This window comes from Confluentibacter citreus (assembly GCF_002807055.1).
In the GTDB taxonomy this organism is placed as follows: domain Bacteria; phylum Bacteroidota; class Bacteroidia; order Flavobacteriales; family Flavobacteriaceae; genus Confluentibacter; species Confluentibacter citreus.
In genome coordinates this window covers 230,686-346,028 of sequence record NZ_NIXN01000003.1, presented here as the reverse complement: position 1 = coordinate 346,028, position 115,343 = coordinate 230,686, and the positions used below count along the sequence as shown (strand labels likewise).

The following is a 115,343-nucleotide window of genomic DNA, read 5'->3' as shown; positions in this document are numbered from 1 at the left end:
TCTAAAAGTGTGCCAATAGCTGTAAACTGACAAACTTGCAGAAATAAAAAATGCCAACGGTTCAAGTTGGCATTTTTATTTATTTATAAGAACCGTGACTATTCTGTTGTCTCGGCTGCTGGTTCACTTGTTGTAGGGGTTGGTAAGGGTTGTACCGGAGGTGTTTGATCTAAAGGTTGTGCCGTTGGATCGATATCCAAGGCTTTTGAATCTGCATTTTGTATGCCTCTATTTATGGCAACATTAGAAACTAAGATTAATACCAACAGGATAGTAGCCAAGGTCCATGTGCTTTTATCTAAAAAGTCGGTTGTTTTTTTTACGCCACCTAATTGTTGGTTGCCACCACCGCCAAAAGATGAAGATAATCCACCTCCTTTAGGGTTTTGCACCATTATTACGACTATTAATAAAAATGCTACGATAACAATCAGTGCTAAAAATATTGAAAATGTGCTCATTATTACTTATTATTTTGTTCTTGTAATTCTTCTACTGCTTTAATTTGGATTGCAAAGAAACTACTTTTTTCTGGATATTTCAAACTTAAAATTTTATAAGATTGAATTGCTTTTGAATAGTTTTTTTGCTCTACATAAATACGTGCCAAAGTCTCTGTCATTAACTCTTCTGGTTGAATATTTTGCAATTTTGCCAGATTGAGTTTTAGGTTCGCAGGTGTTCTTGGATCTATTTTAGGATTTTGAGAAATGAATTTATCAATGAGTTTAAACTTCATTGTCTTCTCAAAATTGTCTTCTACCATTATTTCATTCGAAATTTCAGGTTCTTTATTTTCTGGTTGAGGTATTTCAACAGTGTCGCTATCTCTTTTTATAGGTCTAAATCGAGTCAGCTTAAGCCACTCAGTAAACGAATGCGATTCACGTTTATCAAACTCTAAGGGTTTTCCAAGCTTTAAAATATCACTTGCGGACATCTCTTGTTGCTGAGTGTTATCTGCTCTTGTTTCTTCAATAACATGAGTAGAGTCTAAGCTAAACGGAACTACCGTTTTAATACGTTCTTCTTTAGGCTCAAATAATGTAGGGTCTAACACACCGGTGGTGTCCATGATTTGTTGCTTCAACCGATCATCAATGGTCACCCGTTTATTCACTGAAATATCTTCTATAGATACGTCTATAGTTTTCAGGTATTCATCATTTTGCTTGATGATTTGGGATATTTCGTTTTGAATAAAAGCTTCGGAGGTTATAAAATCGAATAATATACTTCTATCTGCCGTATAAGCTGCTGCCGTTTTAAGTTCTTGATTGTATTTAAAACTTTCCTGATTTTTTAATCCTTTAAGGTATAAAGCTCTTGCTGATTGAAAATAAGGGTATGCTTTAATAATCGAATGTATGGCACTAGTTTGATATCCAGTTATAGCAGCTGGATTTGATAGTAAATATGTAAACTCTTGCTTATTCAAATTATTAAGTTTTCAAACTTTTTTTTGCAATAAATATGTTTGTTCATACAACTTAACGTCAAACAACTCAACAGAAACTACCATTTAGCCAAAGATGCATTGAATATATCTTGGGTAATACGTTCAAAAATTTCTTCTATAGCCGTGGATTTCTGACCGCCTACTAATTGGGCACTACCAGCATAGTCATAAAAAAATGTAAAAGGTGTATCAAACTCAGCTTCTTCATCATTTTTATCGTAAAAGTGAACTCTTACAGTGATGGTTAATCTGTTTTGGGCAGCAGTTTGTTCGGCTGTTGCCGTAGTAGGTGAAATTCTATAGTCAACTATCTCGCCTTCATAAACAATATCACCATTGGAATTAACATTGGTTAAATTTGTTTGGTTTTCTAATATTGCTATGAGCGCATTTCTGAAATCTACTTCCAATCCAGGTTCTACCAATAGCGAATTGTTTTCAAAACGATTGACCTGAAATGTTTTGGTTTTTGATGATATGGATGCTCCTGTAAATGAATAAAACCCACAGCCGACCAAACCTGAAGCTATTAATAGTAATACAATGAATTTTAATGGTTTCATATATGTATAATGATCTGTTTTAATTAAACTTGAAATTACAAATCATATTGTTTAATCTTTCTATACAAGGTACGTTCGCTAATACCAAGCTCTGCGGCGGCTAATTTACGCTTTCCGTCGTGACGTTCAAGCGATTTTTTTATTAATTCCAATTCTTTGTCATGAAGCGAGAGTGTTTCTTCTTCTTCAATCTCTTCAGCAAAATGATACTTATCTGGTTTGTTGGAAATTTCGGGAGTTAGTGCTGTTTGTTCTGGAATAGATAAAACGTCTTCCTCTAGGGCTTCCTCATAATCTTCCTCATCATTATTGCCGTATATTTTCTGGATTAAGCTTTCGTTGTTTTTTTCAACATCTTTAGTGTTTCCGTTCTTCATGAGTTCTAAAGTGAGTTTTTTTAAATCGTTTAAATCACTTTTCATGTCAAACAGCACTTTATATAAAATCTCTCTTTCACTACTAAAATCACTTTCCGACTTAGATGTTTTTATCACAGCCGGTAAATTACTCCCCGAGGTTGGCAAATAGGCTTTTAAGGCTTCGGCACTTATGGTTCTGTTGTGTTCTAAAACAGAAATTTGTTCTGCAATATTTCGTAACTGACGGATATTACCGCTCCAACGGTGTTTTAAAAGTACCTGTACGGCAGCATCGGATAGTTTGACCGTTGGCATTTTGTATTTTAAAGCAAAATCGCTGGCAAACTTTCTGAACAACAAATGTATATCTTCTTGTCGTTCGCGTAGGGGTGGCAAATGGATGTCCACCGTGCTTAAGCGGTAGTATAAATCTTCTCTAAAAGTTCCTTTTTCAATAGATTGGAACATGTTGGCATTGGTGGCTGCCACAATGCGTACATTGGTTTTTTGTACTTTACTGGAGCCAACCTTTAAAAATTCACCATTTTCTAGAACGCGCAATAAACGTACTTGGGTTGTAAGAGGTAATTCGCCAACTTCATCCAAAAAAATAGTACCACCATCGGCAACCTCAAAATACCCTTCACGGGTTTGGGTAGCTCCAGTAAAAGAGCCTTTTTCATGACCAAAAAGTTCGCTATCTATAGTGCCTTCTGGGATTGCTCCACAGTTTACGGCAATGTATTTATTGTGTTTTCTGTGCGATAATTGATGGATGATTTTAGGAATGCTTTCCTTACCAACACCGCTTTCTCCAGTAACCAAAACAGAAATGTCGGTAGGTGCTACTTGAATGGCTTTTTCTATAGCACGGTTAAGTGTATCACTGTTCCCAATAATACCAAAACGTTGTTTTATGGCTTGTACTGATTCCATTTATAAGTTAAAAATTAAAAGTGAAAAGTTAAAAATATAATCAAATTCATATAACTGCTTTTCATTGTTAATTGTTCATTGATAATCCAATAGCTTCACCAATTAAGGTCGCACTGGTACAATCGGTAACTTTTACGTTTACAAAATCACCTACTTTGTAATGTTCTTTAGGAAACACCGCAACGATATTTTGAGGCGTTCTGCCAGACCATTGGGTAATCGATTTTTTTGATTCTTTTTCAATTAAAACCTCAACCACCGTATGTAGGTATTCTTTTGTTCTAATCTCACTATGTTCTCTTTGTAAATCGACAATGTCTTGCAAGCGACGTTTTTTTACTTCCTCTGGCACATCATCTTTCATTTTACGTTCCGCCATAGTGCCTGGGCGTTCAGAATAGGTAAACATATAACCAAAATTATATTTTACATAATCCATTAAGGACACGGTGTCTTGAAAATCGGTTTCTGTTTCGGTTGGGAAACCAACAATCATATCTTGACTGATGGCGCAATCTGGGATTATTTTACGAATATTATCAATCAATCCCATATAATCTTCCCGGGTATGTAAACGATTCATTTCCTTTAAAATACGGTTGCTGCCACTTTGTACCGGTAAATGAATGTGATTGCAAATATTTTGGTATTTAGCCATGGTTTCAACAACATCCAACGTTAAATCTTGTGGATTTGATGTTGAAAACCGAATGCGCATTTTTGGCTGCGTTTTAGCACAAAGTTCTAATAGATTAGAGAAAGTGACTGCGGTAGCCTTTTGGAACTCCGAGGCTTTATCAAAATCCTTTTTTAAACCACCACCATACCAAAGATAACTATCTACATTTTGACCAAGCAATGTGATTTCTTTGAAGCCTCTATGCCATAAGTCGTTCATTTCTTCAATAATGCTTTGCGGGTCTCTACTGCGCTCACGTCCGCGTGTAAAAGGCACCACACAAAAGGTGCACATATTATCGCAACCGCGGGTAATGGATACAAATGCGGTGACACCATTACTGTTTAAACGAACTGGGGAAATATCGCCATAAGTTTCTTCTTTTGAGAGGATGACATTGATAGCGTCTCTACCTTCATCAACTTCAGCCAATAAATTAGGTAAATCTTTATAGGCATCAGGACCAACTACTAAATCAACTATTTTTTCTTCTTCAAGGAATTTTGTTTTTAGCCGTTCTGCCATACAACCCAAAACACCTACTTTCATTTTAGGGTTTAAATCTCGTTTTACCGCATTATATTTTTCTAAACGTTTGCGTACGGTTTGTTCCGCTTTATCACGTATAGAACAGGTATTTACCAAAACCAAATCGGCATCCTCTAAATTTTGGGTGGTATTAAATCCAGCAGTGGCCAAAATAGAAGCTACAATTTCACTATCGCTAAAATTCATGGCACAGCCGTAACTTTCAATAAAAAGCTTACGTTTATTGCCTTCTTTTTGGTCTAGAACCAGCGTTTCGCCTTGTTTGTTTTCGTCTATTATTTTTTCCATAATTTACTGAATGGGGTAGCAGTCAATAAGTGTGCAAAGATACAACTTATTTGTGTTTTATGACAAACTGTCATATTTTAAAATGAGATAATTTTTTGTTAAATATTTGGGAAAACGCTTACTTTGGTGTTCCGCTAACCACAATAAAAAAAAATGAATCATCTTGATAATTTATTATATAGAATAAACAATGCTAAAGAATTAGATTTTGGAGACATTATTAGTAACTCCATTGAGTTATTTAAAAAAGTTTGGTTGAAAGGTTTAGTTGTGGTGCTGTTTGTATTAATTTCTGTTATTTGTATAAGCTTTCTGTTTAGTTTGATTGGCTTGGCTCCAGCTTTAGACCAAAGTGTGTTTAGTAATGGGTTTGATTTTAAAGGCATTGCTAGTTTTTATTCGTCAAATGCTCTTTATGGTATTCCTCAAAACATGCTTGTTTCTACGTTGAATCTGGCATTTGTTGCTGCATTCTACAGAATATGTAAACAAACAATGTTGGATGAAAATGGGCATGAAGATTATTTTTATTTTTTTAAGAAAGAATATTTCACAAAAGTATTTATGTTAGGCATTATTTACACGGCCATAACAACTGTTGCCCAATTATTATGTTTTATTCCTTATATATATGTGTTTGTGCCTTTATCTTATTTTGCGGTAATATTAGCCAATAATCCAGATTTAAGCGAGATGGACATCGTTAAGGCTAGTTTTGCTTTAGGGAACAAGAAATGGTTAATAACTTTTGGGACTATGTTTGTGGCGGGAATAATAGCAATGTTAGGGATTTTTGGTTGTGTTATTGGTATTGTTTTCACCATGTCCATTATTTATTTGCCGTCGTTTTTAATTTATAAAGACGCTATTGGTTTTGACGAAACGAATGCTATTGATGAAATTGGCATGAATGACGAATTTTAACTAACCTTTTTAATAAATATGATATGAATAAATATCACCTTTTACTAACAAAAATAGATCACGCAAAGGCACTAGACTTTGGTACTATTTTTAACCAATCTATTGATTTATTTAAAAAGACTTGGGTTCAAGGATTGGTAGCCCTTTTATTAAGTGTAGTTTTAATAATTCCTTTCTACATAATAGCTTATATCCCTTTAATTGCCTTAGGTGTATTAAGTCCGGAATTTTTTAATGGTAATGGAGATTTTACAGAAATAGAAGGGCTTGGCGTTTTTGCCTTAATAGTATCGGGGATATTATTTTTGTTTATGATTATAGGGGTGTTGGTAATAACTATTGGATTGAAAGCAGCTTACTTTAGAATCGTTAAAAGCAAGGATTTAGAATTGAATCAATCAGATGATTATTTTTTCTTCTTAAAAAAGAGGTATTTAAAGAAGACCATTACTTTAAGTTTCATCTTAATGGGTATAAGTTTTTTAGCACTGTTGCTTTGTGTTTTGCCAATTTTTTATGCAATGATTCCCATGGCTTATATGATTGTTATTTATGCTTTTAATCCCGAATTGTCTACTTCTGATATTGTAAAAATCGGATTTAAACTAGGGAATAAAAAGTGGTTAATAACATTTGTACTTGTAATCGTGGCGTGGTTTATATCTAGCATAGTTGGGTTTTTAATGTGTTTTATTGGTATATATGTGACACAGCAGTTTATTAATTTACCATTTTATCAAGTTTACAAAGAATGTATCGGTTTCAGTGAAACGCATATTATTGACGAAATAGGAATTGTTCAAGAGTAAAATTTTAATTCAATATTTTAAGAAGCCTGTATTTTAAGCCTAAAATATGGGCTTTTTATATTTGAAAATAATAGAGTTAGTTTATAAAATTAGGAAGTTAAACTTTTTTTCATATACATTTGTACCTTCAAAAACCCAAGTATGGCGAAGAATTTAGTGATAGTTGAGTCACCAGCGAAAGCAAAAACGATAGAAAAATTTTTAGGAAAAGATTTTAAAGTAGAGTCTAGTTTTGGACATATTTCCGATTTGCCTTCAAGTGAATTAGGTGTAGATGTTGATGGTGATTTTAAACCAAAATATGAAGTTTCTAAAGATAAAGTGGCTGTTGTTAAGAAATTAAAAGACTTAGCTAAGAATGCCGATATGGTTTGGTTGGCAAGTGATGAAGATAGAGAGGGAGAAGCAATAGCTTGGCATTTGGCAGAAACTTTAAAGTTAGATAAAGCAAAAACCAAACGCATTGTTTTTCATGAGATTACAAAATCTGCCATACAGAAAGCCATTGAAAACCCAAGGGGTATTGATTACGATTTAGTTGATGCGCAACAAGCACGACGCGTACTAGATAGAATTGTAGGTTATGAATTGTCTCCTGTTTTATGGAGAAAAGTAAAAGGAGGCTTATCTGCTGGTCGTGTGCAATCGGTTTCTGTGCGATTGATCGTAGAACGCGAACGCGAAATCCAAGGATTTACAACAGAAGCGTCTTATAGAATTGATGCGGAATTTTCCAATGAAGAAGGCAAAACGTTTAAAGCGAAACTGCCAAAAACATTTGAGACCAAAGAAGAAGCTCATAAATTTTTAGAATCCAATAAATCAGCAGCATTTAAAGTTGCCGAATTAGAGAAAAAGCCAGCTAAAAAAGCACCGGCAGCACCATTTACAACGTCTACATTACAACAGGAAGCCTCACGTAAATTATATTTTTCGGTAAGCAAAACCATGACCATGGCGCAACGCCTTTACGAAGCGGGATTGATAACTTACATGAGAACGGATAGCGTTAATTTATCAGATGAAGCAAGAAATGGTGCTAAGGCGGAAATAGAGAGTGCCTATGGTCCAAAATTTAGTAAACCAAGAAACTATACAGGAAAATCTAAAGGTGCCCAGGAAGCCCATGAAGCCATTAGACCTACCGATTTTGCTACACATTCCGTAGATATTGATAGAGACCAAGCACGTTTGTACGATTTAATTTGGAAACGTGCCATTGCTTCCCAAATGAGCGAGGCCGAATTGGAAAGAACCAACGTAAAGATTAGTGCGTCTACGCATAAAGAAACGTTTACAGCCAATGGTGAAGTCATCACCTTTGAAGGGTTTTTAAAAGTCTATTTAGAAGGTACCGATGATGAGGATACTGAGCAAGAAGACATGTTGCCAGCAATGAAAACAGGCGAAGTGCTTATTAATAATTATATTACAGCTACCGAGCGTTACTCGCGTCCGCCTTACAGATATACCGAAGCGTCATTGGTTAAGCAATTGGAAGAATTAGGTATTGGTCGTCCGTCAACGTATGCACCAACGATTTCAACCATCCAAAATAGAAACTATGTGGAAAAAGGTTCTGTTGAAGGTGTGGAGCGTAATTATGTTCAACTTACACTGAAAAACGGGAATTTAAAAGAAAAAGAACTTAGTGAGAAAGTAGGTTCAGATAAAGGAAAATTAGTACCAACGGATATTGGAATGATTGTCACCGACTTTTTAGTCAATCATTTTGAGAATATTTTAGATTATAATTTCACCGCAAAAGTTGAAGAAGATTTTGATGATATTGCTGAAGGAAAAGTAGATTGGTCTAAAATGATGAAAGATTTTTATAAAGACTTCCATCCGCAAGTTGAAAATGTTCAGGAAAATGCCGAAAGGGAATCTGGCGAGCGCATTTTAGGAACCGATCCAAAAACAGGAAAACAAGTGAGCGTGCGTTTAGGTAAATTCGGACCCATGGTTCAAATTGGTACTCCCGATGATGAAGAAAAACCACAATTTGCAAGTTTAAGTCCAGATCAACAATTAAATACCATTTCGTATGATGATGCAATGGCTTTATTTCAACTTCCAAAAAAACTGGGTATATATAAAGGGGAAGAGATAGAAGTAAATAATGGTCGTTTTGGACCTTATGTAAAATTTGGAGATAAGTTTGTGTCACTACCTGCTGGAGTTGAAGCTTTGAGTGTGGAATTGGATGAGGCCATTGTTTTGATTAAAGAAAAGGAAGAAGCTGATGCGCCCATTTATACGTACAAAAAATTGCCTGTTCAAAAAGGAAAAGGACGTTTTGGTCCGTTCATTAAATGGGACAATATGTTTATTAATGTGAACAAAAAGTATGACTGGGACAATTTATCTGATTCAGATATTGAAGAACTCATTGAAGATAAAATCCAGAAAGAAAAAGATAAGGTAGTTCATAATTGGAAAGAAGAAGGCATTCAAGTTGAAAAGGCACGATGGGGAAGGCATACCATTATAAAAGGTAAAACTAAAATTGAATTACCTAAAACAGTTGATGCTGCTAAATTAACGTTGGATGACGTAAAGGGCATCATCAATAAAAACGCTCCAAAAAAGAAAGCAACTGCTAAAAAGGCTCCTGTTAAAAAGAAGTAATTTTTTTCATTTAATTATGGAAGAGAATGTTTTTCGGTCATTTAACTACGAAATAATTGTATTTTGTCCGATTTTTTTATCGTAAAGGTATACGATAACTCATTTATTATTTTGATATTTGTGAGACTTCAATAAAATCTAGCAAGTAGATGTATATTAATAATTGATGAATTTTAATTTTCTTTCCCCAGTACCAGATTTTGTTCTAGCTCATAATCAATTGCTTTCGCCACAAGCACTTGGCAGAAAATTAAGAATTCATTCCGCGCAAAAAGGCATTCCAGATTTAGAAGGTGTTAATGTTGCCATTCTAGGAGTTTTAGAAAATAGAAATGATGTTAACTATTTAGGGGAAGATTTTAAACTAAATGAAATTCGAAAATCATTATATGCATTATATCCTGGAAGTTGGACAACTACCATGGCAGATTTAGGTGATATTAATAAAGGAGAAAGTGTTGAAGACACCTATTTTGCATTAAAAACCACTATTGCTATATTAATTAAAAAAAAGATCATACCTATTATAATAGGAGGCTCTCAAGACCTCACTTATGCTAACTATAGAGCTTATGATGATTTAATTCCTATGGTAAACGTTGTTAATGTAGATTGTAGCTTTAATTTAGGAGATTCTTCAAAACCCATCAAGAATAATAGTTTTGTTGGAAAAATAATTTTAGATGAACCTTACAATCTTTTTAATTATGCCAATATAGGTTATCAAACCTATTTCAACTCACAAGAGGAAATAGATTTAATGGACAAGCTTTATTTCGAATCTTATAGACTAGGTCAGGTTTCCAAAGATGTAACCATCGTTGAACCTGTTATGCGTGATGCCAATATGGTAAGTATAGATTTAAGTTGTGTAAAAGGTGCCGAAGTAAGTTTAAATCAAAAATTTTCGCCTAACGGATTGGACGGAAAAGAAATCTGTGCCATTTCCCGTTATGCAGGCATAAGTAATAAAGTCAGTTCTATTGGTATATATGAGTATAAGCCATCAAAGGATGATGAAATTACATCCATGCTAATAGCTCAAATTATTTGGTATTTTATAGAAGGTGTTAATTTTAGGGTTAAGGATGATGTTTTTTTAGATGAAAATAGTTATCAAAAGTTTATAACCTTAGTAGATGCCGAAGAATTAATTTTCTATAAGAGCAATAAAACAGGAAGATGGTGGATTGAAATCCCGTTTTTATCCGAAGTAAATACTAAATTAAAAAGACATACGTTATTACCATGCATGCATCAAGATTACCTTGACGCTTGTAATAATAAGGTCCCAAACCGTTGGTATAAGGCCTTACAAAGAAATAGTGTGTAGCTAAATATGTACTTGGTCGATAATATAATCGGTAAAACGACATTTTTTCACGATGAAATGTAAATTTTTTAGATAAAAAGTTGTTTTTTAAAAAATATATAAATATGTTTACGCTCTCAAATTGAAGCTTAAATAATTAACCTCGAGTTTTCTATGGATATGAAGAAGTTTTTATTATTAACCACAGTAGTAACATTACTTGCCAGTTGCGGCTCTAAAGACAAAGGAGAGCTGGTAGGTGTGCAAGGTAAGAAGTGGCACCCCGAAAAACCTTATGGAATGGAACTAGTCCCTGGTGGTGCTTTTATAATGGGTAAAGCCGATGAAGATCTTGCGGGTGTAAATGATGCCCCTGCAAAAACCGCTACCGTTAGAGCATTTTATATGGATGCTACAGAAATAACAAATAGCGAATATCGCCAATTTGTTAATTGGGTTCGAGATTCCATCATTAGATTAAAATTGGCCGTACTAGCAGATGAGGTAGGTAAAGTTCCTGAAGATGGTGGTATTGGAGAATTTGCATTTAAAGATGCAGATACCGCCAATATGTCGGTTTATGAAAAATATATGTTTGAAAACTACACAGGTTTAGGGCCGACAGGTTACGAGGGCAGGAAAATAAATCGTGATATCGATTTGATTTTTGATACAGCAGAATATCCAGACGAATATTATACAGAGGTTATGGATACCATGTATTTAAAACTTGAAGAGTCTTATAACGGACAACGTACATGGGATGTTAAAAAATTCAAGTTTCAATATAACTACATGGATATAAAGGAAGCTGCAAGAAATAGAGGTGTAAAACGATCAGACGTTATCAAAAAAGAAGAAGTTGAAATATATCCAGATACCACGGTGTGGATAAGGGATTTCGCATATTCTTACAACGAGCCTATGCACAATGATTATTTCTGGCATGATGCTTATGGAGATTATCCAGTAGTTGGAATTACGTGGCAACAGGCTAAAGCTTTTTGTGAATGGCGAACCATAAATAAAAACGCTTATCAAAAATCTAAAGGTGCGGCTTATGTAAACAATTTTAGATTGCCGTCTGAGGCGGAGTGGGAGTATGCCGCTAGAGGAGGCCTTCAGGCTGCAACATATCCATGGGGAGGGCCTTACACTAAAAGTGATCTAGGTTGCTTTATGGCAAACTTTAAGCCTGTAAGGGGTGATTATGCTGCAGATGATGCGTTATATACTGTGGAAGCAAAATCCTATGAGCCAAATGATTATAATTTGTATAATATGGCAGGAAATGTTTCTGAATGGGTAAATGCTTCATATGATCCAAACTCATACGAATATACTTCAACAATAAACCCTAGCGTAAACGATGAAAAGAATAATCGTAAAGTTGTTAGAGGGGGCTCTTGGAAAGATGTTGCATACTATCTGCAAGTTAGTACAAGGGATTATGAGTATGGAGATTCAGCAAGAAGTTATATAGGATTTAGAACCGTTCAAGATTACATGGGGACTCAAGTAACTAAAAAGAACGGTAAAAAATAAATTTCAGTGTTAAATCAAATCAGTAAATAAATCAAATCTATTAATTAACCTACTTAAGTACATGTACTTAAAATTAAAAACCAAAAATTATTATGGCACAGTCAAAAGCAAGTAAAAAGTTCATGAATATGGCTTACGGATTAGGAGCGGCAATCGTTATTATTGGAGCGCTGTTTAAAATAACTCATATCGAATTTGGACCCATCAATGGTAACCTGATGTTAACGTTAGGTCTTGTAACCGAAGCAATTATTTTTGCTATCTCAGCATTCGAACCGGTAGATAACGATTTAGATTGGTCGTTAGTATATCCAGAATTGGCTGGAGGTGAATCAAGCAAAAAAGAAAAAGAAAATCCACAAGGATTATTATCTAAAAAGTTAGATGAATTATTAAAAGATGCTAAAATTGATGGTGAATTAATGGCAAGTCTTGGTGATAGTATCAAGAGTTTTGAAGGTGTGGCAAAAAGTATGGCGCCTACTGTAGACTCTATTGCAGCAACTAGAAAATATGGTGAAGAGCTATCTTTAGCAGCAGCTCAAATGGAATCATTGAATAGTTTGTATAAGGCTCAATTGGAAAGCGCAAGCCGTCAATCTTCAATAAATGCAGAATCTGTTGAAAATGCAGCTAAATTAAAAGAGCAAATGCAATCTTTAGCATCAAACCTATCATCATTAAATGGTGTGTACGGAGGTATGTTATCCGCTATGAACAGGAAGTAATTAGGGGTTAATCCCAAATTTAGTAATTAACCAAAAAAACCTAATTAAACATGGCAGGAGGAAATTTATCACCCAGACAGAAAATGATTAATCTGATGTATTTAATATTTATAGCAATGCTAGCTTTAAATATGTCAAAAGAAGTGCTTTCAGCCTTCGGATTAATGAACCAAAAATTAACAGAAACTAACGAAGTTACAGAACAAAGAAATAATTCTTTTATAGCAGGTTTAGAAACAAAGGCATCAGAGCAGCCTGAAAAATATGAAAAATTGAAAGCAGATGCGGCTCAAATTCATATTATGGCTAATAAAATTGATAGCTATATTGAAGAACTAAAAAGTAAAATGGTGGCTACCGTTAAAGATCCAACCGATTATGAGGTTATGGATAAAGGCGATTATTTAGATAACGAATTCTTTAAAGGTGGTAAAATTGATAAAGAAGGCCAAAAATTTTTAGATGAAATAGCTTCATTCAGATCTGGTGTAACAGACATTCTATCTACTACACCTGGTATGGAGCCAATTGTTAAAGAGGTTAATACTAAATTCAACACAGACGAGGTAAAAAATAGAGATGGTATTAAAATGGCATGGTTAGATTATCATTATAGAGGATTTCCTTTAGTAGCCTCATTAACTAAATTAACAGCTTTACAAAATGATGTTAAAACAACAGAATCTGAAGTGTTGTCTACCATGTTACAGGGGACACTTACTAGCGAAGTGTCAATGACAAATTATACAACTTTATTGGAAACATCTAAATCTGCTTATTTTAATGGTGAGCAATTCGATGGACAAATTGTATTGGGTCGTAAAGATGCATCTACAAAACCAAATAGAGTTGAGTTAACTTTAGATGGAAGAAAGCTTTCAGAAAATGAATACTCAATAGAACAAGGTAAAGTAAAGTTAAAAGTTGGTACAGGTGCTCCAGGAGAACACAAAATTGAAGGTAAATTAATTTTTGAACAAGACGGGGAAGAGGTTGAAGTACCAGTTTCCTCATCATTTGCAACGGTTTCAAAACCAAACGCTGCTACCATTTCCGCAGATAAAATGAATGTTGTTTACCGTGGTGTTAAAAACCCAATGACTATTTCGTTTGCTGGTATTGCGGATAATAATGTAAATGCTTCTGCTCAAGGTTTAAGCCGAGTAAGTGGCAGTAAATACGTTATGGACGCTACAACTGTACAAGGTAGAGAGGTTACTATTAATGTAACAGGTAAATTAGATGGGACAACGGTTAGCGATAGAGCAACATTTAGAATTAAAGATTTACCAAAACCAACAGGTACTGTTAGAGGTGAAGATGGTTCTATAAAAATGCAACGAGATGCTCTTTCAATTTCAACAGTTGGCGCTAAATTTGATGATTTCGATTTTGAACTACCATTAAATGTTACAGGATTTAAATTTAAAGTGCCTGGTCAACCCACCATTGATGTGAATGGTAATAAGCTTGATAGCAGAGCCAAAGCGGCTTTATTAAAAGCAAAACGAGGAGAAGATGTTCAAATATTTGATATTGAAGCTAAAGCTAGCGGTGTTAGTGTGATACTTAAAAAAGTATCTCCTATCATGATTGAGCTTACAAACTAAGATACAAATAGGTACATCTGGTTAAAACCTAAATAAAATGTATAACAAGATGAAGATTAAGAGTTTTTTATTAACCGTTACAGCTGTTTTTACAGTGTCTGGTGCATTCGCACAAGCAAATATCTTGAATGCTAAAAGTCCAGACCAAATTGGAGTAAGAACAGAAGCACAAAAAGCCGTAGATAATGACAAACCGTTAGAATATGGTTACGTTGACGATAGAGATGTGCTTTTCTCTAAAATGACTTGGGAGCGCATTGTTCTTGATGAACGTGTTAATTTTCCCCTCTACTATCCAATAGACACAAATAATATTGGTAGCAATAGGAGATCATTATATGATGTGCTTATGAAGAACATTCAAAACGGAAATATAGAAAACATTTATGATGATTCTTATTTTAAAACTAAAAGAACTTTAAAGGATATTGAAGCGGCATTGGTTAAAGTTGACACTACCGAGCTTGGGATTGAGCAAATAAATGCTGGTGAACAACTATCTGCTGAATATATTAATAGAAGAGATATTACTGCGGCAGATATTACCGAATATCGTATTAAAGGACTTTGGTATTTTGATAAGCGCCAATCTGAATTGAAATATAGATTATTAGGGATTGCTCCAGTATCAGAGGATGTTAACTTTATTGGTACTGAAAATGCAGATTTAGTAGAATTATTTTGGGTGTTTTTCCCTGATGCTAGAGAAGTGTTGCATGAAGCTAAAGCATTTAATAATGAAAACAGCTCTATGCCATTCTCCTTTGACCATATTCTAAATTCTAGGCGTTTCAACGGTTACATTTATAAAGAAGAAAACGTACAAGGCGATAGAGAAATTAGTGAATATGTATCTGAAAATGCTTTGATGCAATTGTTGGAATCTGATAGAATTAAAGATAAAATTAGAGATTTTGAACTTGATATGTGGACTTATTAATTCACGCATGACTTGTAAACAATATAAAACGCTCACCAAAAGGTGAGCGTTTTTTGTTTTTGTCATTCCTGCCTGAGCAGGAATCCACTTTTCTAAGTATATTCGTGCCAAATTATGGAAGTAGATTATATTATTGTAGGTTGTGGTATTGCTGGTATTAGTTTTTGTGAGCAATTAAAAAAGCATCATAAAACCTTTGTTGTTTTTGATGATAACTCGCAACAATCGTCTTCGGTTGCAGGAGGGCTATATAATCCTGTGGTTTTGAAACGCTTTACGCCTGTTTGGAAATGCCAAGAGCAATTGCAATTAGCCTTGCAAATGTATCATCGTTTAGAAATGGAATTTGATGTTAAGCTGGATTATAAAATCCCCGTTTACAGAAAATTTGCTTCACTTGAAGAGCAAAATGATTGGTTTGCAGCTTCCGATAAACCAAACCTTTCAGAATATCTGTCTTCAGCAGTTATTAAAAACGATAACAAATATATTGATGCCCCTTTTGGGTTTGGTGAAGTTAAGGAAACAGGAAGAATAGATGTTAAGACGCTGCTGGATGTTTACAAAACAAGTTTGTCAAAACAAGGACTTTTTTTTGAAATCACGTTTGATTATCAATATTTAAATATTGAAGGAATCTGTATTAAGTATAAAGATATCCAGGCAAAGCAACTGGTTTTTTCTGATGGCTTTAGTGTAAAACAAAATCCATTCTTCAATCATTTACCATTAGTTCCGGCAAAGGGGGAGTTGTTAACCATTTATGCTCCAGATTTAAATATCGATTATGTTTTAAAATCAGCTATTTTTTTGATTCCTTTAGGCAATCACTTATATATTGTTGGAGCTACTTATGAGTGGAAAGATTTAACCCATCAAATAACAGATGTGGCCAAAAATGAACTTTTAGACAAATTAAAAAAGCTAATAAATTGTTCTTTTGAAGTTGTAAATCAAGTCGCCGGTATACGTCCCACTGTAAAAGACAGACGACCTTTGGTTGGTCCACACCCTAATCATAAAAATATATATGTACTTAATGGTTTAGGAACCCGAGGTGTTATGATTGGACCTTACGTAGCAAAACAACTATTCAACTTCATTGAATATAATCATCCTTTAGAAGCAGAAATTGATATTAAGCGCTTTGAAAAAGCTTAAAACAATCTATTTTTTGACAAGTGATTTATCGTAACTCATAAAAAGATTGATCCAAATATTTCTGGAAATTCTCAAAATGATAGGTAAAAAAATAATTAAAGTACCTATTATGGATATGAAAACAATATCAAGACTAGCATTTAAAAAATAAAAAGAGATCACAAAAGCGGCTACTGCAAACGCAATACCTACACCATAACTTACATACATGGCTCCGTAAAAAAAAGAAGGCTCAATTTTATATTTAGTGCCACAGCAGCTACACTTTTCGTGCATAGTTAACGTTTCGGAGAGTATGTAAGGGTTTTTATTAACGTACATGCTTTCTCCATGGCATTTAGGGCAAGCACCCGTTAAAATACTATATAGTTTAGTTCCTTTTTTTAACATAGAATTTAATGTATTTTTGCAACCGCTTAGCAAAAATAAGTTTTAATAAATTAAGCCTAGTAACTTAAGTAACATTTCTATGATGAACATTCATAATTTATCGATTTCATTTCAAGGAGAGTATCTTTTTGAAGACCTAACCTTTAAATTAGGAAATGGGGACAGAATAGGTCTTATAGGTAAAAACGGCGCTGGTAAATCTACTATGCTTAAAATTTTATCAAAGGAAATGGAACCTGATACGGGTCAAATTGCAGCCGATAAAGAACTTAAAATCGGATTTTTAAAGCAAGACATTGATTTTATTTTAGGAAGAACTGTGCTTGAGGAAGCTTACGAAGCGTTTACCGAAATAAAGGAACTTGAAGCAAGAATTCATGATATCAATACCCAACTTGCTGAACGCACCGATTATGAAAGCGACATATATCATCAATTGATGGTTGATATTAACGAGCTTCAACATCAATATGAAATTTTAGGAGGATATAATTATCAAGGTGAAACAGAAAAAATTCTACAAGGATTGGGTTTTCAGCGTAAAGATTTCAATAAATTAACCGATACCTTTTCTGGTGGATGGCGTATGCGTATTGAACTTGCGAAACTGCTTCTTCAAAATAACGATATCTTATTATTGGATGAGCCAACAAACCATTTGGATATAGAATCCATCATTTGGCTGGAAGGATTTTTGAAGAATTATGCAGGCGCTGTGGTGATTGTATCGCACGACAAAATGTTTTTGGATAATGTGACCAATAGAACGATTGAAATTTCTTTAGGGAGGATTTATGATTACCCTAAGCCTTACACAAAGTATTTGGTACTGCGTGAAGAACTTAGAACACAGCAATTAGCTTCTCAAAAAAACCAACAAAAGCAAATCGAGCATACCGAAAAACTTATAGAAAAGTTTAGGGCCAAAGCATCCAAAGCGACTATGGCACAATCGCTAATAAAAAAGTTGGACAAAATTGATAGAATTGAAGTTGATGAGGATGACAATAGCGTGATGACGCTAAATTTTCCTGTATCTATAACCCCAGGAAAAATAATAGTTGAAGCTGAAAAAATATCTAAACATTACGGACATAATCAGGTTTTAAAAAACATCGATTTACTTGTAGAACGCGAAAGTAAAATTGCTTTTGTGGGTCAGAATGGCCAAGGAAAATCGACACTTGCGAAAATTATAGTCGGCGATTTAAAATATGATGGCCATTTAAAGTTGGGACACAATGTTCAAATAGGTTATTTTGCACAAAACCAAGCAGAGTATTTAAATGGGAACAAAACCGTTTTAGATACCATGATAGATGCTGCCAATGAAACGAATAGAAGCAAGGTTAGAGATATTTTAGGCTCGTTTTTATTTAGGGGAGAAGAAGCCGAAAAATATGTAAGAGTGCTATCTGGAGGGGAGCGTAACCGATTGGCGCTGGCAAAATTAATGTTGCAGCCATTTAATGTTTTGGTGATGGATGAGCCAACAAATCACTTGGACATAAAGTCTAAAAATGTTTTAAAAGAAGCATTAAAACGATTTGAAGGAACGTTGATATTGGTTTCACACGATCGTGATTTCCTGCAAGGATTAACAAAAACAGTATTCGAATTTAAGGATCATAAAATAAAAGAATATTTAGGGGATATTGATTATTACTTAGAACAACGTAAAGTGGATAGCCTTAGGGATGTTGAAAAACGTACGGTTGTTAAGGAAATTCCTAAAGAAAAGAAGCAACAAAGCTACGATGAGCAAAAAAAATTAAAATCCTTAAATAATAAATTAAGCAATATTGAAGCAGAAATAAGTCAATTGGAAAAAGAAATAAAAGCCATTGACCTATCTCTTGAAATCAATTATGAAGAAGTTACTTCTCAACCCCATTTCTTTGATAACTATCAGAAAAAGAAAGCTAAATTGAAAGATTCCATGCAAAAATGGGAAGAAATACAACTAGAAATTGAGCAATATTCTAACGAATGATATTTGGTTTTTTCTAAATAATTGATAACTGTTTATTCTATTTTAAAATAAACAGTTATCATATCTTTTGTGCTCAATAATATTATAGCGATAAATTACCAGCAAGTTGTTTTAATGTAATTTCAGATAATTTGGCTTGATATTTAGCTACGCTTAACCGTAATTTAGCATTGATATAGTTGAGTTGCGCCGTTCTAAATTCTATCGTTGGGATGGTTCCAATATTATATTTAGACAATGTGATGTCAAGATTTTCTTTGGCAATTTCTTCATTGTCGGTTTCCAGATCAACTAAGCCGACGTTGGTAAGATACGTTTGAAACGCTGTATTTAATTGTGCTTTTATGGTTAGAGTTTGTTGTTCAATGGCAATGGTTGAATTTTCCAATTGCATCTTTGCGATTTTCTCATTCCTATTTTGATTGGAGCCATTAAAAATATCCACACTAGCTGAAAAACCGTAGTTCCAGCCTCTAGAATTATTTAGTCTGGCAAAACCTAAAGTGGACTCTGAATCACTAAAATTATAGCCTGTGTTTGCAGTAATGGTTGGGTACCTATTACCTTTTATTTGTTTTAATTCCAATTCCGCAATGCGTTTGTTGATGAGTTGGGTTTGTAAATCCGGATTTTGATTAGTGGCAAGCGTCTCCAAATCAGTAAGTACTAAATTGTTATTGATTAGCACATCATCATCAACTTTAAAATCAATTTTCGTGTCTCGTGCCAGAATTTCATTCAGTCTAATTTTTGTATTGGCATAAAGTTCTTTCTGTCTTAAAAATAGAGTTCTATCAGTATTAAGATCTACTTGGGCATTGAGCACTTCCAATTTAGATGCTTTTCCAATGCTAAACCTATTATCAGCTAATTCTACACGCTGTTGTGAAATAACTATGGTACTATCTAAGGCAGTCAACTGTTGTTGTTGTTGTACCAAATCATAATACGTAATCATGACATCACTAACACGATTCAAGATGGTACTTTTCAGTTCGGCTTCTCCTAAATTTTTGAGCTCCTTCAACTGTTCATAACGTGTAAACATATTAAGACCATCAAAAATGGTCCAATCCAAACCCACGCCGTAACTTTTATTATTGTTTTTGGCACCATCAAGTTCTATTTCCGTACCATCAGCACGAACTTGCGAACTAAATTGTGTACTATTATTTGTACTTGCAGAAGCAAAAACCCTAGGTAATATACCAGCAAACCCCAGACTTACAGAAAGCGAATCAATGTCTAAATTATTACTAGCCAAACGGATTTCATAATTATTGTTTAAGGCTATTTGTACTGCTTCATTTAGCGTCAGTAAATCTTGGGAATTCATCTGTAAAGACAAAATACCGATGCATAAACTCAAATAAATTCTCAAAATCTTACTCCTTTTCATAGCCATCAATTTTATCAAATTCAGGTCGGTGTTTTTTCTCCCGAGACCACATCATGTAAATTGCGGGAATAACAAATAAAGTTAATACTAATGAGAACATGGTACCTCCAATAATAACAACCCCCATTCCTATGCGACTTGTTGAAGCAGCACCGAGCGACAATGCAATTGGTAATGCGCCTAATGCAATAGTTAAACTTGTCATTAAAATAGGTCTAAGTCGAGATTCTGCCGCTTTTAATATAGCTTCAGGTTTAGGCATGCCTTCTTCACGTAATTGATTTGCAAATTCTACAATTAAAATTCCGTTTTTGGTCACTAAGCCAATGAGCATAATGGTCCCAATTTGACTGAATATATTCCAAGTTTGTCCAAATAACCACAATGAAAACAAGGCACCTGCAACAGCCATTGGAACGGTTAAAATAATCACAAACGGATCAATAAAACTTTCAAATTGTGCTGCTAAAATAAGGAAAATAAGAAGTAATGCCAATCCAAAAGCGAACAAGGTATTAGAACTACTTTCCACAAAATCGCGCGATTCTCCACCTAAATCAGTTGTGAATGAATCATCCAATACTTTTTCTTTTATAGATTCCATGGCATCGATTCCATCATTCATACTCATGCCGGGCGCTAAACTTGCAGAAACTGTGGCTGACATATAACGGTTATTGTGATATAATTGTGGCGGACTGCTTTGTTCTTCTGTCGTCACTAGATTATCCATTTGAATGAGGAGCCCCGCATCGTTTTTAACGAATATCGATTTCAAATCCATTGGTGCATCTCGGTCTTTTTTGTCAAATTGTCCAATGACTTGGTATTGTTTACCATTCATCATAAAATAACCAAAACGCTGTCCACTTAATGATAATTGTAAAGTTTGTGCCACATCTAAAACGGAAACACCCAGACTTTTGGCCTTATCACGATCAATGGTCACATAAATTTCAGGTTTGTTAAATTTTAAATCAAGATCTGTGATCGCAAAAGCAGGATTATTTTCTGCTTCCGCCATAAATTCTGGAATTTTCTCTTTTAATTTTTCAAAATTAGGCGCTTGAATGATGTATTGAATAGGCATGCCACCACGCCGATTAACGGCAATGGTTGGTGTTTGAGAAACATTGGCACGAGCATTTTCAATACCCTTAGCCAATCGGGTCAGATCTTGGGCAATTTCATCTTGTGAACGTTCACGTTCGCTTGGATCAACTAAAGATATATTAGCTCGGCCACTATTAACAGATGAAGAACCAAATCCTGGAGAGGTAATGATCAAGCTTACCTTTTTTTCAGGAATCGAATCATTTATCAACTCCGTCAATTCACCCATAAATCGATCCATATAGTCAAAAGAAGCACCCTCAGGAGCTGTTATATTCATACTTAGAAAACTACGGTCATCATAAGGCGCCGTTTCCTTCTTAAGTAAACTATAAAACAACCCAATCATTACCAAACATACAGCCAAAATGGGGAAACTCAGCCATTTTTTCTTCATGAAATCACGAAGTGAATTGGCATACTGGGTATTCATTTTAACAAAAAAACGTTCTGTTACTTCATAAAATTTTGAATGTTTCTGTTTTCCCGGTTTCATTAAATAAGCATTCAACATGGGAGTTAATGACAATGACACAAATGCTGAAATCAATACAGCGGCACCAATCACTATACCAAATTCCCTAAACAAGCGTCCCACAAAACCTTCGAGAAAAATTACGGGTAGGAATACCGCGGCTAGTGTAATGGAAATTGAAATGACAGCAAAGAATATCTCGTTAGAGCCTTTAATGGCGGCTTCAATAGGTGTCATACCTTCTTCCACCTTTTTGTAAATGTTTTCGGTGACTACAATGCCATCATCAACCACCAAACCTGTAGCCAATACAATGGCGAGAAGTGTTAAGACATTGATTGAAAAACCAAACATCCACATAATGAAAAACGTTGCAATCAAAGACACAGGTATATCAATAAGAGGTCTCATAGCAATACTCCAATTTCTAAAGAAAAAGAAGATGACCAAAATAACCAATACAATGGAGATGGCCAAGGTTTCAACTACTTCTGTAATAGCACGTTTTACAAAAAGGGTATCATCAATAACTACATTTATTTTAAAATCTTCAGGCAAATCCTTTTTGAGTTTTTCAAATTCTTCATAAAAAGCATCTGCAATAGCAACATAATTAGCGCCCGGTTGTGGTACAATAGCCATGGCGACCATAGGTTGGCCCGAATCGCTTAATTTGGTTTCCATGTTTTCGGCTTCCAATGTGGCATTCCCAACATCATTAAAACGCACCACTTTTTCACCGTCTGCAAAAATAATGATGTTGTTAAATTCTTCTTGAGTAGAAAGATTGCCAATGGTCTTAACGGTCAATTCAGTATTTGCTCCTGTCAATTTTCCAGAAGGCAATTCTACATTTTGAGATAATAAGGCTTCTCTAACATCAGAGACGGTGACACCATAGGATGCCAATTTTATAGGATCTATCCACAAACGCATGGCATATTTACGCTGCCCCCAAATTTGCACACTACTTACTCCTGGGATGGTTTGAAGGCGTTGCGCCAATACATTATCGGCATAGTCAGAAAGCTCTAAAATATTTTTATTGTCACTTTGAACGGTCATGGAAATAATCGCTCTTGAATCGGCATCAGCTTTTGAAACCACTGGAGGCGCATCAAGATCTTGAGGTAGAGCTCTTGAGGCTTGAGATACTTTATCTCGAACATCATTAGCGGCTTCTTCTAAATTTTTATCGAGGTTAAATTCGATATTGATTCTACTGGAACCTTGGTTACTTTGTGACGTAATGTTTCGAATGCCATCAATACCATTTAAAGCTTTTTCAAGAGGTTCAGTGATTTGAGATTCAATAATATCGGAATTGGCTCCCGAATAATTAGTGCTTACAGAAATTTGAGCGGGATCGATAGAAGGGAATTCTCTAACACCAAGGTATGTATAGCCAATAATACCAAATAGCATGATAGCCAGATTCATGACAATGGTAAGTACAGGACGTTTGATACTTAAGGTCGATAGACTCATTAGTTTAAGGATTTATTTAGATTGACCTTAACAGGTGTTCCATTTTTCAGGGACATAACACCAGAAGTTAAAATGGTGTCACCTGCCTTAATTCCTGAAATAATTCTTATCAAGCTATCAGTTCGTGTACCCGTTTCTACTTTGTATTCTTGTGCCTTACCATTTTTGGATACAAAGATGACTTTCCCATTTTGAATTGGAATCAAAGCCTGAGTTGGAACCAACAAGGCGTCATTTACAGTTTCTAATGGCAGGGTTACATTCGCAAAAGTACCTGGGTACAATTTGCCTTCTTTATTATCAACAATCGCTCTCAATTTTAACGTTCTCGTAGCCAGATCCACTAAAGGTTCCATAGCATATATTGTAGCTGTATGTTCTTCTGTAGCATCAGACGTAGTAAATGTAAGTGGATTGCCCACTTTGATTTTAGAAACATATTTTTCTGGAATTGAAAATGTAATTTTGATTTGGCTGGTGTTCACCAATGTTGCGATTGGAGTTTCGGGTGTCACAAAAGAACCTTTAGAAATGGATCGTAAACCGATAGTGCCTGAAAAAGGTGCTCTCACCGTTGTTTTATTTAACTGTGCGGCAATTAAATCGGATTCGGCGCGCGCAGATTCGAAATCGGCATTTGATATATCAAATTCTTCTTGACTAATGGCTTGTTTTTCTAGTAGCAATTTTGCTCTTCTCTGATTTTCAGAAGCCAATTGTTGTGCTGTCCTTGCTTTAGATAATTGTGCACGAAGTTCAATATCATTCACTCTAAGCAGCACTTGGCCTTTCGACACTTTAGCGCCTTCTTCAAAATTAATACTCTCCACAACGCCCGAAATCTCACTTCTAATGTTGATTTCCTCATTGGATTCTAAAGTTCCTGAAAGTGAAAGGTTATCGTCAAATTTTTGTGGTTTTAGGACTTCGCCTTGAACACTCATGATAGGCGCTATCTTCTTTTCGTTCCCGAGGCTGTTGGTCTTTTTATTTTCTATCACCCTGTAGACGATTAGGGCAACAATTCCGATAATAATAACGGTATAAATAATGTATCTTTTTTTCATTAAAGTTGGCGGTTATTGCATGTTTATTATACATACAATTTTTGCAAATTTACCTCTTATCAGTCAAAAAAATTATAACTTAATTTTTATTTAACAGAATTTTAGTTGTTTTCTTTAAATCCATTCCAAATGACCTCTCATAGGGTGTTTTTATATGTCTTTATGATAAAAAAATAGATGAATTAATTCTGGTTTTTGTATCGATTTTTGTCTATTAATTTTGTGATTACAATTATTAAACTTAATTATTTTCCTTGAGAATTATGCTGTTCATCGGAAATCTAGCGGTTCATCGGTTGTTAAATGTTAAAAAAATAAGCATTTAATCGAATAAAATAGTTTTTCATCTGCTTTCGGACTAATTTCGTGAGAGAATTAATCCCAAATTTATTCGGACATGAAAAATATAAAACTACTCTTAATCTGCTTTTTTATTACAACATATTCTTTTGCAGATATTTCCTCAACTGAAAAGGATGCCCTAGTAGCACTTTACAATGCTACAAATGGTACTAATTGGAATGCTACTTGGGATTTGAGCAAACCTGTAGATACTTGGTACGGAATCAAAATAGAGAATGATAAGGTTGTTGAGATTAATTTGGCTTTTAATAATCTTGAAGGTAGGTTACCTCAAGAAATAGGTAGTTTAGTATCATTAAGAACTTTAAATTTCGGATTCAATAAAATAAGTGGCACAATACCAACTTCAATTAAAAATTTAAAAGATTTAACATCTTTAGAGCTTTTTATGAATAAGCTAGAAGGAACTATTCCATCGGAATTGGGTGAACTAAAAAAACTAGAATCATTAAAATTATATAGTAATAACTTAACAGGTGCCATCCCAACAGAATTAATGGGGTTGACTAATTTAAAAGAACTTCTATTAGGAAGCAATTTTTTAACTGGAACCATACCAAACGAAATTTATCAATTAAGTAAGTTGGAAAAGTTAAGTTTGATGGATAATAAATTGGAAGGTCAAATACCAGTAGAAATTGCTCAGTTAGGACAATTAGAAGAATTGGTGCTGTCTAGCAATAAATTAACAGGCGATTTACCAATGGAATTTATAAACTTAAAAAATTTGAATACACTAATGGTAAGTGATAATAATTTGAATCAAGAGTATATTAGTGTTTCAGGAAACAATCCTCCAGGTATTATGTTATTGCCATTGCAAAAGCAAAATGCAACAGCTATTATGGACATTGAAAAAGAATAGTTTTAATTAGAATTTCTTAAATCTTAAAAGAGGCTGTATTTAAATACAGCCTCTTTTTTTTATAACTTTATAGGATGATAGAACATTATTTTAGTTGTCCGTATTGTTGGGAACCCATTTCCATGCTGTTGGATTCTTCGGTTTCTAAACAAACATATATAGAGGATTGTGAGGTGTGTTGTAACCCAATAGAAGTAAAAGTTGCATTTTTAAGTATGGAACTTATACATTTTCAGGCGGATAGTATTGAGCAATAATATTTTTAAATATAATCTTGCTAAAATTAAAAAGGATTGTATATTTGCAGTCCAAAACAGTTTTGTCGGTATTATGAACCGAAAGTTAAAAGCTAGGTAAATTGTGTTGGAATTAAATCGCGGGATAGAGCAGTAGGTAGCTCGTCGGGCTCATAACCCGAAGGTCACTGGTTCGAGTCCAGTTCCCGCTACTAAACGAGACTCAAGTACATTTTTGTATTTGGGTCTTTTTCTTTTAAATAATTTTACTATACTTATTTCTATATTCAATAGGAGTCAAGCCTGTTATTTTTTTAAAAACAGTTCGGAACGCTTTTGTGTCTGTATAGCCAACATCAAACATAACCTCGGAAATATTTTTTCTGGTACTTTCAAAACAGCGTTTGGCAGCTTCAATTTTCACGCGTTGGTGGTATTCAATGATAGTATTGTCTGTAGTTTGTTTAAAACGTCGTTCCAGACTTCTGCGACTTACAGCAACTAATTTGGCCATGTCATCCACCGTTATTTTGTCTTGATAATTAGTTTCAATAAATTCTTGTACTTTTTTAACTTCGGTATCGTTATGGTCTTTCTGCCCCGTAAACATCATAAATGCGGATTGACTTTCCCTGTCAATATCTATGGCGAAGTATTTTGATGCTAATATGGCGGTGTCTCTATCGGTATATTTTTCTAATAAATAAAGTAACAAATTCCAATAGGAGTTTGCCCCACCACTAGAATAAACCCCGTTTTCCTCTGTAATGATGCTTCCATCCATAATGTCGACATCTGGAAATGTTTCCCTAAACTCGTTATAGAAAGCCCAATGCGTTGAACATTTTTTTCCGTTTAAAATACCGGTTGAAGCCAATAAAAAAGCACCTAGGCATAAAGAAGCAATTTCAACACCATTGTTGTAATGATTTAGAAGCCAAGGAATGGCTTTTCTGTTCAGTTCAACAGCCGTTTTCATATCTCCAAAAAGCGCGGGAATGATGATGAGATCTGTTTCCTTAACATCGTCCAATAAAAAATCGGTATGAACGGAAAACATCCCATTATTAAATGTTACTTCTCGTTGTTGCCCAACAAGATATACTTCAAAAAGAGGTGCTTTTCCGTTGGCTTGTAAAAACATGTTAGCGGCCGAAAACATATATTGTGGGTCTGCCACAGCTTCTATTACGGCAGACTCAGGAACTAAAATGGTTATTCTTTTCATAATTCAAATATAATAAATCCATTTGTCGTAATCAACCCTTTTGATAGCCGTTATTGCACTCCGTTTAAATGTTCTACTTTTTACAAATTTGTATTCTAACAATTAAACATATTAAAAAATGGAACAGATATCAGTTAAAACAATAGTAAATGCATCAGCAAAAAAGGTGTGGGAATTATGGACAGAGCCTAAACACATTGTAAAATGGAATACAGCATCAGAGGATTGGCACACGCCTCGTGCAGAAAACGATTTAAGGGTTGGCGGCAAGTTCTTGTCTAGAATGGAAGCTAAAGATGGTAGTTTTGGTTTTGATTTTATTGGAATTTATGATGAAGTTGAGCCATTAAAAAGAATAGCTTATTCTATGGAAGATGGACGCAAAGCCAAAACAGATTTCAAAGAAAACAATGGAAATACAGAGATTATTACCGTTTTTGATGCAGAATCACAAAACCCCATCGATATGCAGAGAGCTGGTTGGCAGGCTATTTTGGATAATTTCAAGAATTATACTGAAAACAATTAATCCTAAAAATAGAAATAATGAAAAATAATAATGTATCCCTACACAGAGTATTGAAAGCAGCACCCGAAAAAGTGTTCCATGCATTCTCAAACCCAACAGCATATGCCAGCTGGCTTCCACCTTATGGCTTTTTAGGTACGGTTCATCACATGGATTTTAGAATTGATGGTAGTTACAACATGTCATTTACAAATTTTACAACAGGAAATGGACATTCATTTGGTGGAAAGTTTTTAGACATCAAACCGAATGAACTTATTAAGCATACTGATACTTTTGATGACCCAAATTTACCTGGAGAAATGACCACGACAATTTCGTTTAAAAAAGTTTTTTGTGGGACCGAACTTGAAATTTTACAAGAAGGCATCCCTTCTGTAATACCAGCAGAAATGTGTTATTTAGGTTGGCAAGAATCATTGGAAAAATTAATGAAATTAGTTGAGCCCGAAATTCAAGACGCATAAGAATTTTATTAGGAACATGAAAACCTTACGAACCTGTAAAAATGGTCATCAGTATTACAAGAGTAGTGACTTTCCTGTTTGCCCCATATGTGAAAACGAAAACAAATCAAAAAACGGCTTATTCCACATGCTTTCTGCTCCAGCTAAAAGGGCATTAGAAAATAAAGGAATAAGAAACTTACAGGAACTTTCTAGATATACTGAAAATGACATTTTACAATGGCACGGTATAGGCAAAACTACCATTCCAAAACTTAAAGCATTATTAGAAACGGTGGGTTTAAAATTTAACGCTGAAGGTAAATGATACAGATACATGCTTATTTGACTTTTAATGGCAATTGTAGGGAAGTCATGATGTTTTATAAATCATGTTTGGGCGGGGAACTCACCTTACAAACCATTGGAGATTCTCCGCTCTCACAAAAAATGCCAAAGCAAATGAAAGATTGTATTCTACATGCAACACTTACTAATGATTCCCTTGTATTGATGGGAACAGATATGGTAGCCTCTAAAGGGCTTATAAAAGGGAATAATATTTCACTATCCCTCAAGTGCATTAGTCTTGAACAGATTGAAACATGTTTTGAAAAACTTTCAGAAGGAGGTAAGATAGAACATCCTCTGGAAAATAGTTTTTGGGGTGCTTTATTTGGGGGCCTTACAGATAAATATGGAAACCATTGGCTATTGAGTTATGAAAAATAAATATTTAAAATATTAACCAACACACAAACACATGAAAACAACAAAAACAAACAAAATCATTTTTTGGACGGCAACTATTATTATCTTTTTATTTGAAGGAGTTATGCCTGCTTTCACATCGCAAACCGAATTAGCAAAGGAAGGTATCCGTCATTTAGGTTATCCTGAGTATTTTGGTAATGCCTTGGTAGTATTTAAAGTTTTAGGCGCTTTGGCTTTGGTGATTCCACAAGTCCCCAATCGGATTAAAGAATGGGCTTATGCTGGTTTTACATTCGATTTTTTATTTGCAAGTATCAGTCATTTTGCTGTGGACGGATTCGATTTTCAAACCATTTTTCCAATAATCATCCTAGCAATATTAATGGTTTCCTATGTTTATTTTCATAAACTGAATGCCACAAGTATAAAAGCATGATAGAATAGCTTAAAAAAAAAGTATAATTGAACGCAACTAAATCTTGTTTTTAGCATCTGTACGTATATTCTCTTTCGATACATCAATTGAATTATTTCTAAAATGGTAGAAGTTTTTAAAACCAACATCACGAAACAAAAGCAATCAAAGCAGATTCTTGAGAAACTAAATGAAACGTTTCCCAAATATAAAATCAACTTCGATTTGGAAGATTGCGATAATATTTTGCGTGTTGAAAACCCCATTGGTGACGTTCATAATGACCATGTTATTCAATTAATTAGTGATGTGGGGTTTTATATTGAACCGCTAGCAGAGGAGTTCGCAGATGAATAAATATATAAGCTATTAATTGTTATAGAATTGAAGGATGCTAAGGTGCAAAATCCACACAGTAAGATGATATGAGCTATAAATTCTATTTTTATAGCTCAAATATAGCCCAATTTTGAGCTATAAAGTTTAATTTTATCTTCACAGAAAGATTTTTAATTTGTTTCCCGAAATACAAAGTTTGCAACTTGTCATGCCAACATATGGAAAAAAAGTTAATGGAAATTGTACTTGATAATGGAATTTTATTTGGAGTTATCTTTATTTTATTGTCAATTGCTTTAACAATAATTAATCTTAAGAAAAAAGGGAAGGCGTTCGAAGAGCATAATGTTGCTTCTTGGGGAGCATATGTAAGTGGATGGACTTTAATTATTCTTGTATTTATATTTGGGATATTTTTAGTTAACGGAGGTGTTTGATTGTTCTTAACTTATCATAGTGTTCTATGAAATCATAAAAAAACCATTCAATCCACAAGTTTCAATTCCCCTTTTCTCAATATTTCTTTAACCCGAATTTTTAAACGTTCAGGCTCAATTATTTTAGCATAATCACAAAACATAAGATACCATCTAGAGAATCCATTTTCTAAATCGGTTGTCATAAAAGTCATTTCTACATGATGTCCTTTCATCTTTTCTGAAACAAACCCATAATGTTTCCTGCCACTACTTATATAGCGTGCTACCGTTTTATCAACTAAAATAATGACTTTTGTTTTTTCAATGGTGTTCTCTTTTTCGCGGTGTTCATCTATCGTTCCGTGTTCCAAAGTAAACGGCAATTGGGTTCTGCTAATCAATAACATTCTGTCGGTTCTAAATTGCCTGTAGTCCTTTCTAATATGGCAATAACCCAACACATACCAAAATCCGTTTTCATGAAACAAACCAACGGGTTCTATATATCTTTCGGAAGGCGTGTCACTATTTAAAGCATGATATTTTAAAAAGACTTGCTTTTTTTCGGCAACGCTTTCAAAAAGAATTTCTAAGGCGTTTGGTAAATTTTTATTGAAAAGTTCTTGTGATGGATCTACCATGATTTGGGATTCTAATGCCGAAATCCAATCTTTTTCCCGTCCGCGTAACACCGATTTCACTTTAAACATGGCAGATTCATGATGACTTCCCAAGGATTTATCTACAAATTTTTGCATAAACTTTTCTGCCGCCACAAAGCTTCCGGCTTCTTCACGTGTAAACATCACAGGCGGCAATCTGTAACCTTCCATAATGGAATAACCAACGCCAGCTTCGCTCACAATAGGAACACCAGAAGCTTCCAATGTTCTCACATCTCTGTAAATAGTGCGTAAGCTTACTTGAAATCTATCGGACAACTCTTGGGCTTTTACAATGCGTTTCGACTGCAATTGCACAAGAATGGCAACAATGCGGTCAAAGCGTTTTACAGAATCTAAACTCATAATGGCATGATATATATTCCAAAGATAGGATTTGAAATGAAAGTATAAATCGAAATTGGGTTTCAATTTTTTCATAATTTTTTAAAATTAATGACATCATCACAATGCAAAGTAACATGTGGATTATGACAACCCTATGTCAGTAATTAATTTCTATAAAAATAAAAGTCAATAAAATATAACTAGTTAATAAACAATATTTTATAATAAATGATGAATAAATTTTTTTACTACTGACAAACGGTTGTCACATACCCATTTTAATTTTGGATTATAAATTAATAATCATTTAAAACAAACAATCATGGAAACCACATTAAACAAAAACACAAAACAGCATGAAGTAATATCGCCAACCGAATTAATAAATCATTGGCAAGGCCACAGAATTTTAACACGTAGGGTAATTGAAGCATTTCCTGAAGAAGCATTTTTTAATCATACCATAGGAGGGATGCGTCCTTTTTCAGACATGGTGATGGAACTTTTAGGCATTGCAGGGCCTGGAATTAAAGAAATCGCCACTGGGGTACAAGCACCACTTAATGAGCATTTTGAGCATGGTAATAAAAAAGCAAAAATCCTTGAGTTATGGGACGAAGCAACAAACGAAATCAACACCTATTGGGTTCAAATAAAACCGGAACAATTTCAAAAGAATATTAAAATTTTCGGTCAGTATGAAGGTACCGTGTGCTCATCCATATTTTACTTTATAGATAATGAAATTCATCATAGGGGACAGGGTTATGTATATCTACGCTCATTAGGTATTGAGCCGCCTGCATTTTATGAGAGATAATTAATAAAACCGATTCACATGCAAACAGTTTTAGTATTTAAAACGTCTATTCATAAAAAAAGTCATATTAAAAAAGTAAAACCACTTTTGAATGATTTGATTGCTAAAAACGGTTATTGGAATTTTGACTTGGAGGATTGTGATAACATCCTCCGAGTCGAAACCCAAACTATTTCAAGTGACACTATTTGCAATGTTTTAAACAATCATGGCTTTTGGTGTGAGGAATTATATTAATTGGTTGAAAGGGTTGAATAAATAAATAATATCTTACTAGCAATAGACTTTAATCTTGTAAGTCTCTTACATTTCTTCACAATTTTATGCTGTTAGGGCATATTAACTTCAATAATTCGGTTTTCTTATTTTTTTGTTAAAATATTTAACATCTGGTAATATTTAATACTTTTTATTCTTAATATTATAGACCTTATCTAATAAATGATGGCTTTAAAAAAAAAAATTAAAGTCATGGTTTTTTTGATAAAAAGTTTGCGGATTGGTTCTAAAACTTGAAAAAGATCAAAGTACAATTCTGAAAGATGGCTACGCGGCCCTGATGGGGGCAATATATTTAAAGGTGTTTTTAAGTGTTTTTAAAAAAGCCTTACTGTGAAGATGAAAATGAATGATGGAAGATTGAAAATTTAAACAATAACCATATATTTTATTTTAACCAACCATAATTCCCTATTGTTTTTTATGAAAATCAAAAACTTTGATCTCTCAGTAATTTCATTTGCTAACATGAAATTATGCTTAACACCAATAATAAAGTCAGGCCTCATTTTAATACTTTTTACGCTCTTAGGCTGTAATAAAAACAAAGATAACCAGCATAAAAGTTGGAAGGATTATGGGGGTGGCCCAGATCAATCCAAATATGTCGATTTAAATCAAATTGACAAATCGAATGTAAAGGATTTGGAAGTTGCTTGGTTCTATCCAACTGGAGACAATAAAATTTACCAATTTAATCCATTAATTGCAAATAATCACATGTATGTTTTGGCTAAAAACAATTCACTTGTAGCATTAAATGCAACCACTGGAGAGGAGATTTGGATTCATGCGAATTTATCTGGAATAACCCGAAGAGGTATTAATTATTGGGAAAGTAAAGACGGAAAAGATAAAAGATTAATATTCCAAATAAATAGTTATTTACAAGCTATAGATGCTACAACGGGAAAATCCATTCTCTCTTTTGGTGAAAATGGTTTGGTAGACTTAAGACAGGGGTTGGCAAGAGATCCAAATTCTTTTTCTAGAGTTCAGTCGGCAACACCCGGTAAAATTTTTGAAGATTTGATTTTGCTAGGGTCATCTCCAGGAGAGCAATATTCGTCTCCCCCAGGCTACTTAAGGGCTTTTAATGTAGTAACAGGTAAATTGGAATGGACATTTCATACCGTACCTCAACCGGGAGAATATGGGTATGATACTTGGCCAAAGGATGCTTATAAATATGTTGGGGGTGTTAATACGTGGGGGGAGATTTCCATAGATGAAGAAAGAGGCATTGCTTATTACCCCTTAGGCTCACCAACCTACGATTATTATGGGGCAGACCGTCATGGAAGTAATTTGTATGGCAACTGTATATTGGCATTAGATGCCAGAACAGGTAAAAGAATATGGCACTTTCAAACGGTGCATCATGATATATGGGATTATGATTTAACCGCAGCTCCCCAACTTGTTACGGTTAAACATGACGGTAAAAAAATTGATGCGGTAGCAGTTGCTTCCAAGAATGGATTCCTATTTGTTTTTAATAGGGTAACGGGTGAGCCTTTATGGCCTATTGAAGAGCGACCGGTTGCACCAAGTAAAATTCCTGGCGAACAAGCGTGGCCTACACAACCATTTCCAACAGTGGTGCCGCCTATATCCAAGCAAGAAATGAAAAAGGAAGATTTAAGCTTGGTATTCCTAAGTGATGAAGAGCGAAAAGAATGGGAGCAAAAATTGGATAGTGCTGAAATAGGGTTTTATACACCTCTTTCCAATAAAAATAGCACATTAGCAATTCCAGGTGCAGTAGGTGGGGTTAATTGGGGAATGACAGCCGCGAATCCAGACAAAGGCATGGTATATGTGATTTCTATGAATTACCCGTCATTTTATGAAAAATTGATGACTCTAGATGAAATACAAGAGAAAAACAGCAGCATGCGTGTTACAAGAGGGAATTCTTTACTCTATCAACAGAACTGTGCAACATGTCATGGACAAAATAGGGAAGGTTTAGCTGGCCCTGCACTTATAAATCTGGGTCAAAGAATGAATATGAATGATTTTAAGCGAATTTTATTTTCTGGTCGAGGGGACATGCCATCTTATTCCCATTTAAAAGCTGAAGAGTTGGAAGATCTTTATAATTTTTTATCTGGTTTAAATCAGAATCAAACAACCAGAAATAATGAAGAAACCCAAGTGCCAACGGGTCCTGTTGTAGAAATTGGTGGTGCTCCAGGTGGATTGGAACAAAGAAAAGTAGAGAATAGTGGTGGGCGATATGGTGCTCCTTATCCAGAAGATGTTAAAATAGACCATGAACGTTTGTATATGTATCAATGGGGACTTGAGTATCCTTACATCATTAACCCACCTTGGTCTGAAATTATGGCATACGATTTAAATAAAGGAGAGATTAAATGGAAAAGATCACTTGGAGAAGATCCTGAGGCCAATAAGTTAGGGTTTAAAAATACAGGCTTATTGAGAGCTCAAAGAAATGGAATGATTGTAACGTCTAGCGGATTGATTTTTTCAACATCAAAAGACGGTAAGATTTATGCCTATGATGCTGATAATGGTGAAGAATTATGGAGTTCAACATTGCCAACTGGATCCGAAGGGCTTCCTGCCATGTACGAAGAAAATAACAAGCAGTATTTAGTAATAACAGCTACAACACCTGTACGAGTTGGTAAAAATGGGGATGAAATAAATGAAGGTAATGAACCGCAGGGGGGCTATGTTGTTTATGCACTGCCAAGCAAATAGATTATAAATAAGTAAAACAATAGTTTATTCACATGAAAACGTATTTAACCTTAATTGTATTTTTCTGGGCAGGATGTATCGGTTTTTCGCAGAATTATAAAGAATTGCAAGATTTAAAAGCCATGACATTTATACCGGATTATCTTTTTAAGGAATCTACTCTTAATGATTGGAATAGTCTAGGTTCTGCAAAATGGAGTGCGAACGATGGAAGTATTATTGGAAAAACAGATAATGAAAGTAAGTCCGGAATTTTAGTTTTTAATGAATCGTATCAAGATGTTGCATTTCAGGTTTCCGTTAAAAGAAATAGTATGATTGAAACAGGATTGCTTTTTAGATTTGAAAAAAAAGATAATACTATAGATGCCGTTTTAATATCTGTTGATGGAACAGGAGATTTATCCTTGTTTAACATTCATTTTGATATGCAAGGTAATGAAATTGGTCGGGAAAAGCTGGCCAGGGCAGGAGGTATAAATTATCGAATAGCTCCTCCCGTTAAGGAAGACGCTAATCAGAACCCAAGTAGAAGATCTAACACGGCACCCAAAGTACCAAGCGATCTTCCCGTTAAGCAACCCAATACAGAATTTGTAAACGGAGAATGGAATCAATTGGAAGCTTATGTAGATGTTAACACCATACGGACTTTTATGAACGATGGTAGAGAAGTTGGAGGCACTATGGGAGAAGAAAAAAATGAGGACGGTTATGGTCCGGTGGCTTTATATATCAAAGGACTAGGAGAGGTTCAGTTCAAGAATATCATGCTAAAGGATTTATCAATAAAAGAAACCCCAATTGAAAAAACCTCTGAGAGATTTAAAATTCAGCGAATAAGCGATATGTATTACTCATGGGCAACGGATGCCGCCGATTTTAACAGAGATGGTAATTTAGATATAGTTGCTGGTCCCTATATTTATTACGGGCCCGATTACACAAAACGTAGTGAAATTTTCCCCGCCATCACAGGGAGTCCTTCCTTACAGTTTGCCTATAACCGAATTCAGGATGCTTATGATTTTAATAATGATGGTTGGCCCGATGTACTAAGTACTGCTTTTTCATCAGCACTCTATATAAATCCAAAAGGAGAAAATAGGCGTTGGGAAAGTTATAATATTCTTCCCGATGCCAGACAAGGTGAAGTAACAGCATTCAAAGATATAGACAACGATGGTAAACCAGAGTTGATTTATGGTGCCAATGGCCATGTACGTTATGCTAAGCCTGATGAAAATGATCCAACCAAAGCATGGATTGAATATAATGTTTCAGAGCAAGGATATCATTTAGCTCATGGTATCGGAACGGGAGATATAAATAATGATGGTAGGATAGATATATTGAATGCCGTAGGATGGTGGGAACAACCAGCGGTGTTGGATAGTACCAAAACGTGGAAATACCACCCCGTAGCATTTGGTAGATATGGAAAACGATCTGGTGGAATTGGAGGCAGTATCATGGCAGTTTATGATGTAAATGGTAATGGATTAAATGATGTGGTTACAAATTTAAACGTGCATGGTTTTGGTCTGGCTTGGTTTGAACAAAAAAGAAATGAAAATGGAGATATAAGTTTTGTTCAACACATGATAAGTGATGATTACCAATTTGATAATAAAGGTGGCGTCACATTTTCTCAAGCCCATGGAGCCACATTTGCTGATATTGATGGTGATGGCATTGAAGATTATATAGTTGGTAAACGTTATTTTACGCATTTGGATAACTATTTAGATCCAGATACTTATGGGCCTCCTGTACTATATTGGTATAAAACCGTTAGGAATAAAGAAGCCCCGGGTGGTGCGGAATTTATTCCAGAACTCATACATAATCGTTCTGGAGTTGGTTCAGAAGTTGATGCTGTAGATCTTGATAAAAATGGCACTGTAGATATTATTACATCTACAAACAACGGCACATTTATTTATTGGAACAATACAAAAAAATAGTATCATGATTTTGATGCTATTAGTTGTTTCAAATACATGATTAGCATGTATCAACAATAATTATTAATTTAGAAAACTGACATTGTTTATATGAAATGACCTAAAATATTGTTTTTATAATACCATACTAAACTAAATATTAATTTAAAATGAAACCAAAAATGTATCTTTATGTATTAATGTTATTAATCGGCGTCGTGTTGGCAGTGCATCTGTCAATGAATTCGCAAGTAGGCTCTATTGTTAGCAACGCACAAATGGGTAACGCCATTTTTTGGTGTATTGGTGGAATCACCGCAATAATCATTGGTGCTACCAATTGGGACCCAGAAGTATTTGTTAGATTAAAGGAAGTCCCTGTTTGGTTACTGTTTGCAGGGGTCATGGGGGCTGCATTGGTGTTTGGAATCGCATGGATTATTCCAAAAATAGGTGCAGCACCAGCATTTGTAATAATGATCGCAGGTCAAGTGATTGCGGGCATGGTCATGTCGCATTACGGATTGCTTGGCGCACCCGTAGAGCCTATTTCAACCACAAAAATTTTAGGAGCATTACTGCTGATAGGTGGTGCAGGATTGGTTACTTTTTCTAAATAAAAAATATAAATTATGAGTAAAGAGTTTGAATTTTCCAGAAGAGATTTTGTTAAAAAAACAAGTTTAGGGGGTTTGTCATTATTGGCTCTACCTACTTTGACCAGTATGGGGCTTTCTGAGGATTTTAAAAAGAAATTTGATATTGGAGCAACCTTTATTTTGTGGGGCTATGGTACAGAGAATTTAGAACCCGCTTTGGCCGATTTATCCAAGTTAGGATATCATTCTTTCGAAACCTTCGGTAATGTCATTCAGGATTATGACGAAAAACGTGGGGGATTGGAAGCCCTTATTGATAAAGTTGGTATGCCAATAACATCCGCTTTTTGTATGACCGATGTTTTAGATCCATCCAAAAAAAAGGAAGAGCTTGAGAAGCTAATAAAATGGTCTAAACTGCTAAAAAGAGCAGGAGGGAAAGTTGTGGAATATTGTCCTTCTAGCATCAATAGAAAGGACTATGATTACAAAGTGCATAAAAAATATATGGTGGAATCCATGAACGACTATGCGAAAGCAGTGACCGACCTTGGTTTAGTTTGTGCGCTTCATCCCCATACAGGTACGCCTATTGAGACCGAAGAGGAAGTGTATTTTATCATGGAAAATGTAAACACGGAATATATGAAGTTTGGCCCAGATGTTGGTCAGCTCCAAAAAGGTGGTGCAGATCCCGTTAAAATATGTAACGATTTTATGTCGCTAATAGAACATGTGCATCTTAAAGATTATGAAGGTGGAGATAATGGCTATTTAGGATATGCCCCGTTGGGTGAGGGCGAGGTTAATATAAAGAAAATATTAAAGCAGTTAGAAAAGGAAAGACCAAGTATGGCTGGTGCTATTATGTTCGAGTTAGATTATGATAGGCGAGTCAAACCAATACATACCACCTTTGAGGCTGCTGAAATCTCAAGAGATTACCTGAAAAAATTAGGTTACAAATTTAGTTGAAATTAATAAGTGATTGAATTTCAGTTTGTTGTTGGTTTCAAGTTAATAAGAAAAATTTAAAGGTTTCTAAATTAAAGATTTAGAAACCTTGTTAATTATTATTTTATGGATATATTAAAAAATTACATTGGAGGATCGTGGGTTAGTAGTAAAGAAAAAAAATCAATTGAAGTCGTTGACCCCGCTTCACAAGAAATATTAGCAAAAGTTCCTTATGGCGAAAATACCATTTCCGATGTTCAAGAAGCGGTAAAAATAGCTTCAAAAGCCTATCAGGAATGGCGGGAAGTACCTGTCATGAAAAGGGTTCAGCCACTTTATAAATTAAAGACCTTATTAGAAGAACACGCGGAAGACATTGCTAGAATAATCACTAAGGAATGTGGAAAAACGTTGAATGAATCAAGAGGTGAAATCCAGAGAGCTATAGAAAATGTGGAGGTTGCTTGTGGAACGCCCATTTTAATGCAAAGTGAATTTTCAGAGAATATAGCTTCTGGTATTGATGAGTTTATGATTCGTCAACCATTAGGAGTCTGTGCCTGCATTGCACCTTTCAACTTTCCGGGAATGATTCCATTTTGGTTTTTACCCTATGCCATTGCTTGTGGTAATACATTTATTTTAAAGCCTTCAGAAAAAGTGCCATTAACCATGATGAAGGTTTTTGAACTGTTGGATCAAATCGACTTACCAAAAGGTGTTGTGAACTTAGTTCACGGAGGTAAAGAATCGGTTGATGAATTATTAGAGAATAAGGAAGTAAAAGCTATAAGCTTTGTTGGTTCTACAAATATTGCCAAATATGTTTATTCCAAAGGCGCTGCTAATGGCAAAAGGGTTCAAGCGCAAGGAGGTGCCAAAAATCCCGTGGTTATATTACCTGATGCCGATTTAGATATGTCGGTAAAAATAATTATCGATAGTGTTTATGGTTGTGCTGGTCAGCGCTGTTTGGCGGCTTCAAATATCATAACGGTTGGTGATAATAACGGTAAAATTAAGGAGGCACTCTACGAAACGGCTAAAGCCCGAACAACAGGATATGGCCTTGATGAAAGTGTAGAAATGGGCCCTGTAATTACAAAGGATAGTCGGAATAGAATCTCACATTTAATAGACAAAGGTGTTAAAGAAGGTGCAAATCTATTATTGGATGGTAGAAACGCAAAAATCAATGGCTTTGAAAATGGTAATTTTTTAAAACCCACTATATTACAAAACTTACCTTTAAATGGTGAAGTGATAAGAACTGAGATTTTTGGACCGGTGATGAGTTTGATTGAGCTAAAATCGGTTGACGATGCACTTGAGTTTATAAATAGTGGCCGTTACGGCAATATGGCTTGTTTATTTACGAGTAGCGGAGCCAACGCCAGAAAGTTTAGAAACCAAGCCAATGCTGGTAATATTGGTATCAATATTGGTGTTGCTGCACCCATGGCTCAATTTCCTTTTAGTGGATGGAATGAAAGTTTCTTTGGAGATTTACATGGACAAGGTCGTCATGCCATAGAATTTTTTACCCAAACGAAAGTGGTTATAGAAAGGTGGCCAAAAGAATGGTCAAGAAAATTTTAAATTAGGGAATATAATATTAAGCTATGACTAATTATAAAGATAATCCTTTACTTAATTTTGAATTAAACCATTCAGATATAAAAACGATAGGGAAAGATTTACAAAGACCCGAGTGTATTTTGGCAGAACCTGACGGCTCACTTTGGTCCGCCGATGCGAGAGGTGGTGTTATGAAAATATCACCAGATGGCTCACAACAATTAATAACGCAAACAGGCTCCGATTTTTTTGGAGCAGCTAAAAGCGAAGCTACACGATATTTAGAAGGAACCTTGCCCAATGGTTTGGCTTTTGCCGATAACGGAGATATATTAATTTCGAATTTTGGCACGGATCGTTTGGAACGTATGACGCGAACGGGACATACCATTGTATTGGCCGACAAAATAGAAGGGGAAGAAATAGGCAAGGTGAATTTTGTTTTAAGGGATTCCAAAAACAGAATTTGGATAACCATTTCTACCAAAACCAAAAATTGGATGCACGCCTTAAAACACGATCTGAAAGATGGTTATGTCGCCAGATATGAAAATGGTGCTTTTAGAATTATGGCGGATGGATTTGGATTTACCAATGAAATACGGTTCGATAAAAATGAAGAATTTTTATATATTGTAGAAACAACTGGCGGCTGTATTACAAGAATGCGGTTGACTGAAAACGGCGATTTGGTAGATAGAGAGATTTTTGGCCCTACCAAATTAGGAAAAGGTGCTTGGCCCGATGGGATTGCTTTTGATGCTTTTGGAAATCTTTGGGGAACCACTGTCTATTCAGATAAATTATTTGTTTTAACTCCAGAAGGCGATATGAAAACCCTTTTAGATGAAGGTGATCCAGCAAAGGTAGAAGCTCTTGAAAAGGCATTTTATAACAACAATGTGACTGAAGATGTTCTTTTTGCTACGGGTCAAGGCATTGCTCCATGGATGGCTAGTGTTACCTTTGGTGGCCCCGATTTACGAACGGTTTACATCGGTTCACTTAAAGGAAAAAATATTCCATATTTTAAATCTCCAGTACCTGGTTTACCCATGGTTCATTGGAAATAATTATTAAATAATAAAAGAAAAGAATGATGCAATTACCAAAAGAAATGGATGCTCTTGTTTTAAAAGGAGTCAGGGAGTTTTCAATAGAAACGGTACCCGTCCCCATTCCCGATGCAGATGAGGTTATTTGTAAAGTGGACACGACGTTTATTTGTGGCACAGACCCACATATTATTAATGGCGATTTCCCTAAGTTTTGGCCAACTGGTTATCCTTTTATCCCCGGACACGAATGGTCTGGAACTATTGTGCAAACAGGAAAAAGAGCTTCACAATTAGGTTGGAATGAAGGTGATAGAGTTTGTGGCATTTCCCATTGTGGCTGTGGCTATTGTGAAATGTGTTTAAAGGGAAGATATAACATCTGTTTAAATTATGGGAATGAAGACAAAGGGCACAGACAGTATGGACATTATACACCTGGTGCCTATGCGCAATACATGCGTTCTTCAGTAAAAAGTATTTTCAAAATTCCTGATGATATGTCTCTTGAATATGCTGCATGTGTCGATCCATTAAGCATCGCTTTATATACCGTAAAAAGATCCAGAATGCAGCCGGGTGACGATATTCTCATTTTAGGAACAGGCCCACAAGGTTTAATGGCCATTTTATGCGCTAAAGCTATGGGAGCAGGGAGAATATTTGCTGCAGGAAGTGGAGAAAGACTTGTAAAAGCTCAAGAACTTGGAGCTATACCCATCGATTATAGGTTAGAAGATGTTGTAGAAAAAATAAAGGATTTAACCAATGGAAGAGGTGTTCCCGCTGTTTTGGAATGTGCAGGAACGTCCAAATCAATTACCCAGGCTTGTTTAGCTGTATCTAAGGGTGGTGTTGTATCAGTTATTGGTATTCCGCATTCGGACCCTTCGCTTCCATTAAAAAGAATTGTTTTGGAGGAAGTTGAGATTATTGGCAACAGGGCCAATCCGAATACGGCGCAACCGACCATTGAATTACTCCAAAATAAAAGAATCGATTTAACACCATTAATGACCCATCGATTTGCCCTAAAGGATTTTGACAAGGCCTTGGACATTTTTGAAAAAAGGGAAGATGGTGCCATTAAAGTGGCAACAAAACCAAATGGGTTATAATAAGAATAAAAAACTATTAAACTAAACTAATTATGAGTAACAAAGTAATGATTGTAAGTGGTGGCGCTTCTGGCTTAGGCCTTGCTGCTGCAGAAAAGTTCGCGAAAAACGGTTATAATATCGTCATCATAGATATAGATAAAGAAAAAGGAGAAAGGGCAGAAGCAAAGATTAAAAGCATGGGCCAAGATGCTATTTTTTGCCTATGTGATATTTCAAATAATGAACAAATAAAAGCTGCTGCAAAATTGACTAAAGAGCGATTCGGAAGGGCTGATGTTTTAATCAACAATGCTGGTCTAGAAGTAAGGGGTAGCATTTTACAATGTAGCGAAGAAGATTGGGTAAAATTATATAATATCAATCTAAAAGGAATTTACTATATGACCAATGCTTTTGCACCAATGATGATTGAACAAGGCAAAGGGGCTATTGTAAATACAGGTTCCATTTTGGGGTATAGAACCGTTGGTGAACGCGCTGCTTATTCGTCTTCAAAAGGGGCAATCGATACATTAACCAGAAGTATGGCTTTTGATTTGGCTCAAAATAATATTAGGGTTAATTGCGTAGCACCTGGTGCTATTGATACACCTTTATTAAGAGGGTCCATAAACGACTCACCAAATCCAGAAGAAACAGAAAACTTCTTAAATTCAAAGAGCGTGTTAAATAGAATGGGAACCTCTGAAGAAGTTGCCAATGTGATGTATTTTTTAGCATCAGATGAAGCGTCCTTTGTTACTGGAGCTACCTATTTTGTTGATGGTGGGTGGTCTATAATGTAAAATTTGTAAGACTTAAATCAGTAAATATTAATAATTCCATTAAAAATTAAGGCCAGTGATTTATTTAGAAAATAAACAAAACCTAATCCATAAAGGCATTACCCAATTGCTTGAAATAAAGGATGCAGAAATCAAATTGTTAAGTCTTTACCAATGTAGACATGCCATTGATAATGGCATTCACATAGGGGGCGCTTTTTCGGCTACTATTCCTATGGTAAGTCTTTTTTATGGGGGCATCATAGATGTGAATATTGAAAACCCAACGGCTATTAATCAAGATCAATTTGTATTAAGTAAGGGGCATGCCGTGGCCACGTTGGCTTCCATTTATGCTGATTTGGGTTATTTTGATATGAGCGTGCTAAAAAACTCCAGATCCATTTCAAGTGTACTCAATGGGCATCCAGGGCCTTTGCTTCCGGGTGTTCATGTGGCTACAGGGCCTATGGGACAAGGGATGGGTGTGGCACAAGGTTTTGCAATTGCTGGTCAGCAAACCAACAATTTTGATGTGTATGCGTTAACGGGTGATGGCGAATTGCAAGAAGGTCCTATTTGGGAAGCTGTTATGTATGCAGGAGCCAAACGCTTGGAGAATTTATGTGTTATGGTAGATAATAATGGTGGCCAATTGGACATCGTTTCTAGCTTGCATTTTCCTTACCATAATTTAGGAGCCAATTTTGAAAGTTTTGGTTGGAGGGTTTTAGAAGTTGATGCTACACAATACCATACAGTTTATGAAGCATTGCATACGTTTAAATATCAACCAAGAGATGGCAGACCAACAGCTATTATTTGTAAATCCACCAAAGGACATGGCGGATTTTCAAACCTAATGAATAATCACAAATCAACCTTAGGCGCTGAATTACTTGATCAAGAAGAAACTTGCCATAAGAATACTAGATTACAAAAGGAAAAAGCATTTTGTGACTTTTTTAATAAGATCTTAAAAGAAGCACATTTTTCTGAAGTTACCGATGTTTTAAGTCAACACGCACAACAAATGGGTTTCGAACTTAAATTGGACAAGTCAGAGTTAAAAAAAATATCCAATATACCAGCTAAAGTTAAATTAAAGAAAGCTGAAATTAGGAATAAAAAAATAGAATATAATACTGAAAAGCTTCCCAAGTTAGAACTTGGAAAATTGTATGCAGCAGACAAAGTGATTGAAAGTGCCATGAAGGTTTTTGCTTCGGATGAACGTGTTTTTTCAATTGATTCTGATTTGGCATCGACCAGCGGACTTCAATCAGGAATAGGTCATGTTGATAAAAGAAGGGCTTTGAATGTAGGTGTTGCAGAAGCAAACATGATGTTGATTGGTGAAGCATTGAGTGTGCTGGGCTCTAATGTGTGGGTGAGTACGTTTTGTCCGTTTTTCGATTGGAAAGTACTTAGAAGAATTGCGGTTGGTCACCAAGAACGATTAGAGGTTATAGAATCTAAAGGCTGGCTATCTGAAGGACATGGCATAGATTATACCATGGTGGTGACTGCGGCAGATTTGGATACACAGTCTAATGGAGCGACCCACATGGGTAATGACGATGCCTTGTTAATGAATGAGGCGGCTCATATTAAAATAATAAATGTGTCCTGTCCGCAACAATTATTAAGCATGATGAAATGGATTGTAGAAGGAAACAAAGGCATTATTTACCTAAGAATTCTAAGAGCGCCTTCTAAAGTAATTTATAGTGATGATTTTAAATTTGAATTTGGAAAATCCTATTCAGTTGTTCAAAGAGATAGTGTTCATGCCTATATCGTTACGAGCGGCAGAAGTGTTTTTGAAGCTATGGATGCCAGTGATATTTTATTAGGTAACGGGTTTAATGTTAATGTGATCGATATGCCTTCTATTGATTCTAATGCCATTATTGAACTTTATAATTCAGGAAAACCTGTTTTTATTGCTGAACAGAATAATGGGTATTTATGGACAAATTTCAGAAAAGTACTTTTTTCAAGTTTAGAGTCAATTCATACCAAAAACATGCACCCTATCAATCTAACTGCGAATGGCGAAATAAACTATATCCATTCCGGAACTTATAGCGAATTGGCAGAACATTATGAATTAAATGCAGATAAGCTCAGTAAACAAATTCTTAACATATTAAAAAGTTAGAAAATGACAATAATACATGAAAGTGATGTAGAAGAAGTAAGTCACCCAGGACGATTTATGAAATGGTTAGCTAATGAAGATTCTTTAAAAGCTAAAAATTTATCGGTTTGTGTCATCAGGGTGTTGCCAGGTGAAACGGTGAGGCCTGCACATTCCCACCCCAATAGTGAGGAATTGATATATATTATTAATGGTGAAGGAAAAGTGATGATTGAAAATGAAGTGGGCGATGTTAAAACTGGTTCAGCAATTCTTTTTGAACAGGGGAAAATCCATATGTTGAAAAACACGGGAGATACAGAAATGAAGGTCATTTGTTTTTTCGCTCCTGCAACAAATATTGATAATTATAAAACATTTGAGGATATTACTTTTCCTGAATAATAGTTAGACTTCAGTACAAACAAAAAACCACAGATTTTATAATGTGGTTTTTTGTTTTTTAGAACTATTTGATTTTTTATTTAATTTCAATTTCAAAAGGCGATGCTGGCAAACCTTCTTTATTATACAGATTCGGATTATCTGGATTATCTGCCCATGCATAACGAACGTATTTTGGTTCCGTAATAGCATCACTCCAAACCACTACCTTGTCGCCTTCAATTTTAGCGTTTGCCCAAACAAATTTTTTGTCTTCACCTGCCATTGCAAATTCACTTAAAGCTTCGCCGTCATAACTAGTCAGTCCGCTTCCTGTATGATTGAACGACATAGTAACTTTGTTTTCTTCTATTTTATAATCCTTATATAAAGGGCCGGAATAAACAATATCTTGACCATAAGCAAGTTTTAATCCAGCCAAAGCCATGCGCTCACCGACATCTTTTTTGTTGTCTGGGTGAATATCGTTCCATTCGCCTAAATCAATGTTTACCGTCATGGCCGTATTAGGGACTGAAAGTGCTTTCAATTGTGACTGTCTCAATTCTGCCCAACCGCTTTCAGAAGGCACATAAGATACATCCATAAAATTAGGAAGTTGTGCGTAAATTACAGGAATGTCTGGGTTGTTAAAAACAGTTCTAAAACCATCGATTAAGGCATTCATATAACTTTCGTAAATTTTAGCTTGGCCTGTATTGCTTTCACCTTGATACCACAAAATGCCTTTCATTGGGAGTTGCGTGTATGGCGCTATCATGGCATTGTATAAAGACGTTGGTTCATTTTGCGGATTGATTCTTCTTGGTCTTGGCGCATCCGTATTATTTCTTCTAAAAGCTGAAAAATCCATTGGTGGAAATACATCACCGACTTTATATTCCCAATACCCTTTTAAATCCACTGTATCTTTTTCAGTAAAGATGTAATAGGGTTTATCTGGTACAAAACCACCTTTCCCACTATTGTTTGTGACTCTAACTACAAAAATATTTTTACCTGCTTTTAATAAATCAGCAGGGACTTTATATCTCCGTTGTGGATACTGGTATGTTTTTTCACCAACTTTTACGCCGTTTATATATAGTTCGTCAGCATCAACAATTCTCCCCAAAAAGACCCTGGCTTCTTTATTTTCCATAGACTCGGGTAGTTCAATCTCCCTACGGTACCAAACAACGCCATTTAAATCTTTAATACCTTGATCTTCCCAATACCCAGGAATGTTGATGGTTCTCCAATTCTTCGGAGTAAAGTTAACATCATACCAAGGTAATTCGCCTATTAATCCTTTGTCTGTAGGTTTTTGTGGTGTCCTGTTAGTTGCAGTACTAGTTCTCATTTGGCTATTTACAAATGAGGTATCTTTATTTTCTTCAATAATTTTCAGGATGTCTGGGAAATTCCTGAAACCCTCTTTTGGTGTCCAAGCTTCTATGGGTGTGCCACCCACGCTCGCATTCACTAAACCAATCGGAATACGGTATTTTTCATAAATCTTTTTAGCAAAAAAATAAGCCACAGCCGAAAAAGGTCTGATTTCTTCACCAACGGCTTTTAGCCATTCGCCACCTTCTAAATCGTTTTTAGGGCCAGAAATACTGGTTGTTGTTGGTATTTTAAAATGACGTATTTCTGGATTGTTGGCATTTTTTATTTCATCGGCATATGTGACATCATGGATGTCCAATTCATGAACCATGTTAGATTGTCCGGTGCACAACCAAACATCACCAATTAAAATATCTTTAACTTCAACCGTATTATTACCAGAAATGGTCATAGTGAAAGGGCCACCAGCTTTCATTTTTGGTAAAATTATAGTCCAGTTGCCTTCAGAGGAAGCTTTGGTACTATATTTTTTTCCTTGGAAAGAAACAGTGACTTTTTCACCTGGGGACGCCCATCCCCAAACGGGAATCTTAGCATCGCGCTGTAATACCACACCATCGCTTATAAGCTTAGGGAGTTTTACATCGGCGAAACAAGTTGAAATTGAAATTAAAAAGAGGATTAATGTAATGATGCTCTTAGTTTGTTTAATCATATTTAGTAGTTTATCAAGTTTTGTATTTAAAAATAATACTTATTTACTGAACCTTATAAAGGATAAACAAAAAGTTAATAAAAGTAAATGCTTTAAAATATTTTTTGCGCAAATTTTTCAACATTTATAGAAGGATTAACAATAATTTCAAACTCTATGACTCCTAGAATTAATTCATCTTTTGTTAGAACTTCAACTTCCCATTCACCTTCTTTAATATTGCTTTTGTATGTGTAACCGCGATAGCCATTGTTTCTTCCTCCGGTTATTTCAAATTCAATATCATCAGCAATTTCCCATTTTTCTTGTGCTTTATTATACCATTTCCATCTATGGATAATGGATTGCTCTAAAGCAGTTGGCGCAAAAATGGATGAAAAGATATATACTTTTTCAGTTGGCGTATAATTAAATTTTAAATTATGGTCACGCCAAAAAATATCTTGGCTGTCTGCTTCGTATGTTACAATGTAGGTATTGTTTTCAACAACAACATCATGAGCTACTATGCCCGCTTCTAATGCTAAGGGCACTGGCGGAATTAATTTGAAAAAGTAAAAGGAATTAATGCATAAATAAATGGATAGTATCAAGCCAATCATTTTTCCTAAATGTATTTCTGCTCTGGTACTTGGGCTCACTGAATGAATAAATATGATTAATATAAGGGTGCAAGCTAAACTTACAACCCCGGAAAAAAGAAATATATTAGTGTTCATTTCTTTTGCCAGTACAGGAATCATAAAAGCAAAGAAAGTGAAGCTTATAAAAAAATAGACGCTGAATTGAAAATACTTATTTGAAATGCTTTTTTTAAGGAATTCATTAGCAATAAGTAAAGTCAATAAAATTATAAAAAAACAGACTGTTTTAGAAAGAGAGACACTTCTGGAAAAATAAATAACATAAGCGCCCGAGAGTCCGCCAAAAAAAAATTGAATGACCAATGGGAAATACGCTTCATACTTTTCAAGCCAAGTATTTTTCCATTTTCCGTCATCTGCTACATTATAAAAATAAAGACTTATACTTAAAAGAGACATGTATAAGCACAACACAATTAAATCATATAGCTGATCAATCCTGCCAAGTGTTAAGGTGTCAAAAATAAACCCACCAATGAAAAAAATAATAGGTGCATACTTTTGGTACTTTTTTAGAAACCTACTTAAGGCACTGTTTCTATACTTCGCCCAAATTCTTTTCATATGTAAATAATTATTGTTTTAGAGGTCATATGTTATCGCTTTATTTTTATTGGGGTTTATTTGCAATAAACTTGTGGATAATGGCGATTTCATATGTTTATCTTAACAGAATAAATATAGGGTAATAATCAAATTAATCCCCTTTGTTTAAGTTATTTGTTCACATAACAAATATGAAGCCAGAATTTAATTTATGCCTAAGATAAAAAAGCAATTATGCAATTGCCTTTTATATGAGTTATCTATTAGAAATGTAGAGGATTATTTAGTTTTTCGATTTATTAAGACTGTGGGATTTACAATATGCGGAATTCTGTTGTTTGTGTAAAATTCAATAATATTTGTTGCAGCTAATTGAGCCATCTCATTTCTAGCCTCTATAGTTGCAGAGCCGATATGAGGTAAAACCGATACATTTTCCATGTGTAATAGCGGATTGTTTGGAAGCATGGGTTCTGGATTTGTCACATCCAATCCAGCTCCCCAAATGGTTTTATTATTTAATGCGTCAATTAAATCCAATTCATTATGAACCATGCCCCGAGAAGTATTAATGAATATGGATGTCGGTTTCATTTTACCAAAAGCGTCTTTATTAAAAACGCCCTCGGTTTTGGGGTTTAATGAACAGTGTACCGAAATAACGTCGCTTTGAGATAATAAATCATTGAAATCAACAAACGTTGCATCTAATTCCTTTTCGGCTTCTAAATTGGGTTTGGAATTATTGTATATAATGTTCATATTGTAAGAACCTTTACACCGTTTAGCCATTTCAATACCTATTCTACCCAAACCAAAAATGCCCAATGTTTTATTTTTGAGTTCCATACCTAAATTAGCTTTTGGTCTAAAATAACTCCACTCGCCTTTAATGATCTGCTTATGCATGAAAAACATTTTTCTGGACGTGGCAATCATCAGTCCAAAAGCTGTGTCTGCTGTTGCGTCGCTCATGGCATTGGGTGCGTAACCAATGGGGATTCCTAGTCTGGTGGCTTCAGGGATATCAATGTTATCATATCCAGCTGCAAACTGGGAAATAATGTCAAGGTGAGAACACGCGTTTAAAAATCGTTTGTCTATACTATCAGAGCCTGCACAAAATAAGGCATTGTGTAGCATGGCGTTTTCTATTAACTCATCTTGTGTCATGGGCCTGTCTTCGTTCCAAGTTGTGACGTTAAATCCAGCATTTCTTAATAGATTAACCCCGATTTCAGGAAAAAGTTTAGATATAAATATCTTTTTAATGTTCATAATGTTATAGGATGCATGTAGAATATCAGATAGCCTTACTCAGAATATCATATATATTATGTTGGATTTATAAATATAGTAAACTAATTTATTTATAGGATATAATTGATTGCAGAAGTATGGATTTTAAGATTTAGGTTCATAAGATAAATTTCAGAAAATATTTGTGAATTCACTTTTGCATTCATTAAAATCAAAAGAGTCAATTAGTAAAGACGATGCCGACGGAATGGAATTCAATAGTATTAAAATTTTGGATGAGGTGTTTTAGGATTTATTTTTAAATCTTTCTGATTATAAGTAGTTTAAATTAATGTAAAAACCAATCTTTGGTTTTAAATTGTTTTTAGGGAATTATTCAATTTTTATATTTTACATTTTTTGCCTTGTGTAAAACCCACTCAAACGATTTCGTTGAGGGTAATTTGAAATGCAAATTATTTCTTAAAATAAGACTTTAATTTTTTTTTAAAACGAAATAATTTGTATGTTCGGATTTTTAAATGAAAAAAATTAAGAATTAGCAAATAAATGGTACAAACATTACAATAAATACTTACAGGTTTAATTGTTTTTGGTTATTTCTTATTTTTAATTAATTCACCATTCAATATTTTAATAGTATGCTATCATTTTTAATAGTATGCTATCATTTATTGATTGCTAATTTTATTTTAACCAACTAAACCAAATTTTTAAGAATGCCATCTACTACTAAAGATTTTTACAAGTATTTTTACATTGCAGCCCTAGTTTTTTTAATAGCCTACATATACATTGTGGTTGATTCTCATGCCCCTTCTGCTGGATGGGCATTGTTGTTGTTTTTTACAAGTCTAGCAATTGCTTTTAAAGGAAGTAAATTGCTTAGCGGTTTATCTTTTACCATGTTTATTTTTGGGACAGTGGGTCTTTCTTTATACCATCCCGAGTATTTTACCCAATGGGGTGATTTTAATTTAAAGGCTTTAATAATACCACTTATACAGATAATCATGTTCGGTATGGGAACATCCATGAGCATAAAAGATTTCGCAGCTGTTATTAAAACCCCTAAAGGTGTTATTATTGGGGTAGTTAGTCAGTTTATGATTATGCCCATTATAGGTTTAACATTGGCAAATTTATCAGGATTAGAACCTGAAATTGCAGCGGGTATTATTTTGATAGGTTGTTCACCAAGTGGACTTGCATCTAATGTGATGTGTTATTTAGCAAAAGCTAATTTGGCACTTTCACTAACAGTAACCTCTATTACAACATTATTGGCTCCTTTTATCACACCAGTGTTAATGAAATTATTGGCAGGGTCGCTTATAGAAATTGATGTATATGGCATGATGTGGGAGATTTTTAAAATGATAATCATACCAATTGGTGCTGGATTAATATTTAATAAGCTATTAAGTGGAAAATCACAATGGGTAGATAAGGCTATGCCAATAGTTTCTATGGTTGGTATTGCATTAATTCTTACTATTATAACAGCTGCAGGTAGAGATAGTTTATTGGCTATAGGCCCTATTTTAATTGTTGTTGTATTAATTCATAACATGAGTGGATATACTCTAGGTTATTGGTCCGCCAGATTGTTTAAAATGCCCGAAAGTGATTGTAGGACTGTTGCATTAGAAGTGGGCATGCAAAATGCAGGGCTTGCATCAGGTATTGCAGCACAATTAGGCAAACTAGCAACCATAGGATTAGCTCCTGCTGTATTTGGTCCAATAATGAATATTACTGGTTCTGCATTAGCTAGTTGGTGGCATAACCGTCAACCAGAAGGAGAACAACCAGAAGAGGTAGAATTCAAAAGACATTAATTAAGAAAAAACTCAACATTCATAAAACTAAAACTAAATTTCATCACGTATGTCAAAATTAAAATTCGTATTGTTCGCGGTAGCAGCAATTACTCTAGGGTCACAAATTAATGCCCAAGAGGTACAAATAAGCAAAGAAGAATTAATTGCTTTAACCCCTGCATGGAAGGGTGAACGTTTTCCTGATGGTAGACCAAAAGTTCCAGACGCTATTCTAAAAAGAATGAAATTGGTAAGTGTGGAAGAAGCTTGGTCAACCATGAAAAATGCTGGATATGGTTTCCAAATTGCTGAAGGATGGAAGCAAATAAATCCAGATAGCGTTTTGGTTGGTCGCGCTTTTACAACTATTTTTATGCCAGGACGTCCTGATGTATGGAAAGCTATTGATTCTGTTGGAAAAAAGAAAGGTTGGAGAGCGCAAAACTCTTGGCCAATAGATATGTTGTCTAAAGGGGATGTTTATGTGGTAAACCAATTTGGAGCTAAAGTTGATGGCCCTACTATCGGAGATAATGTCGGTAATGCTATTTATGCGAAAAGCGGTAATGGTGTAGTGTATGATGGAGCTCTTAGAGATGTAGAAGGATTAGAAGAAATAGGAGGTTTTACGTCTTATTATACTAGTTATGATCCATCATATCACAATCCTGGAAGAAATCCTAATACCATGATTATGGGTATCAATAAACCGACCTTAATAAGACAAGTAACAGTTATGCCTGGAGATGTGGTTTTAGGTAGAATGGGTGTTGTGGTATTTATTCCAGCTCATTTAGCAGAGCAAATTGTAAAAACTTCTGAAGTTGTTAGACTTAGAGATATGTTTGGTCACGAACGTTTGAGAGCAGGAACTTATACTGCTGGGCAAATAGATGGTCGTTGGGAAGAGGCTATAGAAAAAGATTTTTCGAAATGGTTAAATGATCATATTGATGAATTACCTGTGCCTAAGGAGCAAATTCAAGAAATATTAAAGGAAAGAACTTGGTAGTAAACCGTAACCTATAAACTAAATAAATTACTAATTAATAAACAATTAAAAATGGCAAATTCAAATTCTAGGAGATCATTCATTACCAAAGCCACCATGGCGGCGGCGGCGGCTCCACTAGTAACATTCGGACAAGGGTATCAAGATGCCGTTGATAAGAATGAAAAATTATCGGCTCCTTCAGATTTAAAAATAACAGACGTTAAATGTGGTTATATTGGCGGAAGTTTATTTGTGAAAATATTTACTGACCAAGATATTTATGGTTGTGGTGAGGGTGTAGATGCTATTAATGGAACATACCATTTGGTGCAAAGTTTCGGTAGAAGATTAAGAGGACAAAGTCCATTCAACGTCCACAAAATTTTTGAGGATATCCGTAGAGGAGGGCATTTTGGTGGAGGACAATCAGGTATGTACGTTGCTGTACTTTCTGCCATAGAAACTGCTTTATGGGATTTAACAGGCAAAGCTTTAGGACTTCCTGTTTATCAACTATTAGGTGGTAAATTTAGAGATAAAGTAAGGGTATATTGTGATACGGCACTTTACCGTGTACGTTTCCCATCACCAGATGATTTTGCTACTGCTGCAAAAGATGCTATAAAAAATTGGGGATTCAGCGCTTTAAAATTCGATATAGATTATGCTTCTGATCCTGATAAACATGATCGTTATAACTGGACAGCAAGTCCAGGCGAAATAACTAGAATGTATAATCAATTAGCTGCAGTAAGAGAGGCAGTGGGTCCTAAAGTAGATTTATGTGTGGATATGCACGGGCGTTACGACCATGTCACTGCACAAACGATTGCTAGTAAAGTAGGGGATTTAAACTTAACATGGTTAGAAGAACCAATTCCAGCAGAGAACTATGATGCGTTTAAAGCGCTTACTGCAGAAACCAGTGTGCCAATTTCGGCAGGTGAAAACGCCTATCTTGGACATGCTTTCAAACAATTGCTTGATAACGGGGTAGATATCATCATGCCAGATTTACAAAAATGTGGTGGATTAGGAGAAGGCCAACGTATTGCGAACCTTTCAAACTTATACTATGTTCCTTTCTCACCTCACATGGTGGCATCGTTCTTAGGAGCTATGGCTTGTGCACATGTTTGTGCATCAGTGCCTAACTTCCATTTAATGGAATGGCAATCGTATTTCCATACTAATGAGATGTATAGAGAAATTGTTATTTTTGATGAAGAAGATTGGGTTAAAGATAGTTACGTTAAAGTATCAAACAAACCTGGAATTGGTGTAGATCTTAACATTGAAGCCATGAAAAAATATGCTACTAGAAATGTGCCATTCTTTGAATAATTAACGTTCAACTGTAATTATTATTCAACAAAAAACCACTTCAAAATGAAGTGGTTTTTTACTTTAAAAGATTTCTATTTAATATTAATTATTTTAAAGGCGTTATCTTAATATTTTTGAATTGGATTTTTCCATCAGTTTGATTATTTCCTAATGCTTGTAATGCAATAAAACCATCCGATAGTTTGTTATCTGTAGCATCTGCCGTTAAAGTGCCATTAGTCCAGGCTTGAAAACGATTGCCCTCTACTTTAATCTTAAGCGTATTCCATTTATTGATGGTTTCAACAGCAACTAATTGAGGAGCTATAGGAACAATAGATCCTGTACGGTTTGCTGGTGTTGGGTTTGTATCAGAAATATTTACTTCATAACATTTCTCTGTATTTATAACCCTTTCAGCACAATGAATGTAAACACCCGAGTTTATCGCTGCATCAGGGTTGAATTCCATTTCTAAGATATAATTGTCATATTTTTGGTTTGTCATCAAAAAGCTATTGCCTCTCATGATGCTACCATGTAGTACACCATCTGAGAATTCCCATGTGGCATTGCCATTTTTATCCCAATCGGATGCGTTTTCTAGGAATAGTGCTTGCGAATTTTTACAGGAACTGTTTAGAATCAGCATGGTAGGAATTAGAAGATGTAATTTTGTTTGTTTAATAGAATTAATAAAGTTCATTTTTAATTTTTTTAAGTTTAGTTATTTATTAGTGATGTTGTTTTTATCAGAATGGAAAAAAACATATTGGTTTACAAAGAATCTAATATAGGTATTTTTTGAATATAGACTAAACTGATTACCCCTTTTAACTAGATATTGGGACAGATTTTTGTGTCTAATTAATTTAAATTTTTAAATGGGGCAATTTTTTTAAATCTTAACTTTTTTGAAAGCAAGATTTATCTTAAAATGGTTATTTTTATAATCTTAATCAAAACTAATAAAAACTAAACTAATGAATTTGAAATTAACCAAAAGAATATTTAACAGTGCTTTACTTGTTGTTGTCACTTTTGCAATAGTTCAGTGTAAACAATCAACGGCACCAGAGTGGCAAGCGACCAATGATGCACTAATAAGTCAACATAATCTTTCTGTAAGAGAGTTGACTGACTTGCCAGAAAACGGCATAGCATCCAACCTTGAGGCAGGTAAAGTTATTAATCTTGACAAAGTTGATAGTCTAGAACTTCATCCAGGGGTAAAAGCCAAGATTTTTTGGGGTACAGGTACCATGGTAAGTGTTATTCAAATGGCACCTAATTCAAAAATTCCTGATGAGGTATTATCAGAAGATAGATTTCTTTTTGTTCAAGAAGGATCCATAAATCAACTTATAAACGACACCGCTGTTACATTGGCTTCAGTGGCGAGGGAAGAACCAGATGGAAGCCATAGTGGTACTCCAAAAACAGAGTTTGTCTATTTAAAAAAAGGAACTAAAAGTAGCATTACTGCTGGTGAATCTGGAGCAAAACTACTTGAATTGTATAGCCCGTTACGATTAGATTATCTGAAAAAATTAGGTATTGAAAATCTTCCAAGTGACATCATGGATGTTAAAAATGCCCAAGAACCTAATATTGAGTTTAATAAGGTGTATGATTTATATGATTTTCAATTAACTAAATTGGCTGAAGGTGCTCATTCTAGGTTAATTTCTGGAAGAAATACTCAGTTAAGTTTTATTTCTATGGATCCAGGTTCTACATTTCCGCACCATATTCATCCTGAAGAACAAATGATGTTTGTAATGCGTGGTGAATGCGAAGAAATCATCCTTGATGGCAAAGCACACATGGGAGAAAATGATGTTGTTCGTTTACCAGGAAATATGGTTCACGGTGCTTATATAAGTGAACTTGGTTGCGATGCATTGGATATTTTTTGGCCCGCGAGAGCAGATTATTCAGAAAAGGAAAAGGCCGTTTTAACAGCTTACCATAATATAATTCCTAAAGATGCCAAACCAGAATTGTTGGTTGATGGTAAAATAACGGAGCCTTCTTTAACATTTAGTGAAGGACCAAAGTGGATGAACGGAAAAGTATATTTTTCAAACATGTATTTTGATCAAAATTGGAATGCCGATCCAAAAAAGAGTTCTATTGTAGAATTAAGCCCAGATGGTAGTTATAAAAATATCACGGAAGGAAAAATGCAAGCTAATGGCTTATATCCTTATAAAAATGGAAACCTAATTGTTTGTGATATGATTGGACATCGTGTTGTTGAAATGACAACCACAGGACAAGTCGTAAAGGTTTTGGTTGATAAATATGATGGAAAACCAATTGATGGGCCTAACGATGTGATTACAGATACTAAAGGCGGTTTCTATTTTACAGATCCTCAATTTACTATGGAACCAGAAAAAAATCAGCCTGGTAGAGCAGTATATTATGTGTCTGCAGAAGGAAAAATAACAAGAATTGTTGAGCCAAATGAATTCGCCATGCCAAACGGTATTTTGTTATCACCAGATGGCAAAACGCTTTATATAAATAATTGCTATGATAATGAATCCTGGTATCCTGTGAACAGTGAGAAAGACAACTTTATTTGGGCATATGATGTAAATGAAGATGGCACGATAACTAATGGTCGTCAATTTGCTCAACTGTTTTTAACTGGAAATGTGTTGGATAGAAAAGGAAAATCTTCTAGTGCAGATGGTATGGCGATTGATAAAATGGGTAACATTTATGTTGGCACCTATTATGGTGTTCAAATTTTCAATAATAATGGCGGCTACGTTGGTATGATAAATTTACCATCATTTCCAGTAAGCCTTTGTTTTGGTGATGAAGACATGAAAACCTTGTATATTGTAAGTTATAGTAAGGTTTTTAAAATTAGAACCAATATGGAGGGTTATATAAATTATTTATAGAAAACATCAATTTTACTAAACATAACAAAGATTAATTAAATGAAAAAACAAATAAAACTAAGTTTGAGTCTTTTGGTACTTATTTCAACTTCTTATGGAATTGCCCAAGATATGGGAACCATAGAATTTATTTCAGATGAACTTTCAGCTGTTATAAATAAAGATGCCAAAGTTGAAAAAATTGCTGATGGCTGTCAATTTACTGAAGGACCATTATGGATTGAAAAAGAAAGCATGTTATTGTTTTCTGATGTTCCAGCAAATACTATTTATAAATGGACTGAGGCAAAGGGTAAAGAAGTGTATTTAAAGCCAGCTGGTTATACATCTACTGAATCTAGAGGTGGGTTTATGGGGTCTAATGGACTTTATCTTTCTAAAAAGGGAGAATTGTTAATTTGTCAACATGGAGACAGAAGAATAGCAAAAATGGATGCACCCCTGAATGCTCCGCAGACAAATTATACAACGGTTGTTGGTGAGTACGATGGCAAGAGACTTAACAGTCCAAATGATTTGGTAATGTCTAAAAAGGGAGATTTGTATTTCACCGACCCAGGATATGGTTTTGAAAAAGGCATGAACGATCCTAAAAAAGAGATTCCTTTTCAAGGTGTTTATAAAATGGATAAAAAAGGAAAAGTAACCCTTCAAGATGATCGTATACCTCAACCAAATGGCATTGCTATTTTTCCTGATAAAAAAACAATGATTGTTGCTAGTACCGATGGTGAAGATAAAGGATGGTTTAAGTATGATATTGATAAATCTGGGAACTTAAAAAATAAACGTGTATTCTATAATGTTGCCAAAGAAAAAGGTATGGGTGGATGCGACGGATTGAAGATTGATAAATCTGGTAATGTATATGCTACAGGTCCAGATGGTGTTTGGATATTCACAAAAGATGCTAAGCTTATTGGTAGAATTAAATTTAGCAGATTAAGTGTTGCCAATCTTGCTTTTTCTCCAGATGAAAAAATAATGTACATTACAGCTACAAATAATGTATTCAGATTAAAAATGAAATAAAAGAACTCTGAATAAATAAAAAATGCCACGTTTTTGCGTGGCATTTTTTTATAAAAAAATTTTAGTTAGATTGCTGTTGATATATTTAGGTGTAAGCTATCTTTTTGAAATTTATTTTCCTTACTTTTTAGGAAGCGCATAAACCACATATCCTTTCGGAATGTCCTCTTCTTTTAGCGTATCATCCTTTAAACGTCCAGTTGAGCAAATTACAAGGTATTGCCGCCCATTCGCTTCATACATAGCAGGAATGCCCTGAGGATTTGTTCGTCCTACTTCTTTTTTCCAAAGAATATTGCCATTATCAGCATCATAAGCATAAACCCTACCATCCCCAGCAGTGGCAAAAACTAGTCCGGTTGCCGTAACAACCATTCCTTTTCGTAAGGATCCGTTGGCTGTTCCTGTATTTTCTTCACTATCAATGTCATCATCATCACCTAGGGGCACTTTCCATTTGATTTCGCCCTTATTTAAATCATAAGCGACAATCCATGACCATGCGGGTGTTAAAATATCGTTAGCTGCCTCACCATAGTTATTGGATTCTATATAAATTGCTTTAGGACCCATGTAATCCATGGGATACCCAACTTCTTTTCGTGGTGGGTAATCAGGAACTTTTACTCCACCCGAAGCTACTACAGGCCCCGATGGCGGGAGTACCTGCTCTTGTTGGCTGTTATTACCTCTCGTTCTGGCTAAGGATGCAAGGTAGGTGTATAGATTGCTCAAGGCTTCACCATCTAGGTGTGGCATGGCAGGCATCCGACCCTTACCATTGGTCACTGTCAATTTGAAAGCATCCAATCCGCCACTTCGATCCATAGTGAGCAAACTGGTTCCTAATCCCTCCAAACCATTTTTATCAGCACCATGGCATACCAAACAAGTTTGTTTATATGAAGCCTCTGCTTTTGCTATTAGATCACCAGACAGTTCCGAGTTGTTCTTTCTCGGCTCCCTAATTTTTAAGCGATATATAGATGCAGATTCTTTGGTTTGAACATAAACAATGCCTTTTTTGGGATTTGCAGCTGTATTGCCGTAATTGGCACCACCTGTTGAGCCTGGAATGGCAATGGTTTCATATTTGTCGGAGAGTGGCTGGAACAATCCTACTTTCGATTTACTAATTCTTTCAATCATTTCTTCACGCTTTTCGTTGCTCCAATAAGGATTCATATCCTCCACAGTTACTACTTGGCGGTTGAATGGTGGTATGACAGTAGGAAAGGGTTGGGTTGGCGATGACTTTTCATTAGGCATGTCACTTTGTGGAACGGGTCTTTCCTCAATAGGCCAGAGCGGTTTGCCCGTTACCCTATCAAACACGTACAAAAATCCTGTTTTGGCAGCAACGGCCACAGCATCTACCTTTTTGCCATCGTGCTGAACGGTAATCAACTGAGGTGCAGCTGTCAAGTCATAATCCCAAATATCATGATGTACAGTCTGGAAATGCCATAGTCTTTTACCGGTACGTGCATCAAGGGCGATGATGCAATTTCCAAATAAATTAGCTCCTTGTCGATCTGCACCATCAAAATCATAAGTTGGAGAACCTGTGGGGAAGTAAGCAATGCCACGTTCCGCATCTACAGAGATTTCACCCCAAGTATTGGTAGCCCCAACGTATTTGTAAGCATCTTTTGGCCAAGTTTCGTAGCCATATTCACCTGGGAGTGGGATGGTATGAAAAATCCATGCCATTTTTCCAGTGATGACACTATAAGCACGAAGATGGCCAGGCCCAACAAATGGATTTTCTCCTGGAGCTGAACCAACCAGAATCAGGTCTTCAAATACATGACCGGGAATAACTGGCATCATACGACCCAGTGTTTCAGGATCCCGATCTACTCCAAGTCGCATATCTGTATATCCGGGACCTGTATCACCAAAGTCCATGATGGACTTTCCGGTAATGGCATCTATGGCCTGCATGGTATTGTTTAGAAAAATAATCAGTCGCTTTTGGCTCTTATCCTCGCTTTGCCAGAAATTGATGCCGCGGGTAATGATTCCTTTGAGATTTTCATGAATCCAAATTTCTTTGCCAGTACTAGAATCAACCGCAATAATCGAGTTGTTTCTACCCATTACGTACATCACGTTATCCACGATAATGGGGTTGAAATTATAATTTGAATTATCGTAAGTGGGTACTATAAATGCTACTTCTAGTTGGTTGACATTTTTCTTGGTAATCTGGGTGAATTCCACAAATTTTGAATGATCGGGACCTCCGCCATAGTCTTTCCATTCAATGTGTTGTTGTGTCGCTAAAGGTTCTGAATGCTTAACATTACAACTGGCTAAAAGAATAAAGAAACCAGATAAAATGTAAAATGAAGGGGATAACCTTACTGAAATAGTGTTTGTGTGTGGCATAAGTGATTATTAGTTTAGCATCGTTGTAATTAGTTTTTCTTATCGAAAACAGAAACGTTCTATTCCCTAAGTATTTAAATACGCCACGGCTTTCGTCACAAAAATGCCCTTACTTCATATAATCGCTCAAGCGTTTCTTTGTATATTAAGTCTAATCAACTTCCCAAGTATCTGTTCTGAATGGTACTATTGGGAATCCTTCTCTACTTAGTACATTAGATATTCCTATGTTGCTAAATGAAAATCTAACAGCTACAGGTTCTTTAATATTTTTATTTGAAACTATTATTTTGTCTTTTTTTAGTTGCACATCAGCAGGTAAAAATTTCTTATTGCTTCCGGCTATCATAAATTCCGTGGGCTTGCCACCATCCTTGGTGATAAAACCGTTAGGTGCATCACTGAAATATAGGCTAGCCTTTCCTTTATCTATTTCCATATTTTTCAATACGGGGCTCTTATAAACAGGAATGTTTTTTCCATAAGTTTCAGCAAGTGCAAGTAGTGCTAAACGTTCTCCTACGTCCTTTTTATTTTGAGGGTGCAGGTTGGTGACATCATCTACTAGGTCGGTAATTACCACCATGCCAGTTTTAGGATATGAAAGTGACTTGGACTGTGCTTCTTGGAGCAACGCCCCTTCATACAAAGAAGTATCGTATTTCCATGGTGCAATCTGTACGTAGTAGAATGGAAAATCATTTTGGAAGGCTTCACGCCATGATCCAATCATGCCATTTAACATTTTTTCATAGGCATAGGCTCTAGGCGTGTTGCTTTCCCCTTGGTACCAAAGGGCTCCTGAAATGGTATAATTAGAAATAGGATAAATCATGGCATTGTAGAGATAGCCGGGTTGATGTGGTCTATGCGTTTTCACTACAATTTCACTGGCGGCTTTTTTCATGATAGGATCTGAATCTATGACAGATGCTGGCTCCCATAGTTCTATAGGCGTTCCAGACCAAGCAGATTGTATCAAACCGATGGGTACCTTCAATTCGTCATGTATTTTTTTTCCAAAAAAATAACCAGCAGCACTAAAACGTTTTAAGGTTTCTTCATCGCATGATACCCAATCGCCATCGGCATGGTCTTGAGGATATTCAGAGGCTTTTTTATCTACTGTAAAGAATCTGATATTACTATTCGCACTAGTTGGTAAAATATCTTTTATTTGTTGGTTATTGCTCATTTCCATATTGGACTGCCCAGAAAGCAACCATACTTCTCCTATCATGATATTTTCTAGCACAATACTCGGTGTTGGTCTAAACCTGTTCATACCTTTTAAGGTGATGGTATATGGACCTCCAGCTGAAGGCGTTTTAATTTTCGCTTTCCATTTTCCAATGTTGGAGGCTTGCACCGTATCGACTTCTTCTTTCCAAGAAGAAATGATAACAAAACGTTCGCTGGCACCCGACCAACCCCAAAGGGTCGCTTCAGAGTTTTGTTGCAATACCATATTATCACTTATAATGGAGGGTAGCCTAATCTGTGCATCTGTTCTATATGTAAATAAAACGTTTGCTATAAATAAGCTAATTAATAAAAGTTTTTTCATTTGTCTATTTAGTTTGGTTTGAATATAAAAAATGGTAATCTTATCGATTACCATGTTCTTTTACTCATCACTTTATCTAGTTCGGCGCGTGTCATTTTACCTAACTCAGGGTGTTTTTCAAGCCATTTTAAAAAAGCAGTTTTTATATCATCTCCCCATTGGCTATCAATTTCACCTGTGCTGTATGTGCCCGCTTTTACCATTTCAAAACCAAATTGATCTTTTCTGGTGACAAATTCCGATGTGCTTACCACTTGTTCAGCCATATGTGCAGGAACAAAAAGTACACCTTCAACAGTTGCAATTACTAAATCCCCCGGAAGCACAATAGCATCACCAATACGAATTGGCGTATTTAATCCTGTAAGAACCATTTCTTCAGTAAATGATGGATGAAAATCACGTACAAAAGCATTAAAGCCTTTAATGTTCTGTATTTCCTGTAAATCTCTTGCGGCACCATTAAACACAACACCGTTACCAGATTTGCTGAATATAGAATTTGCTAAAGTAGCTCCCATTATGGGACCACTACTTATTTTTCCATAGGCATCAGCTACATATAAATCGCCTTTAGTAAGTATATCAATAGGCCAAGCGTTGGTGTTACCTTTTCTTCCTTGAGAAGCACCTCTTTCTTTAATGTTTTTTTCGACATCTGGACGGCTTGGTAAATACATAGCAGTAACAGCACGTCCTGTCATAGTGGTATTATTGACTATTTTCCAGTTGCCAGCATATTGGTTTAGGTATCCTTCATTTCTCAATACGGTCCATGCATCATCAATCATGATGGTTTTTGCTCTCTCCAATAAATCGTCTGGAATTTTTGGTCTGCCATCATCAAAACGTTCGCCTTTCCATTCCGAAGTAAGAAATAACATTTCTTCCTTGCTAATGGTTTGCGCATTTAAACTTACGATTGAAAATGTAGTTAGAGTAAATAAAATAATTGCACTGTATAATTTCATGGTTTTTGTATTTAAATATTTTAATTATTATCACTTCCTTTAATCAAGGTGTTATTTACTGCGTCCATACCTAAGCGTTCTTTAAGTTGTGTTAGGTATAAACTTCTTGGCGTCACATGTTTATCCATAGATTCCACATGACCATTTGGTTTTGTTAAATCTTGTAAAGCAGCATTAAACACAACTGCGTTGACGCCGATATGTCCGAAAGAATAATTTTGGGCAGTTGGTGGTTGTTGAATTAGAAAATCGCCTTCACAATTCCAGAATACAATATTAGCACCTGCCCAGCCAATAATATAATCCCAGAATCGTGCCGTAAGTGGTGCTTTTACATTATCATATAGCACTCCAGTTGACCAGTGGTTGTGTGGTTCGCTCGATGAATAAGGATTTACAGCGATACATTCTAAAAAAACATTACCACTGGCTTCATGACTTTGCAACACAAATGAATGACGTCCTTTTTGTGAAACAGTACGTTGTACTAGGCAAAACTGACCGTTCATTTGGAAAGTAAAACGTCTGCCGCCCCATCGTTGCGCTACAGGCTCTAGGGACTGGCAATCTTGTACCGTAATGTATTTTGTTCCTGCATTAGCTTGAACCACACTGCTAACAAAATGTAGGGCACTCATGTTACGTATCCAAACATTTTTGGCATTGGTGATATTTATAAAATTGGAATAGTGATTCTCATCGGAATAATATTCGTCACCTTGATAACGATGGGCTTCGCCCAATTTATCACGATCCATATTGCCATAAGCAGTCGTGCGCACAGAAGGGTCATATTGAGAGATGCCACGAAGGTTTTCAATACCTATTTGTTCAATACGTTCATCATTGTATTTATAAATGGCACCGCCACCCCAAGGTGTTTCTATAGCACAGAAAATAGGGGCGTCTAACGTAATGGTATTTCCATTAATGGTAACGATGGTTCTATCATAATCAATATCAAATGGTCGCCATCTGTTTCTTCCAGCAGTGGCACTATCTAAACCAATTTCTTTAATCCATGCTTCATTTCCAAAACGTCTGACAATTATTTTATCGCCAGCTTTAAAGGTTTTAGCAGATTTTATATTAAAGGTTAACGCGCCAACGGGCACGTAATCGGTGGTAATATCTTGTTTCGTGTTTTCTTGAGGTGTTACCTTATTTTCACCTTCAATATTTATCAAAGCAGGTCTTCTTACACCACGGCCGCCCGTTTGTGCTGTTTGTACAGGTATTTTACCAAAAAGAATTGTTCCAGTTTCTCCCATACCTTCGCCACGAAGTACCACGCCAGACGCTTTGATATATAAAGGTTTTTCTAAATCGTAATGGCCCATTTTTAAAAGGATGGTTCCCCTAAATCCATGAGCATCTGGAGTTAGTGCAGAGACGCTGTCTATTACTTTTTGAATTCTATCGGCATTGTCCCCTAAAATAGGCCAAATAGTTGCTTTTATGGCAACTGTTGGAATTGGTACGCCACCGCCTTTATAGCCTGCGTTTGAAAAATCAGGGATTTTATTACCTAAACTATCGGGTACGTAAACCAATTTATTATCAATACCAGGATATACCAACGATGTAGTAGGAGGTATATCTTGCGCGTTTAAAGAATTTATGATTGAAATACTTCCTAAAAAAAGTAAAATAATGGTTTTGTAAAATTTCATATAGTCATATAATTTTAATTGCCAATTAATTCTATTGATCTGCATTTAATAAGGTGTTATTGACTGCCTCTATTCCCAATCGTTCTTTAAGTTGGGTCAGGTATAAACTCTTTGGCGTTACATGTTTATCCATGGATTCTACATGGCCGTTTGGTTTGGTTAAATCCATTAATGCCGTATTAAAAATAACAGCATTGACGCCAATGTGTCCAAAAGAATAATTTTGAGCTGTTGGTGGTTGTTGTATTAGAAAATCACCTTCACAATTCCAGAATACAACATTGGCTCCCGCCCAACCCATAACAAAGTCCCAATAGCGAGCAGTTAATGGTGCTTGTATATTGTCGTAAAGTATGCCATTTACCCAGTAACCATGAGGTTCACTCGTTGAGTAGGGATTGATAGCTTTGCATTCCAGAAACACATTACCGCTTGACGTGGAACCTTCCCCAACAAATGAGTGTCGGCCTTTATAGGATACACATCGTTGTACCAGGCAAAACTGACCATTCATTTTAAAGGTAAATCGTCTGCCTCCGGCACGGACCGAAACGGGTTCCATGGATACACAATCCTGAACAGTAATCCATTTAGTCTCTCCATTCGCTATCACAGCGCTGTAGGCAAAATGCAAAGCTGTCACATTGCGAACCCAGGCATTTTTAACATTGGTAAAACCAATAAAATTAAAATAATGATTTTCATCAGAATAGTATTCTTCTCCTTGGTATTGATGTGCTTTGTCCAACTTGTCACGATCCATGTTACCGTAGGTCGTTGTACGAACCGTTGGATCATAATCCGATATCCCACGAAGATTTTCAATACCAACATTTTCAATACGGTTATCATTGTATTTTAATAGTTCGCCTCCTCCCCAACGTGAATCGATGGCCGTAAAAATGGGAGCATCAATAGTGATAGTGTTGCCATTTATATTAATAATTTCGCGGTCATAATTGATATCAAATTTCCATTGCCTGCTGTTCGCTATGTCATCCTTCATTTTCAATTCTTTAACCCAGTCTTCATTACCAAAGCGTCTAACAAATACTTTATCCCCCTTTTTAAAACCCTTGGCAGATTTCACATTAAAACTAACGGCTCCAACAGGAACATAATTATCAGTAATTGTTTGCTTGCTGTCTTCTAAAGGCTCCGTTCCATTTTCTGCTCCAATGTTAATCAAGTCGGGTCTTGCAAATCGTTGTCTGCCGGTAGCATTTGGATCACGAGGAGGTAAAACGCCATAAAGAATAGTTCCCGTATCACCCATGCCTTCTCCACGTAAAACGATACCGGAAGCTTTTATGTAAATGGGTTTTTCAAGTCGATAATATCCCATTTTAAGCAATATAGCACCTCGGAAACCATGGGCATCAGGTGTTAAATTAGAAATGCTGTCGATTACTTTTTGGATTTTTTCAGAATTATCACCCAAAATAGGCCACACAGTTGCTTTTATAGCGGCAGTAGGAATGGGAACACCGCCACCTTTATATCCAGCGTTGGAAAAATCGGGGATAGTATTACCAAGACTGTCTGCAACATAAACCAGTTTACCATCAATACCAGGATATACTAACGATGTAGTGGGAGGGATGTCTTGCGCACTAAGGAATAGACTATTGGCAAATAGGGTCAACATAATAATCCAAGAAATCTTAGTTTTCATTATGAGTTTTAGTTTAGTTATTGGTTACCAGATATTATCTGGAAAATGTTTTATTTAAAAAGCTTTTGTGCAAAATCGTGAAGCGACTTTCTCCAAACTTGCCATTCGTGGTCACCAGGGAACGATGCAAATTCAACATGTAACCCTTTGGTTTTGAAAGTTTCAATCAGTTTTTTTGTTGCTTCAATTCTGTTATCCTGTTCGCCGACCGAAATATAAAATACCTTCAAGTTATCATTGAATTTTTGTGGGGTAGTCAATATCCCAGGAATTACTGATTCAGCATCAAATGATGCTTGTTCTCTAATACCTCCAAAAAGGCCTGTACTAAAAACACCAACATAATCAAACGTGTCTGTATTACGAAGACCAGTGAAAAAGGCTTGTCCGCCACCCATAGATAATCCTGAGATTGCTCTGTTAGCCGCATCCGGTTTTACTCTATAATTTTTCTCTACAAAAGGGATGATATTTTCAAAATACTCCTCTTTAAAAACGGCCATAGCTTCATCATTATAACCTCTGGCATTGACACCGGGTTTGGTAACGTTGCCGTTCGGGATAGCCACAATCATAGGAACGGCTTTCCCTTCAGCAATCAAATTATCAAGGATAAAATTGGTTTTTCCTTGAACCGCCCAACCACGTTCATCTTCACCGCCACCATGTTGAATGTATAAAACTGGGTAATTTTTATTCGTATTTTCATCATATCCCGGTGGCGTATAAATATTAATATTACGCCAAGTACCCGTAGTTTTAGAAAAATAAACATGAGAGCTTATTTTTCCATGAGGGACATCTTTAATATTATAAAAGTCAGCACCTGCTTCTGGAACATCAATTGCGCTAGCCATTCTTCCAGTGCCATAAAACGATTCACTCGCTGGATCAGCAAATTTAAAATCATCAATGACTAAAGAATAATAATGAAATCCCGGAACTTGTGGATCGGTCGTCACCATCCATAAGCCCTTATCATCTTTTTGCATATCGTAAAGCTTACCTAAATCTAATTGGACTTTGGTAGCTTCAGGTGCATTTACGGTAAAAAGAACACGGTTGTCCTGAAAAATACAAGGACAACCGTTCTGATTTATATTGGTAGGAGCAGGAGTTGAATTTGCTGGAACTTGAGCCTCTAAATTATTAAATGTAAGACCAAGCACTAAAGCGAATATCGAATATGCTGACCTCCGATTGATATTTATTTTGATATAATCCATCATAAATAGTATTATCGTTGGTCGTCATCGCCCATCACATCATAACCTCTCCATTTATACTCTTTAGCTAAAGATGTTGCTGCAGGCCATGCAATTTTATGTTGATCGCTTCCTACCCATTTCATTCTGTTTGCTTCAGTATCAAAACTAATTTGTACTTGATAGTTGTAGGTTGTTGGCTCTGCTTGTATCTGTTTAGAGAGATTTTCGTCATAAAGTCTCAATAGTTTCGAGCTTAAATAACCTTGCTGAACGGTCATAGCGGGTACATATATGGAATAATACATGCTTTCAAATGCTTCTGCATTTTCTTTTGGCACCACAAAATCCATTTGTAAGGCCATGGCTTTTGGTTGGGCTAAGGGTTTTTTAATACCCAATCCAATCGATTTAGAAGCAGCAATGCCAATGACCAATAGTTCTAAGTCTTCATTACCAGTATTTGTTAAGGTTATTTTTTCACCTAACTTTCCGGTAAAAGCATCATCACCTATTATATTTCCAGATTGACCGTCTATGGATACAGAACCAGAACCTTTCACAACAAAGTACACTTCCTCAATCCCTAAAAGTTGTCTTTCCTCGGTAGATTTACCAGCAGGAATGATTACATGGTCAACATGGTTCCAATCCGTACTAAAAACATTTGGATCAAATAAACGACGAGATAAAACACCATCACCCGTGTATAAACGGTTATTCGCTCTGGTTTTTTCTTTTTCTAACCTACCAGAAACAAAAACAGGAATAGGGTCTAATACAGCGCCTTCACGGGTGTCTGCAAGATCAAAATTATCGCTACTTGCTTTTACTGAACTAACGGCAAAATTCAACCAACGAAGTGGTTCATTGGAAGCATTATAAATGCCATGAGCATCACCCATTTTGCAAGGTACAATAGCAGGAGCTTTTATTTTTGAAGTACGCCCATTAATAGTAAATTCTGCCTCACCATTTAGAATAACGTACATTTCTTCAATATTATGGTGAAAATGGTGACCGATACCAGATTTTGCATTAATGACTCCAGAGTGCAAATAAAGAAAGTTTGTTGATAAATCGTTTCTTCCTATTAATTGTGTAAATCCCATCTTTCCTGCACCAGCATGTACGGCTGAAAGTTCTCTATACTTAGAAGCATCGTTATGTATAATACGTTCTTTTACAGATTGAGATGTAGCATGAAGTGTTACAAAAGCTAGTAATAAGGTGATAAATTGTTTCATATCTATTATTGTGTTTAGTTGGCTTTTAAATTAAAATAAATTAACTATATCTGTAAATTTATAAAAATTACAGATATAGTTATAAAATCTTGTGACATGAAGTAATTAATTACTTTTTGTCCGGAAGCGCATAGACGACATAGGCTTTTGGTAATGCACCAGGTTTTTTTGAATGATCAAAACTATCTGATGAGAAGTTTCCTGTGGCATTGATAACTAAATACTGTTTGCCATTTATAGAATACATAGCAGGCACTGCTACAGATTCACCACTTAAAGTCGTATCCCATAAAACCTTTCCTGTATCTTGATCTAAAGCATATAATTTACCACCTTTTGCAGTAGCAAATACAATACCTGTAGAGGTAACTACCATACTTTTACGTTGAACACCTACGATGGCTCCTTTAGTTTTGTCTCCATTGGCATATTTATAGTCTTCGCCTATGGGTGTTTTCCATTTAATAGTACCATTATTTAAATCGTAAGCCACCATATAAGACCAGGGAGGGGACATTAAATCTGTCCATTCCAGTCCATAATCCGTAGTATATCTGGCTTCTGGAGATGGTTGAACATCTTCTGGGTATTCTAACATTGGTGCGGCACGTTTTTCATCTTCTCTCATTTTTACACCTCCAGATGCTACAACAGGACCTTCAGGCATGGCTTCTTCATCGGTATTTCCACCTCTTCTAAAATTCATGCTTCTTGGATTTCCACCCATAAAACGGTATAAACTTGCTAATGACGCTTCATCCACATGCACAAATCCTGGCATTTGTCCGCGACCATTTAATACGATGGCTTTAAATTCATCGTAAAATATATGTTGTGTAACATTTTTAAGGGTTGGTCCAACACCACCTTCCATATTTGGTCCGTGGCATGTTTTACAAGTGTTGTCGTATAAGGTTTTAGCTTTTTTTACTTCATCATCGGAAATATCTACTTTAGGAGGTTCTACTTTACTCAACTTGTAAATTGAAGGATGTTCTTGGGACATTACAAACATTAATCCTTTTTCAGGATTACTTCCCGTATTACCATAATTGGCACCTCCTAATGGACCAGGCAATATAATGGTTTCATATTTATCTGAAGGCGGTTGAAATAAACCTGTTTTGGCAGCATCTATTCTAGCATGCCATACTTGCTTTAAGCTATCGGTAAAGTAAGGATTGATATTTTCTTTAGTAACTTCATGCCTCATAAAACTAGGGATGGTTGGTATAGGCTGAGTTGGCCATGCTTCTTCCCCAGGCATATCACTAGCTGGAAACGGTTTCTCTTCAATAGGAAATACAGGTTCACCAGTTACGCGATCAAAAACAAATACATAACCATGTTTAGTCGCTGAAGCAACGGCATCAATTTTTTTACCATCTTTATTAATTGTTATTAATTGAGGGGCAGGAGAGAGGTCGTAATCCCAAAGGTCATGATGTACGGTTTGGTAATGCCAAAGGCGCTTGCCCGTTGTAACATCTAAGGCCACCAAGGAGTTCCCAAATAGATTACTTCCAATACGATCAGCTCCATAATAATCATACGTTGGAGATCCTAACGATAGGTAAACAATATTTTTTTCAACATCAGCAGACATTTCGCTCCAAACGTTTACTCCGCCAGCATACTTATACGCATCTTTTGGCCAAGTGTCATAACCGTATTCTCCTGGGTGTGGAATGGTATGAAATGTCCATTCTAATTTTCCAGTAACAACGCTATAACCTCTTACGTACCCAGGCGCTGAAAAATAGCCTTCGCCAGGCGCAGAACCTAGAATAAGTAAATCGCCACAGATAACACCAGGCATCATAGCCTGAACCCTTCTAATGGAACTTGGTTCACGATCTAGGCCTTCTCTCAAATCGGTATATCCTTCATTACCAAAAGTTAAAATGGATTTTCCTGAAACGGCGTCAATAGCTTGTAAAGAATTGTTAAGAGTGAATATCAATCTTTTTTCTTTTTTATCGCTACTTTCCCAATAGTTGATGCCTTTTCTAGTGATACCTCTTAAATTGGCATGTATCCAAATTTCCTTACCTGTTAAAACATTTAAAGCAATCAGGGAATTATTTTTACCTAGAACATACATGGTGGTATCTACCACTATAGGGGCAAAGTTATTAAACCCTCCGTCCGCAGGATAACTCCAGGCAACTTCTAGCTGGTTAACATTCTCCTTAGTGATTTCAGAACCATCAAAATATTTAGATTGATCGGGACTTCCTCCATAATGAGACCAAGTTGCGTGTGTGTTTGTTGAATTGTTTTTGTTACAGCTTACTAGTAAAGAAAGACATACTAAGGCGGTAAAAATTGTGGTTAATTTAGTTGGATTTTTTTTGATGTGCATATAGAATTATCATTAATAATTGAGTTGAAAGTGTTTAGTTTAGTTTGTTATTGTTGAAATGAACCTAGTGTTTTTTTTGTTTAAATTTTTTATTAGACTTAACTTATTTGATTTGGTTTAATTGTACGAAAAAACATAGGTTTTTTTGACTCGCAAAACCAAGATAGTAAAAAATTCAAATCAACAAACTAGCGTCTATATGGTTGTGTTTTTTTAATTCGATTTAACTTGAATAATAGGTGTTTAAGACGCCGTAAATACTTGATAAGCTTAGTGTTCTGTGGGCTTCGTTAAAACTTTGTTAAAAAATTTAAAACCATAGAAAGCTTAAAGAAAATGCATGCTAAGGGCATTATAGAAATTTCATTCCCAGATTTCTGGGAAATGAATTCAAGTAAAATTCAGCAATCCTTAAAAGTGGTTATATAAAGAAAAGAAGTGGTCAAAATATATGGGAATTTTGTAAATTATATTAAAATATTTATAACTCATTTGATATCGATTATTGTATTTTGCACACTTATCTATAAATTAAAACATAGAAAAATGAAAAAAGGAACATTAATATTCAGAAACTTTATGAGTTTGGCAGTTTTTGCCGCTTTAACATTTTTTGCTTTTACAAGCTGTAGAGAAGAGAAAGCAAAAACTGAAACGGTAATTATTGAAAAACCAATAGAACAACCAAAAGCTGAAGAAAAAGATGGAACATCGATTAGTGTTGATGGTGATGGAGTTGAGTTTTCGACTAAAAGCGGAGATAATAAAACAGAAGTATCTATTAAAGATTAAATAGTTTTACAATTTTAGAAACTAAAAAACCGACAATTTTGTCGGTTTTTTTCATTTTACACTACCCCTTTTATTAAGTTTAAAATAAAACAAATAGTAAACAAACGGTACCAAAACCGACCATAGCTAAAATAGTGGTCATTACCGTCCAACTTTTAAAGGTTTGTTTTTCTGTTAGCCCTAAGTATTTGCTAACTAGCCAAAAACCGCTATCGTTTACATGCGACATAATAGAGGCTCCTGAGGCAATGGCTATCACCAAAAGGGCTTTGCTAATTTCGGTTACATCATTCAGCAGTAATGGCGCGGTTAATCCTGCAGCAGTTATCATGGCAACCGTAGAGGACCCTTGCAATATTCTTATAATAACAGCTGATACAAAAGCAAATAGTAAAACGCTAATGCCTTTATCGGCAAAATAGGTAGCCAACATTTCACCCGTTTTGGTGTTTACAAGCATTTGTTTAAAAACACCACCAGCACCAGTCAGTAGAATAATAATTCCCGCAGGTGCCATAGAGGCTGTTGTTATTTTTAATAATATAGCCTTAGTTGTGTTTCTTATTATTCCTAAAACATACCACGCCACGATATTGGCAATGATTAATGCCGTAAACGGATGGCCAATCATTTTTAACCACGATTTCATCGTTTCAGAAATATTAAAATCAGCAAAGAAGGGGCTATTTAATAGCGTGTTACCAACAATCAACAGTATGGGAATACCAATTATAGCAAGGACTAAACCCACACCAGGATAGGAGTTAACAGCATGATCATTTATTGTAATTTCTGGAGCGTCAACATGTATTTTGTTTGCAATATATTTAGCAAACAAAGGCCCACTTACAACAGCGGTTGGAATCCCAACAATAAACCCAAATAAAATTACCCATCCTAAATCTGCTTTTAAAATATCGGCAACTGCCACAGGGCCAGGTGTTGGAGGAATAAAGGCGTGGGTAATGGCTAATCCAGCGAGCAAGGGCATGCCATAAAGTAAAAGAGATTTTTTTGTTTTCCGCTGTAAAGAATAGATTAAAGGTACTAATATGATGAAAGCTACATCAAAAAAAACAGGTATAGCGACAAAAAAACCCGTGAACATCAATGCCCAAGTAGCGTTTTTTTCTCCAAATTTGTGCAGTAAATAATTTGCCAACGCTTCGGCGCCACCAGAATGTTCTAAAATAGCGCCAAACATGGCACCTAAACCGACCACCAATGCCACAAAACCTAAGGTGTCTCCCATGCCTTCTTGCATGGTTTCTATGATGGTTAGTGGAGGCATTCCAGCGATGATACCAACCACGATACTAGAAATTAATAATGCTATAAAAGCTTGTATTTTTAACCTAAGGACCAGAAAAAGCAAAATGGCTATTCCAACAAGCACAGCGGTTATTAATGTGAAGTCTATCATTAACGTTGCCAGTTTGTGTGAAAAAATTGTGAAGCGGGAACATCAATTTTTTGGTAGGTGTGGGCGCCAAAATAATCGCGTTGTGCCTGAATTAAATGGGCTGGTAATCTTTCAGTAGTCATTGAAATCCAATAGTTGTGAGCCGACCAAAACGTGTCTAAAGCGATCCTATTTTTGATAGCAGATTGTATGAATTCTGAAATGGCCAGTTCAGAGTTACTTAAAATTTTTAATATAGCTTCGTCTTCAAATATGGCTTGTTGCAATTTAAAAAGCCCTGAAAGTTGTTGCATGAGTTCAGACCGTATGATGCAACCATTGGTCCATATGCGAGCTAGTTCCGATAGATTAATATTCCACTGATGCTCTTTGGAGGCCTCTTGAATTAACTGGAAACCTTGGTGATGATTAATAATTCTGGCAAACCGATACGCTTTTTCAATAATGCTCATATCAGGTATTTCTAATTTTAGCGTTTTAGTTGCAACCAAATTTGAAAGTGCTACCCTTTTCTCTTTAAATGATGATACATAACGTGCAAAAACCGCCGAGGTCATCATGGTTGTTGGTACACCCAAATCTAAGGCCGTTTTACTTGACCAGCACCCCGTACCTTTATTCCCTGCCTTATCTAAAATACTATCAATGATGTATTGGTCGCCTTCTTTTTTAAGAAGAATCTCGGCAGTTATTTCCAGTAAATAGCTCGATAAATCCGTTTTATTCCAATTGGTAAAGACTGCGGAAATCGCCTCATTTGTCATGTGTAGCGACATCATAGCATACAGTTCTGCAAGTAATTGCATTTCAGAATACTCAATACCATTGTGGATCATTTTTACAAAATGACCAGCACCATCAGTCCCAATAAAACCACAGCAAGGGTTGTTGTTTTTATCTTTTGCGGCTATCATTTCTAGAATTGGCGCTACTAGTTTGTAGCTTTCTTGGTTGCCTCCTGGCATCAATGAGGGGCCTTTTCTGGCACCTTCTTCACCACCAGAAACACCACAACCTATGTAGTGAATTTGCTTTTTTTGAAGCTTTGCGTATCGTTTTTGGGTATCTAAAAAATGGGAGTTTCCACCATCGATTAGCATGTCATTGGCATCAAGTAAATCTGAAATTTGATTGATGACAGCATCAACAACAGGTCCTGCTTTTACCATCATCAAAATTTTTCTTGGTTGTTCAATGGATGATACAAAGGCTTCCATATTGCTAAAGCCCAATATATTTTTTAAGTTTTCATGCTCGGTTATAAAATCATGAACAATAGAAGCTTCATCGCCTTCAATTCTATTGTATACCGATAGTTTAATACCTTTTTCAGCACCATTAAGGCTTAAACTTTTGCCCATCACACCCAGACCAATGATGCCAAATTGTGATTTACTCATTTAAATTAAATTTTGTGATGATATCAGAAACAATCTCTTCCAATGGTTTTTCAACCGATGTATGACAACCATAATTAGGAATTTCTAATGTGGCGAATTGTGATTCTAATAAGGTAGCTTTCATATAGTGGCCATGTCTTTTTTCCAGTCGGCTTTTTATTAGTTCGAATGAACCGTCTAAATATACCCAATTTATTTTAGTGTTTTTAGAACTTAAAATGTCACGATATTTTTCTTTTAATGCAGAACATGCTAAAATGGCTCCGCCTTGATTTTCCCATGCTGCTATGTGATTTGATAGTGCTTCTAACCAAGGTGTCCTATCGTCATCACTTAAAGCTTGATGGTTTTTCATTTTTTGAATATTGTGGTCGGTATGAAAATCATCCGCATCATAAAAAGGTAACTTTGTTTTTTCTGAAAGTAACTTCCCAACAGTTGTTTTTCCGCAACCACTCACGCCCATTATAATAATCATTTTAACTAGTTTGATTGGTTTAAAAATGCTAAAATTATATTTTTAATAAAAGTAGTAAAAAAAAATCCTGATAGAAATTGTCAGGATTTTTTAAGTTATTTTTTCTTCTCGATAAGTATCGGGATTCGTAGAAATTCAATTAGTCTTCCACCAAAACCCAGTCGCCTTTCATTAATAAAGGTTCTGCTTGCTTATACTTTAAGGTTTTATTTTCACCATTAATTACATGCTTAATGGTTACTTGGTCGTTGCGTCCAATTTTTGGTCGCTCACGAACAATGGTTTCAATCACTTGAGGTTGACGTTGCGTATTATTGCCAACAGACCTGCTTTGGGCAGAACGCTCATCTAAATTAGGGATTTCGTCTTTTTGAACATTTAATTTTTCTTGTCTGCGTACTTTGGCTTCTTGTATGGTGTTCTGTGTTTCACTTGGTAATTCACCTTTAAACAAGAATGAAATCACATCTTTATTGACTTCATCAATCATGCTTTTAAAGAGTTCAAACGCTTCAAATTTATAAATCAATAAGGGATCTTTTTGTTCGTGGACTGCTAATTGCACCGATTGCTTTAACTCATCCATTTTGCGTAAATGTGTTTTCCAAGCATCATCAATAATGGCAAGTGCAATATTTTTTTCAAAATCGGTGATTAATTGTTTACCCCCTGTTTGATACGCTTTTTCAAGATCGGTCACAACGCTTAAGCTTTTAACGCCATCAGTAAAAGGAACCACAATACGCTTAAATTTATCGCGCTGCGTTTCATAAACATTTTTAATCACAGGAAATGCGATATCTGCATTTCTGGTCATTTTATCTTTGTAATGGCTGAAGGCTTCCTTATACACTTTGGATGTGATTTCCTGAGCCGATAATTTTCCAAATTCGGCTTCTGTAATTGGGGAACCCATGGAGAAATAACGAATCAGTTCAAACTCAAAATTTTTAAAATCGTTTGCAGCTTTATTGGTATCGGAAATATTTTCTGTAGTATCAAAAATCATATTCGCTAAATCAACGCGAAGGCGTTCACCGTGCAAGGCATGACGACGACGTTTGTAAACAACTTCACGTTGGGCGTTCATAACATCATCATATTCTAACAAACGCTTACGAACCCCAAAATTGTTTTCTTCTACTTTTTTCTGGGCACGCTCAATGGATTTTGAAATCATGGAATGCTGAATCACTTCACCTTCCTTCAATCCCATTCTATCCATCATTTTAGCTATACGTTCGCTACCAAATAAACGCATCAAATTATCTTCTAACGACACATAAAATTGTGAGCTACCTGGGTCACCTTGACGACCAGCACGACCTCGTAACTGCCTGTCTACACGACGCGAATCATGGCGTTCGGTACCAATAATGGCCAAACCACCTGCTTTTTTAACGGTGTCACTTAATTTAATATCGGTACCACGGCCCGCCATGTTGGTAGCAATCGTTACCTGTCCAGATTGACCCGCTTCAGCAACAATATCAGCCTCTTTTTTATGTAGCTTGGCATTTAATACGTTATGTGGAATTTTTCTAATGGTAAGCATTTTACCAAGTAATTCACTAATCTCTACAGAGGTGGTACCAATTAATATGGGGCGTCCTGCTTGCGATAACTGAGTTACTTCGTCAATAACGGCATTATATTTTTCGCGTTTGGTTTTATATACCAAATCGTCTCTATCATCTCTGGAAACAGGTCGGTTAGTAGGGATTTCAACAACATCCAATTTATAGATTTCCCAAAATTCGCCAGCCTCCGTCACCGCAGTACCCGTCATACCAGACAGTTTGCGATACATTCTAAAATAATTTTGAAGTGTTATGGTTGCAAACGTTTGAGTAGCATCTTCAATTTTCACATTTTCCTTGGCCTCGATAGCTTGGTGCAAACCATCACTATAGCGGCGACCATCCATAATACGTCCCGTTTGCTCATCCACAATCATGACTTTATTGTCAATGACTACATATTGAATGTCTTTTTCAAATAGGGCGTAAGCTTTTAAAAGCTGATTAAGGGTATGGATACGCTCCGATTTTACGCCAAAATCCTTGTATAATTCTTCTTTTAGTTTGGCTTCTTCTTCTTTGGAAAGGTTTTGGTTTTCAATTTTGGCGATTTCAATCCCTATTTCAGGCATGATGAAAAAGGTTGGATTGTCTTTTCCAGAAATGTATTCCACACCTTTATCGGTCAATTCTATTTGATTGTTTTTTTCTTCAATAACGTAGTATAGCTCAGCATCAACCTTAGGCATTTCACGGTTGTTGTCCTGCATATAGGAATTCTCAGTTTTTTGAAGTAACTGTTTAATGCCTTCTTCACTTAAAAACTTAATAAGCGCCTTGTTTTTTGGCATACCACGATACACACGTAGCAATTGAAAACCACCTTCTTTAGTATCGCCAGCAGCAATTAATTTTTTGGCCTCGGCTAAAACCCCAGTTAAATATTTACGTTGAACGGCAACAATATCATCTACCTTAGGTTTTAACTCATTAAATTCATGGCGTTCCCCTTGAGGAATCGGTCCAGAAATAATCAATGGCGTACGCGCATCATCCACTAAAACCGAATCTACCTCATCTACAATGGCGTAATGGTGCGGGCGTTGAACCAAATCGTTTGGTGTATGCGCCATATTATCACGTAAGTAATCAAAACCAAACTCGTTATTGGTTCCATACGTAATATCGGCATTGTATGCTTTTTTACGGGCATCAGAATTTGGTTGGTGGTAATCAATACAATCCACTGTCAATCCATGAAATTGAAATAATGGCGCCATCCAAGCACTATCACGTTTTGCCAAATAGTCATTTACCGTTACCAGATGCACGCCTTTTCCAGAAAGGGCATTTAAATACATGGGTAATGTGGCGACCAAGGTTTTACCCTCACCTGTTTGCATTTCGGCAATTTTACCTTGATGAAGAGCAATACCACCAATAAGTTGTACATCGTAATGCACCATATCCCATGTAATGGGTTTTCCTGCAGCATCCCAAGAGTTGGACCAAATAGCTTTATCGTTATCTAACGTTACGTAATCTTTAGTTCCTGAAATTTCACGGTCGAACGTATTTGCAGTAACAGTAAGTGTGGTATTGTTTTTAAAACGTTTAGCCGTTTCTTTAACGACAGCAAACGCTTCAGGTAAGATGTCATTTAAAACACCCTCGGTTAGTGTGTAAGCATCGTCTTTAAGTTTATCAATGTCTTGATATATGTCTTCACGTCTGTCAATATCTTCAGTGTTTTCGGCTTCATCAAGCAATTTTGCTATTTGTTCGTTAATACCTTTATTGGCTTCGGCAATTTTAGCCTTAAATTCAGCGGTTTTCGCCCGTAATTCGTCATGTGATAAGGCTTCCAATGCCTTTTCAAAGGTTTTTATTTTATCAACTAAAGGAGTGATGGCTTTTACGTCTTGTTTCGATTTGTCTCCGACAAATACTTTAAGAACACTATTTAAAAAACTCATGCGCTATATATTGTTTTAATCTGGAAACGTTCCAGAGGTTTTTATTTTCTTATTTTTATTTTGATGCTTAAATAAGCATTCAAAGATACAGTTTGTTAGGTTGTTTTGTAAATTTAGAGCATAAAAAAAGTCTCTAATCGAGACTTTTTAAAATTCTTTATGCTTTATTAATATTCATCCTCATTCCAGAGGTAATCTTCATCAGTTGGATAGTCAGACCAAATTTCATCTATTGAATCGTAAGCGTCACCTTCGTCTTCAATAGACTGCAAATTTTCAACAACTTCCAAAGGGGCTCCCGTTCTAATAGCGTAATCTATTAACTCGTCTTTTGTTGCTGGCCAAGGCGCATCACTTAAATACGATGCCAATTCTAAAGTCCAATACATTTTATATGCGTTTTAATTTTGTGCAAAAATAATTTTTTAGTTCAAACACACAAGAAAAAAATGAATTATTTAATTATTATTTTTAAGAACGTGTTTTTTTACTAGGTAAGCAGTTAAAAGATAGGTCATTGCGAATCATGCTTTTTGCATGATGTGGCAAACTGTTTATTTTTGAATTCCAATTATAAAGATTACTTCGTCCTCCGTCCTCGTAATGACCATACAACTACTTTTTCTCAGTCATTGAAAAGATGTCTTCGAAAAACTACTTTTTCTCAGGAATCCATTTGATTTCATCTGCTTGCAAGTCGTAAGTCAACTTTCGTGCCAACACAAAAAGATAGTCAGATAGGCGGTTTAAGTACACCAAAGCATGAGGTTCTACAGGCTCTAAATCATTTAGGGCAGACGTTAAACGCTCGCCTCTACGGCACACACAACGTGCAATATGACAGAATGACACCGTTTGGTGTCCGCCTGGCAATACAAAATGCGTCATAGGTGGTAACACGTCATTCATACTGTCTATTTCATGTTCTAAAAGCTCAATATCTTCATCGGAAATTTTTGGAATGTTCAGTCGTTCTTTGCCATTTTTCAACATCGCTTTTTCAGGAGCGGTTGCTAAAATGGCACCAACGGTAAACAGTTTATCTTGAATGTTGATAAGGATATATTTATAATGGGAATCGATGTCTTGGTCGCGAATCAATCCCAAATATGAATTCAATTCATCCACAGTGCCGTAGCTTTCAATGCGTATGTGGTGCTTAGGGACGCGTGTGCCACCAAATAATGCTGTGGTTCCTGTATCACCCGTTTTTGTGTAAATCTTCATGTTACGAAGTTAAAAGTAAAAAGTTAGAAGTTAAAATTTTTTGCCACTAATTCTCTGATGTTTGTTGTTAAGTTTGGGATCAAATAAATATGTATTCATTTGAAAAAAGTCAAGATGAGTTCTTATATAAATTTTACTAAACGATATTTTTTATTATATATTTAGCTTCAATTAGCTTTTTAATATTACAGAACTAATTCATTGTTTTTGGGAAAGGTATTGTTGGAAAAATATGAGAAAAATCATTTTGTTAATGGTATTGTTAGGAGCCTTTTGTCATGTAAAAGCTCAATCTTTTATTGGGTTTCTTACTGAAAATTATGCGGGTGTGAATAGTGTCGTTGTAAATCCAGCGAATATAGTAGACTCTCGTTTTAAAACAGATATAAATCTTGTTGGTATAAGTGTTTTTGGAGGCAATGATTATTATAATTTAAATATAATAAAAGCTATTAAAGATGATGATTATAATTTTGATGTAGAATCTCGATTTACCCCAAAAATAAATAATAATGGTGCGGTTAATATAGATGTTATGGGGCCTTCATTTATGTTTAATATAAACGACAATAATTCCATTGCCGTTTTTACCAGAGCTCGCTCTTTTGTTAATGCTAATGGGATTAATGGTAGGAATTTATATGCTATTGATGAAAACTTATCAAATGATTTTATTGTTAATGAAGATGATTTTAATGCTTTTGGACAAACATGGGCAGAAATCGGACTTTCCTATGCCAGAGTATTGGTTAATGAAAGAGAGACCTTTTTAAAAGGTGGGATTTCCTTAAAATATCTAAAAGGAGGTGGTAGTGCTTATGTAGCGGGCAGAAATATTACGGTAGTTTATGATGAAGAAGGAGCTATACATTCTGGAGGAGGAACCACAGGCAGTGTTTCCTCTACTGGTGAGATTATTTATGGACGTTTTGATGATTTTGATATAGAGGATTATGAATATGAATTCCCAAAGAATGCTATTGGTTTGGGTGTAGATATAGGAATCATTTACGAGTGGCGCCCCCAATATGGAGCTTATAAACCAAGAAAAGTATGGCCAGATCGCTTAACATATAAAGAACAAAACAAGTACAAATTAAAACTAGGTTTTTCTATAACCGATATTGGTTATATCAATTATAAAAATGGCATGGAAGATCTTTATGATATTACAAATGCCAATGTGAGCGAAGAAGCCATTGATAATGAAGATAATTTCTATGATGTATTAAATAATCTATATACATTAACAAATTCTGCAATAGGGTATAAGGCCATATTGCCAACAGCATTACATCTAAATGCTGATTGGCATTATACAAATAATTTTTATTTAAATTTTAATGCTGATGTAGCACTTACTGGAAAAAACCAATTACATACTAGCAAGGTTACAAATATAATTTCCCTGACACCACGTTTTGAGAGTAAAACATTTAGTTTTTACACGCCATTAAGCTTGGTTCAATATGCCGGTTTTCAGGCGGGGGCAGGTTTAAGATTGGGTCCTCTTTATCTTGGTTCAAGTTCTGTATTTACGAATTTATTAAGTAATAAAAGCAGAGGAGCAAATTTTTATATAGGATTTAAAATGCCTTTTTTTCATGGGAAAACAGATAAGGGAAGTAATTGCAATTGTTACCAGTAAGCGAAAGTCACCTTAACGGCTTAACACCTAACACCTAACAACAAAATCCTCTTTATTCACCTGCTCTTTCCTAAAAAAAACAAATCCCCAAAAAAACGTATCGATGGTTAGGGTCACTTTTGGATGTTGCTTAATGGTTTCCCAAGCTTCGGTCATGGATTTAGACCAATAAATATCATCAAAAATAAATACGGAATCGTTATTAGTGGTTTCTAAAAGGGATTCGAAATATTGTAAAGTCGCTTCTTTTTGGTGGTTGCCATCGAAGAAAATGAGGTCTAAGGTTTTAGGTGTTAGGTTTTTTAGGACGTCATTAAAATTCCCAGTAATTAGTTGGATGTTTTCTAGATTATATTTTTCAAAATTAGCTTTTGTGAATTCCGAAATATTTGGGCAACCTTCAATAGTAGTAATATTGGCTTTTGGGTTGGCTAAACTCATGGCTTGTGTAGCAATACCAAGCGATGTGCCCAATTCTAATATATTTTCAAATTTAAAATAAGTGGAAAGTCTGTATAAAAGTTTAGCTCTTTTGTTGATAGTTCCGGCATTTTTGGCAATTTCTGAAACAACGCGTTCTTGCTGTTTTGTGGCGTGGGAGCCTGCACCCAAATCGGTTACACTAATTTTAGTCCTATTTTTAAGTAATTCTTTTTTGTAATCTGAAATCAGTTTGTAGGCCTCATAATCAGACGAATCATAAAAACATTTAGTAATCAAATTATAGACAAAAGGGGAGTGCACACCGTGTTGGTTGGTGGATTTAATTAGGAATTTTATGTATTGAATGGCTTGGTAGAGCATTACTCTAGTTAAGAGTTAAAAGTTAAAAGTTGAAGGTTACAAGGTTAAAAAGTTAAAAGTTTATTTCAACTAAACGACTAAACAAATCAACGCCCAAAGCCCAACACCTAACCTTCCAATTTCGACAACAACTCCAACCAGCGTTCTTCTTTGGCTTCCATATCCTCAATTACTTTCTGCAAGGTTTCCGATAGTTTGTTTATCTCATCCGTTGATAAATCCGGATTATTAAACTTCGCTTCCAGTTCTTTTTTATCGTAAGCCAATGAATTCAACTTACTTTCAATATTTTTAAGTTCTTTTTCTTCGTTGTAGGTCAGTTTAGTATCCTCCGTTTTTTTCCAAGCTTTTTTATCTTTCTTTTCTTCCGATGTGTTAGAAACAGTCGGTTGGCTATCTTCATAAACGCGGTAATCGGTATAATTACCTGGGAAATCTTCAATATCTCCGTCACCTTTGAATACAAAAAGGTGGTCTACGACTTTATCCATAAAATAACGGTCGTGTGATACCACTATTACGCATCCTGGAAAATCCAATAAGAAATTTTCCAACACATTCAAGGTCACAATATCCAAATCGTTGGTCGGCTCATCGAGGATTAAAAAATTCGGATTCTGGATTAAAACGGTACATAAATACAAACGTTTGCGCTCTCCACCACTCAATTTTTCAACAAAATCGTATTGCTTTTTTCGGTCGAATAAAAAGCGCTCTAAAAGCTGTTGTGCAGAAATTTGACGTCCTTTTTTTAATGGAATGTAGTCACCAAAATCTTTAATAACATCGATTACTTTTTGTTCGGGTTTTATGGTAATGCCGTTTTGTGTGTAATAACCAAATTTAACGGTATCGCCCTTGATGATTTTCCCAGAATCTGGTTGTTCCGTTTGGGTTAAAAGATTTAAAAAAGTGGTTTTTCCAGTACCGTTTTTTCCAATAATACCAGTGCGTTCACCATTTTTAAACATGTATTCAAAACCATTAAGGATCACTTTATTTTTAAATGATTTATGCACTTTATGGAATTCAACAACCTTTCCACCCAAGCGTTCCATGTTCAGTTCCAATTGCACTTCATGATCATTTCGGCGTTGGCTGGCACGATGTTTAATATCATGAAAATCGTCTATTCTTGATTTTGATTTTGTGGTCCTGGCTTTGGGCTGGCGACGCATCCATTCCAATTCTTTCTTGAATAGTTGTTTGGCTTTTCCGGTTTCTACTTCGGTTTGTTCAATCCTTGCCTCACGTTTTTCAAGGTAATAGGAATAGTTGCCTTTGTAACTGTATAATTGGCCTTCATCCAATTCAATAATCTCATTGCACACACGTTCCAAAAAGTAACGGTCGTGCGTTACCATAAAAAGCGTGATGTTTTCCTTAGCGAAAAAAGTTTCCAACCATTCAATCATTTCTAAATCCAAATGATTGGTAGGCTCGTCCAAAATCAATAAATCAGGTTTGTTTATTAAGGCATTGGCTAATGACAGTCGTTTTTTTTGACCCCCAGAAAGCGTGCTTACTTTTTGGTTTAAATCTTCAAGATTTAGTTTGAATAAAATTTGTTTGTATTGTGTTTCAAAGTCCCATGCCTGGTGCTGTTCCATTTGTTCAAACGCCTTTTGGTAGGCATCAGAATCTTCAGGGTCTAAAAGGGCATGTTCGTAATCTAAAATGACTTTTAAAATGGGATTATCACTCGCAAAAATGGTTTCTTCAACCGTTAAATCCTTATCCAGTTTTGGATCTTGTGATAAGAATGCCACTTTAATATCTTTCCTATAAATAACATTACCAGTATCGGCTTCATCATCACCAGAAAGAATATTTAAAATAGATGTTTTTCCTGTGCCATTTTTAGCAACAAACGCAATTTTTTGGTCTTTATGGATACTAAAAGAGAGATTTTCGAAAAGCGTAAGCTCTCCGTAGGATTTCGATATGTTTTCGACAGTTAAATAATTCAAGGCGTATTTTTTTTGCAAAGAACGGATAAAAAACCAAAAATAACAGTATTAGTTTTATTGTTACCTTTGAAAAGTTATATTTGTGGTAAATCCATTTACTTTATGATCAAACAATTTTTATTGTTTATTAGTATAACAATTAGCGTGTTGTGTTCTTCCTGCATCACCAATAAAGATGTGGTTTATTTACAAGATAAAGGGACGATATCCAATGATTCCTTATTGGTAAAAGAATTATCAAAACCTTACAGAGTACAAGTTAATGATATTTTAAGCATTAATGTGAAAGCGCTTGATGAAGAATTAGTAAGCATCTTTAATCCGGTTCAAACAGCGAACACATCAGCTACCGGAGGGGGAGCGCAACTTTATTTTAATGGGTTTACGGTCGATTTACATGGTAATATCAAGTTTCCTATTTTAGGAGAAATCAACGTGCTGGGGTATACCACTGACGAAATAGAGGAAAAAGTTGAAAGTGAATTACTAAAACAATATTTTAAAGAAACAGCAGAATTATTTGTGACCGTTAAATTGGCAGGTTTGCGCTATACGGTTACTGGTGAGGTGAATGGGACGGGTGTTTTAACCCTATTTCAAGATCGTGTTAACATTATTGAAGCGCTAGCAAATGCTGGAGATATACGATCCACGGGAGATAGAATGGATGTCCTTATTATTAGACAATATCCTGACGGACAAAAAATCCATCACATCGATTTAACCGATATCGCGGCGTTGAACTCACCATATTATTACATTCAACCAAACGATATCATTTTAGTGAAACCTTTAAAACGTAAAGCGTTAGGAGCAGGACAAACGGCTGTTCAAAATTTAACCATTATTGCATCGCTTTTTTCGGTCATCGTATCAACGTATTTTTTAACTAGAAACCTATAAGTAGCATTATGCTTGAAGAATTTGAAGCGTCAGAATCTAGTAACTCGGTATTCGATATCAAAAAGTTTCTATTTAGGGCTCTAAGTTATTGGAAGTTATTCATTGTGCTTTTAGCTATTGGGGTTTTTGTAGTTTACCAGTTAAATATCCGTGAGGAGTTCTCATATAGGTTAGGCACTAAAGTATCGATAGAAGATGATAGTAACCCACTATTTACATCCAATGCCAGCTTAACGTTTAATTGGGGCGGGGTAACCTCTAAATTGCAAACCATCATTGTGACCTTAAAATCAAGGACCCATCATGAAAAGGTTGTGGATCGACTGGAGTTTTATAAGAGTTATTTAAAGCAGGGCCGTTTCGCCAAGCAGGATATTTATAAGGCCGCTCCCTTTAGGTTTAACCATGAATACAATGCGCCACAGCTTCTTAATACACCTATTAAAATCACTTTTACATCAGCAACCGCTTATGATTTAGAAATTGATTTTCAAAATCCATCTGTCCCCGTAGAAAATTATATTACAAAAATAATAACAAGGGCTACAGTGCCTATAGGCATTTTTAAAAAGGAATTTCAGGTTGGAGAAAACGTAGAGCTTCCTTTTTTAAAAGGTGTTCTTGTTTTGGCCGATGACAGCAAACCAACCATTGGAGAACCCTTGTTCATCCAATTTGGCAATTTTGATGGGGTTGTGGCGAGTTACCAAGGCAGAACAAATGTCACTAATATCCAGGGGTCTCCCATATTGGATATTTCGCTTATTGATAAAAATACGGGTAAAATCGTGGATTACCTAAATGCCATGGTAGCTGTGTTAAGCGATGATCAATTGGAAAGAAAAAACCTTTACGCTAGCAATGCCATCAAATTCATTGATGAACAAATTTCGAGGGTAAAAGATGAACTATCAGACAATGCCAGTGAATTAAATGAGTATAGAAAGAAAAATAAAATGTACACGCTTAATGATGAAGGCAAATTACTAAATGATAAGTTTACCACTTTAGATGCCAATAGGGAAAGCATTATTAGGCAATTAGACTATTATAACACCCTGAAAAACTATTTATTAAACAGTAACACGTTTACCGACATACCAGCGCCTTCGGTGGCAGGTATTAGCGATGCCAATATTATTGCCAATGTGGGTAGAATTAACGAACTCTCGGTAGAAAAGTCGAAATTACAGTATTCCGTGAGAAGCGATGCCACTATTTTTGATGATTTAAACCGACAAATTGAAGGATTAAAAAATGTGTTGTTGGAAAACATTAGTTCTGTGAGCAATGTTTTAAAAAGAGACCAAGATCAGGTTAATAACGAATTAAGGTTGGTGGAATTACAGTTCAGTAAATTGCCGGAAGACCAACAGCAGCTATTAACCATACAACGGCAATATTCGCTGAGCCAGCAAACGTACAATGTGTTTTTGGCGAAACGTGGTGAAGCCGAGATTATTAAAGCCTCGAATGTATCCGATATATTGGTGATTGATGCAGCCAAAAATACAGGCGCCACGTTGCTAGGACGAAACTTAAACGTCCGTTATCTCCTGGCGATATTTTTAGCCTTGCTTGTACCTCTTTTATTGGCCTTTATTTTAACCTTGACCGATCATTTCATTCATAGTCCCATAGACGTAGAACAATTAACAAGCATCCCTATTTTGGGTGTCATTGGAAAAAACAGCCTAAAGAATAATTTGGTAGTGCACCAAAAGCCAAAATCGGCTGTGGCCGAATCATTTAGGGCCATTAGGACAGGGTTGCAATATTTTTACAAAACCCAAGATTTAGAAGGAGCTAAAACGGTGATGGTAACCTCATCGGTGAGTGGCGAGGGAAAAACATTTTGTTCCATAAATGTGGCAACGGTGTTTGCTTTAAGTGGTAAAAAAACCATTTTGCTGGGTCTCGATTTACGCAAACCAAAGATTTTTGATGATTTTGGTATTAATAATGATAAAGGCATTGTTAATTATTTAATTGGTGATGAATCCCTAAATCAGGTGATTCAAACGACAGACATTGGGTTTTTAGATGTGATTACGTCCGGTCCCATACCGCCTAACCCTTCAGAATTATTAATTAGCGACAAGCTCAAAGAACTTATAGCCGACCTTAAAACCAAATACGATTATATTGTATTGGACACGCCGCCTATTGGCTTGGTAGCCGATGCTCTAGAATTATTGGAATACGTAGATGCTTCATTATATGTGATTCGGCAAGATTATACGAAACGAGAGATGCTCAATTTTATAAATGAAAAATATAGAACCAAACAGATAAGAAACATCAGTGTGGTGTATAATGGCTATGATCAAAAAGCGAAGTATGGCTACGGTTATGGCTATGGCTACGGTTATGGCTATGGTTATGGTAATTATGCGAATGGCTATCATGGTGATAAAAACGAGCAGTCGGGGACCTGGCATAAAATAAAATCGATGTTTAAAAAGCATACTTGAGGATAGTTTGTTTAAAAGAAATCTTTATTAAATCCGTTGTGTATTTTGATAAAATTTGATTCTCGATGCAATTCGCTTTTGGCGAATCACTCGAACTGACAGTATGGCTAAAAATTTAATTATGACCCCAAATGTCACTTCGAGTGGTTTTATGATGATTGAGTGTAGCATAAGTCAGCATAAAATTGTATCGAGAAGCTTTTCAAACTAAAACGGTTCTCGATACGATTCTCCTGCGTCGAATCACTCGAACTGACATTAAATAACTATAAAAGTTTCAAAAGGCTCATCTGTTTTTATTATGTTTAATTTGTATACATCCTTAATGTTTAACTTTAAATGAATGCGTTACTTTTAATAGCCATCGAAGCAGCCATCAAGGCTGGAGCCGACATCATGAACATCTATTCAGGTGATTTTGAAGTGGTTTTAAAATCGGATAAGTCGCCGTTAACCTTGGCAGATGCCAATGCCAATGCTGTAATTAATTCCTATCTGGAGAAAACACAAATCCCTATCATTAGTGAAGAAAACGAACAAACAGACTATAGCATCAGAAAGCATTGGGATACCTGTTGGATGGTCGATCCATTGGATGGCACGAAGGAATTTATAAAGCGCAATGGTGAGTTTACGGTGAACATTGCCTTAATTAAAAATAACAGACCCATATTGGGCGTCATATATATTCCAGTTACAAACACATTATATTATGGCGATGTTTCGGAAAGAAAAGCCTATAAAAGTGAGGTATTGGGTCATACGTTTTCAAACGGGGATTTGTTAAAAAACAGCACAGCATTACATCCAAAAGCCAATAACACTAATACGCTGGTTATAGTGGGTAGCAAATCGCATACAAGTGAAGCCACCGATCGTTATATTCAAACCTTAAAAGACGAAGGTAAAGACATCCAATTGGTGTCTAAAGGAAGCTCTTTAAAGTTTTGCTTAATGGCAGAAGGCCTAGCGGATATTTATCCCAGATTTGCGCCTACGATGGAGTGGGACACAGCGGCAGGCCATGCCATTTGTAATGCCGTGGGCTTAAAAGTGACACAAGTAGATACACCTGAAGAATTGCAATACAATAAAGAACATTTGTTAAATCCCTTTTTTTTAGTTTGTTAGAGACACTATGGAACATGTAAACAAACAGCATTATAGTATTAAAAAACAGGATAGGACACAGATTAATAAACACAAACCGTGTTTAATCTGGTTTACGGGGCTGTCAGGTTCTGGTAAATCTACCATCGCCAATTTGTTGGAAAAGGAATTATATAGCCAAAACATTCATACCTATACCCTGGATGGTGATAATTTGCGTAGAGGCCTGAACAAAGATTTAAGCTTTACAAAAAAAGACCGTATAGAAAATTTAAGGCGTACGGCCGAAGTCGGTAAATTGTTATTGGATGCCGGTTTGGTGGTTATTGCGGCGTTTATAACGCCATATAACAAAACGAGAGAAGACATCAAAGCCATTATTGGCGAACCATTTTATATTGAGGTTTTTGTTAATACGCCTTTAGAAGTTTGTGAGCAACGTGATGTTAAAGGGCTTTATAAAAAGGCAAGAGCGGGTGAGATTAAAAACTTTACGGGCATTAGTGATCCTTTTGAGGTGCCTTTGAGTCCTACTATAGAAATTCAAACTTTAAAAGAGAGTCCGGAGGAAGCGGTGTCTAGGATTTTGGAGGTTTTAAAGGGTAGGTTGTAACGATAACATAATTGATTTGTCATGCTGAACTGGTTTCAGCATCTAAGTTAAGTTTGGAGTTAGACCCTGAAATAAATTCAGGGTGACAAGTCGTAGGGGCTGAGGGTGAAGAATTTGGGTTTTCAGCATCTAGTTTAATTTTGAATGAGATTCCGAAATAAATTCGGAATGACAAAGTATGGTTGATTTGTTATACTGCTCCAATGTTTGTCATGCTGAATTTATTTCAGCATCTCAGTCCTAGTTGGGAGAGACCCTGAAATAAATTAACTTCGTTGAATCTTCGATTTCAGGGTGACAAGTCCTAAGGGGCTTAGGGATGACAAAAAAGCACCACCTTTTTGACATGTATAGATGGTGCTAGGTTTGCTTTTTGTTTACAGAATATCCACTAATTTTAGGGCATTAAAGGCGCCATTGTTCAGGGCATATTGTAAGCCATTTACTTCTTGATAAAATGCCACTTTAATAAAGTACATTTTATTACCTGTTCCAGAAGGTACCCCGGCTGGCGTTAATGTTACCGGCGTGTTTGTGTTGTCGATAGGCAGATTAACCACTGGGCTAACCTGTAGGTCTTTAATATCTGTACTAAAATCGATATCTAAAAACCCAGCTATTAAACTGACATGTGTGCTGCCTGGAGGTGCATTTAGGTTTTGATCGGGAATAAACTCTGCCATACTAATGGCACCTGTGGTGGTGTTCAACGTAAAGTCTGAGAGCAGCACACTACTTAAAATGGCATTGCTATTAAAGTTAAATCCGTTTAATGCCAATTTACCAAGAGGTGTTGCAAGGCCTATGGCTACTTGACGTTCGCCTCTGGGCGACGTGGTGTCTGCATCTTTAACCTTGGTCATTACTTGGGTTAAGCGCGATGTGACTAAATCATCTTTAGCATCGGTTAACAGGTCTAAAATACCACGTCGCAGTTGTTTTCCGCTGGTGGCTGCATGTCCAAATTCGGACCCATTTTCTCTGGTTCTCGCAAAAGCAGGGTCGTTTTTAATGCGTTTGGCACTCACGCCACTTTTTGTTTTTACTAAATACCCTTCTTTGCCCTTGTAAAAGGTAAGATTGTCTAGGGTGCCTTCAATCTTAATAAAGCTGTTTAATTTTGCCATGATTTGGGGTTTTATGTTCCGTCATTTTTTAGGAACTGGTTTAGGCTTTACTACCGCTCTGGTAGTTTTTGTAAGGGTAAACATACCGTGTTTTTTGTTTTCCTGTTTTTTGAAAATGGCTTTAAACTGTCTTTTTTCGTGAATAGACCCTTTTTTGCTTTTTTGTAGGGTTTTTAGTTGTTTTTTCTGCTTTTTTAGCTATTTGTGGGTTTGTGCATGATTCCTGTTGGGATACCTTATCTATGCTTTAGCCATACATGAGGTGGTTGGCTGTTGGGTGTTGGGTGTTGGGTTTTGGGTGTTAGCTATTGGGTTTTGGTTGGTGGTATTTGGTTTGTTGAATCGTTGATTTGTTGATTTGTTTATTTGGGAGTTGTTAAGTTGTTTTTACTTACAATAATTGATATTTTGTATTAAAAATTTTATTATTATTGTAAAGTAATCTATTTATGTAGGTTTTGTTATATTAAAATAACGTTTAATCAACATCATTTTAATATGTCTTTTTGTTAGTGTTTTATTTAAACTTTATTTGTTTTATGCATCGAATTTGTATTTATTCCCAAGATATTATTTGGATTACGGGAAGAAGTGAACGTTATGCGCAAGAAGTGATGCGCGATATTCGTTTATTGTATCATAAAGATCGCCGCCAACATGTTACCATTGCCGAAGCTTGTGATTATTTGGGCTTGCCTTATCAGGAAGTGTTTAATATGATTAATGGGATTAAGGTTGGGTAGTTGTTGATTCGTTGATTTGTTGATTTGTTGATTTGTTTGTTGTTTAGTTGTTTAACTGTTGAGGTGTTTAGTTGTTTCGTTGTTTGCTTCTCGATACAAATTTGTTCCGTTTCACTCCATAATCCCGATAGCTATCGGGACACTCGAAGTGACGGTACAACTGAAAATTTAATTATAACCCAAAATGTCACTTCGAGTGGTTTTATGATGATTGAGCGCAGCATAAGTCAGCATAAAATTGTATCGAGAAGCTTTTCAAGCTAAAACGGTTCTCGATACGATTCTCCTAGGTCGAATCACTCGAACTGACAGTAGGGCTAAAAATTTAATTTTTGGCTGTTTGTTTGTTGAGGTGTTTGTTGTTTAGTTGTTTCATTGTTTTCTTTTGAGCCATTGGATCTATTACCGCTGTATTATAGATACCTTATTTTACATCATTATTTCTAGGTGTAACTATCTTATCAATTAAGCATAAAATAAATCCGCTATAATTATTATATTAGCACCATTACCACATCTTTACATGGCTTTAGAAACCCGTATCTATCAAAAGGAGAATCAACTGAGAATAGGTAAACTGTTAAAAGACAGTTTGCAAGATATTTACACATCCCGTTTTTTGTCACGCCAGCTCGCAGTACGTGATATAAGCGCACAATACCGACAATCTTATTTGGGGATACTTTGGGCTTTTATTATGCCTTTGACTACTGCTGTCATGTGGATATTTTTAAATAGCTCGGGAACCATACGTCTTTCTGCTACGGGGGTTCCCTATCCTGTGTATGCTTTTTCAGGAACACTAATCTGGTCCATCATTACTGAATCCATTAATGCCCCTTTGTCCAATACCAATGCCGCTAAAGGGCTTTTAACTAAACTCAACTTTCCCAAAGAAGCCCTGATAATTTCGGGAATCTATAAATTGTTATTTAACAGTGCTATTAAGGTGCTACTACTTGTTGTTTTTGTGTTTGTTTTTGGTATTGGTTTTCATTGGAGTCTTTTATTGTTCCCTTTTGTTTTATTGGGAGCCTTAGTGATAGGAACTGCCCTTGGTTTATTTATTACCCCTCTTGGAATGCTTTACAAAGATGTTGGAAAACTCATCAGATTTGGGCTAACGTTTTTAATGTATGTTACCCCAGTAGTTTATGCCATCCCCAAAACTGGTTTGATGAAAACCGTGATGACCTATAACCCTATGACCCCTATTATCTTAACCACACGGGATTTTGTTACAGGCCAAAACCCAGAGCATTTAAGTTATTTTTTAATTGTTGTAGGCTGCAGTATCCCATTATTTGTAATAGGACTTGTGTTTTATCGTTTGTCTATTCCTATTATTGTTGAACGTTCAAGTGCTTAATATGGAAGAGAACGACGTATTGGTAACCGTAGAAGGACTCTCAAAAAAGTTCTGCAAGGATCTCAAGACCAGTTTGTGGTATGGTATCAAAGATTTAATATCAAACATACAAGGCAATAAAAACGAAAGGCTGTTGCGCCCTAAGGAATTTTGGGCGGTAAAAGACATTAGTTTTGAATTGCGCCGTGGTGAGTGTTTGGGCTTAATTGGGCATAATGGTGCTGGTAAAAGTACTTTGCTTAAAATATTAAACGGGTTATTAATGCCCGATGCTGGGAAGGTTACCATTAAGGGGCGTGTTGGGGCACTCATTGAGTTGGGTGCAGGCTTTAACCCCATTTTAAGCGGACGCGAAAACATTTATAACAATGGGGCTGTGCTGGGCTTTACCAAACAGGAAATAAATAGTAAGTTAGAAGACATCATCGATTTTGCAGAAATCCGCGAGTTTATAGACATGCCCGTGCAAAATTATAGCAGTGGTATGAAAGTACGTTTGGGCTTTGCCGTAGCGGCACAAATGGAACCCGATGTACTTATTATTGATGAGGTTTTGGCGGTTGGGGATTTAGGTTTTATTATGAAATGTTTTAAAACAATAGACAATCTTTTAGATAATACAGCTATCATATATGTGTCACATAATATGCCTACCGTATCAAGGTTGTGTGATAAAATAATTTTGATGGAGAAAGGACAAAGTCTGTTTCAAGGAAATCAGGTTGGTAAGGCTATAGATATGTATTACGGAAGTTTTGTTGAAAATGAGAGTAATATAGTATTTACAAATGGTAGTATAGAATTATTAACTATTGATCTTTTGAGTTCATTAAAAATGAACGATAACATACATGAGATTAAATGGAAAGATGATTTGTTGCTATATTTTAAATTTAAATTAAATTTATATATAGATATTCCAATTTTTAGAGTCTTACTTTATGATAAAGAGCAAAGACCACTGGCTATTTTTGAGCCTAATTATGATGAAAATTTATTAAAAAATAATAATGGTTTTTTAGAATTTACTATAAAACATGAAGGAATACAATTGTCAAAAGGCATTTATTCTATAAATGTAACAGCTTTTAAAAGGAATAGTAATGAGCCTATATTGAGAATAAATAATGTTTTATCTTTTCAAATCATTCATGATGAAGATCATTTTCAACCATTTTTATTATCATCAACATTCTCTACAAAATAGAAACAGCTTTTTATATATTTTTTAATGTGTATTTTACTATTTGTTGATTTCTAGGGTGATTCCAATCACCAATAAATTCTACATCCCAACCATTTGAATAACCAAAGGATTTAATTTCTTCTATTGTATATTTGAAGATTCCATGGTCATGTGCCTTTTTAGGATTATCATGTTTTTTTTCAGAAACAAAATAAGTAGCAAAAAAAACACCTTTTTTATCAAAATGAAAGCTTAATTTCTTAAAACAGAAATTAATTAAGTCTGGAGGTAAATGAGTAAATAATGATTGAGCAATAGCAAAATTAGGAACCTTACTAAATTTATTGAATTCAAAACTATTTGAAATTAGTAATTCTGGTTTTTTAATATTTAACCATTTATTATCTAACTCTTTTGATATGCCTAAGTTTATTAAATCTTCTTCTTTGTCTATTCCTAGATAATTCCCTTCATTTAAATAAGGTATTAAATGGATTCCTGCTCTTAAACTACCACATGCTATATCCATAAATATGTCTGATGGTTTTAAACCATTATTAATTAAAAATTCAAATTGTAATTTTCCAATTTCATCCCATAAACCACCAACGTATGTGCGATGTCCTACTTCCTTAATACCAGTTTTACCATGAGATATTGGATATTTATTTTTTTTGTAGTAAGTGAAAAGTTTTTTTAATAAATTCATAAGGAATTGCTTAGGCTTAATTTTAAAGGCTAAAATAAATATTTGTATTTATATAGCTTACAATATTAAACTATATTTGAAATTTGAAAGATAAACAACAATAATATTAAATTGATTTCTCATAAACACAAATGCATATTTATCCACATTGCAAAGTGTGCAGGTACTTCCATCGAATATGCTTTTGGGGTAGATGTGGAAAACCATAAAGCTGAAGAAAATGATTTTTTGTTTGGTTGGGATAAAACTAATAAGTTATGGCTACAACATGCTACACCACAACAGTTGATAGATTATAAATATATTAGTCAAAATCAATGGGATAGCTATTATAAATTTATTGTTTACAGAAATTCTTGGGACAGAGCATATTCTGATTATATATGGATGAAAGATGTTAGAAATACTTTTGGCAGTTTTTCTAATTTTTTGTTTAAGAAAGGGGAATATGATAGAATATTAAATGATTATTCTACGAATTATTATGCAGGAGATCACCTTTATTTACAGAAAGATTATTTTTTTTTAAATAATAATAGGATAAACTATAATGTTGAAATTGATTTTGAAAATTTACAGAATGGGTTTAAGAAAGTAATTCATGATTTAAATTTAAGTGATGATTTTTTTATCAGAAAAATAAATAGTGCTAAAGTGATTGAAAAGGAACATTATTCTCATTTTTATAATTTCAGGCATAAAAAAATAGTAGAAAAGATATATAAGGAGGATATAGATTTTTTTGATTTTAAATTTATTGATAAGAAAAATTTCACACAAAAATTATTTCATTATATTAAATGAAAAAAATCCTCTTTATCACCCACGAAACCACACGCACCGGTGCGCCTATCGTATTGTTGCATTTTTTACAGTGGTTACAAAAGCACCATAAAGAATTGGTAGTAGATGTGATTGGGTTGCAAGGGGGCAGTTTAGAATCCGATTTTAAGAACGCTTGCCACACCTATTATGATTACTGCCAAGTGTTAATCCCAAAGTCGTTAACACGTTGGCAACGGATATTACTAAAATTCAAATTATTTAAAAGGCAGGACCCCAAAGTTCTATTTTTTAATACCTTGGCAGAGAACAACTATGCGCTACTGTATGCTAATACAATTCTTACTATTCCTTTAGCATCAGAAGTTATTAAAGTATCTCCTAAAACTAAGTTTGTTGCTCACATACATGAATTAAATGCCATAATAAAAATAATGCTCCCTAATTTTAAGGATTATTTATCTGGTATAAATCAATTTATTGTGCCTTCAGAATTGGTAGAATCTAATTTAACAGCAAATTGGTCAGTTCCTGCCAATGGTATTAAAGTGGTTTATGAATGTACTGTAGTTGAATACATTAAACCTACTAATAAACCATGCAATGTATTTACAGTAGGTGCTTCAGGATATGTACATTGGCGTAAAGGACATGATGTGTTTTTACAATTAGCACGATATATTCACTCAAACTATCCTGACAGTAATATAAATTTTGTTTGGGTAGGTAAACTTCCTTTAAAGGAACAAATAATTTTAGAAGCGGATATTCACAAATTAGGATTGAAGGATATTGTTAAATTTACAGGTGAAGTGAAAAATCCAACTAATTATTATAATGAATTTAATGTGTTTGTAATGACTTCGAGAGAAGATCCATTTCCTTTGGTGTGTATAGAAGTAGGTATGTTAGGAAAACCTATTGTTAGTTTTGATAGGGCTGTTGGTACTAATGAAATATTGAATGGAGCAGGTGGATTTATTGTGCCTTATTTGAATATTGAAGCTATGGCAGATAAGATTATAAAATATTATAATAATCCAGATTTGGTAAAAAGTCATGGTGAGTTAAACGAAAAAGTTTTTTCTCAGTTTACTCCCGAAATCATTTGCCCACAATTGTTTGAAATTATAACATCACTCAATAAAGCGTGAACCCCAAAGTCTCCATAATCGTCCCCAATTACAATCATGCACCTTATTTGCAAGAACGGTTAGATACGGTTTTTAACCAAACGATTCAGGATTTTGAAGTCATTTTATTGGATGATGCTTCTACCGATGGCAGTCAGGATATTTTAAAAAACTATGCCAAACACCCTAAAGTATCCCATTATATAGTGAATGCCGAAAACTCAGGAAGTCCCTTTAAACAATGGCAAAAAGGGATGGCATTGGCAAAAGGGGAGTACATTTGGATTGCCGAAAGTGATGATTATTGTGAGGTTACTTTTTTGGAGTCTACACTACGTTATTTATCACAAGGTCACGCTATTTGTTATACCCAGACTTTGGACGTGAATAGTTATGGGAGTGATTTAAAAAGTAGATTGCCTTATACGGCACAATTTGAACCCAATATTTGGGAGAACCATTTTGTTATGGACGGCACTGTTTTTAATACAAACTATTTACTGGTTAAAAATGTGATACCCAATGCCAGTGCCGTTGTGTTTAGACGTGATATTGTAAAGAACTCTTATTTTAACAAATACTTGTTAAAAATGACTATGTGTGGCGATTGGTTGTTTTGGATACGGCTTTGTGCCAATAATAGCATTGCCTTTGTGAGCGAACCTTTAAACTATTTTCGGTATCATGATACCATGAGCAGACGGCATAATACCTTACAAAAGCAAAGACTACGTTTAGAGGAAGAGGCTGTTTTACGGAGGGAAGTATTTAGAAACCTAGGTATTCAAAATAAGCAACAAGAAACCTTGCTTTATAAAAAATGGTTTGCGCTTCATGGTTTTTTTGAAGTTTTCACTAAAAGGTTTTATAGTATTAAATTATCGCATACATTGCGAAGTACTTTATTTTTAATGTTTGTGTCACTTAAACTTAAAAACCGTTTTAGATTTTGAACATCGCTATTTTTTCACCAAGCCAAAATGCATATTCCGAAACCTTTATTCAGGCGCATAAAAACTATTTAAAAGGAAAGGTGTTTTATTACTATGGAAAAGGCAATTTTATTGAATTAGAAGGTGAAGGTGGGTTGAAAAAAGAGGCAAGTTTTTTAACTAAGTTAATTAACAAGGTATTTAAAAAGCCAAGCCCTACTTATTGGGAATACATAGCGGCCTCTTTAAAGGCACATAAGGTAAATGTTATTTTAATTGAGTATGGTTCGCATGCCCATCATTTATTACCCCTTTTAAATATTACAAAATTACCAGTAATTGTTCATTTTCATGGATTCGACGCCAGTATTAGAGATATTATAAAAAGTTGTAACTACTACAAGCAAGTTTTTTTAAAAGCATCTAAAGTTATTGCAGTTTCAAGGGTTATGGAACGTGCACTTTTAAATTTGGGTTGTCCCATAGATAAATTAGTGTATAATGTTTACGGCCCGTGTAAAGAATTTGAATTGGTTAGCCCTAAGTATAATAAAAAACAATTTTTATCGGTAGGTAGGTTTACTGATAAAAAAGCACCGTATTATGCCATAAAGGCGTTTAGTAAGGTTATAAACAAACATCCAGACGCTAAATTATTATTTGGAGGCGATGGTGTACTTTTAGATGCTTGTAAAAGTTTAGTTAAGCAGTTAAAATTAGAAAACCACATTATTTTTCTTGGTGTTATTACCCAGCAGGCGTATATGGATTTATTACAAGAATCTATGGCTTTTGTACAACATTCTATTGTTGCAGAAAATGGCGATTCTGAAGGTACGCCCTTATCTATTTTAGAGGCAAGTGCGGCGGGTTTACCTGTTATATCGACTATACATGCGGGTATACCAGATATTATCGCACATAATAAAACAGGCTTGCTTAGTGAAGAGCGTGACGTTGAAGCTATGAGCGCCCATATGTTAAAAGTATTGGATGATGTGGCATTTGCCAAACGACTTGGACAGGCAGGAAAGGAAAATATAAGAACTCATTTTAATATGGAGTTACATATAGAAAAGCTTAACAAGATTCTTGCTAATGCGACACAATAAAAAAATATTTAATGAAATACCTATTAAAAAAAATAGTGCCAAATACCATACTTAAAGCATACCGTGCATATAGAAAGAATAATAAGCCCTATAATGGAAAAGGCGTTGTTTGCCCTATTTGCAGTTCTAAGTTTAAATATTTTGGTTCATACGGCGTTTTTCCAAGAGGTAATGCGAAATGTTACACGTGTGGTGCTTTAGAAAGGGATAGGTTATTATGGAAATATTTTCATGAAAAGGTGAGTTTTTTTACAAAAAACGTAAAAGGGAAAGTTTTACATTTTGCACCAGAAAAAGTTTTCTATCAGTTATTTGATACCAATAAAAATATTGAATATGTACCTTGTGATTTAACACCTGAACGATTCCTTTTTAATGGGAAGTCTCAAATAATAAAGGCCAATATAACTAATATTCCTTTTGAAGATAACACTTATGACTTTATAATTTGCAACCATGTTTTAGAACATATTCCAGATGATGCCTTAGCCATGTCTGAATTGTATCGGGTTATGAAAAAAGGTGGTCAAGGTATTTTTCAAGTACCTATAAATTACGATTTAGAGTTAACATACGAAGACTTTTCAATTACTACGCCAGAGGGAAGAGAAAAAGCCTTTGGGCAGAAGGACCATGTAAGATGGTATGGTTTAGACTATAAAACAAAGTTAGAAGCTGCTGGTTTTAAGGTTTATATTGATGAATATGTAAAAAGTTTTACCTCTAAAGAATTAAAAAAATATGGATTAATTTCTACCGAACTAATTTATAACTGTAGTAAATAAAAACATGAACCCTCTTGTCTCTATAATTATCCCTACGTTTAACAGAGCAGCATTAATAGAAAGTACGCTAAACAGTATATTAAAACAACGTTATGCTTATTGGGAATGTATAGTTGTAGACGATGGTTCTACAGATAGCACCGTGCAAATATTACAAGCCTATTGTAGTAAGGATGCTAGGTTTAAGTTTTATAAAAGACCTAAAAACAGACCAAAAGGTGCTAATGCTTGTCGTAATTATGGTTTGCTAAAAGCTAAAGGAACCTATGTTAATTGGTTTGATAGCGACGATTTGATGTTGCCATTAAAATTGCAGATACAAGTAGCTTTATTAGAAAATTCTAGCTTTAATTATGCCATTTGTCAAACCGAGCGTTTTGATAGTACATTGAATAAATCCTTTGGCTTAAGAAGTATAGAGATAACTTCTTCAGATGTTTTGAATGATTACATTACTTTTAAAATTTTCTGGACCACAGGAGCGCCCTTGTGGTGTAAGGACTTTTTAATTTCAAATAAGTTTACTTTTGATGAGTCTTTACAACAATCGCAAGACTATAATTACCATATAAATATTTTGGCTAAAGATGCTTCTTATGCTATTGCAAATGTCCCTTTAATGAAACTGGTTAGACATACTTCCAACATGTCTAATGATTTATATAGTCATCCATCAAAAATTTATTCAAATATAAAAGCACGCTGTATGGCGTTAAAATTACATTTTGAGTTATTGAATGACTCAACGCGAGTGTTTTTATTTAAAAAATCTGTAGAGTTCTTAGAATATGGTATAGAGGTTCTAAATTGGAAATATACCACCAAGTCTATATATCAATTAATAAGTGCATATTATGTTTTTAAGCCGCCTGTAAATGTTTTTATAAGATATAGTTTAAAATGGCTTTTGGGCGGTTTTGGTTATCGCGTTTTTAGAATAGGAAAAAGATTTTTTAAATTACCGCCTATATGATTCCAACCATATCCATAGCAATTTGTACGTATAATAGAGCGTCTTTATTAAAAAAATGTTTAGAAGCTTTGTTGCCTCAAATTAATACTTCTAATATAGATATTATCATAGTAGATAATAATTCTAATGATACAACGAGAGGCTTAATAGAAACTTATCAAAACAAACACAAAAATATAACATACGTATTTGAGAAACGTCAAGGATTAGCTATAGCCCGAAATGTGGCTTGGCAATATGCTAAAGGTTTATGGATAGCTTATTTAGATGATGACGGTATACCACATAATAATTATGTAGAAAGGCTACAATATGTAATTAATCATTATGATTTTGATTGTTATGGAGGGATGTATTATGCTTATTATGAGAAAGAACGGCCTAAATGGCTTTCAGAAAATTTTGGCACCAAACGATTAATTTCTCCAAATATAGGTTTAATTGATGAAAACACACTTTCCGGTGGTATTTTTAATATTAAGCGTTGTGTTTTAGAACAAATAGGAGGTTTTAAGGAAAATTTTGGAATGTCTGGAAAAAACGTGGCTTATGGTGAGGAAAGTGAATTGCAATATCGCGTGCGGGCAGGAGGCTATAAAATTGGATTTGATCCCGAACTAAAAATGGATCATATCGTAGCAAATTATAAGCATACTTTAATTTGGCAATTACGTCGCGAGTACGCCTTATATAGAGATAGTCCTTGTTTACTGCAAAATAATAGGACTTATAGGAAGTTGTTAAAATCTTTTTTGCGTTGCACTATTAAAGTATTGCCTACTTTGATAGGGAAATTTATTAAAACAAAGGATTATTATTGGCAAAATTTAGTGTTAGATTATTTAAAACCTATGATAGCTGTTTACGGAACTATGAATAATCAAATAAATACAGTAGAAAAATGCAAGCGTTAATTTCGATAATCATTCCAACATATAATCGTGCCCATTTAATTAAGGAAACACTTGATAGCATTTTAGAACAAACCTATAAAAATTGGGAATGTATTGTTGTTGACGATGGAAGCACAGATACAAGTGATGCTGTTTTAGATGCTTATGTGAAGCAAGATTCCCGATTCAGAAAATTTAAAAGACCAAACAATAAACCAAAAGGTGCAAATGCTTGTAGAAATATAGGATTGGAACAAGCCCAAGGTGATTTTGTGGTGTTTTTTGATAGTGATGATTTAATGACGCCAAATCATTTAGAAATAAAACATGCAGGAATAAAAACAAACCATTGTGATTTTGTAATAACGAGAACTAAATATTTTAATGCCGATAATAGTATTATAGATAAATACTATGCTTTTGATAAGCACAAAATAACGCCGCATAATTATATTGTTCAAAAAATAAACTGGTTAACTTATGATATATTGGTTAAAACTAGCCTTGCCAAAGAAATAAGATTTAACGAAAATTTGCAATCTGGTCAAGAGTATAATTATTTTAGCAAACTTACTTTACTATCAACAAATGCAATATTTATTGATGAGGTCGTAACTTTAAGAAGATATCATGATACATCTATTAGAAGTCAATTGAAAACTAAAAGAGATTTAAATGAAAGGTATTTTAGAGTTTTCTGGTTTACTTATTTAGATATAAAAAAAGCTGCCGATAAGAAAACGCGTTTATTTTTGTTACGAGCATGTTTAAAATTAACTTGTAAAGAGCAACAAATTTTGGTTAAAGAGAAAAGCTTGTTTTATTTATACGTTATTAGAGAGTTAGGTGTAAGAGGGCTTTTTTTAGGTATAATGCTATTATCTTATAGGGTGTTTGGTAGGGGTTATATATTTAGAAAACAATTGTTTAAAGCTTTTTATGAGCTGCCCTGAACTTTGATTAATTATTTATTCTTTGTCTTGTTTATTGTGAAAATTGGTTATAAATCCAAGGAGTAAAGCTTGTTGCAATTTTTATATCTTAGCAGAAGTATATAGCCTAAACATGAACATAAAGCCTTTAGTCTCTATTGTTATCCCAACCTATAACCGCGCCCATCTTATAGGCGAAACACTTAATAGTGTTTTGGCACAAACCTATACCAACTGGGAGTGTATTGTGGTAGATGATGGGAGTACCGACACTACAAAAGAAGTGATGCAAGAGTATCTGCGAAAAGATGTCAGATTTCAATACCACCAAAGACCAGAAGAGCATGTTTCTGGGGGTAATGGAGCCAGAAATTTTGGGTTTAAATTAAGTAAAGGGGAGTATGTACAGTGGTTTGATGACGACGATGTAATGGATAAAGACAAATTGAAGATTCAAATGTGGAGTTTGATGAAAAGCGAGTTTAATTTTTCTGTTTGTCAAAACTTAGTTTTTGAAAATAATAAAGGTGCTATTTTGGGTTTACGTCATAAGAATATTGTTTCAGAAAACACTCTGTTTGATTACATCAAACAGAATATTGTTTTTTTAACGCCATCAGCAGTATATAAAAAGCAATTTTTAAAAATAAATGATTTACTTTTTGATGAAGAATTAAAGGCGTCTCAAGAATGGGAGTTTATATGTAGAATTTTATATTATTCACCAAGTTATCAAGTAGAACATACACCTTTGGTATATATTAGAAAGCATACAGAGAGTATTTCTTATAATGACAATTATATTTTGAGAAAGCAACATTATTATTTGGCAAGAATTAAAGTTTTTCAATTTCTATTACGTAAAGGCATTATTGATTTAAACCGAGAGTTGCGCGATTTTTTTAGAACTTATTTTGTGTCAAATTTTAAAGTTTTATTGTTTGAAGATAAAAAGAAGGCGATGTCTTTATACAGAGACAGTATTAAACCTTTATATAAGCCTATTGAAAATTTTAAACTGATTTTATACATCAACTTTGTGATCTTAACCAATAGAGGATATGCATTCAGAGACCGATTTATAAAATAAACTACAACACATCATTATAAATGCGTCCTTTAGTTTCCATAATCATTCCAACTTATAATAGAGTACAACTTATAGGCGAAACACTTGATAGTGTATTAGCTCAAACCTATTCTAACTGGGAATGTATCATTGTGGATGATGGCTCTACAGATAATACTTCGGCACTTTTAGAATTTTACTGCAAAAAAGATTCTCGATTTCAATACCATCATAGACCGAAAAATCAGCCTAAAGGAGGTAATGCGGCTCGAAATTATGGGTTTAAAGTAAGTAAAGGAGACTATATTAATTGGTTTGATAGTGATGATATCATGTTAAACGAGTTTATAGAAAATAAAATACAGTTATTAACTTCAGAAAGGATAAAAGCCATTATTTGTTCGGGGTTTTTAACAGACTCTAAATTGAATATTTTAAGACCAACAGCATATTTTAATGAAGGGAATTTATTTAAAGCATTTACTTTAAGAAAATCGGATGTATTGACACCTTCCGTTTTATTTAAAAGAACAGCCTTAAATTCTAGAGAGTTGTTCAATATTAATTTAACAGATGGACAAGAGACCGATTTTTTTCATAGATTTTTTTTTAATTTAAAAGCAGATGAGTATGTATATGTTGATGACAAATTATTTTTATACAGAAAACATAATAATTCTATTGGGAGCGATAAAATAGGAAACTATAATTTTAAAAATAGATTTTCACAAAGTTATGTTGAATATGAAAATCTTAAACGCGTTATAACTATAGGTGATAGAGACATGATACATTTTATTTATAAAGCGTTGTTAAACCTGCTATTTCTTGCAATGGATAATGAAGATAAAAACACTTATGATTATATTTTAAACGGCATTCGGAGGTATTATAAAGATATTGGAGTTTTTAAATATGTGTTGTTAATTAGTTATTTAAAAGTAGTTTTGAGTATTCATATTAGGAGCTATCGAATAGAAAAATTAATAAGAAAGCGATAAGTATTTTAAAATGAGTGGTAAATAAAAGTTAAAACATGAATATAAGTGTTATCATTCCTACTAGAAATAGAATACATTATGTTAATCAACTGGTTGAAGATTTATTACACCAAGATGTTTCTAATTTTGAAATAATTGTTGTAGATCAATCGGAAAACCCAATTGAAATTAAAAATTGTAAGCATATAGTATTGGGTTCTACCGGACCTTGTGTTTCTAGAAATATTGGAGCGAAAGAAGCTCAAGGTGATATTTTAGTTTTTTTAGATGATGATGCCAGAATTGAAGCAAACTTTATTCGTGAAATAACACATCCCATAAAATATGATAAATTTGCTGCTGTTGCAGGTGCGAATTGTGATGTTAATGGAAATTATTTAACAAAGAACTGTGATTATTTTAATTATAGTAGCGATAATTTTATAAAAGTTTTAACAAGGAATCCAAACTCTAACACATCTAGAATCTGTATTTCATTTCCAGGAGGTTGTTCGGCTATATTAAAAAACGTATTTGATGAAATTGGAGGATTCGATGAACAATTTGATCCTACTGGGGCAGGGGAAGACAGGGATCTTGCTTTAAGGCTTTTTAATAAAGGTTATATGACCTGGTACAATGCCAACGCTAAATTGTATCATATAGGGGCGACTACCGGGGGATCGAGAGATGTTGGTAGCAGAACTTTAATGTTGGATGTTCATACTTACCTGATGTGCAAAAAATATTTTTCAATAGAACTAGCCAATACATTAAGGAAAACGATATTAGAAAGTTACCGTAGAAGTTTTTTTAAATCACTAATTACATTAAATTTAATCAGGACAAAATTTAAATTATATCGTAAAGCAAAAAGCTTATTGAAATAAAGATAATGAATATTGCTGTGTTTACTCTTTTAAAATGATTTTGTTTAACAAAAGATATAAGAATTGTTTCTTAAAAACAAAAAGTCGAATAATTAATGAACATATTTATAATAAAAAATGAATATTCTATCAAAAATTAAAAATGTTATAAGAAATAATAATAAAACATATACGGAATTAAAACATCATATAAAAAAATCTGATGATATATATTCTTTGGCAATTCTACAATCATTATTAATTGGTTACCCTTATTTACCGTTAAATGGAGGGGCTCTTAGACCAGTATGTATAGCTTATATTTTAAATGAAATTATTATAAATCAAAGAGAGCATATTTTAGAATTTGGTTCAGGGATTTCTACAATTATTATGGCTAGATTATTAAAAAAAAATAAACTCAACACAAAAATAATTACAATAGAACACAATGAAGCATGGGCGAAAATTTTAAAAAAATATTTGGAAGATGAAGATTTATTGCAGTTTGTAAGTGTTATTGTAGTTGATTTAAAAGAAATAATGACTTCAAAAGGGCATGTAAGTTGGTATGATTATGATAGATTATCAACGGCTATAAAAGATATGAAGTTTGATTTAATCATAATTGATGGACCACCTGCAAATAATCCGAAATTAAAATACTCGAGGTTACCAGCATTAGAAAAATTAGAAGGTAATTTTAGAAATGATTATTGTTTAATTTTAGATGATGTTAATCGAGAAGGGGAGCAAGAAATGGTGAGGTTTTATAGAAGAAAAAATAACAATATACACTATAGTGTTATTAGTGGGACTTTGGGCGTATTTAGAACAAAGAGTAAATTCAACCCTATTCCAATACATTATTAATGTCTATAAAAATCGCAATTTATACAGCTGTTTTTGGGGGGAAAGATGAACTCAAGGAGCCTTTAAACTTTAAAAACAATGAAAATATTGATTATTTTATTATTTCAGATGATAAAGGAATAAAATCAAAATGTTATAACCTTGTCTATAAAAAACCAATTTATGATGATATTACTAAAAATGCCAGGTATTATAAGATTATAGGTTTAGAAGAATTTAAGAGTTATGATTTCATTATTTGGCATGACGCTAATTTACAGATAGTTCAAGATGAAATATTAAAAATCATTACGTTTGTTGATAATAAGGGAGTAGGATTTTTTAAACATTCTGAAAGAAATTGTATTTATGATGAAGCCATAAAATGTATTCAATTAGAAAAAGACTATCCTTTAAAAATTTTAAAGCAAATTTATGAATATTATAAAAAGGGAATAAAAAATGAAATGGGGATTTATGAAACAGGTTTGTTTGTTAGGAATAATAAGTTAATAAATAGAGACTTTATAAATTTTTGGTGGAAAGAAATAAAAATGAAATCAAAACGTGATCAAATTTCTTTACCATATGCTCTAAAAAAGTTTGATATAGTTCCAGCTATAATAGAAGGGAATGTCAGAAATAATTCATATTCAGTATTTCATAAACATAATTATCGGCATAGTACTTTTTTAAGAAAAAAACTTAAAACATTTCATTCTCTAAAGAAAAAAGTAGCCATAAAATGTATTTACATTATAAAAAAAATTAATAAATAAAACGGTTATTTCTTTTATGAATATCATGATTCAATTTTAACCTATGCAGACTAAGGTATTCATAGTAATTGTTTCTTACAATGGTATGCCATGGCTTCCTAAATGTTTAAGAAGCTGTAATCCGTTTAATATTATTGTTGTAGATAATAATTCCAGTGATGGAACAGTTGCTTTTATTCAGGAAGAATTTCCAGAAATCACAATTCTTCAACAAAATACTAATCTAGGTTTTGGTGCGGCTAATAATATTGGTATTTCCTATGCGTTAAAAAAAGGTGCGGAATATGTGTTTTTATTAAATCAGGATGCTTATTTAGAACAGAATACACTTAATAATTTGATTAAAACACATAAGGAAAACAATTCGTATGGTATTTTGAGTCCGATTCATTTAAATGGAACCGGGACAAAATTAGATAATAATTTTTCAAAGTATATTAAGGAAAATGAAGTACTGAGAAATGATGCCCTTAAACAATTGTTTTCACAACAAATTTATGACTTGCCGTTTGTAAATGCAGCAGCATGGTTATTGCCACGAAAAACAATTGAGAAAATTGGAGGTTTTGATCCTATTTTTTATCATCGCGGAGAAGATGATAATTATTGCCAACGTATTTTATATCATGGTATTAAATTAGGCGTTGTGCCTGAAACTCATGTATGGCATGATAGGGAATTAAGAACAAAAATGATGTATAAAAATAATACAGAAAAATTAATACGTTACGAGCGTGCTTTAAAGCAAGCATTGGCAAATATTAATATTGAAATAGAAAGTAATATTAGAATAAAAAAGCAAATTATAGTGAAGACAATTTTAAAATCTCTAATAAGTTTAATGTTTATTGATGCCATATTTAACTTAAATAAATATAGGATATTGAACACTATCCTGCCTGAGATTAAATATAGTAGGAAGAAAAATAAAGAAGTTGGTTTACATTATTTAGAAGAATTATAGAATGGTTTTGAGAGAAATATTATTTTTTTATATGTGTATTTTTTGATAAACTTTATCAATCAATTTTGTTCAAAAAAAGTTCGCTTTAATTTGCCAGCTATTTTTTTAGAGAAATCATTTGAATAAGCTCTATTTATAATAGATAGCCTTAACAATTCCAATTCCATAAAATTTGTAGATTTTATTTGTTCAGAAATTTTTTCATCTATCAATTTATATAGAATATTATCTGCATTATTTAAGTGGTTAATTTCATCAATCGTTTTTTTATCAATCGCATCGAGTGTAGGTCTGTTTTTTGTTTTATTTTTTACTTTATAATACGGTAATGGCCAATTATATAAATTTTTAAGTAGAATAAGAGATGCATTAAATTTTTCTGTAATACCAACAAAGGAAAAATGTCTTTCTATATTTTCTAAAGCTTTTTCAAGCATGTATTCTTCTTTGTCGTCAATACCACTAATCCATCTTACTTGACAATTGTTAACATGTTTACTTTCAATTCGAGTTGCAAAGTCATAAAGTGACATTTTATCAGACTTAACTTTATGATAAAGATTATTTTTTGGTTTCCGCAAAACATAATAATAAAACGAAATAATTCGTTCATCTGGTTTACGTAAAAAAGTAACATATTTAGTATTTGAATTCATATATTGGTGAAGTCCAAACATCAAATGCCCTTTCACTAAATTTATTTTTGTTCTTTCCAAGTCAGTCATATTAACAAAAGCATACTCGCTATTGTTTGATTTTGTGCCAGTTGTGATATTATATGTGCTTTCTTTAGAATAAAACCTATTCAAAATAGAATGAAATGTCATACCTCCATTTTTCGGTAAATGAAGAAATATTAATTGATTATCCATTATAGATATATTAAGTTTGATTTTTTTTATTCCAATTTTCTAAAATAATATTTTTAATATAGGTAAATTAAATTCTTAATTGGGTAAATAAGTCAAAAGTATTCATAATTTCTATTTACTTCTTATTCAGATAAATCTAATTATCTTATAATTAACCAATTTTATTGCTATTTTTTAGTAATATGTTACAATTTCATTACTTTCAACAAAAATGAAAAAAGCAAGTAATATAATTAGTATTATTACCCCACACTTTAATGATTTAGAGGGGATAAAACAAGTACATAATTGTTTGTTGAAACAAGATTCAGAGCTGTGGGAATGGGTAATTGTTGATGATTATTCTAACGTTTCAGTTAGAGAATCTTTATGTAACTACTTTAATCAAAATAGTTATCCAAATATTAAGTTGATTTTAAATGATAATAAAACAACCGGTTCGGTTTGTAGAAATATTGGGGTAGACCATGCATCATTTAATCATTTAGTATTTTTAGACTCCGATGATATAATATCTGAAGATTTTGTAAGTAATAGATCTATTGAAGTGGGTGATTTTGTAGTATTTAAGAATTTTAATCTTTTAGATGAAAATGGAAAGAACAAGCCTGCTCCTTCTGCTGATTCCAACTATTTAGATCATTTTTTACAGGCAAAATTTATTTGGCAAACTTCCTCGATTTTATGGAAAAAAGATTTTTTTATTGAGATAGGAAAGTTCAATACAGATTTAAAAAGATTGCAAGATATTGAGTTGTCTATTCGAGCACTTATGTTAAGTACTAACTATAAAGTAATAGATAATAAAGTTGACTTTTTCTACTGTGTTAAACCAATTGATATTAAGAAAAGGCCAATAGATGTCATTTGTGGAGCAGTTAATTATTTAATTACTTACATGCATGATAATTACAAGTTAGATAATCGCCAAAGAAATTTGGTAACAGGATATTATTATTTGTGTGTACGCTATTTTGATCGCTCTGATAATAAGGAAGATATTGAGCATGTTCAGAAAAGCTTAAAATTGTTTTATAAGAAAACATACATGTCTTATCCCAGTTACTTAAGAGCTTTATTAATTTTGAAATTATATAAATACAATTTAATCTCTAGTGATTTGTTTTTGAGATTGAACAGATATTTCTATAAATAGAGTTTTGAAAATGAAAACTATAAAGACATCTATACTACCAATAAGAAAGACCATAGCTAAAGTTCAAGGTAAACATGAATTAGACCTTGAAGCTATTTGTTTATTTGTCGCTTTTGGTTTTTTTTTCGATACAGATACCTATTGGAAAGATGAAAAGGTTTTATCTCCTGGAACTAAATATCAGCTAGATGAAAATGATAAAGTATTTTCTGCTGAAAAATGGTTTGAATGGCACTACACGCCAAGAGAAATTAGTTTTGAAGATACGCTTAATGAATTCACAAATTTGTTTGAAACCATTGTTAATGAGCAAACTTCTAATAAGAAGGTCATTTTACCCCTATCTGGAGGATTAGATAGTAGAACACAAGCTGTTGCTTTACGAAATCACCCAAATGTCAATTCATATAGCTATGATTTTGAAGGGGGCTATCCGGAAACTAAAATAGCAAAAAAAATTGCTGATGCCTGTCATTTTCCATTTCAATCGTTTACAGTTAAACCAGGCTATTTATGGAATTGTATTGAAGAATTAGCAGGAATTAATCAGTGTTATTCTGAATTTACCCATCCACGACAGATGGCATTTTTTGATTCTTTTAAAGGTATGGGGAATCTTTTTTCATTAGGCCATATGGGAGACCTCATGTTTGATTCATTTGGGTTTCCACAATTATCTTTCGATGAAGAAGTTGAGGTGCTAGTAAAGTTATTGCTGAAAAAGGGAGGTGCTGAATTGGCAAGTTCTTTATGGAAAACATGGGGTTTAGAAGGGGACTTTGAAGACTATTACTTAACAAGAATACGATTGTTATTAAAAGACATAAAAATTGAGAATACCAATGCAAAATTACGAGCCTTTAAAACTCACTATTTTGTATCTAGATGGTCCTCTAATAATTTATCGGTTTTTGAAGCCATGTATCCCGTAACATTACCTTATTATGATAATAGAATGTTTGAATTTATGTGTTCAGTACCTGAAAAGTATTTGGCTAATCGACAATTACAAATAGCATACATTAAGCAAAATGCTACTGAATTAGCAAAGATTACATGGCAGGAGCAAAAACCTTTTAATTTAAATAATTATCATTTAAATAAGATGCCATTTAATTTACCATACAGGATAACCAATAAATTAAAAAGAGAATTTAATGATTTCATGGGTAAGCCATATATCTCCAGAAATTGGGAATTACAATTTGTTGGAAAAGAAAATGAAAAGCACCTAAAGAAATGGTTATTTGAATCTAAATTACAAGATCTTGTTCCTATCGATATCATTCAACAATTTTATGATAATTTTAAAGAAAAGGATGCAGTAACATATTCTCATGCCGTAAGTATGTTGCTTACATTGGCATTATTTCAAGATAAGTTTAATTAAATCAGAGTAAATCTTGATAGTAGCAACTATTTTTTTTAAAAATAAAGCACTTGTAAGATTAAAATTGAGCGCATCTTAGACTAAATTAACCTTATATTTATAGCGTTTTAGATATGGTTCAAAAGAAAATCAAAATATTATTTACCATTCCTAATTTTGATACTGCAGGAAGTGGTAAAGTGGTATATGATTTAGTGAGTAATTTAGATCGAACTATTTTTGAACCTGAGATTTGCTGTTTTCATGATAAGGGAACTTTTATGGATGAAATCAATACGTTGCAAGTAAAAGTTTACTTATTTCCTTTTGCAATCAATTACCGGCCTTTTTTTACATTTCCATTCAGACTTATAAAAACCATTTGCTTTTTTAGAAAATATAAATTTGATATCATTCATTCTTGGCATTGGAGCTCAGATTTTTCTGAGCCTTTAGCAGCAAAATTAGCTGGTATTCCTTGGGTTTTTACTAAAAAATCTATGGGTTGGGGAAATAAAGCATGGAAATGGAGAAGTAGTTTAAGTTCAAAAATTATTACGATTAATTCAGATATGAAATCCTTTTATTCAGGGAATACATTAAAGAAGGTTATTGCTATTCCATTAGGAGTTAATATAAGTTATTATCACCCTCAATTTAAAAGTTCAGAATCATTTTCAGAGGAAATTATCATAAATGAAAATGATTTTGTTATAGTTTCTATTGTGAATCTAATTCCAGTTAAAGGCATCGAAGTTTTGATAAATGCAGTTATTGAATTAGAGAAACCTAATATTAAGCTCCTTATTGTTGGAAATGACAAAGGAGCCTACGCCAATTCATTAAAAATAATGACAGAGGGCATTGATTCTATTCAATTTTTAGGAAAAAAAACCGATGTTAGACCTTATCATGCCATTGCCGATGTGTTTGTTATTCCAACCTTAGAATTAGGAGAAGGACTTCCTGTTGCTCCACTTGAAGCAATGGCTTCGGGTAAAATTGTTATAGGATCCAATGTAAGCGGTGTTAAAGATATTTTAGAACCTTTTCCAGATTGTATCTTTCAACCCAACAATGTTGAAAGTCTTAAAGAATGTTTATTGAGGATACAGCATATGAAACAGGAAGAATATAAACAATTGGGAAAAGATATGAGATCTCGAGTAGAAAGGATGTATTCTATTGAAAGTTTTATCGAATCGCACACAGACCTTTATAAAAAAATGCTTTCAAAAAATAGATATTGAAATATTGGGTAAAACGATTAAAATAGCGATTTATACAGGACTTGTTCCAAGCACTACTTTTATTGAAAGACTGATACAAGGTCTAGCGCATAATGGTTTACATATTTATCTATTTGGATTACAAAGAAGACAATCAATCCCTTTAAAAAACGTTTTTCATTTTACCTACACCAAAACGTTTAGTAAGCTCTTCATTTTAATTAAATACAGTTTTTTATTAACTATCTTAAAAGCAAGGGATAAACGGAAACTGGATGTATTTATAGCTAATCAAATTAAAAATTCAATTCAACTCAAGATAAAATATTATCCAGTTTTGTACCATAGGCCAGATATATTTCATTTGCAATGGGCGAAAAGTATAGCCGATTGGTTATGGGTTCAGGAATTTGGCATTAAATTGATTGTTAGTTTACGAGGAGCACATATAAATTATTCACCTATTGCAAATCCTGAATTGGCAGTTGTTTATAAGAACTTATTTCCAAAGGTTGATGGGTTTCATGCGGTATCAAAAGCCATATCTGAAGAAGCTATTAAATATAACGCAGTAAAGTCTAAAATTCATTTAGTTTATAGTGGATTAGAATTGGAGGAAATGCCATTTCAATTAAAAAAGTTTGACGAGAGTAAACCTTTAGCTATTTTATCTATTGGAAGAGCCCATTGGAAAAAAGGATATTCTTATGCATTAGACGCGATGAATTTATTAGAGAAAGATACTATTGATTTTAACTATACCTTGGTGGGAGTTGAAAACGATGAAGAGCTTTTATATAAACGATCACAATTTAAACTTGAAAACAAAATCACATTTAAAGGAACATTATCTTTTACTGAAATAGTAAAGGAGATAAGGGAAGCAGACGTTTTATTACTCTCCAGTGTTGAAGAAGGAATTGCGAATGTGGTACTCGAATCTATGGCATTGGGGACACTTGTAATTTCTACAGATTGTGGTGGAATGAATGAAGTAATAATAGATTGTGAGAATGGTTTTTTAGTACCAGTCAGAGATCATGAAGCCATAGCTAATGCATTAAAGAAGGTTTCGGAACTAACACTATCCACCTATCAACAGATTACAAAAGCTGCTAGAGTCACAATCGAAAAACAACATAGTTCTGAAAAAATGAATTCAGGGATGCAGACGTTATATCAAAAAATATTAAACAATAAGCTATGAAAATAGGACTAGTCTTGCCTTCAGTTCCAGCTTATTCTGAAACTTTTTTTACGAATAAAGTCAATGGATTGGAAGAAAAGGGATTCAAGGTTTTAGTTTTTGTAAATAATGCAAATACAACTCATTTTAATATATCAAATACACGATTGGCTCCAAGACTTACGGGGAGTTTCCTTAGAGTTGGAATAGTTAGTGCTTTGAGGTTAATCGGTTCAATTCTTTTTCATTTCAACAGTACGAAACACTTATATTTGTTGGATAAAGCTGATAAGATAGCATTCTCTCAGAGAATTAAAAATATTATAAGTAATAGCCATATTCTCGCTGAATCTCTAGATTGGTTGCATTTTGGCTTTGGAACTATGGTGTTTAATAGAGAAAATGTAGCAAAGGCAATTAGTGCAAAGATGGCAGTAAGTTTCCGAGGATTTGATATTGGGGTTTATCCTTTAAAAAATCCAGATTGTTATGAAAGACTATGGAATAAATTGGATAAAATTCATGTTATATCTGATGATATCAGAGATTTACTATATACACATGGATTTAAAGATCAAGCCGATGTTATTAAAATTACACCAGCCATAAATACATCCTTATTCAAAAGTGACAATAAAGAATTTTTAGGTAATAAAAATCATTTTATCACAATTGCTCGTTTACATTGGAAAAAAGGTCTGGAATATACCTTAGAAGCTTTGGCGCTATTAAAAAAAGAAAGTATTCCATTTCATTATACGATAATTGGTGAGGGTATAGAATATGAGCGATTGAAATTTTCAGCATATCAATTGGGAATTGATGATCATGTTACCTTTACTGGAAAAATGGCACATAAACAAATTATAAACGAGTTGAACAAAGCTGATATTTATATTCAATATAGCATACAGGAAGGATTTTGTAATGCTGTTCTGGAAGCCCAAGCCCTAGGATTGTTATGTATAGTTTCTAATTCAGAAGGCTTATCTGAAAATGTTCTCAATAATGAAACTGGCTGGGTTGTGCCTAAATGTAATTCAAAAGAGCTCGCAAATAAAATAATCCAAGTAATAAATTTACCTCAAAACAAAAAACAAGATATTGCTAAAAATGCAAAAGAAAGAGTATCGAAACATTTTGAAATGCACCAACAAAAGCAACAATATGTAGAATTTTATAAGGAATAGAATTTAAGTATTTATATGAGTCAAATAAGAATGTTTTTATATAATCTTTTTCCAAAAAGATTAAAAAATATATTAGGAAGATCTAAACTATTGGCACCTTTAAGGAATTTATTTTTCCGAAATAAAGAAACGTATAGAGAAGTACTTGTGAAAATTAAGAGGGAATATTCAAATTACTTGGTGCAGTTTAATTTTTATGCCTCTATTCAAGTTGCAAACAAAGCTAAAAACCAAGGAATTGAAAATACACTTTTAAATAATTCGATAGCGTTATTAAATTCAGTTGATAATGATAGAACAGTTTTTGATGTAGGGACAAATTTTGGTTATTTAAGTATGGTTTGGGCAAATACGGTATGTGAAAAAGGTAAAGTTTATTCTTTTGAGCCCCATCCATTATTGTTCAATTGTTATTCTAAATCTGTAAAATCTAATAATTTACAAGATCATATTGTGAAAGAAAATGTTGCCGTTGGGAATCAATTAGGAACTATAGAAATTAATCTATTATCGACATCATCTAACACTTTAGATCTAGAAAGTAATGAGAAAAATAATAAAAAAGTAAATGTCAATATTATTACATTGGACCATTATATTGAAAGGAATAATATAACAAAATGCGATTTAATTAAAATAGATGTTGATGGAATTGAATTTGATATATTAAATGGCTCACAAGAATTAATTAAAAAATTACATCCAATTTTTATAGTTGAAACCAATAATGATACTCGAATA

Annotated in this window: 99 protein-coding genes and 1 tRNA gene (1 of these 100 running past the window's edge); 66 read left to right on the top strand and 34 right to left on the bottom strand. The window is 34.4% G+C overall.

What is annotated here, in order from left to right; translation table 11 throughout:
* Window positions 1–98: 98 nt before the first annotated feature.
* The 5 genes from secG to miaB form a co-directional block, all read right to left on the bottom strand.
* Window positions 99–461, bottom strand: a complete 363-nt coding sequence (gene secG, locus CDH49_RS15785; protein ID WP_239970625.1) for a preprotein translocase subunit SecG — start codon at window positions 459–461, stop codon at window positions 99–101.
* 2 nt (window positions 462–463) lie between these two features.
* Window positions 464–1,438: a hypothetical protein gene (locus CDH49_RS09150; protein WP_100615195.1), complete on the bottom strand. Its 975-nt coding sequence runs from the start codon at window positions 1,436–1,438 to the stop codon at window positions 464–466.
* A 77-nt stretch (window positions 1,439–1,515) separates the two neighbouring features.
* Entirely contained in the window at window positions 1,516–2,022 is a 507-nt protein-coding gene (locus CDH49_RS09145; protein WP_100615194.1) for an LptE family protein, read from the bottom strand.
* A 35-nt stretch (window positions 2,023–2,057) separates the two neighbouring features.
* Window positions 2,058–3,317 (bottom strand): sigma-54 interaction domain-containing protein, encoded by a 1,260-nt coding sequence (locus tag CDH49_RS09140; protein WP_100615193.1) that lies wholly within the window; start codon window positions 3,315–3,317, stop codon window positions 2,058–2,060.
* A gap of 67 nt (window positions 3,318–3,384) precedes the next feature.
* The gene (gene miaB / locus CDH49_RS09135; protein ID WP_100615192.1) at window positions 3,385–4,833 is read right to left on the bottom strand and encodes a tRNA (N6-isopentenyl adenosine(37)-C2)-methylthiotransferase MiaB; all 1,449 of its coding nucleotides are present in this window, start codon (window positions 4,831–4,833) and stop codon (window positions 3,385–3,387) included.
* A gap of 153 nt (window positions 4,834–4,986) precedes the next feature.
* Between miaB and CDH49_RS09130 the strand changes: the two genes are divergently transcribed.
* From CDH49_RS09130 to CDH49_RS09090, 9 genes are all read left to right on the top strand, one after another.
* Window positions 4,987–5,757 (top strand): hypothetical protein, encoded by a 771-nt coding sequence (locus CDH49_RS09130; RefSeq protein WP_100615191.1) that lies wholly within the window; start codon window positions 4,987–4,989, stop codon window positions 5,755–5,757.
* 23 nt (window positions 5,758–5,780) lie between these two features.
* A complete protein-coding gene (locus CDH49_RS09125; protein WP_100615190.1) occupies window positions 5,781–6,566 on the top strand; it encodes a hypothetical protein in 786 nt (261 codons plus the stop codon).
* A 141-nt stretch (window positions 6,567–6,707) separates the two neighbouring features.
* On the top strand, window positions 6,708–9,197 hold the full coding sequence (gene topA / locus CDH49_RS09120) for a type I DNA topoisomerase (protein ID WP_100615189.1): 2,490 nt from the start codon (window positions 6,708–6,710) through the stop codon (window positions 9,195–9,197).
* A 166-nt stretch (window positions 9,198–9,363) separates the two neighbouring features.
* On the top strand, window positions 9,364–10,530 hold the full coding sequence (locus CDH49_RS09115; protein ID WP_100615188.1) for a formimidoylglutamase: 1,167 nt from the start codon (window positions 9,364–9,366) through the stop codon (window positions 10,528–10,530).
* Between the two features lie 159 nt (window positions 10,531–10,689).
* Window positions 10,690–12,054 carry a T9SS ring complex lipoprotein PorK/GldK gene (gene porK / locus CDH49_RS09110; RefSeq protein ID WP_100615251.1) on the top strand — a complete coding sequence of 455 codons (1,365 nt, stop codon included), beginning with the start codon at window positions 10,690–10,692 and terminating at the stop codon, window positions 12,052–12,054.
* Between the two features lie 92 nt (window positions 12,055–12,146).
* Window positions 12,147–12,782: a type IX secretion system motor protein PorL/GldL gene (porL, locus tag CDH49_RS09105; protein ID WP_100615187.1), complete on the top strand. Its 636-nt coding sequence runs from the start codon at window positions 12,147–12,149 to the stop codon at window positions 12,780–12,782.
* 50 nt (window positions 12,783–12,832) lie between these two features.
* The gene (gene porM / locus CDH49_RS09100) at window positions 12,833–14,392 is read left to right on the top strand and encodes a type IX secretion system motor protein PorM/GldM (RefSeq protein ID WP_100615186.1); all 1,560 of its coding nucleotides are present in this window, start codon (window positions 12,833–12,835) and stop codon (window positions 14,390–14,392) included.
* Window positions 14,393–14,441: 49 nt separating this feature from the next.
* Window positions 14,442–15,332, top strand: a complete 891-nt coding sequence (gene porN, locus CDH49_RS09095; protein ID WP_100615185.1) for a type IX secretion system ring subunit PorN/GldN — start codon at window positions 14,442–14,444, stop codon at window positions 15,330–15,332.
* Between the two features lie 114 nt (window positions 15,333–15,446).
* Window positions 15,447–16,493 carry an NAD(P)/FAD-dependent oxidoreductase gene (locus CDH49_RS09090; RefSeq protein ID WP_100615184.1) on the top strand — a complete coding sequence of 349 codons (1,047 nt, stop codon included), beginning with the start codon at window positions 15,447–15,449 and terminating at the stop codon, window positions 16,491–16,493.
* A gap of 6 nt (window positions 16,494–16,499) precedes the next feature.
* Here the strand turns inward: CDH49_RS09090 and CDH49_RS09085 are convergent, their stop codons facing one another.
* Window positions 16,500–16,883, bottom strand: a complete 384-nt coding sequence (locus CDH49_RS09085) for a DUF983 domain-containing protein (protein ID WP_100615183.1) — start codon at window positions 16,881–16,883, stop codon at window positions 16,500–16,502.
* Window positions 16,884–16,962: 79 nt separating this feature from the next.
* Here CDH49_RS09085 and CDH49_RS09080 point away from each other — a divergent pair, with 79 nt between their 5' ends.
* On the top strand, window positions 16,963–18,876 hold the full coding sequence (locus tag CDH49_RS09080) for an ABC-F family ATP-binding cassette domain-containing protein (protein WP_100615182.1): 1,914 nt from the start codon (window positions 16,963–16,965) through the stop codon (window positions 18,874–18,876).
* Window positions 18,877–18,958: 82 nt separating this feature from the next.
* Here CDH49_RS09080 and CDH49_RS09075 read toward each other — a convergent pair whose 3' ends face one another.
* The 3 genes from CDH49_RS09075 to CDH49_RS09065 are packed head-to-tail and all read right to left on the bottom strand — an operon-like array spanning window position 18,959 to window position 24,418.
* Window positions 18,959–20,275, bottom strand: a complete 1,317-nt coding sequence (locus tag CDH49_RS09075; RefSeq protein ID WP_100615181.1) for a TolC family protein — start codon at window positions 20,273–20,275, stop codon at window positions 18,959–18,961.
* On the bottom strand, window positions 20,262–23,351 hold the full coding sequence (locus CDH49_RS09070) for an efflux RND transporter permease subunit (protein ID WP_100615180.1): 3,090 nt from the start codon (window positions 23,349–23,351) through the stop codon (window positions 20,262–20,264). Before CDH49_RS09070 ends, CDH49_RS09075 begins: the two co-directional genes overlap by 14 nt.
* Window positions 23,351–24,418 (bottom strand): efflux RND transporter periplasmic adaptor subunit, encoded by a 1,068-nt coding sequence (locus tag CDH49_RS09065; RefSeq protein ID WP_100615179.1) that lies wholly within the window; start codon window positions 24,416–24,418, stop codon window positions 23,351–23,353. Before CDH49_RS09065 ends, CDH49_RS09070 begins: the two co-directional genes overlap by 1 nt.
* Before the next feature lie 397 nt (window positions 24,419–24,815).
* On the opposite strand from CDH49_RS09065, the gene CDH49_RS09060 reads away from it, so the two are divergent.
* The 3 genes from CDH49_RS09060 (at window position 24,816) to CDH49_RS09050 (ending at window position 26,094) form a co-directional block, all read left to right on the top strand.
* Window positions 24,816–25,646 (top strand): leucine-rich repeat domain-containing protein, encoded by an 831-nt coding sequence (locus CDH49_RS09060; RefSeq protein WP_100615178.1) that lies wholly within the window; start codon window positions 24,816–24,818, stop codon window positions 25,644–25,646.
* 74 nt (window positions 25,647–25,720) lie between these two features.
* Window positions 25,721–25,903: a CPXCG motif-containing cysteine-rich protein gene (locus tag CDH49_RS09055; protein ID WP_100615177.1), complete on the top strand. Its 183-nt coding sequence runs from the start codon at window positions 25,721–25,723 to the stop codon at window positions 25,901–25,903.
* A 118-nt stretch (window positions 25,904–26,021) separates the two neighbouring features.
* Window positions 26,022–26,094: transfer RNA gene (locus CDH49_RS09050), tRNA-Met, on the top strand.
* A 44-nt stretch (window positions 26,095–26,138) separates the two neighbouring features.
* On the opposite strand, the gene CDH49_RS09045 is transcribed toward CDH49_RS09050, so the two are convergent.
* Window positions 26,139–27,110 (bottom strand): GlxA family transcriptional regulator, encoded by a 972-nt coding sequence (locus CDH49_RS09045; RefSeq protein ID WP_100615176.1) that lies wholly within the window; start codon window positions 27,108–27,110, stop codon window positions 26,139–26,141.
* 118 nt (window positions 27,111–27,228) lie between these two features.
* Between CDH49_RS09045 and CDH49_RS09040 the strand changes: the two genes are divergently transcribed.
* The 7 genes from CDH49_RS09040 to CDH49_RS09010 all read left to right on the top strand — a co-directional run bounded on the left by CDH49_RS09040 (window position 27,229) and on the right by CDH49_RS09010 (window position 29,990).
* Window positions 27,229–27,639 carry an SRPBCC family protein gene (locus CDH49_RS09040; protein WP_100615175.1) on the top strand — a complete coding sequence of 137 codons (411 nt, stop codon included), beginning with the start codon at window positions 27,229–27,231 and terminating at the stop codon, window positions 27,637–27,639.
* Window positions 27,640–27,656: 17 nt separating this feature from the next.
* A complete protein-coding gene (locus CDH49_RS09035) occupies window positions 27,657–28,106 on the top strand; it encodes an SRPBCC family protein (protein ID WP_100615174.1) in 450 nt (149 codons plus the stop codon).
* A gap of 16 nt (window positions 28,107–28,122) precedes the next feature.
* Window positions 28,123–28,413 (top strand): DNA-directed RNA polymerase subunit alpha C-terminal domain-containing protein, encoded by a 291-nt coding sequence (locus CDH49_RS09030; protein ID WP_100615173.1) that lies wholly within the window; start codon window positions 28,123–28,125, stop codon window positions 28,411–28,413.
* A complete protein-coding gene (locus CDH49_RS09025; RefSeq protein WP_100615172.1) occupies window positions 28,410–28,817 on the top strand; it encodes a VOC family protein in 408 nt (135 codons plus the stop codon). The genes CDH49_RS09030 and CDH49_RS09025 overlap by 4 nt, the downstream gene beginning before the upstream one ends.
* Window positions 28,818–28,848: 31 nt before the next feature.
* The gene (locus CDH49_RS09020; protein WP_100615171.1) at window positions 28,849–29,235 is read left to right on the top strand and encodes a DoxX family protein; all 387 of its coding nucleotides are present in this window, start codon (window positions 28,849–28,851) and stop codon (window positions 29,233–29,235) included.
* Between the two features lie 102 nt (window positions 29,236–29,337).
* Window positions 29,338–29,571 carry a hypothetical protein gene (locus tag CDH49_RS09015; protein ID WP_100615170.1) on the top strand — a complete coding sequence of 78 codons (234 nt, stop codon included), beginning with the start codon at window positions 29,338–29,340 and terminating at the stop codon, window positions 29,569–29,571.
* A 200-nt stretch (window positions 29,572–29,771) separates the two neighbouring features.
* Window positions 29,772–29,990 carry a hypothetical protein gene (locus CDH49_RS09010; protein WP_100615169.1) on the top strand — a complete coding sequence of 73 codons (219 nt, stop codon included), beginning with the start codon at window positions 29,772–29,774 and terminating at the stop codon, window positions 29,988–29,990.
* 47 nt (window positions 29,991–30,037) lie between these two features.
* Here CDH49_RS09010 and CDH49_RS09005 read toward each other — a convergent pair whose 3' ends face one another.
* The gene (locus CDH49_RS09005; protein ID WP_100615250.1) at window positions 30,038–31,000 is read right to left on the bottom strand and encodes a helix-turn-helix transcriptional regulator; all 963 of its coding nucleotides are present in this window, start codon (window positions 30,998–31,000) and stop codon (window positions 30,038–30,040) included.
* A gap of 304 nt (window positions 31,001–31,304) precedes the next feature.
* Between CDH49_RS09005 and CDH49_RS09000 the strand changes: the two genes are divergently transcribed.
* The 12 genes from CDH49_RS09000 to CDH49_RS08945 all read left to right on the top strand — a co-directional run bounded on the left by CDH49_RS09000 (window position 31,305) and on the right by CDH49_RS08945 (window position 45,382).
* Window positions 31,305–31,802 carry a DinB family protein gene (locus tag CDH49_RS09000; protein ID WP_100615168.1) on the top strand — a complete coding sequence of 166 codons (498 nt, stop codon included), beginning with the start codon at window positions 31,305–31,307 and terminating at the stop codon, window positions 31,800–31,802.
* 18 nt (window positions 31,803–31,820) lie between these two features.
* Window positions 31,821–32,039, top strand: a complete 219-nt coding sequence (locus tag CDH49_RS08995) for a hypothetical protein (protein WP_100615167.1) — start codon at window positions 31,821–31,823, stop codon at window positions 32,037–32,039.
* Between the two features lie 510 nt (window positions 32,040–32,549).
* Window positions 32,550–34,814, top strand: a complete 2,265-nt coding sequence (locus CDH49_RS08990; RefSeq protein WP_162296714.1) for an outer membrane protein assembly factor BamB family protein — start codon at window positions 32,550–32,552, stop codon at window positions 34,812–34,814.
* A 32-nt stretch (window positions 34,815–34,846) separates the two neighbouring features.
* Window positions 34,847–36,781: an FG-GAP-like repeat-containing protein gene (locus CDH49_RS08985; RefSeq protein ID WP_100615165.1), complete on the top strand. Its 1,935-nt coding sequence runs from the start codon at window positions 34,847–34,849 to the stop codon at window positions 36,779–36,781.
* Window positions 36,782–36,930: 149 nt separating this feature from the next.
* Entirely contained in the window at window positions 36,931–37,380 is a 450-nt protein-coding gene (locus CDH49_RS08980) for a DMT family transporter (protein WP_100611889.1), read from the top strand.
* A 12-nt stretch (window positions 37,381–37,392) separates the two neighbouring features.
* Window positions 37,393–38,334 carry a sugar phosphate isomerase/epimerase family protein gene (locus tag CDH49_RS08975; RefSeq protein WP_100615164.1) on the top strand — a complete coding sequence of 314 codons (942 nt, stop codon included), beginning with the start codon at window positions 37,393–37,395 and terminating at the stop codon, window positions 38,332–38,334.
* A 105-nt stretch (window positions 38,335–38,439) separates the two neighbouring features.
* The gene (locus CDH49_RS08970; protein WP_100615163.1) at window positions 38,440–39,915 is read left to right on the top strand and encodes a CoA-acylating methylmalonate-semialdehyde dehydrogenase; all 1,476 of its coding nucleotides are present in this window, start codon (window positions 38,440–38,442) and stop codon (window positions 39,913–39,915) included.
* A 23-nt stretch (window positions 39,916–39,938) separates the two neighbouring features.
* The gene (locus tag CDH49_RS08965) at window positions 39,939–40,967 is read left to right on the top strand and encodes an SMP-30/gluconolactonase/LRE family protein (protein ID WP_100615162.1); all 1,029 of its coding nucleotides are present in this window, start codon (window positions 39,939–39,941) and stop codon (window positions 40,965–40,967) included.
* Between the two features lie 23 nt (window positions 40,968–40,990).
* The gene (locus CDH49_RS08960) at window positions 40,991–42,067 is read left to right on the top strand and encodes a zinc-dependent alcohol dehydrogenase (RefSeq protein ID WP_100615161.1); all 1,077 of its coding nucleotides are present in this window, start codon (window positions 40,991–40,993) and stop codon (window positions 42,065–42,067) included.
* A 32-nt stretch (window positions 42,068–42,099) separates the two neighbouring features.
* A complete protein-coding gene (locus CDH49_RS08955) occupies window positions 42,100–42,855 on the top strand; it encodes an SDR family NAD(P)-dependent oxidoreductase (protein ID WP_100615160.1) in 756 nt (251 codons plus the stop codon).
* 55 nt (window positions 42,856–42,910) lie between these two features.
* Entirely contained in the window at window positions 42,911–44,998 is a 2,088-nt protein-coding gene (locus CDH49_RS08950; protein ID WP_204524812.1) for a hypothetical protein, read from the top strand.
* 3 nt (window positions 44,999–45,001) lie between these two features.
* Window positions 45,002–45,382 (top strand): cupin domain-containing protein, encoded by a 381-nt coding sequence (locus tag CDH49_RS08945; RefSeq protein ID WP_100615159.1) that lies wholly within the window; start codon window positions 45,002–45,004, stop codon window positions 45,380–45,382.
* 76 nt (window positions 45,383–45,458) lie between these two features.
* Here the strand turns inward: CDH49_RS08945 and CDH49_RS08940 are convergent, their stop codons facing one another.
* The 3 genes from CDH49_RS08940 to CDH49_RS08930 all read right to left on the bottom strand — a co-directional run bounded on the left by CDH49_RS08940 (window position 45,459) and on the right by CDH49_RS08930 (window position 49,897).
* Window positions 45,459–47,429: a sialate O-acetylesterase gene (locus CDH49_RS08940; protein ID WP_100615158.1), complete on the bottom strand. Its 1,971-nt coding sequence runs from the start codon at window positions 47,427–47,429 to the stop codon at window positions 45,459–45,461.
* A gap of 92 nt (window positions 47,430–47,521) precedes the next feature.
* Window positions 47,522–48,637: a DUF2914 domain-containing protein gene (locus CDH49_RS08935; RefSeq protein ID WP_100615157.1), complete on the bottom strand. Its 1,116-nt coding sequence runs from the start codon at window positions 48,635–48,637 to the stop codon at window positions 47,522–47,524.
* Between the two features lie 261 nt (window positions 48,638–48,898).
* Window positions 48,899–49,897: a 2-hydroxyacid dehydrogenase gene (locus CDH49_RS08930; protein ID WP_100615156.1), complete on the bottom strand. Its 999-nt coding sequence runs from the start codon at window positions 49,895–49,897 to the stop codon at window positions 48,899–48,901.
* Between the two features lie 701 nt (window positions 49,898–50,598).
* On the opposite strand from CDH49_RS08930, the gene CDH49_RS08925 reads away from it, so the two are divergent.
* From CDH49_RS08925 to CDH49_RS08915, 3 genes are read left to right on the top strand one after another with little or no spacing between them, the layout of a single operon-like run.
* On the top strand, window positions 50,599–51,720 hold the full coding sequence (locus CDH49_RS08925; protein WP_100615155.1) for a bile acid:sodium symporter family protein: 1,122 nt from the start codon (window positions 50,599–50,601) through the stop codon (window positions 51,718–51,720).
* Window positions 51,721–51,769: 49 nt separating this feature from the next.
* A complete protein-coding gene (locus CDH49_RS08920; protein ID WP_100615154.1) occupies window positions 51,770–52,714 on the top strand; it encodes an RraA family protein in 945 nt (314 codons plus the stop codon).
* 51 nt (window positions 52,715–52,765) lie between these two features.
* The gene (locus CDH49_RS08915; protein ID WP_100615153.1) at window positions 52,766–54,040 is read left to right on the top strand and encodes a mandelate racemase/muconate lactonizing enzyme family protein; all 1,275 of its coding nucleotides are present in this window, start codon (window positions 52,766–52,768) and stop codon (window positions 54,038–54,040) included.
* 88 nt (window positions 54,041–54,128) lie between these two features.
* On the opposite strand, the gene CDH49_RS08910 is transcribed toward CDH49_RS08915, so the two are convergent.
* On the bottom strand, window positions 54,129–54,728 hold the full coding sequence (locus CDH49_RS08910) for a 3-keto-disaccharide hydrolase (RefSeq protein WP_100615152.1): 600 nt from the start codon (window positions 54,726–54,728) through the stop codon (window positions 54,129–54,131).
* Window positions 54,729–55,005: 277 nt separating this feature from the next.
* On the opposite strand from CDH49_RS08910, the gene CDH49_RS08905 reads away from it, so the two are divergent.
* Together CDH49_RS08905 and CDH49_RS08900 are read left to right on the top strand one after the other, a co-directional pair.
* A complete protein-coding gene (locus tag CDH49_RS08905; RefSeq protein ID WP_100615151.1) occupies window positions 55,006–56,943 on the top strand; it encodes an SMP-30/gluconolactonase/LRE family protein in 1,938 nt (645 codons plus the stop codon).
* Between the two features lie 39 nt (window positions 56,944–56,982).
* Window positions 56,983–57,975, top strand: coding sequence for an SMP-30/gluconolactonase/LRE family protein (locus CDH49_RS08900; RefSeq protein WP_100615150.1), 993 nt, complete (start codon window positions 56,983–56,985; stop codon window positions 57,973–57,975).
* 120 nt (window positions 57,976–58,095) lie between these two features.
* Here CDH49_RS08900 and CDH49_RS08895 read toward each other — a convergent pair whose 3' ends face one another.
* From CDH49_RS08895 to CDH49_RS08860, 8 genes are all read right to left on the bottom strand, one after another.
* Window positions 58,096–60,369: an outer membrane protein assembly factor BamB family protein gene (locus CDH49_RS08895; protein WP_100615149.1), complete on the bottom strand. Its 2,274-nt coding sequence runs from the start codon at window positions 60,367–60,369 to the stop codon at window positions 58,096–58,098.
* A gap of 151 nt (window positions 60,370–60,520) precedes the next feature.
* Window positions 60,521–61,936: a sialate O-acetylesterase gene (locus CDH49_RS08890; protein WP_100615248.1), complete on the bottom strand. Its 1,416-nt coding sequence runs from the start codon at window positions 61,934–61,936 to the stop codon at window positions 60,521–60,523.
* 47 nt (window positions 61,937–61,983) lie between these two features.
* Window positions 61,984–62,907 (bottom strand): RraA family protein, encoded by a 924-nt coding sequence (locus CDH49_RS08885; protein WP_100615148.1) that lies wholly within the window; start codon window positions 62,905–62,907, stop codon window positions 61,984–61,986.
* 20 nt (window positions 62,908–62,927) lie between these two features.
* Window positions 62,928–64,580: a hypothetical protein gene (locus tag CDH49_RS08880; RefSeq protein ID WP_157805294.1), complete on the bottom strand. Its 1,653-nt coding sequence runs from the start codon at window positions 64,578–64,580 to the stop codon at window positions 62,928–62,930.
* A 31-nt stretch (window positions 64,581–64,611) separates the two neighbouring features.
* Window positions 64,612–66,255, bottom strand: a complete 1,644-nt coding sequence (locus tag CDH49_RS08875) for a hypothetical protein (protein ID WP_100615146.1) — start codon at window positions 66,253–66,255, stop codon at window positions 64,612–64,614.
* Window positions 66,256–66,305: 50 nt separating this feature from the next.
* The gene (locus CDH49_RS08870; protein WP_204524811.1) at window positions 66,306–67,484 is read right to left on the bottom strand and encodes an alpha/beta hydrolase-fold protein; all 1,179 of its coding nucleotides are present in this window, start codon (window positions 67,482–67,484) and stop codon (window positions 66,306–66,308) included.
* Between the two features lie 8 nt (window positions 67,485–67,492).
* Window positions 67,493–68,707 (bottom strand): cupin domain-containing protein, encoded by a 1,215-nt coding sequence (locus tag CDH49_RS08865; RefSeq protein ID WP_100615144.1) that lies wholly within the window; start codon window positions 68,705–68,707, stop codon window positions 67,493–67,495.
* 109 nt (window positions 68,708–68,816) lie between these two features.
* A complete protein-coding gene (locus tag CDH49_RS08860; protein WP_100615143.1) occupies window positions 68,817–71,072 on the bottom strand; it encodes an outer membrane protein assembly factor BamB family protein in 2,256 nt (751 codons plus the stop codon).
* 546 nt (window positions 71,073–71,618) lie between these two features.
* Here CDH49_RS08860 and CDH49_RS08855 point away from each other — a divergent pair.
* A complete protein-coding gene (locus CDH49_RS08855; RefSeq protein ID WP_100615142.1) occupies window positions 71,619–71,864 on the top strand; it encodes a hypothetical protein in 246 nt (81 codons plus the stop codon).
* A gap of 79 nt (window positions 71,865–71,943) precedes the next feature.
* Here CDH49_RS08855 and CDH49_RS08850 read toward each other — a convergent pair whose 3' ends face one another.
* The 6 genes from CDH49_RS08850 to CDH49_RS08825 all read right to left on the bottom strand — a co-directional run bounded on the left by CDH49_RS08850 (window position 71,944) and on the right by CDH49_RS08825 (window position 79,888).
* Window positions 71,944–73,287 (bottom strand): GntP family permease, encoded by a 1,344-nt coding sequence (locus CDH49_RS08850; protein WP_100615141.1) that lies wholly within the window; start codon window positions 73,285–73,287, stop codon window positions 71,944–71,946.
* Window positions 73,287–74,687, bottom strand: coding sequence for an NADP-dependent phosphogluconate dehydrogenase (gene gndA / locus CDH49_RS08845; protein WP_100615140.1), 1,401 nt, complete (start codon window positions 74,685–74,687; stop codon window positions 73,287–73,289). Before gndA ends, CDH49_RS08850 begins: the two co-directional genes overlap by 1 nt.
* Window positions 74,680–75,165: a gluconokinase gene (locus CDH49_RS08840; RefSeq protein WP_239970624.1), complete on the bottom strand. Its 486-nt coding sequence runs from the start codon at window positions 75,163–75,165 to the stop codon at window positions 74,680–74,682. Before CDH49_RS08840 ends, gndA begins: the two co-directional genes overlap by 8 nt.
* A 139-nt stretch (window positions 75,166–75,304) precedes the next feature.
* Window positions 75,305–78,661, bottom strand: coding sequence for a preprotein translocase subunit SecA (gene secA, locus CDH49_RS08835; RefSeq protein WP_100615139.1), 3,357 nt, complete (start codon window positions 78,659–78,661; stop codon window positions 75,305–75,307).
* Window positions 78,662–78,828: 167 nt separating this feature from the next.
* Window positions 78,829–79,050, bottom strand: coding sequence for a DUF2795 domain-containing protein (locus CDH49_RS08830; protein WP_044638512.1), 222 nt, complete (start codon window positions 79,048–79,050; stop codon window positions 78,829–78,831).
* Between the two features lie 265 nt (window positions 79,051–79,315).
* Window positions 79,316–79,888, bottom strand: a complete 573-nt coding sequence (locus tag CDH49_RS08825; protein WP_100615138.1) for a cob(I)yrinic acid a,c-diamide adenosyltransferase — start codon at window positions 79,886–79,888, stop codon at window positions 79,316–79,318.
* 232 nt (window positions 79,889–80,120) lie between these two features.
* Between CDH49_RS08825 and CDH49_RS08820 the strand changes: the two genes are divergently transcribed.
* Window positions 80,121–81,536: a DUF5723 family protein gene (locus CDH49_RS08820; protein WP_100615137.1), complete on the top strand. Its 1,416-nt coding sequence runs from the start codon at window positions 80,121–80,123 to the stop codon at window positions 81,534–81,536.
* Window positions 81,537–81,563: 27 nt separating this feature from the next.
* Here the strand turns inward: CDH49_RS08820 and CDH49_RS08815 are convergent, their stop codons facing one another.
* Together CDH49_RS08815 and CDH49_RS08810 are read right to left on the bottom strand one after the other, a co-directional pair.
* Window positions 81,564–82,340, bottom strand: a complete 777-nt coding sequence (locus tag CDH49_RS08815) for an O-methyltransferase (protein ID WP_100615136.1) — start codon at window positions 82,338–82,340, stop codon at window positions 81,564–81,566.
* A 107-nt stretch (window positions 82,341–82,447) separates the two neighbouring features.
* Window positions 82,448–84,310, bottom strand: coding sequence for an ABC-F family ATP-binding cassette domain-containing protein (locus CDH49_RS08810; RefSeq protein WP_100615246.1), 1,863 nt, complete (start codon window positions 84,308–84,310; stop codon window positions 82,448–82,450).
* A 102-nt stretch (window positions 84,311–84,412) separates the two neighbouring features.
* Here CDH49_RS08810 and CDH49_RS08805 point away from each other — a divergent pair, with 102 nt between their 5' ends.
* From CDH49_RS08805 to cysC, 4 genes are all read left to right on the top strand, one after another.
* On the top strand, window positions 84,413–85,213 hold the full coding sequence (locus tag CDH49_RS08805) for a polysaccharide biosynthesis/export family protein (protein ID WP_100615245.1): 801 nt from the start codon (window positions 84,413–84,415) through the stop codon (window positions 85,211–85,213).
* 8 nt (window positions 85,214–85,221) lie between these two features.
* On the top strand, window positions 85,222–87,687 hold the full coding sequence (locus CDH49_RS08800; RefSeq protein WP_100615135.1) for an exopolysaccharide transport family protein: 2,466 nt from the start codon (window positions 85,222–85,224) through the stop codon (window positions 87,685–87,687).
* A 339-nt stretch (window positions 87,688–88,026) separates the two neighbouring features.
* Window positions 88,027–88,818 carry a 3'(2'),5'-bisphosphate nucleotidase CysQ gene (cysQ, locus tag CDH49_RS08795; RefSeq protein WP_100615134.1) on the top strand — a complete coding sequence of 264 codons (792 nt, stop codon included), beginning with the start codon at window positions 88,027–88,029 and terminating at the stop codon, window positions 88,816–88,818.
* Between the two features lie 7 nt (window positions 88,819–88,825).
* On the top strand, window positions 88,826–89,410 hold the full coding sequence (gene cysC, locus CDH49_RS08790; protein ID WP_100615133.1) for an adenylyl-sulfate kinase: 585 nt from the start codon (window positions 88,826–88,828) through the stop codon (window positions 89,408–89,410).
* 377 nt (window positions 89,411–89,787) lie between these two features.
* On the opposite strand, the gene CDH49_RS08785 is transcribed toward cysC, so the two are convergent.
* Window positions 89,788–90,537, bottom strand: coding sequence for a hypothetical protein (locus CDH49_RS08785; RefSeq protein WP_100615132.1), 750 nt, complete (start codon window positions 90,535–90,537; stop codon window positions 89,788–89,790).
* A gap of 539 nt (window positions 90,538–91,076) precedes the next feature.
* On the opposite strand from CDH49_RS08785, the gene CDH49_RS08780 reads away from it, so the two are divergent.
* From CDH49_RS08780 to CDH49_RS08770, 3 genes are all read left to right on the top strand, one after another.
* Window positions 91,077–91,280 (top strand): hypothetical protein, encoded by a 204-nt coding sequence (locus tag CDH49_RS08780; protein ID WP_100615131.1) that lies wholly within the window; start codon window positions 91,077–91,079, stop codon window positions 91,278–91,280.
* A 523-nt stretch (window positions 91,281–91,803) separates the two neighbouring features.
* Window positions 91,804–92,649, top strand: coding sequence for an ABC transporter permease (locus tag CDH49_RS08775; protein ID WP_100615130.1), 846 nt, complete (start codon window positions 91,804–91,806; stop codon window positions 92,647–92,649).
* A 1-nt stretch (window position 92,650) separates the two neighbouring features.
* Complete coding sequence (locus CDH49_RS08770) at window positions 92,651–93,856, top strand: ABC transporter ATP-binding protein (RefSeq protein WP_100615129.1); 1,206 nt, start codon at window positions 92,651–92,653, stop codon at window positions 93,854–93,856.
* Window positions 93,857–93,866: 10 nt separating this feature from the next.
* Here CDH49_RS08770 and CDH49_RS08765 read toward each other — a convergent pair whose 3' ends face one another.
* Window positions 93,867–94,544, bottom strand: a complete 678-nt coding sequence (locus tag CDH49_RS08765; RefSeq protein ID WP_100615128.1) for a class I SAM-dependent methyltransferase — start codon at window positions 94,542–94,544, stop codon at window positions 93,867–93,869.
* 111 nt (window positions 94,545–94,655) lie between these two features.
* On the opposite strand from CDH49_RS08765, the gene CDH49_RS08760 reads away from it, so the two are divergent.
* From CDH49_RS08760 to CDH49_RS08695, 14 genes are all read left to right on the top strand, one after another.
* A complete protein-coding gene (locus tag CDH49_RS08760) occupies window positions 94,656–95,348 on the top strand; it encodes a sulfotransferase family protein (protein ID WP_100615127.1) in 693 nt (230 codons plus the stop codon).
* Window positions 95,345–96,481 carry a glycosyltransferase gene (locus tag CDH49_RS08755; protein ID WP_100615126.1) on the top strand — a complete coding sequence of 379 codons (1,137 nt, stop codon included), beginning with the start codon at window positions 95,345–95,347 and terminating at the stop codon, window positions 96,479–96,481. The genes CDH49_RS08760 and CDH49_RS08755 overlap by 4 nt, the downstream gene beginning before the upstream one ends.
* The gene (locus CDH49_RS08750) at window positions 96,478–97,413 is read left to right on the top strand and encodes a glycosyltransferase family 2 protein (RefSeq protein WP_100615125.1); all 936 of its coding nucleotides are present in this window, start codon (window positions 96,478–96,480) and stop codon (window positions 97,411–97,413) included. The genes CDH49_RS08755 and CDH49_RS08750 overlap by 4 nt, the downstream gene beginning before the upstream one ends.
* Complete coding sequence (locus CDH49_RS08745) at window positions 97,410–98,504, top strand: glycosyltransferase (RefSeq protein WP_100615124.1); 1,095 nt, start codon at window positions 97,410–97,412, stop codon at window positions 98,502–98,504. The genes CDH49_RS08750 and CDH49_RS08745 overlap by 4 nt, the downstream gene beginning before the upstream one ends.
* A gap of 11 nt (window positions 98,505–98,515) precedes the next feature.
* Window positions 98,516–99,289, top strand: coding sequence for a class I SAM-dependent methyltransferase (locus CDH49_RS08740; RefSeq protein WP_100615123.1), 774 nt, complete (start codon window positions 98,516–98,518; stop codon window positions 99,287–99,289).
* Between the two features lie 4 nt (window positions 99,290–99,293).
* A complete protein-coding gene (locus tag CDH49_RS08735) occupies window positions 99,294–100,262 on the top strand; it encodes a glycosyltransferase family 2 protein (protein WP_100615122.1) in 969 nt (322 codons plus the stop codon).
* Complete coding sequence (locus CDH49_RS08730; protein ID WP_100615121.1) at window positions 100,259–101,176, top strand: glycosyltransferase family 2 protein; 918 nt, start codon at window positions 100,259–100,261, stop codon at window positions 101,174–101,176. The genes CDH49_RS08735 and CDH49_RS08730 overlap by 4 nt, the downstream gene beginning before the upstream one ends.
* Window positions 101,164–102,108: a glycosyltransferase family 2 protein gene (locus CDH49_RS08725; RefSeq protein WP_100615120.1), complete on the top strand. Its 945-nt coding sequence runs from the start codon at window positions 101,164–101,166 to the stop codon at window positions 102,106–102,108. Before CDH49_RS08730 ends, CDH49_RS08725 begins: the two co-directional genes overlap by 13 nt.
* A gap of 112 nt (window positions 102,109–102,220) precedes the next feature.
* Window positions 102,221–103,177 (top strand): glycosyltransferase family 2 protein, encoded by a 957-nt coding sequence (locus CDH49_RS08720; RefSeq protein WP_100615119.1) that lies wholly within the window; start codon window positions 102,221–102,223, stop codon window positions 103,175–103,177.
* Between the two features lie 20 nt (window positions 103,178–103,197).
* Window positions 103,198–104,157 (top strand): glycosyltransferase family 2 protein, encoded by a 960-nt coding sequence (locus tag CDH49_RS08715; RefSeq protein WP_100615118.1) that lies wholly within the window; start codon window positions 103,198–103,200, stop codon window positions 104,155–104,157.
* Window positions 104,158–104,192: 35 nt separating this feature from the next.
* Window positions 104,193–105,026 carry a glycosyltransferase family 2 protein gene (locus CDH49_RS08710; protein WP_100615117.1) on the top strand — a complete coding sequence of 278 codons (834 nt, stop codon included), beginning with the start codon at window positions 104,193–104,195 and terminating at the stop codon, window positions 105,024–105,026.
* Between the two features lie 117 nt (window positions 105,027–105,143).
* A complete protein-coding gene (locus tag CDH49_RS08705) occupies window positions 105,144–105,878 on the top strand; it encodes a class I SAM-dependent methyltransferase (RefSeq protein WP_100615116.1) in 735 nt (244 codons plus the stop codon).
* On the top strand, window positions 105,878–106,636 hold the full coding sequence (locus CDH49_RS08700; RefSeq protein WP_100615115.1) for a glycosyltransferase domain-containing protein: 759 nt from the start codon (window positions 105,878–105,880) through the stop codon (window positions 106,634–106,636). Before CDH49_RS08705 ends, CDH49_RS08700 begins: the two co-directional genes overlap by 1 nt.
* A gap of 43 nt (window positions 106,637–106,679) precedes the next feature.
* A complete protein-coding gene (locus CDH49_RS08695; RefSeq protein WP_100615114.1) occupies window positions 106,680–107,600 on the top strand; it encodes a glycosyltransferase family 2 protein in 921 nt (306 codons plus the stop codon).
* Between the two features lie 59 nt (window positions 107,601–107,659).
* Here the strand turns inward: CDH49_RS08695 and CDH49_RS08690 are convergent, their stop codons facing one another.
* Window positions 107,660–108,472 (bottom strand): sulfotransferase family 2 domain-containing protein, encoded by an 813-nt coding sequence (locus CDH49_RS08690; protein WP_100615113.1) that lies wholly within the window; start codon window positions 108,470–108,472, stop codon window positions 107,660–107,662.
* Window positions 108,473–108,683: 211 nt separating this feature from the next.
* On the opposite strand from CDH49_RS08690, the gene CDH49_RS08685 reads away from it, so the two are divergent.
* From CDH49_RS08685 to CDH49_RS08660, 6 genes are all read left to right on the top strand, one after another.
* Window positions 108,684–109,628 carry a glycosyltransferase family 2 protein gene (locus tag CDH49_RS08685; RefSeq protein ID WP_100615112.1) on the top strand — a complete coding sequence of 315 codons (945 nt, stop codon included), beginning with the start codon at window positions 108,684–108,686 and terminating at the stop codon, window positions 109,626–109,628.
* A gap of 10 nt (window positions 109,629–109,638) precedes the next feature.
* Complete coding sequence (locus CDH49_RS08680; protein ID WP_100615111.1) at window positions 109,639–111,018, top strand: asparagine synthase-related protein; 1,380 nt, start codon at window positions 109,639–109,641, stop codon at window positions 111,016–111,018.
* 113 nt (window positions 111,019–111,131) lie between these two features.
* Window positions 111,132–112,247: a glycosyltransferase gene (locus CDH49_RS08675; protein ID WP_100615110.1), complete on the top strand. Its 1,116-nt coding sequence runs from the start codon at window positions 111,132–111,134 to the stop codon at window positions 112,245–112,247.
* Entirely contained in the window at window positions 112,183–113,433 is a 1,251-nt protein-coding gene (locus tag CDH49_RS08670; RefSeq protein WP_100615109.1) for a glycosyltransferase family 4 protein, read from the top strand. Before CDH49_RS08675 ends, CDH49_RS08670 begins: the two co-directional genes overlap by 65 nt.
* The gene (locus CDH49_RS08665; protein ID WP_100615108.1) at window positions 113,430–114,602 is read left to right on the top strand and encodes a glycosyltransferase family 4 protein; all 1,173 of its coding nucleotides are present in this window, start codon (window positions 113,430–113,432) and stop codon (window positions 114,600–114,602) included. Before CDH49_RS08670 ends, CDH49_RS08665 begins: the two co-directional genes overlap by 4 nt.
* A 30-nt stretch (window positions 114,603–114,632) precedes the next feature.
* On the top strand, window positions 114,633–115,343 hold the 5' portion of the coding sequence (locus CDH49_RS08660; protein WP_157805292.1) for an FkbM family methyltransferase. Its footprint extends 105 nt past the window's final position; the window shows 711 of its 816 coding nt (coding positions 1–711); its start codon is at window positions 114,633–114,635; its stop codon lies beyond the right edge, outside the window.

Excerpts from the sequence above, each read along its gene's own strand:
- secG (WP_239970625.1), bottom strand. The coding sequence starts at position 461 with ATGAGCACATTTTCAATATTTTTAGCACTGATTGTTATCGTAGCATTT.
- CDH49_RS09145 (WP_100615194.1), bottom strand. The coding sequence starts at position 2,022 with ATGAAACCATTAAAATTCATTGTATTACTATTAATAGCTTCAGGTTTG.
- CDH49_RS09140 (WP_100615193.1), bottom strand. The coding sequence starts at position 3,317 with ATGGAATCAGTACAAGCCATAAAACAACGTTTTGGTATTATTGGGAAC.
- miaB (WP_100615192.1), bottom strand. The coding sequence starts at position 4,833 with ATGGAAAAAATAATAGACGAAAACAAACAAGGCGAAACGCTGGTTCTA.
- CDH49_RS09130 (WP_100615191.1), top strand. The coding sequence starts at position 4,987 with ATGAATCATCTTGATAATTTATTATATAGAATAAACAATGCTAAAGAA.
- CDH49_RS09125 (WP_100615190.1), top strand. The coding sequence starts at position 5,781 with ATGAATAAATATCACCTTTTACTAACAAAAATAGATCACGCAAAGGCA.
- topA (WP_100615189.1), top strand. The coding sequence starts at position 6,708 with ATGGCGAAGAATTTAGTGATAGTTGAGTCACCAGCGAAAGCAAAAACG.
- CDH49_RS09115 (WP_100615188.1), top strand. The coding sequence starts at position 9,364 with ATGAATTTTAATTTTCTTTCCCCAGTACCAGATTTTGTTCTAGCTCAT.
- porK (WP_100615251.1), top strand. The coding sequence starts at position 10,690 with ATGAAGAAGTTTTTATTATTAACCACAGTAGTAACATTACTTGCCAGT.
- porL (WP_100615187.1), top strand. The coding sequence starts at position 12,147 with ATGGCACAGTCAAAAGCAAGTAAAAAGTTCATGAATATGGCTTACGGA.
- porM (WP_100615186.1), top strand. The coding sequence starts at position 12,833 with ATGGCAGGAGGAAATTTATCACCCAGACAGAAAATGATTAATCTGATG.
- porN (WP_100615185.1), top strand. The coding sequence starts at position 14,442 with ATGAAGATTAAGAGTTTTTTATTAACCGTTACAGCTGTTTTTACAGTG.
- CDH49_RS09090 (WP_100615184.1), top strand. The coding sequence starts at position 15,447 with ATGGAAGTAGATTATATTATTGTAGGTTGTGGTATTGCTGGTATTAGT.
- CDH49_RS09085 (WP_100615183.1), bottom strand. The coding sequence starts at position 16,883 with ATGTTAAAAAAAGGAACTAAACTATATAGTATTTTAACGGGTGCTTGC.
- CDH49_RS09080 (WP_100615182.1), top strand. The coding sequence starts at position 16,963 with ATGATGAACATTCATAATTTATCGATTTCATTTCAAGGAGAGTATCTT.
- CDH49_RS09075 (WP_100615181.1), bottom strand. The coding sequence starts at position 20,275 with ATGAAAAGGAGTAAGATTTTGAGAATTTATTTGAGTTTATGCATCGGT.
- CDH49_RS09070 (WP_100615180.1), bottom strand. The coding sequence starts at position 23,351 with ATGAGTCTATCGACCTTAAGTATCAAACGTCCTGTACTTACCATTGTC.
- CDH49_RS09065 (WP_100615179.1), bottom strand. The coding sequence starts at position 24,418 with ATGAAAAAAAGATACATTATTTATACCGTTATTATTATCGGAATTGTT.
- CDH49_RS09060 (WP_100615178.1), top strand. The coding sequence starts at position 24,816 with ATGAAAAATATAAAACTACTCTTAATCTGCTTTTTTATTACAACATAT.
- CDH49_RS09055 (WP_100615177.1), top strand. The coding sequence starts at position 25,721 with ATGATAGAACATTATTTTAGTTGTCCGTATTGTTGGGAACCCATTTCC.
- CDH49_RS09045 (WP_100615176.1), bottom strand. The coding sequence starts at position 27,110 with ATGAAAAGAATAACCATTTTAGTTCCTGAGTCTGCCGTAATAGAAGCT.
- CDH49_RS09040 (WP_100615175.1), top strand. The coding sequence starts at position 27,229 with ATGGAACAGATATCAGTTAAAACAATAGTAAATGCATCAGCAAAAAAG.
- CDH49_RS09035 (WP_100615174.1), top strand. The coding sequence starts at position 27,657 with ATGAAAAATAATAATGTATCCCTACACAGAGTATTGAAAGCAGCACCC.
- CDH49_RS09030 (WP_100615173.1), top strand. The coding sequence starts at position 28,123 with ATGAAAACCTTACGAACCTGTAAAAATGGTCATCAGTATTACAAGAGT.
- CDH49_RS09025 (WP_100615172.1), top strand. The coding sequence starts at position 28,410 with ATGATACAGATACATGCTTATTTGACTTTTAATGGCAATTGTAGGGAA.
- CDH49_RS09020 (WP_100615171.1), top strand. The coding sequence starts at position 28,849 with ATGAAAACAACAAAAACAAACAAAATCATTTTTTGGACGGCAACTATT.
- CDH49_RS09015 (WP_100615170.1), top strand. The coding sequence starts at position 29,338 with ATGGTAGAAGTTTTTAAAACCAACATCACGAAACAAAAGCAATCAAAG.
- CDH49_RS09010 (WP_100615169.1), top strand. The coding sequence starts at position 29,772 with ATGGAAAAAAAGTTAATGGAAATTGTACTTGATAATGGAATTTTATTT.
- CDH49_RS09005 (WP_100615250.1), bottom strand. The coding sequence starts at position 31,000 with ATGAGTTTAGATTCTGTAAAACGCTTTGACCGCATTGTTGCCATTCTT.
- CDH49_RS09000 (WP_100615168.1), top strand. The coding sequence starts at position 31,305 with ATGGAAACCACATTAAACAAAAACACAAAACAGCATGAAGTAATATCG.
- CDH49_RS08995 (WP_100615167.1), top strand. The coding sequence starts at position 31,821 with ATGCAAACAGTTTTAGTATTTAAAACGTCTATTCATAAAAAAAGTCAT.
- CDH49_RS08990 (WP_162296714.1), top strand. The coding sequence starts at position 32,550 with ATGAAATTATGCTTAACACCAATAATAAAGTCAGGCCTCATTTTAATA.
- CDH49_RS08985 (WP_100615165.1), top strand. The coding sequence starts at position 34,847 with ATGAAAACGTATTTAACCTTAATTGTATTTTTCTGGGCAGGATGTATC.
- CDH49_RS08980 (WP_100611889.1), top strand. The coding sequence starts at position 36,931 with ATGAAACCAAAAATGTATCTTTATGTATTAATGTTATTAATCGGCGTC.
- CDH49_RS08975 (WP_100615164.1), top strand. The coding sequence starts at position 37,393 with ATGAGTAAAGAGTTTGAATTTTCCAGAAGAGATTTTGTTAAAAAAACA.
- CDH49_RS08970 (WP_100615163.1), top strand. The coding sequence starts at position 38,440 with ATGGATATATTAAAAAATTACATTGGAGGATCGTGGGTTAGTAGTAAA.
- CDH49_RS08965 (WP_100615162.1), top strand. The coding sequence starts at position 39,939 with ATGACTAATTATAAAGATAATCCTTTACTTAATTTTGAATTAAACCAT.
- CDH49_RS08960 (WP_100615161.1), top strand. The coding sequence starts at position 40,991 with ATGATGCAATTACCAAAAGAAATGGATGCTCTTGTTTTAAAAGGAGTC.
- CDH49_RS08955 (WP_100615160.1), top strand. The coding sequence starts at position 42,100 with ATGAGTAACAAAGTAATGATTGTAAGTGGTGGCGCTTCTGGCTTAGGC.
- CDH49_RS08945 (WP_100615159.1), top strand. The coding sequence starts at position 45,002 with ATGACAATAATACATGAAAGTGATGTAGAAGAAGTAAGTCACCCAGGA.
- CDH49_RS08940 (WP_100615158.1), bottom strand. The coding sequence starts at position 47,429 with ATGATTAAACAAACTAAGAGCATCATTACATTAATCCTCTTTTTAATT.
- CDH49_RS08935 (WP_100615157.1), bottom strand. The coding sequence starts at position 48,637 with ATGAAAAGAATTTGGGCGAAGTATAGAAACAGTGCCTTAAGTAGGTTT.
- CDH49_RS08930 (WP_100615156.1), bottom strand. The coding sequence starts at position 49,897 with ATGAACATTAAAAAGATATTTATATCTAAACTTTTTCCTGAAATCGGG.
- CDH49_RS08925 (WP_100615155.1), top strand. The coding sequence starts at position 50,599 with ATGCCATCTACTACTAAAGATTTTTACAAGTATTTTTACATTGCAGCC.
- CDH49_RS08920 (WP_100615154.1), top strand. The coding sequence starts at position 51,770 with ATGTCAAAATTAAAATTCGTATTGTTCGCGGTAGCAGCAATTACTCTA.
- CDH49_RS08915 (WP_100615153.1), top strand. The coding sequence starts at position 52,766 with ATGGCAAATTCAAATTCTAGGAGATCATTCATTACCAAAGCCACCATG.
- CDH49_RS08910 (WP_100615152.1), bottom strand. The coding sequence starts at position 54,728 with ATGAACTTTATTAATTCTATTAAACAAACAAAATTACATCTTCTAATT.
- CDH49_RS08905 (WP_100615151.1), top strand. The coding sequence starts at position 55,006 with ATGAATTTGAAATTAACCAAAAGAATATTTAACAGTGCTTTACTTGTT.
- CDH49_RS08900 (WP_100615150.1), top strand. The coding sequence starts at position 56,983 with ATGAAAAAACAAATAAAACTAAGTTTGAGTCTTTTGGTACTTATTTCA.
- CDH49_RS08895 (WP_100615149.1), bottom strand. The coding sequence starts at position 60,369 with ATGCCACACACAAACACTATTTCAGTAAGGTTATCCCCTTCATTTTAC.
- CDH49_RS08890 (WP_100615248.1), bottom strand. The coding sequence starts at position 61,936 with ATGAAAAAACTTTTATTAATTAGCTTATTTATAGCAAACGTTTTATTT.
- CDH49_RS08885 (WP_100615148.1), bottom strand. The coding sequence starts at position 62,907 with ATGAAATTATACAGTGCAATTATTTTATTTACTCTAACTACATTTTCA.
- CDH49_RS08880 (WP_157805294.1), bottom strand. The coding sequence starts at position 64,580 with ATGAAATTTTACAAAACCATTATTTTACTTTTTTTAGGAAGTATTTCA.
- CDH49_RS08875 (WP_100615146.1), bottom strand. The coding sequence starts at position 66,255 with ATGAAAACTAAGATTTCTTGGATTATTATGTTGACCCTATTTGCCAAT.
- CDH49_RS08870 (WP_204524811.1), bottom strand. The coding sequence starts at position 67,484 with ATGATGGATTATATCAAAATAAATATCAATCGGAGGTCAGCATATTCG.
- CDH49_RS08865 (WP_100615144.1), bottom strand. The coding sequence starts at position 68,707 with ATGAAACAATTTATCACCTTATTACTAGCTTTTGTAACACTTCATGCT.
- CDH49_RS08860 (WP_100615143.1), bottom strand. The coding sequence starts at position 71,072 with ATGCACATCAAAAAAAATCCAACTAAATTAACCACAATTTTTACCGCC.
- CDH49_RS08855 (WP_100615142.1), top strand. The coding sequence starts at position 71,619 with ATGAAAAAAGGAACATTAATATTCAGAAACTTTATGAGTTTGGCAGTT.
- CDH49_RS08850 (WP_100615141.1), bottom strand. The coding sequence starts at position 73,287 with ATGATAGACTTCACATTAATAACCGCTGTGCTTGTTGGAATAGCCATT.
- gndA (WP_100615140.1), bottom strand. The coding sequence starts at position 74,687 with ATGAGTAAATCACAATTTGGCATCATTGGTCTGGGTGTGATGGGCAAA.
- CDH49_RS08840 (WP_239970624.1), bottom strand. The coding sequence starts at position 75,165 with ATGATTATTATAATGGGCGTGAGTGGTTGCGGAAAAACAACTGTTGGG.
- secA (WP_100615139.1), bottom strand. The coding sequence starts at position 78,661 with ATGAGTTTTTTAAATAGTGTTCTTAAAGTATTTGTCGGAGACAAATCG.
- CDH49_RS08830 (WP_044638512.1), bottom strand. The coding sequence starts at position 79,050 with ATGTATTGGACTTTAGAATTGGCATCGTATTTAAGTGATGCGCCTTGG.
- CDH49_RS08825 (WP_100615138.1), bottom strand. The coding sequence starts at position 79,888 with ATGAAGATTTACACAAAAACGGGTGATACAGGAACCACAGCATTATTT.
- CDH49_RS08820 (WP_100615137.1), top strand. The coding sequence starts at position 80,121 with ATGAGAAAAATCATTTTGTTAATGGTATTGTTAGGAGCCTTTTGTCAT.
- CDH49_RS08815 (WP_100615136.1), bottom strand. The coding sequence starts at position 82,340 with ATGCTCTACCAAGCCATTCAATACATAAAATTCCTAATTAAATCCACC.
- CDH49_RS08805 (WP_100615245.1), top strand. The coding sequence starts at position 84,413 with ATGATCAAACAATTTTTATTGTTTATTAGTATAACAATTAGCGTGTTG.
- CDH49_RS08800 (WP_100615135.1), top strand. The coding sequence starts at position 85,222 with ATGCTTGAAGAATTTGAAGCGTCAGAATCTAGTAACTCGGTATTCGAT.
- cysQ (WP_100615134.1), top strand. The coding sequence starts at position 88,027 with ATGAATGCGTTACTTTTAATAGCCATCGAAGCAGCCATCAAGGCTGGA.
- cysC (WP_100615133.1), top strand. The coding sequence starts at position 88,826 with ATGGAACATGTAAACAAACAGCATTATAGTATTAAAAAACAGGATAGG.
- CDH49_RS08785 (WP_100615132.1), bottom strand. The coding sequence starts at position 90,537 with ATGGCAAAATTAAACAGCTTTATTAAGATTGAAGGCACCCTAGACAAT.
- CDH49_RS08780 (WP_100615131.1), top strand. The coding sequence starts at position 91,077 with ATGCATCGAATTTGTATTTATTCCCAAGATATTATTTGGATTACGGGA.
- CDH49_RS08775 (WP_100615130.1), top strand. The coding sequence starts at position 91,804 with ATGGCTTTAGAAACCCGTATCTATCAAAAGGAGAATCAACTGAGAATA.
- CDH49_RS08770 (WP_100615129.1), top strand. The coding sequence starts at position 92,651 with ATGGAAGAGAACGACGTATTGGTAACCGTAGAAGGACTCTCAAAAAAG.
- CDH49_RS08765 (WP_100615128.1), bottom strand. The coding sequence starts at position 94,544 with ATGAATTTATTAAAAAAACTTTTCACTTACTACAAAAAAAATAAATAT.
- CDH49_RS08755 (WP_100615126.1), top strand. The coding sequence starts at position 95,345 with ATGAAAAAAATCCTCTTTATCACCCACGAAACCACACGCACCGGTGCG.
- CDH49_RS08740 (WP_100615123.1), top strand. The coding sequence starts at position 98,516 with ATGAAATACCTATTAAAAAAAATAGTGCCAAATACCATACTTAAAGCA.
- CDH49_RS08735 (WP_100615122.1), top strand. The coding sequence starts at position 99,294 with ATGAACCCTCTTGTCTCTATAATTATCCCTACGTTTAACAGAGCAGCA.
- CDH49_RS08730 (WP_100615121.1), top strand. The coding sequence starts at position 100,259 with ATGATTCCAACCATATCCATAGCAATTTGTACGTATAATAGAGCGTCT.
- CDH49_RS08725 (WP_100615120.1), top strand. The coding sequence starts at position 101,164 with ATGCAAGCGTTAATTTCGATAATCATTCCAACATATAATCGTGCCCAT.
- CDH49_RS08720 (WP_100615119.1), top strand. The coding sequence starts at position 102,221 with ATGAACATAAAGCCTTTAGTCTCTATTGTTATCCCAACCTATAACCGC.
- CDH49_RS08715 (WP_100615118.1), top strand. The coding sequence starts at position 103,198 with ATGCGTCCTTTAGTTTCCATAATCATTCCAACTTATAATAGAGTACAA.
- CDH49_RS08710 (WP_100615117.1), top strand. The coding sequence starts at position 104,193 with ATGAATATAAGTGTTATCATTCCTACTAGAAATAGAATACATTATGTT.
- CDH49_RS08705 (WP_100615116.1), top strand. The coding sequence starts at position 105,144 with ATGAATATTCTATCAAAAATTAAAAATGTTATAAGAAATAATAATAAA.
- CDH49_RS08700 (WP_100615115.1), top strand. The coding sequence starts at position 105,878 with ATGTCTATAAAAATCGCAATTTATACAGCTGTTTTTGGGGGGAAAGAT.
- CDH49_RS08695 (WP_100615114.1), top strand. The coding sequence starts at position 106,680 with ATGCAGACTAAGGTATTCATAGTAATTGTTTCTTACAATGGTATGCCA.
- CDH49_RS08690 (WP_100615113.1), bottom strand. The coding sequence starts at position 108,472 with ATGGATAATCAATTAATATTTCTTCATTTACCGAAAAATGGAGGTATG.
- CDH49_RS08685 (WP_100615112.1), top strand. The coding sequence starts at position 108,684 with ATGAAAAAAGCAAGTAATATAATTAGTATTATTACCCCACACTTTAAT.
- CDH49_RS08680 (WP_100615111.1), top strand. The coding sequence starts at position 109,639 with ATGAAAACTATAAAGACATCTATACTACCAATAAGAAAGACCATAGCT.
- CDH49_RS08675 (WP_100615110.1), top strand. The coding sequence starts at position 111,132 with ATGGTTCAAAAGAAAATCAAAATATTATTTACCATTCCTAATTTTGAT.
- CDH49_RS08665 (WP_100615108.1), top strand. The coding sequence starts at position 113,430 with ATGAAAATAGGACTAGTCTTGCCTTCAGTTCCAGCTTATTCTGAAACT.